General features: G+C 64.5%; 96 protein-coding genes and 3 pseudogenes (1 of these 99 cut by a window edge). 48 read left to right on the top strand and 51 right to left on the bottom strand.

What is annotated here, in order from left to right; all coding sequences use genetic code 11:
• Positions 1-171 precede the first annotated feature (171 nt).
• From gnd to nudC, 5 genes are all read left to right on the top strand, one after another.
• Positions 172-1,152, top strand: a complete 981-nt coding sequence (gene gnd / locus ACPRTJ_RS21380; protein ID WP_043862637.1) for a phosphogluconate dehydrogenase (NAD(+)-dependent, decarboxylating) — start codon at positions 172-174, stop codon at positions 1,150-1,152.
• A complete protein-coding gene (gene zwf / locus ACPRTJ_RS21385) occupies positions 1,149-2,648 on the top strand; it encodes a glucose-6-phosphate dehydrogenase (RefSeq protein WP_054915455.1) in 1,500 nt (499 codons plus the stop codon). The genes gnd and zwf overlap by 4 nt, the downstream gene beginning before the upstream one ends.
• 10 nt (positions 2,649-2,658) lie before the next feature.
• A complete protein-coding gene (locus ACPRTJ_RS21390) occupies positions 2,659-4,458 on the top strand; it encodes a glycoside hydrolase family 15 protein (RefSeq protein WP_054915454.1) in 1,800 nt (599 codons plus the stop codon).
• A 134-nt stretch (positions 4,459-4,592) separates the two neighbouring features.
• Positions 4,593-5,405 carry a crotonase/enoyl-CoA hydratase family protein gene (locus ACPRTJ_RS21395; protein WP_043859926.1) on the top strand — a complete coding sequence of 271 codons (813 nt, stop codon included), beginning with the start codon at positions 4,593-4,595 and terminating at the stop codon, positions 5,403-5,405.
• Between the two features lie 30 nt (positions 5,406-5,435).
• Positions 5,436-6,266 carry an NAD(+) diphosphatase gene (gene nudC / locus ACPRTJ_RS21400; protein ID WP_426427268.1) on the top strand — a complete coding sequence of 277 codons (831 nt, stop codon included), beginning with the start codon at positions 5,436-5,438 and terminating at the stop codon, positions 6,264-6,266.
• Here nudC and ACPRTJ_RS21405 read toward each other — a convergent pair.
• The 5 genes from ACPRTJ_RS21405 to ACPRTJ_RS21425 form a co-directional block, all read right to left on the bottom strand.
• Positions 6,234-7,013 carry a TSUP family transporter gene (locus ACPRTJ_RS21405; RefSeq protein WP_043859924.1) on the bottom strand — a complete coding sequence of 260 codons (780 nt, stop codon included), beginning with the start codon at positions 7,011-7,013 and terminating at the stop codon, positions 6,234-6,236. The two genes, nudC and ACPRTJ_RS21405, sit on opposite strands and share 33 nt — an antisense overlap.
• Positions 7,014-7,179: 166 nt before the next feature.
• Entirely contained in the window at positions 7,180-7,947 is a 768-nt protein-coding gene (locus ACPRTJ_RS21410) for an SDR family oxidoreductase (protein ID WP_043859923.1), read from the bottom strand.
• A gap of 28 nt (positions 7,948-7,975) precedes the next feature.
• On the bottom strand, positions 7,976-9,043 hold the full coding sequence (locus tag ACPRTJ_RS21415; protein WP_054915451.1) for a phosphotransferase family protein: 1,068 nt from the start codon (positions 9,041-9,043) through the stop codon (positions 7,976-7,978).
• Between the two features lie 178 nt (positions 9,044-9,221).
• Positions 9,222-9,539 (bottom strand): SCP2 sterol-binding domain-containing protein, encoded by a 318-nt coding sequence (locus ACPRTJ_RS21420; protein WP_043859921.1) that lies wholly within the window; start codon positions 9,537-9,539, stop codon positions 9,222-9,224.
• Between the two features lie 55 nt (positions 9,540-9,594).
• Complete coding sequence (locus ACPRTJ_RS21425; protein ID WP_426427269.1) at positions 9,595-10,305, bottom strand: histidine phosphatase family protein; 711 nt, start codon at positions 10,303-10,305, stop codon at positions 9,595-9,597.
• Positions 10,306-10,502: 197 nt separating this feature from the next.
• Here ACPRTJ_RS21425 and sohB point away from each other — a divergent pair, with 197 nt between their 5' ends.
• Together sohB and ACPRTJ_RS21435 are read left to right on the top strand one after the other, a co-directional pair.
• Positions 10,503-11,519, top strand: coding sequence for a protease SohB (gene sohB / locus ACPRTJ_RS21430; RefSeq protein WP_054915449.1), 1,017 nt, complete (start codon positions 10,503-10,505; stop codon positions 11,517-11,519).
• Positions 11,520-11,588: 69 nt separating this feature from the next.
• A complete protein-coding gene (locus tag ACPRTJ_RS21435) occupies positions 11,589-16,511 on the top strand; it encodes an NEL-type E3 ubiquitin ligase domain-containing protein (protein ID WP_426427270.1) in 4,923 nt (1,640 codons plus the stop codon).
• Positions 16,512-16,564: 53 nt separating this feature from the next.
• On the opposite strand, the gene ACPRTJ_RS21440 is transcribed toward ACPRTJ_RS21435, so the two are convergent.
• Both ACPRTJ_RS21440 and ACPRTJ_RS21445 read right to left on the bottom strand, forming a co-directional pair.
• Entirely contained in the window at positions 16,565-17,059 is a 495-nt protein-coding gene (locus ACPRTJ_RS21440) for a DUF934 domain-containing protein (RefSeq protein ID WP_043859917.1), read from the bottom strand.
• Positions 17,043-18,701: a nitrite/sulfite reductase gene (locus ACPRTJ_RS21445; RefSeq protein WP_229589290.1), complete on the bottom strand. Its 1,659-nt coding sequence runs from the start codon at positions 18,699-18,701 to the stop codon at positions 17,043-17,045. The genes ACPRTJ_RS21440 and ACPRTJ_RS21445 overlap by 17 nt, the downstream gene beginning before the upstream one ends.
• Before the next feature lie 228 nt (positions 18,702-18,929).
• Between ACPRTJ_RS21445 and ACPRTJ_RS21450 the strand changes: the two genes are divergently transcribed.
• Complete coding sequence (locus ACPRTJ_RS21450) at positions 18,930-20,012, top strand: ABC transporter substrate-binding protein (RefSeq protein ID WP_229589289.1); 1,083 nt, start codon at positions 18,930-18,932, stop codon at positions 20,010-20,012.
• Between the two features lie 272 nt (positions 20,013-20,284).
• On the opposite strand, the gene ACPRTJ_RS21455 is transcribed toward ACPRTJ_RS21450, so the two are convergent.
• Positions 20,285-20,497, bottom strand: coding sequence for a hypothetical protein (locus tag ACPRTJ_RS21455; protein ID WP_054915446.1), 213 nt, complete (start codon positions 20,495-20,497; stop codon positions 20,285-20,287).
• Between the two features lie 10 nt (positions 20,498-20,507).
• On the bottom strand, positions 20,508-21,935 hold the full coding sequence (gene ccoN / locus ACPRTJ_RS21460) for a cytochrome-c oxidase, cbb3-type subunit I (RefSeq protein WP_043863022.1): 1,428 nt from the start codon (positions 21,933-21,935) through the stop codon (positions 20,508-20,510).
• A 451-nt stretch (positions 21,936-22,386) separates the two neighbouring features.
• On the opposite strand from ccoN, the gene ACPRTJ_RS21465 reads away from it, so the two are divergent.
• The 7 genes from ACPRTJ_RS21465 (at position 22,387) to ACPRTJ_RS21495 (ending at position 30,464) form a co-directional block, all read left to right on the top strand.
• On the top strand, positions 22,387-24,003 hold the full coding sequence (locus tag ACPRTJ_RS21465) for a phosphopantetheine-binding protein (RefSeq protein WP_210014632.1): 1,617 nt from the start codon (positions 22,387-22,389) through the stop codon (positions 24,001-24,003).
• The gene (locus tag ACPRTJ_RS21470; protein ID WP_196932349.1) at positions 23,990-25,567 is read left to right on the top strand and encodes a class I adenylate-forming enzyme family protein; all 1,578 of its coding nucleotides are present in this window, start codon (positions 23,990-23,992) and stop codon (positions 25,565-25,567) included. The genes ACPRTJ_RS21465 and ACPRTJ_RS21470 overlap by 14 nt, the downstream gene beginning before the upstream one ends.
• A 58-nt stretch (positions 25,568-25,625) precedes the next feature.
• Positions 25,626-26,552, top strand: a complete 927-nt coding sequence (locus tag ACPRTJ_RS21475; RefSeq protein ID WP_043863019.1) for an alpha/beta fold hydrolase — start codon at positions 25,626-25,628, stop codon at positions 26,550-26,552.
• A gap of 12 nt (positions 26,553-26,564) precedes the next feature.
• Positions 26,565-27,251 (top strand): ribulose-phosphate 3-epimerase, encoded by a 687-nt coding sequence (gene rpe / locus ACPRTJ_RS21480; RefSeq protein WP_043863018.1) that lies wholly within the window; start codon positions 26,565-26,567, stop codon positions 27,249-27,251.
• A gap of 27 nt (positions 27,252-27,278) precedes the next feature.
• Positions 27,279-28,364 carry a uroporphyrinogen decarboxylase gene (gene hemE / locus ACPRTJ_RS21485; protein WP_054915444.1) on the top strand — a complete coding sequence of 362 codons (1,086 nt, stop codon included), beginning with the start codon at positions 27,279-27,281 and terminating at the stop codon, positions 28,362-28,364.
• Entirely contained in the window at positions 28,357-28,785 is a 429-nt protein-coding gene (locus ACPRTJ_RS21490) for a MarR family winged helix-turn-helix transcriptional regulator (protein WP_043863016.1), read from the top strand. Before hemE ends, ACPRTJ_RS21490 begins: the two co-directional genes overlap by 8 nt.
• 179 nt (positions 28,786-28,964) lie before the next feature.
• Complete coding sequence (locus ACPRTJ_RS21495; protein ID WP_058541132.1) at positions 28,965-30,464, top strand: aldehyde dehydrogenase family protein; 1,500 nt, start codon at positions 28,965-28,967, stop codon at positions 30,462-30,464.
• Between the two features lie 23 nt (positions 30,465-30,487).
• On the opposite strand, the gene feaR is transcribed toward ACPRTJ_RS21495, so the two are convergent.
• The 3 genes from feaR to paaY all read right to left on the bottom strand — a co-directional run bounded on the left by feaR (position 30,488) and on the right by paaY (position 33,056).
• Positions 30,488-31,396, bottom strand: a complete 909-nt coding sequence (gene feaR / locus ACPRTJ_RS21500; protein ID WP_043863014.1) for a transcriptional regulator FeaR — start codon at positions 31,394-31,396, stop codon at positions 30,488-30,490.
• Between the two features lie 66 nt (positions 31,397-31,462).
• Complete coding sequence (paaX, locus tag ACPRTJ_RS21505; RefSeq protein WP_054915441.1) at positions 31,463-32,386, bottom strand: phenylacetic acid degradation operon negative regulatory protein PaaX; 924 nt, start codon at positions 32,384-32,386, stop codon at positions 31,463-31,465.
• Between the two features lie 73 nt (positions 32,387-32,459).
• The gene (gene paaY / locus ACPRTJ_RS21510) at positions 32,460-33,056 is read right to left on the bottom strand and encodes a phenylacetic acid degradation protein PaaY (protein WP_043863012.1); all 597 of its coding nucleotides are present in this window, start codon (positions 33,054-33,056) and stop codon (positions 32,460-32,462) included.
• A gap of 261 nt (positions 33,057-33,317) precedes the next feature.
• Here paaY and paaF point away from each other — a divergent pair, with 261 nt between their 5' ends.
• The 18 genes and pseudogenes from paaF to ACPRTJ_RS21600 all read left to right on the top strand — a co-directional run bounded on the left by paaF (position 33,318) and on the right by ACPRTJ_RS21600 (position 52,670).
• Positions 33,318-34,091 (top strand): 2,3-dehydroadipyl-CoA hydratase PaaF, encoded by a 774-nt coding sequence (paaF, locus tag ACPRTJ_RS21515; protein WP_054915468.1) that lies wholly within the window; start codon positions 33,318-33,320, stop codon positions 34,089-34,091.
• A gap of 44 nt (positions 34,092-34,135) precedes the next feature.
• A complete protein-coding gene (gene paaG / locus ACPRTJ_RS21520; RefSeq protein ID WP_043863010.1) occupies positions 34,136-34,927 on the top strand; it encodes a 2-(1,2-epoxy-1,2-dihydrophenyl)acetyl-CoA isomerase PaaG in 792 nt (263 codons plus the stop codon).
• Positions 34,928-34,929: 2 nt separating this feature from the next.
• Positions 34,930-36,504 carry a 3-hydroxyacyl-CoA dehydrogenase PaaH gene (paaH, locus tag ACPRTJ_RS21525; protein WP_426427271.1) on the top strand — a complete coding sequence of 525 codons (1,575 nt, stop codon included), beginning with the start codon at positions 34,930-34,932 and terminating at the stop codon, positions 36,502-36,504.
• Positions 36,497-36,946, top strand: coding sequence for a hydroxyphenylacetyl-CoA thioesterase PaaI (gene paaI / locus ACPRTJ_RS21530; protein WP_043863008.1), 450 nt, complete (start codon positions 36,497-36,499; stop codon positions 36,944-36,946). Before paaH ends, paaI begins: the two co-directional genes overlap by 8 nt.
• On the top strand, positions 36,939-38,144 hold the full coding sequence (gene pcaF / locus ACPRTJ_RS21535; protein WP_123752470.1) for a 3-oxoadipyl-CoA thiolase: 1,206 nt from the start codon (positions 36,939-36,941) through the stop codon (positions 38,142-38,144). The genes paaI and pcaF overlap by 8 nt, the downstream gene beginning before the upstream one ends.
• Before the next feature lie 82 nt (positions 38,145-38,226).
• Positions 38,227-39,543: a phenylacetate--CoA ligase PaaK gene (paaK, locus tag ACPRTJ_RS21540; protein WP_054915437.1), complete on the top strand. Its 1,317-nt coding sequence runs from the start codon at positions 38,227-38,229 to the stop codon at positions 39,541-39,543.
• Positions 39,544-39,772: 229 nt separating this feature from the next.
• A complete protein-coding gene (gene paaA / locus ACPRTJ_RS21545; RefSeq protein WP_054915436.1) occupies positions 39,773-40,762 on the top strand; it encodes a 1,2-phenylacetyl-CoA epoxidase subunit PaaA in 990 nt (329 codons plus the stop codon).
• Positions 40,763-40,787: 25 nt separating this feature from the next.
• On the top strand, positions 40,788-41,069 hold the full coding sequence (paaB, locus tag ACPRTJ_RS21550) for a 1,2-phenylacetyl-CoA epoxidase subunit PaaB (protein ID WP_043863004.1): 282 nt from the start codon (positions 40,788-40,790) through the stop codon (positions 41,067-41,069).
• 8 nt (positions 41,070-41,077) lie between these two features.
• Entirely contained in the window at positions 41,078-41,842 is a 765-nt protein-coding gene (paaC, locus tag ACPRTJ_RS21555; RefSeq protein WP_254999414.1) for a 1,2-phenylacetyl-CoA epoxidase subunit PaaC, read from the top strand.
• Entirely contained in the window at positions 41,829-42,362 is a 534-nt protein-coding gene (gene paaD / locus ACPRTJ_RS21560; protein WP_054915435.1) for a 1,2-phenylacetyl-CoA epoxidase subunit PaaD, read from the top strand. The genes paaC and paaD overlap by 14 nt, the downstream gene beginning before the upstream one ends.
• Positions 42,363-42,393: 31 nt before the next feature.
• Positions 42,394-43,470, top strand: a complete 1,077-nt coding sequence (gene paaE, locus ACPRTJ_RS21565; RefSeq protein ID WP_302098930.1) for a 1,2-phenylacetyl-CoA epoxidase subunit PaaE — start codon at positions 42,394-42,396, stop codon at positions 43,468-43,470.
• Between the two features lie 170 nt (positions 43,471-43,640).
• Complete coding sequence (locus ACPRTJ_RS21570; RefSeq protein ID WP_043863000.1) at positions 43,641-43,949, top strand: DUF485 domain-containing protein; 309 nt, start codon at positions 43,641-43,643, stop codon at positions 43,947-43,949.
• Positions 43,940-45,508: pseudogene (locus ACPRTJ_RS21575) on the top strand (cation acetate symporter); the annotation flags it as partial. The gene ACPRTJ_RS21570 and the pseudogene ACPRTJ_RS21575, both read left to right, overlap by 10 nt.
• A 31-nt stretch (positions 45,509-45,539) precedes the next feature.
• Complete coding sequence (locus tag ACPRTJ_RS21580; protein WP_043862998.1) at positions 45,540-46,781, top strand: OprD family porin; 1,242 nt, start codon at positions 45,540-45,542, stop codon at positions 46,779-46,781.
• Positions 46,782-46,813: 32 nt separating this feature from the next.
• A complete protein-coding gene (gene paaZ, locus ACPRTJ_RS21585) occupies positions 46,814-48,868 on the top strand; it encodes a phenylacetic acid degradation bifunctional protein PaaZ (RefSeq protein WP_426427272.1) in 2,055 nt (684 codons plus the stop codon).
• A gap of 235 nt (positions 48,869-49,103) precedes the next feature.
• Positions 49,104-51,197: a PQQ-dependent dehydrogenase, methanol/ethanol family gene (locus ACPRTJ_RS21590; protein ID WP_078480197.1), complete on the top strand. Its 2,094-nt coding sequence runs from the start codon at positions 49,104-49,106 to the stop codon at positions 51,195-51,197.
• Between the two features lie 88 nt (positions 51,198-51,285).
• The gene (locus tag ACPRTJ_RS21595; RefSeq protein ID WP_236176864.1) at positions 51,286-52,152 is read left to right on the top strand and encodes a transporter; all 867 of its coding nucleotides are present in this window, start codon (positions 51,286-51,288) and stop codon (positions 52,150-52,152) included.
• 128 nt (positions 52,153-52,280) lie between these two features.
• Positions 52,281-52,670: a hypothetical protein gene (locus ACPRTJ_RS21600; RefSeq protein ID WP_282362478.1), complete on the top strand. Its 390-nt coding sequence runs from the start codon at positions 52,281-52,283 to the stop codon at positions 52,668-52,670.
• Between the two features lie 95 nt (positions 52,671-52,765).
• On the opposite strand, the gene ACPRTJ_RS21605 is transcribed toward ACPRTJ_RS21600, so the two are convergent.
• On the bottom strand, positions 52,766-54,013 hold the full coding sequence (locus ACPRTJ_RS21605; protein ID WP_426427273.1) for an MFS transporter: 1,248 nt from the start codon (positions 54,011-54,013) through the stop codon (positions 52,766-52,768).
• Positions 54,014-54,116: 103 nt separating this feature from the next.
• On the opposite strand from ACPRTJ_RS21605, the gene ACPRTJ_RS21610 reads away from it, so the two are divergent.
• Positions 54,117-55,085, top strand: a complete 969-nt coding sequence (locus ACPRTJ_RS21610; RefSeq protein WP_426427274.1) for an AraC family transcriptional regulator — start codon at positions 54,117-54,119, stop codon at positions 55,083-55,085.
• A 126-nt stretch (positions 55,086-55,211) separates the two neighbouring features.
• Here the strand turns inward: ACPRTJ_RS21610 and ACPRTJ_RS21615 are convergent, their stop codons facing one another.
• Both ACPRTJ_RS21615 and ACPRTJ_RS21620 read right to left on the bottom strand, forming a co-directional pair.
• Complete coding sequence (locus ACPRTJ_RS21615) at positions 55,212-55,520, bottom strand: DUF3077 domain-containing protein (protein WP_426427275.1); 309 nt, start codon at positions 55,518-55,520, stop codon at positions 55,212-55,214.
• 543 nt (positions 55,521-56,063) lie between these two features.
• Positions 56,064-56,495: a GFA family protein gene (locus tag ACPRTJ_RS21620; protein ID WP_012051932.1), complete on the bottom strand. Its 432-nt coding sequence runs from the start codon at positions 56,493-56,495 to the stop codon at positions 56,064-56,066.
• A gap of 41 nt (positions 56,496-56,536) precedes the next feature.
• Here ACPRTJ_RS21620 and ACPRTJ_RS21625 point away from each other — a divergent pair, with 41 nt between their 5' ends.
• Entirely contained in the window at positions 56,537-57,493 is a 957-nt protein-coding gene (locus ACPRTJ_RS21625) for a LysR family transcriptional regulator (RefSeq protein ID WP_078480192.1), read from the top strand.
• A 143-nt stretch (positions 57,494-57,636) separates the two neighbouring features.
• Here ACPRTJ_RS21625 and ACPRTJ_RS21630 read toward each other — a convergent pair.
• Positions 57,637-58,308 (bottom strand): annotated as a pseudogene (locus ACPRTJ_RS21630) (GNAT family N-acetyltransferase); the annotation flags it as partial.
• Positions 58,309-58,919: 611 nt separating this feature from the next.
• Here ACPRTJ_RS21630 and ACPRTJ_RS21635 point away from each other — a divergent pair.
• From ACPRTJ_RS21635 to ACPRTJ_RS21655, 5 genes and pseudogenes are all read left to right on the top strand, one after another.
• Positions 58,920-59,462: a redoxin domain-containing protein gene (locus tag ACPRTJ_RS21635; RefSeq protein WP_043862990.1), complete on the top strand. Its 543-nt coding sequence runs from the start codon at positions 58,920-58,922 to the stop codon at positions 59,460-59,462.
• Between the two features lie 11 nt (positions 59,463-59,473).
• Positions 59,474-60,013: a DsbA family protein gene (locus ACPRTJ_RS21640; protein ID WP_012051936.1), complete on the top strand. Its 540-nt coding sequence runs from the start codon at positions 59,474-59,476 to the stop codon at positions 60,011-60,013.
• Between the two features lie 98 nt (positions 60,014-60,111).
• The gene (locus ACPRTJ_RS21645) at positions 60,112-61,212 is read left to right on the top strand and encodes a low temperature requirement protein A (protein WP_229589278.1); all 1,101 of its coding nucleotides are present in this window, start codon (positions 60,112-60,114) and stop codon (positions 61,210-61,212) included.
• A gap of 228 nt (positions 61,213-61,440) precedes the next feature.
• Complete coding sequence (locus tag ACPRTJ_RS21650) at positions 61,441-61,743, top strand: putative quinol monooxygenase (RefSeq protein ID WP_043862987.1); 303 nt, start codon at positions 61,441-61,443, stop codon at positions 61,741-61,743.
• 194 nt (positions 61,744-61,937) lie between these two features.
• Positions 61,938-62,120, top strand: a pseudogene (locus ACPRTJ_RS21655) (monovalent cation:proton antiporter-2 (CPA2) family protein); the annotation flags it as partial.
• A 38-nt stretch (positions 62,121-62,158) separates the two neighbouring features.
• On the opposite strand, the gene ACPRTJ_RS21660 reads toward ACPRTJ_RS21655, so the two are convergent.
• From ACPRTJ_RS21660 to ACPRTJ_RS21680, 5 genes are all read right to left on the bottom strand, one after another.
• On the bottom strand, positions 62,159-63,142 hold the full coding sequence (locus ACPRTJ_RS21660) for an LLM class oxidoreductase (RefSeq protein ID WP_043862986.1): 984 nt from the start codon (positions 63,140-63,142) through the stop codon (positions 62,159-62,161).
• 412 nt (positions 63,143-63,554) lie between these two features.
• A complete protein-coding gene (locus ACPRTJ_RS21665; RefSeq protein ID WP_426427276.1) occupies positions 63,555-64,121 on the bottom strand; it encodes a DUF6630 family protein in 567 nt (188 codons plus the stop codon).
• A 197-nt stretch (positions 64,122-64,318) separates the two neighbouring features.
• A complete protein-coding gene (locus ACPRTJ_RS21670) occupies positions 64,319-64,951 on the bottom strand; it encodes a hypothetical protein (protein WP_426427277.1) in 633 nt (210 codons plus the stop codon).
• Between the two features lie 249 nt (positions 64,952-65,200).
• On the bottom strand, positions 65,201-65,776 hold the full coding sequence (locus ACPRTJ_RS21675) for an adenylate kinase (RefSeq protein WP_426429144.1): 576 nt from the start codon (positions 65,774-65,776) through the stop codon (positions 65,201-65,203).
• 117 nt (positions 65,777-65,893) lie between these two features.
• Positions 65,894-68,068: a TonB-dependent siderophore receptor gene (locus ACPRTJ_RS21680; RefSeq protein WP_426427278.1), complete on the bottom strand. Its 2,175-nt coding sequence runs from the start codon at positions 68,066-68,068 to the stop codon at positions 65,894-65,896.
• Positions 68,069-68,243: 175 nt separating this feature from the next.
• On the opposite strand from ACPRTJ_RS21680, the gene ACPRTJ_RS21685 reads away from it, so the two are divergent.
• Both ACPRTJ_RS21685 and ACPRTJ_RS21690 read left to right on the top strand, forming a co-directional pair.
• Positions 68,244-69,698, top strand: coding sequence for a DUF1254 domain-containing protein (locus ACPRTJ_RS21685; RefSeq protein WP_104573065.1), 1,455 nt, complete (start codon positions 68,244-68,246; stop codon positions 69,696-69,698).
• A 33-nt stretch (positions 69,699-69,731) separates the two neighbouring features.
• Entirely contained in the window at positions 69,732-71,225 is a 1,494-nt protein-coding gene (locus tag ACPRTJ_RS21690; protein ID WP_426427279.1) for a DUF1254 domain-containing protein, read from the top strand.
• A gap of 56 nt (positions 71,226-71,281) precedes the next feature.
• On the opposite strand, the gene ACPRTJ_RS21695 is transcribed toward ACPRTJ_RS21690, so the two are convergent.
• Complete coding sequence (locus ACPRTJ_RS21695; RefSeq protein WP_043862978.1) at positions 71,282-71,845, bottom strand: recombinase family protein; 564 nt, start codon at positions 71,843-71,845, stop codon at positions 71,282-71,284.
• Positions 71,846-72,142: 297 nt separating this feature from the next.
• Between ACPRTJ_RS21695 and ACPRTJ_RS21700 the strand changes: the two genes are divergently transcribed.
• The gene (locus ACPRTJ_RS21700) at positions 72,143-73,210 is read left to right on the top strand and encodes a fatty acid desaturase (protein ID WP_043862977.1); all 1,068 of its coding nucleotides are present in this window, start codon (positions 72,143-72,145) and stop codon (positions 73,208-73,210) included.
• Between the two features lie 187 nt (positions 73,211-73,397).
• Positions 73,398-74,543: a serine hydrolase domain-containing protein gene (locus tag ACPRTJ_RS21705; RefSeq protein ID WP_236176877.1), complete on the top strand. Its 1,146-nt coding sequence runs from the start codon at positions 73,398-73,400 to the stop codon at positions 74,541-74,543.
• A 45-nt stretch (positions 74,544-74,588) separates the two neighbouring features.
• Here the strand turns inward: ACPRTJ_RS21705 and ACPRTJ_RS21710 are convergent, their stop codons facing one another.
• The 8 genes from ACPRTJ_RS21710 to gcvA form a co-directional block, all read right to left on the bottom strand.
• Positions 74,589-75,176, bottom strand: a complete 588-nt coding sequence (locus ACPRTJ_RS21710) for a nucleotidyltransferase family protein (protein ID WP_426427280.1) — start codon at positions 75,174-75,176, stop codon at positions 74,589-74,591.
• Positions 75,160-76,206 carry an XdhC family protein gene (locus ACPRTJ_RS21715; protein WP_123752487.1) on the bottom strand — a complete coding sequence of 349 codons (1,047 nt, stop codon included), beginning with the start codon at positions 76,204-76,206 and terminating at the stop codon, positions 75,160-75,162. The genes ACPRTJ_RS21710 and ACPRTJ_RS21715 overlap by 17 nt, the downstream gene beginning before the upstream one ends.
• Before the next feature lie 53 nt (positions 76,207-76,259).
• Positions 76,260-77,609: a c-type cytochrome gene (locus ACPRTJ_RS21720; RefSeq protein ID WP_426427281.1), complete on the bottom strand. Its 1,350-nt coding sequence runs from the start codon at positions 77,607-77,609 to the stop codon at positions 76,260-76,262.
• Between the two features lie 24 nt (positions 77,610-77,633).
• Positions 77,634-79,892 carry a molybdopterin cofactor-binding domain-containing protein gene (locus tag ACPRTJ_RS21725; protein WP_426427282.1) on the bottom strand — a complete coding sequence of 753 codons (2,259 nt, stop codon included), beginning with the start codon at positions 79,890-79,892 and terminating at the stop codon, positions 77,634-77,636.
• Positions 79,892-80,350 (bottom strand): (2Fe-2S)-binding protein, encoded by a 459-nt coding sequence (locus tag ACPRTJ_RS21730; protein WP_426427283.1) that lies wholly within the window; start codon positions 80,348-80,350, stop codon positions 79,892-79,894. The genes ACPRTJ_RS21725 and ACPRTJ_RS21730 overlap by 1 nt, the downstream gene beginning before the upstream one ends.
• Positions 80,351-80,478: 128 nt before the next feature.
• A complete protein-coding gene (locus ACPRTJ_RS21735) occupies positions 80,479-81,387 on the bottom strand; it encodes a YncE family protein (protein ID WP_426427284.1) in 909 nt (302 codons plus the stop codon).
• 70 nt (positions 81,388-81,457) lie between these two features.
• Positions 81,458-82,708 (bottom strand): 2-aminoadipate transaminase, encoded by a 1,251-nt coding sequence (locus tag ACPRTJ_RS21740; RefSeq protein ID WP_054915403.1) that lies wholly within the window; start codon positions 82,706-82,708, stop codon positions 81,458-81,460.
• A 90-nt stretch (positions 82,709-82,798) separates the two neighbouring features.
• Positions 82,799-83,689 (bottom strand): transcriptional regulator GcvA, encoded by an 891-nt coding sequence (gcvA, locus tag ACPRTJ_RS21745; RefSeq protein ID WP_088515400.1) that lies wholly within the window; start codon positions 83,687-83,689, stop codon positions 82,799-82,801.
• A gap of 334 nt (positions 83,690-84,023) precedes the next feature.
• On the opposite strand from gcvA, the gene ACPRTJ_RS21750 reads away from it, so the two are divergent.
• Entirely contained in the window at positions 84,024-85,424 is a 1,401-nt protein-coding gene (locus tag ACPRTJ_RS21750) for an amino acid permease (RefSeq protein ID WP_043862968.1), read from the top strand.
• 90 nt (positions 85,425-85,514) lie between these two features.
• On the opposite strand, the gene ACPRTJ_RS21755 is transcribed toward ACPRTJ_RS21750, so the two are convergent.
• The 4 genes from ACPRTJ_RS21755 to ACPRTJ_RS21770 form a co-directional block, all read right to left on the bottom strand.
• Complete coding sequence (locus tag ACPRTJ_RS21755; protein ID WP_054915401.1) at positions 85,515-86,102, bottom strand: biliverdin-producing heme oxygenase; 588 nt, start codon at positions 86,100-86,102, stop codon at positions 85,515-85,517.
• 304 nt (positions 86,103-86,406) lie between these two features.
• Complete coding sequence (locus tag ACPRTJ_RS21760) at positions 86,407-87,096, bottom strand: hypothetical protein (protein WP_043862966.1); 690 nt, start codon at positions 87,094-87,096, stop codon at positions 86,407-86,409.
• Positions 87,097-87,330: 234 nt separating this feature from the next.
• The gene (locus tag ACPRTJ_RS21765; protein ID WP_054915399.1) at positions 87,331-88,023 is read right to left on the bottom strand and encodes a hypothetical protein; all 693 of its coding nucleotides are present in this window, start codon (positions 88,021-88,023) and stop codon (positions 87,331-87,333) included.
• 137 nt (positions 88,024-88,160) lie between these two features.
• Entirely contained in the window at positions 88,161-88,874 is a 714-nt protein-coding gene (locus ACPRTJ_RS21770; RefSeq protein ID WP_229589264.1) for a GNAT family N-acetyltransferase, read from the bottom strand.
• A gap of 369 nt (positions 88,875-89,243) precedes the next feature.
• Between ACPRTJ_RS21770 and ACPRTJ_RS21775 the strand changes: the two genes are divergently transcribed.
• The gene (locus ACPRTJ_RS21775; protein WP_043862964.1) at positions 89,244-90,437 is read left to right on the top strand and encodes a sugar transporter; all 1,194 of its coding nucleotides are present in this window, start codon (positions 89,244-89,246) and stop codon (positions 90,435-90,437) included.
• A gap of 5 nt (positions 90,438-90,442) precedes the next feature.
• On the opposite strand, the gene ACPRTJ_RS21780 is transcribed toward ACPRTJ_RS21775, so the two are convergent.
• Positions 90,443-91,966, bottom strand: coding sequence for an FAD-dependent oxidoreductase (locus ACPRTJ_RS21780; protein WP_426427285.1), 1,524 nt, complete (start codon positions 91,964-91,966; stop codon positions 90,443-90,445).
• A 112-nt stretch (positions 91,967-92,078) separates the two neighbouring features.
• Between ACPRTJ_RS21780 and ACPRTJ_RS21785 the strand changes: the two genes are divergently transcribed.
• Positions 92,079-92,531: a GNAT family N-acetyltransferase gene (locus ACPRTJ_RS21785; RefSeq protein ID WP_088515395.1), complete on the top strand. Its 453-nt coding sequence runs from the start codon at positions 92,079-92,081 to the stop codon at positions 92,529-92,531.
• Here ACPRTJ_RS21785 and fdhE read toward each other — a convergent pair.
• From fdhE to ACPRTJ_RS21810, 5 genes are all read right to left on the bottom strand, one after another.
• Entirely contained in the window at positions 92,528-93,418 is an 891-nt protein-coding gene (gene fdhE / locus ACPRTJ_RS21790; protein ID WP_043862961.1) for a formate dehydrogenase accessory protein FdhE, read from the bottom strand. The genes ACPRTJ_RS21785 and fdhE overlap by 4 nt on opposite strands.
• Complete coding sequence (locus tag ACPRTJ_RS21795; protein WP_043862960.1) at positions 93,415-94,062, bottom strand: formate dehydrogenase subunit gamma; 648 nt, start codon at positions 94,060-94,062, stop codon at positions 93,415-93,417. The genes fdhE and ACPRTJ_RS21795 overlap by 4 nt, the downstream gene beginning before the upstream one ends.
• The gene (gene fdxH, locus ACPRTJ_RS21800) at positions 94,059-94,949 is read right to left on the bottom strand and encodes a formate dehydrogenase subunit beta (protein ID WP_269210608.1); all 891 of its coding nucleotides are present in this window, start codon (positions 94,947-94,949) and stop codon (positions 94,059-94,061) included. The genes ACPRTJ_RS21795 and fdxH overlap by 4 nt, the downstream gene beginning before the upstream one ends.
• A 19-nt stretch (positions 94,950-94,968) precedes the next feature.
• Positions 94,969-98,019, bottom strand: coding sequence for a formate dehydrogenase-N subunit alpha (gene fdnG / locus ACPRTJ_RS21805; RefSeq protein WP_078480172.1), 3,051 nt, complete (start codon positions 98,017-98,019; stop codon positions 94,969-94,971).
• Positions 98,020-98,249: 230 nt separating this feature from the next.
• Positions 98,250-98,528 (bottom strand): YceK/YidQ family lipoprotein, encoded by a 279-nt coding sequence (locus ACPRTJ_RS21810; RefSeq protein ID WP_116054465.1) that lies wholly within the window; start codon positions 98,526-98,528, stop codon positions 98,250-98,252.
• 172 nt (positions 98,529-98,700) lie between these two features.
• On the opposite strand from ACPRTJ_RS21810, the gene ACPRTJ_RS21815 reads away from it, so the two are divergent.
• Positions 98,701-99,051, top strand: coding sequence for a hypothetical protein (locus ACPRTJ_RS21815; protein ID WP_043862958.1), 351 nt, complete (start codon positions 98,701-98,703; stop codon positions 99,049-99,051).
• On the opposite strand, the gene ACPRTJ_RS21820 is transcribed toward ACPRTJ_RS21815, so the two are convergent.
• From ACPRTJ_RS21820 to ACPRTJ_RS21870, 11 genes are all read right to left on the bottom strand, one after another.
• Positions 99,048-99,299 carry a hypothetical protein gene (locus ACPRTJ_RS21820; RefSeq protein ID WP_043862957.1) on the bottom strand — a complete coding sequence of 84 codons (252 nt, stop codon included), beginning with the start codon at positions 99,297-99,299 and terminating at the stop codon, positions 99,048-99,050. The two genes, ACPRTJ_RS21815 and ACPRTJ_RS21820, sit on opposite strands and share 4 nt — an antisense overlap.
• Positions 99,300-99,329: 30 nt before the next feature.
• Entirely contained in the window at positions 99,330-99,512 is a 183-nt protein-coding gene (locus ACPRTJ_RS21825; RefSeq protein WP_146095039.1) for a hypothetical protein, read from the bottom strand.
• A gap of 59 nt (positions 99,513-99,571) precedes the next feature.
• Positions 99,572-100,657: a helix-turn-helix domain-containing protein gene (locus tag ACPRTJ_RS21830; protein WP_043862955.1), complete on the bottom strand. Its 1,086-nt coding sequence runs from the start codon at positions 100,655-100,657 to the stop codon at positions 99,572-99,574.
• A 118-nt stretch (positions 100,658-100,775) separates the two neighbouring features.
• Positions 100,776-101,834 (bottom strand): autotransporter outer membrane beta-barrel domain-containing protein, encoded by a 1,059-nt coding sequence (locus ACPRTJ_RS21835; RefSeq protein ID WP_043862954.1) that lies wholly within the window; start codon positions 101,832-101,834, stop codon positions 100,776-100,778.
• 318 nt (positions 101,835-102,152) lie between these two features.
• Entirely contained in the window at positions 102,153-104,318 is a 2,166-nt protein-coding gene (gene glgX / locus ACPRTJ_RS21840) for a glycogen debranching protein GlgX (RefSeq protein WP_054915395.1), read from the bottom strand.
• Between the two features lie 102 nt (positions 104,319-104,420).
• Positions 104,421-104,723: a DUF2934 domain-containing protein gene (locus tag ACPRTJ_RS21845; protein WP_043862952.1), complete on the bottom strand. Its 303-nt coding sequence runs from the start codon at positions 104,721-104,723 to the stop codon at positions 104,421-104,423.
• Positions 104,720-107,524: a malto-oligosyltrehalose synthase gene (locus ACPRTJ_RS21850; protein ID WP_426427286.1), complete on the bottom strand. Its 2,805-nt coding sequence runs from the start codon at positions 107,522-107,524 to the stop codon at positions 104,720-104,722. Before ACPRTJ_RS21850 ends, ACPRTJ_RS21845 begins: the two co-directional genes overlap by 4 nt.
• A complete protein-coding gene (gene malQ, locus ACPRTJ_RS21855) occupies positions 107,521-109,593 on the bottom strand; it encodes a 4-alpha-glucanotransferase (RefSeq protein WP_426427287.1) in 2,073 nt (690 codons plus the stop codon). Before malQ ends, ACPRTJ_RS21850 begins: the two co-directional genes overlap by 4 nt.
• On the bottom strand, positions 109,586-111,358 hold the full coding sequence (gene treZ, locus ACPRTJ_RS21860) for a malto-oligosyltrehalose trehalohydrolase (protein ID WP_426427288.1): 1,773 nt from the start codon (positions 111,356-111,358) through the stop codon (positions 109,586-109,588). Before treZ ends, malQ begins: the two co-directional genes overlap by 8 nt.
• 13 nt (positions 111,359-111,371) lie before the next feature.
• Entirely contained in the window at positions 111,372-112,934 is a 1,563-nt protein-coding gene (glgA, locus tag ACPRTJ_RS21865) for a glycogen synthase GlgA (protein WP_058541106.1), read from the bottom strand.
• A 430-nt stretch (positions 112,935-113,364) separates the two neighbouring features.
• A protein-coding gene (locus ACPRTJ_RS21870; RefSeq protein ID WP_054915391.1) for an HAD family hydrolase crosses the window boundary here: on the bottom strand, positions 113,365-113,707 show its 3' portion. It continues 314 nt past the right edge of the window; the window shows 343 of its 657 coding nt (coding positions 315-657); its start codon lies beyond the right edge, outside the window — the gene reads right to left on this strand; its stop codon occupies positions 113,365-113,367.

Raw genomic sequence — 113,707 nt, forward strand, 5'->3', positions numbered from 1 at the left:
ATGGTTTGAGCGTAGACGCTCGATCGGCCGCGATTCTGAATTCTTTTTCCTGTCATGGGAACTTTTTTGTTTATCGCTGTCGTGCCGTTGGTCGATGAAACCAACCCGGGCCTGCCTGGACTAACCTTGAAGGCCTGAGCAGGCTTTCTACACTTTACGGAGCATCGGCACATGCAACTGGGAATCGTGGGGCTGGGCCGCATGGGCGGCAATATTGCAAGGCGCCTGATGCGCGAGGGGCACCACACCGTGGTGCATGACCGCAACGCGCCCGCCATCGATACGCTGGTGGCCGAGGGCGCCACAGGCGCCGCCGACCTGGCCGCACTGGTGCAGCAACTGGACGCGCCGCGCGCGGTCTGGGTGATGCTGCCGGCGGGCGAGGCCACCGAGCAGACCATCGCGCAACTGGCCGACCTGCTGGAAGCGGACGATGTGATCATCGACGGCGGCAATACCTTCTACAAGGACGACATCCGCCGCGCCCAGCACCTGGCCGAGCGCCAGTTGCACTACGTGGACGTCGGCACCTCCGGTGGCGTGTGGGGCCTTGAGCGCGGCTACTGCATGATGATCGGCGGCGAGCAGGCGATTTTCGAACGCCTAGAGCCGCTGTTCGCCACCCTGGCACCGGGTGAGGGCGACATTCCACGTACCCGTGGCCGTACCGGCCCCAGCGAGCGCGCCGAAAAGGGCTATATCCATGCCGGGCCACCCGGCGCCGGGCATTTCGTCAAGATGATCCACAACGGCATCGAGTACGGCCTGATGCAGGCCTATGCCGAGGGCTTCGACATTCTCAAGACCAAGGCCAGCGAAAGCCTGCCGGCCGACCAGCGCTTCGACCTCAACCTGCCCGAAATCGCCGAGGTGTGGCGCCGCGGCAGCGTGGTCACCTCGTGGCTGCTGGACCTGACCGCCGATGCACTGGTGGCCGACCCGCAGCTGGGCAGCTACAGCGGCTCGGTGTCCGACAGCGGAGAAGGGCGCTGGACCATCGATGCGGCGGTGGAGCAGGCGGTGCCGGTACCGGTGTTGTCCAGCGCACTGTTCGCGCGCTTTCGCTCACGCCAGCAGCAGGGCACCTACGGTGACAAGCTGCTGTCGGCGATGCGCTTCGGTTTTGGTGGCCATGTCGAGAAGCCCGAATGAGTGAACACGACGTCGAAGCGGCACCAGCCTGTACCCTGTTCCTGTTTGGCGCCAATGGCGACCTGGTCAAACGCCTGCTGATGCCGGCGCTGTACAACCTGCACCGCGACGGCCTGCTGGACAAAGGCATGCGCATCGTCGGGGTCGACCACAACCCGGCCACCGACGGCGAATTCGCCGAGCGCCTGGAAACCTTCATGCGTGAACGCGACCAGGGCGAGGGCGCCACCCGGTGCCTGGACGACAAGCTGTGGAAGCGCCTGGCCAAGGGCATCGGCTACCTCACCGGCGACTTCATGGAGCCCTCTACCTACCAGGCCATCGCCGAGCGCATCGACAAGGGGCGCACCGGCAACGCGATCTTCTACCTGGCCACCTCGCCGCGTTTTTTCAGCGGCGTGGTGCAGCAACTGGGAGCGGCCGGGCTGCTGGACGAGGCCAACGGCTTTCGTCGGGTGGTGGTGGAGAAGCCCTTCGGTTCGGACCTGGCCAGCGCCGAGGCGCTGAACGCCTGCCTGCTCAAGGTGATGAGCGAAAAGCAGATCTACCGCATCGACCACTACCTGGGCAAGGAGACGGTACAGAACATCCTGGTCAGCCGTTTTTCCAACGGCCTGTTCGAGGCGTTCTGGAACAACCACTACATCGATCACGTGCAGATCACCGCTGCCGAGACGGTGGGCGTGGAAACCCGTGGCGCCTTCTACGACACCACCGGGGCACTGCGCGACATGGTGCCCAACCACCTGTTCCAGCTGCTGGCGATGGTGGCGATGGAGCCGCCCGCCGCCTTTGGCGCGGACGCGGTGCGCAGTGAAAAGGCCAAGGTGATCGGTGCGATTCGCCCGTGGTCCAAGGCCATGGCCCTGAAGAACTCGGTACGCGGGCAGTACACCGCCGGCAAGCAGGGGCGCAAGAAGCTGGCCGGCTACCGCGAAGAGCCTCGTGTAGACCCCGACAGCCAGACCGAAACCTACGTGGCGCTCAAGGTGATGATCGACAACTGGCGCTGGGTGGGCGTGCCGTTCTACCTGCGCACCGGCAAGCGCATGAGCGTGCGTGACACCGAGATCGCCATCTGCTTCAAGCCGGCGCCCTATGCGCAGTTTCGCGACAGCGACGCCGAGCGGCCCAAGCCCAACTACCTGAAGATCCAGATCCAGCCCAACGAGGGCATGTGGTTCGACCTGCAGGCCAAGCGCCCGGGGCCGACCCTGGCCATGGAGAACGTCGAGCTGGGTTTTGCCTACAAGGACTTCTTCAAGATGCAGCCCTCCACGGGCTACGAGACCCTGATCTACGACTGCCTGACGGGCGACCAGACGCTGTTCCAGCGTGCCGACAACATCGAGAACGGCTGGCGTGCGGTGCAGCCGTTCCTGGACGCCTGGGCGCAGGGCGGTGAGGTGCAGCCGTATGCGGCCGGGGAAGACGGGCCGCAGGCGGCCGACGAACTGCTGGCCCGCGATCGGCGGGTCTGGCACAGCATTGGTTGACGGGAGGTTCATGACGGGCGCCATCGAAGACTACGCACTACTGGGCAATTGCCGCAGCGCAGCACTGGTGGGCCGTGACGGCTCGCTGGACTGGCTGTGCTTTCCACGCTTCGACTCGCCGGCCTGCTTTGCCGCGCTGCTGGGCGACGAAGAAAACGGGCGCTGGCAGATCGCGCCGCGCGAAGCACCACTGGAGGTAACCCGCGAGTACCAGCAGGACACCCTGATCCTGCACACCACCTTCGTGACTGCCAGCGGTCGTGCGCGGCTGATCGACTGCATGCCGCTGGACGATGCGCACCACAGCGTGCTGCGCATCGTCGAGGGGCTGGAGGGCGAGGTGGCCTTCGACATGGACCTGGTGATGCGCTTCGACTATGGCAGCAGCGTGCCCTGGGTCGAGAAGCTCGACCCGCTGACCCTGACCGCCGTGGCCGGGCCGGACCGCCTGACCCTGCGCAGCACGGTAAGCACCCACGCACGCGATCACCATACCGGCAGCCGCTTCAGCGTGAAGGCCGGGCAGCGCCACACCTTCAGCCTGAGCCACCAGCCATCGCACCTGCCGTTGCAGCCGGCCTTCGAGCCGGAGCAGGCGCTGCTGGACACCGCGCACAAGTGGCGCGAGTTTGCTGCGCGCTGCCCGCAGGTGGGCGAGCACACGGCGCGGGTCAAGCGCTCGCTGATCACCCTCAAGGCGCTGACCTATGCACCCACCGGCGGCATCGTGGCCGCGGCCACCACCTCGCTGCCGGAGCACCTGGGTGGCGAGCGCAACTGGGATTACCGCTACTGCTGGCTGCGCGATGCCACCATGACCTTGCTGGCGTTCATGAACCTGGGTTACTTCGAGGAGGCCCAGGCCTGGCGCGAATGGCTGCTGCGCTCGGTGGCGGGCAACCCCGAGCAGATGCAGATCATGTACGGCCTGGCCGGCGAGCGCCGGCTGCCGGAGTACGAGCTGCCCTGGCTGGCCGGCTATGCCGGTTCGCAGCCGGTGCGGGTGGGCAATGCCGCGGCGGTGCAGCACCAGCTGGACATCTATGGCGAGGTGGCCGATGCGCTGTGTCAGGCCATGCGTGGCGGCCTGCCGCGCTTGCCGCGCAGTGCGGCGATCGGGCGGGTGATCATGCCGTACCTGGAGACCATCTGGCGCCAGCCCGACGAGGGCATCTGGGAGGTGCGCGGGCCGCAGCAGCATTTCACCCACTCCAAGGTGATGGCCTGGGTGGCGTTCGATCGGGCGGCCAGCCTGAGCGAGCCGACCGAGGAGGGCAAGGCCCAGGCTGCGCACTACCGCGAGGTGGCCGCGCAGATCCATCGCCAGGTGTGCGAGCAGGGCGTCGATGCGCAGCTGGGCTGTTTTGTGCAGGCCTATGGCTCGCAGGAGATGGACGCGAGCCTGCTGCAGATTGCCCTGACCGGTTTTCTGCCAGCCGACGACCCGAGGTTTCTGGCAACCCTGGCGCAGATCGAGAAGCGCCTGCTGCATGACGGGCTGGTGCGCCGCTACGACAGCGACAGCGGCTGCGATGGGCTGGCGCCGGGGGAGGGTACGTTTCTGGTGTGCTCGTTCTGGCTGGCGGACGTGTACGTGCTGCTGGGGCGCCAGCAAGAGGCCCAGGCGTTGTTCGAGCGCCTGTGCGGGCTGTGCAACGATGTGGGGCTGCTGGCCGAGCAGTACGACCCGCAAGGTGGCCGCATGCTGGGCAATTTCCCGCAGGCCTTCAGCCATATCGGCATCATCAACACGGCGTTGAACCTGCACCGGGCGCAGTGTCCGGTGCGCGACAGGGCCCGCTGCGGGTGACTGCGGTGGCCGCTTCGCCGGCAAGGTCGGCTCCTGCAGTGCAGGAGCAACAGCCCAGCCTTTGGCACAAGCGCCGCCTACGGTCTGCGATATAGTCCAGCCACCCCATCCCGCGTCAGCCCAAGGAGTGCCACGTGACCGACTACACCGCGTTCAAGGTCGAACTGTCGAACAGCATCGCCCACGTCCAGATCAACCGCCCGGAAAAGATCAACGCCATGAATGCCGCGTTCTGGAGCGAGATCGTCGAGATCTTCCAGTGGATCGACGAGACCGACGCGGTGCGCGTGGTGGTGATCAGTGGCGCCGGCAAGCATTTTTCTTCCGGCATCGACCTGATGCTGCTGGCCTCGGTGGCCAACGAAATGGGCAAGGACGTAGGCCGCAACGCACGCCTGCTGCGGCGCAAGATCCTGCAGATGCAGGCCTCGTTCAACGCCGTGGATACCTGCCGCAAGCCGGTGCTGGCAGCCATCCAGGGCTACTGCCTGGGCGGCGCGATCGACCTGATCGCCGCCTGCGACATGCGCTACGCGGCTGCCGATGCGCAGTTCTCGATCAAGGAAATCGACATGGGCATGGCCGCCGACGTCGGCACCCTGCAGCGCCTGCCACGCATCATTGGCGACGGCATGCTGCGCGAACTGGCCTACACCGGGCGCACTGTCGGCGCCGACGAGGCGCGCCAGATCGGCCTGGTCAACCGCACCTTCGACGATCAGGCCAGCCTGCTGGACGGGGTCTTTGCGATTGCCGCCGAGATCGCGGGCAAATCCCCGATTGCCGTGGCCGGCACCAAGGAGATGCTCAGCTACATGCGCGATCACCGTATCGACGACGGGCTGGAATACATTGCCACCTGGAACGCTGCCATGTTGCAATCCACCGACCTGCGGGTGGCGATGGCCGCCAGCATGAGCAAACAGAAACCGCAGTTCGACGACTGAGCCCGGTCGCGAACCCTCAAGGAACGCAACATGTCAGCGCGCTGGACCACTGCAGTACTGGACCCCAACACCCCCGGCGGCCTGGCCGTCGCCCACTGTGCCGAGGGCTTTCTGGTGGACGCCAACGGCGCGCTGTTCCCGCGGGACTGGCTCAGGCGCCAGGACCTGGACGTGGTGTGCGAGCACGGCATCGGCCATTTCGACGGCCAGCCGGTGTTTCTGCTCGAACTGCGCTCGGTACAGGCGCCGCAGGGCTGCAGCTGGCGCGGCCTGCGCCAGTTCATGCTGGAAGGCGATTCCGATACCTACACCCTCCTCGGTTATGCCGCGCAGATCGCCACCTGGGCCCGCGAGCACCGCTTTTGCGGCAGTTGCGGGCAGGCGATGGTGCAGATCCAGTGGGAGCGCGCGATGTACTGCGCCGGCTGCGAGCTGCGCAGCTACCCGCGCATCTCGCCGAGCATGATCGTGCTGATCACCCGTGGCGACGAGATACTGCTGGCGCGCTCGCCACGCTTCGTGACCGGCGTGTACAGCACCCTGGCCGGGTTTGCCGAGCCGGGCGAGTCGGCCGAGGACTGCCTGGTGCGCGAGGTGCGTGAAGAGGTGGCGCTGGAGGTGAAGAACCTCCAGTACGTGGGCAGCCAGTGCTGGCCGTTCCCGCATTCGATGATGCTGGGCTTTCATGCCGAATACGCCGGCGGCGAGATCGTGATGCAGGCCGACGAGATCGAGGATGCCCAGTGGTTCAGCGTGCATGCGCTGCCGCCGTTGCCGGCGGGCCGCTCGATTGCGCGTTACCTGATCGACCTGTACGTGGCGCGCCGCCTAGGCCTGGCCGAACCAGTGCTGCCACGCTAGGCGCACGGTCAGGGCCAGCACCACGGTGATGAACACCGGGCGGATGAACTTGCTGCCGCCGCTGATGGCGGTGCGTGCGCCGAAGAACGCGCCGACCATCAGCGACGAGCCCATGGCCAGGCCCACCGCCCAGTCTACCTGGCCGGAGAAGATGAACACCGACAGTGCTGCGGCGTTGCTCACGAAGTTCATGCTGCGCGCCACGCCGCTGGCCTTGACCAGGTCGATGGGGTAGAGCAGCAGGGTGCTGACGGTCCAGAACGCGCCGGTGCCCGGGCCGGCCACGCCGTCATAGAAACCCAGGGTCAGGCCCTGGGGCAGTTGCCACTTCTTCTTGATCGGCGCATCGGCGTCCAGCGGCGCCTTTGGCGTGCCGCCGAACAGCAGGTAAACGCCGCAGGCGAACACCACCACCGGGAGCATCTTGTTCAGCCATTCGGCCGGCAGGTAGTGGGCAACGATGGCGCCGATGAAGGCCCCTACCAGGGTGCCGACCAGGGCGTGTCGCCACTGTGCGGGGTGGAACAGCTTGCGCCGGTAGTAGGTGAAGCCGGCGGTGGCCGAGCCGAAGGTGGAGCTGAGCTTGTTGGTGCCCAGCACCAGGTGCGGCGGCATGCCGGCGGTGAGCAGGGCGGGGGTGGTGAGCAGGCCGCCGCCGCCGGCGATGGCGTCGATGAACCCGGCCACGAAGGCCACGGCGGCAAGAATGGCAAGGGTGGTGAGATCTACGCTGAGTTCGAAGGGCATGGTGTTGGGCTTATTCGACTGGGGCGCAGAACGGTAAAGCTGCGCCTGAGGGGCGCTATGGTAAAGGAGATGGTGCGTGCCTGTCAGGGCCCTATCGCGGGTCAAGCCCGCTCCCACAGAAATAGCGGTGATCCTTGTGGGAGCGGGCTTGACCCGCTATGTGGTATCAGGACAGGAACCCCCCATCCACATTCAACGCCGTACCGGTGGTGTAGCTGGACGCATCGCTGGCCAGGTACAGCACCGCGCCCGCCATCTCCTTCGGATCGGCCACGCGCTTGAGCGGGATCTGCTGCAGCGCCGTGTTCAGGATCGCTTCGTTCTTGACCAGCGCCGAGGCGAACCTGGTGTCGGTCAGCCCCGGCAGCAGCGCATTGCAGCGGATGCCAAAGGGGGCGCATTCCTTGGCGAACACCTTGGTCATGTTGATCACCGCCGCCTTGGTCACCGAGTAGATCCCCTGGAACACCCCCGGCGATACGCCATTGATCGACGCCACGTTGATGATGCTGCCGCCGCCGTTTTCGCGCATCAGCTTGCCGGCCTCGACCGACATGAAGAAATAGCCGCGGATGTTCACGTCGACGGTCTTCTGGAAGGCGCTCAGGTCGGTGTCCAGCACGTTGCAGAACTGCGGGTTGGTGGCGGCGTTGTTGACCAGGATGTCCAGGCGCCCGAACTGCTCGCGAATGCCGGCGAACACCGCGCCGATCTGTTCCATCTCGCCAATGTGGCAGGCCACCGCCGTGGCCTTGCCGCCGGCGGCGATGATCGCGTCGGCCACGTGCTGGCAGCCGTCGAGCTTGCGGCTGGACACGATCACGTGGGCACCCTGCTGGGCCAGGAGGTGGGCAATCGCCTCGCCGATGCCGCGGCTGGCGCCGGACACGAAGGCGATCTTGCCGTCGAGGTCGAACAACTGGGTCTTGGACATGGGGCGGGTTCCTTGTAGTTGTAGGGCGTCAGAGCGTGGATTTGCCGATGACCTGCAGGCTCATGTGCTCCAGCAGCTTGTTCATGTGCACGAACTGGGCGAAGCGCTTGTCCTGGGTCTGGCCATGGAAGAAGCGGTAGTAGATCTGCTGCACGATGCCGGCCAGGCGGAACAGGCCGTAGGTGTAGTAGAAGTCGAAGTTGTCGATCTGCAGCCCGGCACGTTCGGCGTAGTAGTCGACGAACTGGCGCCGGGTGAGCATGCCCGGTGCGTTGCTCGGCTGGCGACGCATCAGTTGCACGGGCGCAGGGTCGCCGGCTTCGATCCAGTAGGCCAGGGTATTGCCCAGGTCCATCAGCGGGTCGCCGAGGGTGGTCATTTCCCAGTCCAGCACGCCGATGATGCGCATGGGGTTGTCGGCGTCGAGGATCACGTTGTCGAAGCGGTAGTCGTTGTGCACGATGGCGGGGCGTGGGTGGTCGGCCGGCATCTTCTCGCGCAGCCAGGCGATCACCGCTTCCCAGCGCGGTGCATCCGGGGTCAGGGCCTTTTCATAACGTGCGCTCCAGCCTTCGATCTGGCGCTGCACATAGCCTTCGGGCTTGCCCAGGTCGGCCAGGCCGCAGGCGGTGTAGTCCACCTGGTGCAGCTCGACCAGGCGGTCGATGAAGCTCTTGCACAGGGCTTCGGTGCGCTGGCTGTCCAGGCCCAGTTCGGGGGGCAGGTCCGAGCGCAGGATGATGCCCTTGACCCGGTCCATCACGTAGAACTCGCCGCCGATCAGCGATTCGTCGGTGCAGTGCACGTAGGCCTTGGGGCAATAGGGGAAGCCGCTGTTGAGCTGGTTGAGGATGCGAAACTCGCGGCCCATGTCGTGGGCCGACTTGGCCTTTTGCCCGAACGGCGGGCGGCGCAGCACGAACTCGCGGTCCGGGTAGCTGAGCAGGTAGGTGAGGTTGGACGCGCCACCGGGGAACTGGCTGATCACCGGCGTGCCGCTCAGGCCTGGAATGCTGGCCTTGAGATAAGGGTCGATGAGGGCGGCATCGAGTTCTTCGCCGGGGCGAACCTGGGTCGACTGGTCGGTGAGCGTCATGCTTTTCCCTTATTCTGAAAGTCGCTGATTATTGTTTAATCTAATTCTCGCGGATAAACCGAACAAGTGTTTGACTGTGTTATAGGCCAGCGTGTTGCACCACGATCACCACCCCTGATGCCGGGCGAAAAAAAACCGAAGCACAAGGCTTCGGTTCTGGTCGGCATCAGCGCAAGGCTCAGGCCGGGAACAGCTCGCTGAGTTTCATCGACAGCATCATGTCGCCTTCGACGCGCAGCTTGCCGCCCATGAAGGCCTGCATGCCGTCGGTTTCGCCGCTGACGATGCCCTTGAGGGTTTCGCTGTCCAGCACCAGGGTGCAGTTGGCGTCAGGGTTTTCGCCTTCCTGCAGGTCGCAGGTGCCGTCCTTGACGATCAGCGAGAAGTGCTTGTCTTCGTCGGTGATGTTGAAGCCGAAAACCAGGTCCAGGCCGGCAGCGGCGGCAGGGTTGAACTTCTCTTGCATGGCTTGAACGGCTTTAGCTACGTCGGTCATGGTGTATTCCTTATTAAGTGATGTAAGCGACCCTGGGGCCGCAACAGGCCGGTGCTCATCGGTAGGTGATGAGCGCCGGCACCCTCAGCAACTGCACGTGGGCCTGGTTGTTGAAGGAAGCCAGCGCCACCTCGCGGCCACGAAACTTCAGCTGGCTGAGCGAGGTGTTGACGATCTGCCAGTTCAGCGCGAACGCCTGGCTGGGGGTGATGCCGGTGATCAGGTGGAGCAGGGCGGTGATGGTGCCGCCGGAGGTGAAGATGGCAATGTTGTCGCCTTGCCCGGCCTCGCGCAGCAGGCGTTGCAGGCCGTCGTGCACCTGCTCGACGAAGCCTTGCCAGCTTTGCAGGCCGTCGACATCGTGCTCGCCGCCGTGCCAGCGCTGCACCAGCAGGGCGAACAGGCGCTGGAACTCGCTGCGGTTGTCGCGGGCATTGCGCAGGATGTGCAGCGCCTCGGGCTCGTCCGGCAGCAGGCCGGGCAGCAGCGCGCGGATGACGGCGTCGGCGTCGAATTCGTTGAAGGCAGGGTCGGTTTCCAGGCTGGGTACCGCGCTGCCGGTAGCCTGCAGGCGGGCCAGGGCCAGGCGTGCGGTGTGCTGCTGGCGGCGCAGGTCGCCGGCCACGCAGCGATCCAGGCGCAGGCCCAGCTGGGCGAGGTGATCGCCCAGTGCTTCGCTCTGGGCAATGCCGGTCGGCGACAACACGTCGTAGTCGTCGGCACCAAAGGAGGCCTGGCCATGTCGAATGAGGTAGATGCTGCCCACGTCGTATGCCTGGAGTGAAGGTTCTGGCGAGGGTAGGTGGCCGATGGCGGCCTGTCAACGAAAAAACATACAAGCGTTTGAAAAGGTCGTTTGAACTGCGTTTCGGGGCGTTGCCCACGCTGGTGGAGGCGTGGCCGCGCCGGTATGCTTGGGCCACGTTTGGCGCCGTACGGGCGCAGACATGTTAAGGAGCTACTGTGGATTTTCTTGCTGAATACGCCAGCTTTCTGGCCAAGACCGCGACCCTGGTGATCGCGCTCCTGGTGGTGTTGTCGGCCATTGCCGGGTTGCGCGGCAAGGGCCGGCGCAAGGCCGGGGGGCAGTTGCATGTGACTCGCCTCAACGATTTCTACAAGGACCTGCGCGAGCGCCTGGAGTCGGGTCTGCTCGACAAGGCCCAGCTCAAGGCCCTGCGCAAGCAGCAGGCCAAGCGCGACAAGCAGCAGAAGAAAAAGCCCGAGGACAAGCCGCGGGTGTTCGTGCTGGATTTCGACGGCGACATCAAGGCCTCGGCCACCGAGAGCCTGCGCAATGAAATCACCGCGCTGCTGACCCTCGCCACGCCCAAGGACGAAGTGGTACTGCGCCTTGAAAGCGGTGGCGGCATGGTGCACAGCTACGGCCTGGCGTCCTCGCAGCTGGCGCGTATCCGCCAGGCCGGCGTGCCGCTGACGGTGTGCATCGACAAGGTGGCGGCCAGCGGCGGCTACATGATGGCCTGCATCGGTGACAGGATCGTCAGTGCGCCCTTCGCCATTCTGGGCTCCATCGGGGTGGTGGCGCAGTTGCCCAACGTCAACCGCCTGCTGAAAAAGCACGATGTAGACTTCGAGGTGTTCACGGCGGGTGAGTACAAGCGCACCGTGACCGTGTTTGGCGAAAACACCGAGAAGGGCCGCGAGAAGTTCCAGGAAGACCTGGACGTGACCCATCAGCTGTTCAAGGATTTCGTCTCGCGTTACCGCCCGCAGTTGCACATCGATGAGGTGGCCACCGGCGAGGTCTGGCTGGGTGTGGCGGCACTGAACAAGCAACTGGTGGACGAGCTGCGCACCAGTGACGAATACCTGAGCGAACGCGCTCGCGATTCGAACCTGTATCACCTGCATTTTGCCGAACGCAAGAGCCTGCAGGAGCGCGTTGGCCTGGCTGCCAGCGCCTCCATCGAGAACACCCTGGTGGGCTTGTGGAGCCGTCTGGGCCGCTGGCGCTGAGCAATATGTAGCACTTCACCTGCGTCATGATGGGGTCTGCTTGGGGTTCAATCTACCCCGAGGACCATCATGACCACTCCCACCGATTCCACCGACACCTATGTCACCCCGGGGCCGCACGGCCCCTTCATCCATCAGCGCATGCCTGACTGGCTCAAGCACTCCACCCCTGCAAGTTTCGCGGCCCTGAGCCGGCCCTGGGGCGCCGAACAGCACCAGGGCGCAGGGGATGCGCCGGCGCCCTGGTTCAGCAATGCCCGCGAGGACCAGCGCCAGGCACTGCTCGCCTGCCAGCAGCACGCCCGCGCCTGCGCCGACGCGTTGGCGCGTACCCTGCGCCCCCTCAAAGGCATCGTCGAGTTCGCCGAGCCGCTGCTCAAGGCCAGGCTCAAGCGCGACTTGCAGCGCGACGACGACGTCAACACCCACGAATTCGTGCACGTTACCCACGACACCGAACTGCTGGGTGCGCTGGTGCGCGTGGTGCCCAGGCGCCAGAGCCTGCTGCAGGCGGCGCTGCAGAACTTTGCCCGGGATGCCGAATTCGACGCCGGTACGGCCCTGGCGGCCAAGGGCGCATTTTCCATGACGCTGGTACCTGGCAGCGAGCACGCGCCGCGCTATCGCTACGTTTACAGCAGCAAGCTGGCGGTGGCCCCGCGCGACTTTGCCCGCGTGTGCCATGAGCTGGACCTGGGCAAGCAGTACCAGGAGCACCTGGCTGCGGTGTACGAGGCGCCGGCCACCCATGATCGGGTTCGCCGGCAGTCCATCGAGGCCTACAAGGCGCGCCTGCGCGTGCGCACCTGGATTGCGGCGATGAAGGGCGAGATTGGCGAGGCTGCCCGCAGCGCCTTGCTCGGCTGGCTCGATGGCACCGGTGCCGCCCAGTACAACGGCAAGCCCCTGGTGTTCAGCACCCTGGAAATGTTCGGCATTGGCTTGTCCGGTATCTGGGTGGCCAGCGCCGACCGCCTGCTCAGCGAGCAGACCGAGCCTGTGCTGGTGTATGTGCCGGGCGCGCCCCTGTACCCGCTCAAGGAATACCCGAGCATCGAGGCGTTCAAGCGCGACCTGCGCATCAACCTGATTTCGCCGGCCTATCAGCAGGCCATGCGCGGGTGTGTGGCCCGGGCCGATGAAGAGCGCTTCTTCGGGCTGCTGGAAAGCAATCTGTTTCACCTGGTCGATGGCCAGCACGGGCTGCTGGAGCGCCAGCCCAACCTGGAGGCGGACCTGTACCTGCGTGAACACCGGGTGGAAGAAGACCTGTTCGAGTTGCAGCATCGACGCCTGATCGAGAAGGCCAAGGCTGATGCGCGGCACCTGGCCGTGCCCAGTGCCGACGCGGACGAAGCGGCCCGCGAGGCGCGCCTGGCGTACTGGGAGAGCATCGGTCTGAACGTGCTCAACAGCGCCGCCTTCTTCGTACCCGGGCTGGGGGAGGTGATGGCGGTGGTGGCGGCCGGCCAGTTGATCGGGGAGGTGGTCGAGGGCATCGAGGACTGGGAGGTGGGTGATCGCGAGCTGGCCATGGCGCACCTGCAGTCGGTGGCACTGAACATTGCATTCGCCGTGGGCCTGGGGCTTGCCCTCAAGCCGTTGGCCGTCGGGCCGGGCAGCGAGTTGCTGGAAGGCACGATCCAGATCAGGCTGGCCAACGGGGAGTACCGGCTGTGGAAGCCGCAGCTGGAGCCCTATGCCGCGGATGTCGATCTGTCGGGGGTCGTGCCGGACCTTCAGGGGCGCTACAGCGTGGGCGACAAGACCTACATTCGTGTGCAGGGCCGCGCCTACGAGGTGGTCGGCACCGAAGTGGGCCAGTACCAGGTCCGCCATCCTCGCGATGACGCCTACCAGCCGCCGGTGGTGCACAACGGCGCCGGGGCCTGGCGCCTCGAGGCCGAAGACCCGCAGCAGTGGGAAGGCCTGACGTTGTGGCGGCGCCTGGGCCATCTGGTGGACGGCATGGGTGACGAGGACCTGCTGAACATGGCCGCCATCACCGGCATCGACGAGGCACGCCTGCGCCGCCTGCACAGCAACAACGAGCCTTTGCCGGCGTTGCTCGGCGACAGCCTGGTGCGCTGGCAGATGAGCCGCAGGGTGGCGGATGTGATTGCGGCCATGCGCGACGGGCAACCACTGGCCACCGAGCTCGATGCGTTGCCCCTGGCCTTGCTCACACGCATGCCGGGTTGGCCGGCCGGCGTGCTGGTGCGGGTGATGGAGGACGGGCAGCTGGTCAAGGAGTACGGTACGCCGCTGAGCGCCGACAACCGGACCCTGTCGATCACGCGCCAGGAACTGGTCGACGGTCGCTTCCTGACAACGCTGCTGCAGGGCTTGACCGAACAGGAAGAGAAGGCCCTGTTCGGCCCCTACCTGGCCAGGACCGAGGCTGGTCGCCTGACGCAATTGCGTGAAGCCTATGCCCGTTACGCCAGCGTCAACCGCAGCCAGGTGTTCGACAGCCTCTACCGCGCCGACCCGGTGCAGGAGGTGGCGGGCATGGCGGTGGTACGCAAGCAGTTTGCCGGGCTGGCGTGGCGGCAGGCCAGAGAGCTGCTCGAGAGTGCCAGCGTCAGCGAGCGAGCGCAGCTCACCGCCAACCCGCCGCGGGTGCCGTTGCGCCTGGCCGAACAGGCCCGCTGGCTGGTGGAGCAGGCGCGCGTGGTGCGTGCCCGTGAGGGCCTCTACCTGGGCTACACCGATCGCCTGGACTGCCTGAAGGTTGCCATGGACCAGTTGCAGGCCTTGCCGGGTTGGTCTGGCGATGTGCTGTTGCAGGTACGTGAAGGCAGCCCGTGGGGCGATGAGCTCAAGGCGGTCGGGCGCAGCACGGCGACCGGCACCAAGCGTATTCTCGCGCGGCTGGACGAAGGCTATCAGGCCTATGACAGCGAGCATAACGCGCTGGGCGGGGTGGAGCCGTTGTGCGCCGCCATGCTGCATGCGCTGCCCGACAGCGAGCGCGTGCTGCTGGGCCTGAACATCAACCAGGCCGACGCGTTGCGCCTGATGTTGGCCGAGAATGCCGCCAAGGATACGGCTGCGGTGCGTAGCAGCATCGGCGTGCGTCCGCGCACGCGCTGGTTCAAGCCGCCAATGCGCATGCTCGATGGCCAGATCGGTTATCCGCTCAGTGGCCGGCGCCCGTTTGGCAGGCCGCAGACGCCGGTGCAGCGGGCCCGGGCGCTGTACCCCGACCTGACCGTGGACGAGGTGCAGGCCTTTTTGCAGGAGCTAGGCGAGGGGCTCAGTGAGGAGGAGCTGCTGGTCAAGCTTGAGGGGCGGCGCCAGGAACTGTTCAAGCTGATCGATGAGCTGACCGCCTGGCGCAACGATCAGTCCGTGAGTTTCGCCGCCCGTGGCCACCGGGAGGTGGCGGCCGATCGCATCGAGCGTTGCTGGCGGCGCCAGTCCAGCCCGGTGATATCCGTTGAAGGGCGAACCGTCGGCTACACCCTCAACCTGTCGGAGACGCGCCTTGAAGGTCTGCCGATTCTGAGTGCCGATTTCAGCCATGTGGCGTCGCTGTTCATGCGCGACATGCAGTTGAGCGAATTGCCCGAAGCCTTTGTCGAGCAGTTTTCCAATACGCGCTGGCTCAACCTTTCCAACAACCTGTTCAGCACCCTGCCTGCCGCGCTGGAAGCCATACCGCGCATCACCCGGCTGACGTTCAGCTACAACAGCCTGGTCATGGATGCTGCTGCCAATGCGGTGCTGGCCAAACTGGTTCGCCTGAGAATCCTCAACCTGGACCATAACCCGTTGATAACCGCGCCCGATGTTTCGACCCTGGCCGACCTGCGCGGGCTCAGGCTGCAGCACACGGGCATCAGTACCTGGCCGACCGGCCTGATGGACCTTGACATGCTCGAAGAGGTCGACCTGCGCGCCAACAACATTCAGGTGGTGCCGCAGGACGTGCTGGCGCCCGCAGCCGAGCGTGTCGATCGGGTGTTGAGGATCAATCGGGTCACCAGCCTGCACGGCAACCCGATCGATGCCGACAGCCAGGTCAGGCTGACGGTCTATCGTCAGCGCACGCGTATCAGCTTTGGCGTGACGCCGAACCTGCGCGTCCATTTTGCGCCCGAGCCGATGGCTGCTGGTGCCACGGCCTGGCTTGCCGGTGCAGATGCGGTGCAGGCGGCCGAACTGCAGGCGATGTGGGATGCGCTCAAGGCCGAACCGGGCACCGACGAACTGTTCCGGCTGTTCGATGACCTGGGGGAGACGTCCGATTTTCGCGAGACCTACGACGACCTCAAGCAGCGGGTGTGGGCGCTGATCAAGGCAGTGAGCGCCAACACGGCGCTGCGCGAGGAGGTACTGCAGACCCTGGACAGCGTGCGCAACTGTGGCGATGCGGTGATCCTGGTGTTCAGCCAGCTTGAGGTGCAGGTGCTGATCAATCAGGCCCTGGCGCTGGGTACCCAGCTGGGTGCCGAGTGGTCACTGATGAAGCTGGCGCGCGGGCTGTATCGTCTGGAGCAGGTCGAGCTGATTGCCCAGCGGGTCATCGATGCACGTGTGCGTGCTGGCACGATGGTGGACGAGGTCGAAGTGCGGCTGGCTTACCGTACCGCGCTGACCGAGCCGCTCGAGCTGCCGGGGCAGCCCAACACCATGCGCTACCGAGCCACTGCCCAGGTCAGCGATGCCGATATCAAGGCTGCGCAGAAGGAGATCGAAGAGGGCGAGACGCCGGCAGTGCTCAAGGCTTCGATTGCCCAGCGCGACTTCTGGGTCAGCTACCTGAAGGTGCAGTATGCCGAGCGCTATCAGCGCATCGCCAAGCCGCTGCACGCCCGCATGGAGGCCTTGCAGGCAGATGCCGATGCCGGGCACATCACCGAAGCGGCGTACCTGCGCCAGAGCCACGTACTGCAAGCCAACCTGGCCAAGGAGGAGAAAAAGTTGCTGGAGACGCTGACGGCAGAAATCTGGAACAGCGTGCCTGACCAGGTCACCCGGTTGTAAATTCGACGCCACAAAAAAAGGCCCCGCAAGGGGCCTTTTTCATGGGGCGGTGTTCAGCGTCGACGGAACAGCGGCTGCGGCTCGTCGGTGGCGGCCTGGTAGGTCACCGAGAAGTCCTGCAGGCTCTGCAGCGCTTCGACCGGGTCCTTGTCGGCCCGCAGGGCGAAGGCGTCGAAACCGCAACGCTTCATGTAGAACAGCTGGTCGCGCAGCACGTCGCCGATGGCACGCAGCTCGCCGGTGAACTTGTAGCGGTCACGCAGCAGGCGCGCATTGGAGTAGTTGCGCCCGTCGGTGAAGGCCGGGAAGTTCAACGCGATGACCTGGAAGCTGGCCACGTCATCGCCGATTTCCTCGGCTTCCTCGTCGGCATCCAGCCACACGCCCAGGCCGCCGTCGCGGGCCTTGAGGGCATGGGCGTGCTCGCGCCACAGGTGCAGCGGCACGATATAGTCGTCGCAGTTGGTCAGTTCGTCCAGGGTGACGTCCTTGGGCAGCAGGTGCCAGGTTTCGTCGACGATCTGGTTGCCCTTAATTATTCGCTGCATAGACGCGCTCCTTGAAAGGGTCGATGCCAATACGTTGGTAGGTGTCGATGAAGCGCTCGTCTTCAGTACGTTTCTCGACGTACACATCGATCAGCTTCTCGATCACGTCCGGCATGTCGTCCTGGGCGAACGAGGGGCCGAGGATCTTGCCCAGGCTGGCGTCGCGGCTGGCGCTGCCACCCAGGGACACCTGGTAAAACTCCTCGCCCTTCTTGTCCACCCCGAGAATGCCGATATGGCCGACGTGGTGGTGGCCGCAGGCGTTCATGCAGCCGGAGATGTTCAGGTCCAGTTCGCCGATGTCGAACAGGTAGTCCAGGTCGTCGAAGCGGCGCTGGATGGATTCGGCGATCGGGATCGACTTGGCGTTGGCCAGCGAGCAGAAGTCGCCGCCCGGGCAGCAGATGATGTCGGTCAGCAGGCCGATGTTCGGCGTGGCGAAGCCGTTTTCACGCAGCTCCAGCCACAGCGCGTGCAGCTGGCGCTGCTCGACGTCGGCCAGGATGATGTTCTGCTCGTGGGAGGTACGCAACTGGCCGAAGCTGTAGCGTTCGGCAAGGTCGGCCACCGCGTCCAGCTGCTTGTCGGTCAGGTCGCCCGGCGCCACGCCGGTCGGCTTGAGCGACAGGGTAACGGCCACATAGCCCGGCTTCTTGTGCGCCAGGGTATTGCGCGTGCGCCAGCGGGCGAAGCCGGGGTGCTGCTGGTCGAGCTCGGCCAGCTGGCTGTCGAGGTTGTCCAGCGCCAGGTAGTCGGGGTCGACGAAGTGCTTGGCCACGCGATGCACTTCGGCATCGGTCAGGGTGGTGCTGCCGCCGCGCAGGTGCTCCATTTCGGCGTCGACCTTCTGGGCGAACACCTCCGGCGTGAGGGCCTTGACCAGGATCTTGATGCGCGCCTTGTACTTGTTGTCACGGCGACCGTAACGGTTGTACACGCGCAGGATCGCGTCCAGGTAGCTGAGCAGATCCTGCCAGGGCAGAAATTCGTTGATGAAGGCGCCCACCACCGGGGTACGGCCCAGGCCGCCGCCGACCAGCACGCGAAAGCCCAGTTCGCCGGCCGCGTTGTGCACCGGCTCCAGGCCGATGTCGTGCACTTCGATGGCCGCACGGTCGCTGGCCGAGCCATTGATGGCGATCTTGAACTTGCGCGGCAGGTACGCGAACTCGGGGTGGAAGGTGGTCCACTGACGCACGATTTCACACCATGGGCGCGGGTCGATCACTTCGTCCGCGGCAACGCCGGCGAACTGGTCGGTGGTGACGTTGCGCAGGCAGTTGCCGCTGGTCTGGATCGCGTGCATCTGCACCGTGGCCAGCTCGGCGAGGATCTCGGGGATGTCCTCCAGGGCAGGCCAGTTGTACTGCACGTTCTGCCGGGTACTGATGTGCGCGTAGCCTTTGTCGTAGTCGCGAGCGATTTTGGCCAGCATCCGGGTCTGGCGCGACGTCAGCTGGCCGTAGGGCACGGCTACCCGCAACATCGGGGCAAAACGTTGAATATAGAGGCCATTTTGCAGGCGCAGGGGGCGGAACTCTTCTTCGCTCAGCTCACCGGCCAGGTAGCGTCGGGTCTGGTCTCGGAACTGCTTGACGCGGTCCTCGATGATCCGCTGATCGTACTCGTCGTATACGTACATAGGGGTCCTGTTCTCAGGCTGCTTGCAGCTAATCGCGCGCACGGCCGCGCACTCCGGGGCGGAGCCGAGGCAAGATAGCAGTTTGCGTTTATGCGCAAAAGTGATGTTTTTGCATATGAAAAGAACTATATGGACTAAGTGAGACTGGCTAGCGTTTGGCTGTCACCTGAGCGTTGCCCGTGCCGTCGCGGTTATACTCGGCGCTTTGCGTTGCAGGAGCGTACTCGAATGCTCAAGGCCTTGTGCCTGTCGGTGTGGCTGGGCCTGTCGCTGGTGAGTGGCGCCCAGGCGGCCTCGGTGGTGTTTCTCAATCCGGGCAACGCCGACGAGACCTTCTGGGTCAGTTACTCGCGTTTCATGCAAGGCGCCGCGCAGAACCTGGGCATGTCCCTGCGTGTCGAGTACAGCGGGCGTGATCGCCAGCGTGTGCTGCATCAGGCGCGACAGGCGCTCCAGGGGCCGCAGCGGCCGGACTACCTGGTGCTGGTCAACGAGCAGTACGTGGCGCCGGAGATCATCCGCCTGTCGCGCGGCAGCGGGGTCAGGCTGTTTCTGGTCAACAACGGCCTGACGGTCGACCAGGCGCGCCAGGTGCACGAGTATCCGGACCGTTATCCGCCGGTCCTCGGCACCCTGACCGGCAACGACGAGGAGGCCGGCTACCGCATGCTCAAGACGCTGGTCGAGCAGTTGCCGCCCGCTGCCCTGCAGCAGGGCGTGGACCTGCTGGCGTTCTCGGGGTTGAAGCACACCCCGGCGGCGCAGTTGCGTGAGCAGGGCATGCACCGGGCGTTGGCCGAGTTGCCCGGCGTGCACCTGCGCCAGCTGGTGTATGGGGAATGGAGTCGCCAGCGCGCCTATGAACAGGCGCAGTTGCTGGGTGCGCGTTATCCGCGTACGCAGCTGGTGTGGTCGGCCAATGACGAGATGGCGTTCGGCGCGATGCAGGCATTCGAGGAGGCCGGGCGGGTGCCGGGCCGGGATGTGCTGTTCAGTGCGGTGAACAGTTCGCCGCAGGCCCTGCAGGCGCGAATCGAGGGTCGATTGAGCGTGTTGATGGGCGGGCACTTTTCTCTGGGCGGGTGGGCCATGGTGCTGCTGCACGATGATGCGCAGGGCGTGCCGATCGGTCAGTTGCTCGCCCGGCCGCGGCCGGTGCCGGTGCTTCAGCTGATCGATGCGGTCAAGGCACGGCGCTGGCTCACGCTTGAACAGCAGGGCGACTATGGGCTGGATTTCAAGGGGTTCAGCGCCGTTGGCAAGGCGCCAGGGTATCGATACCCGTTCCTGAAGGACGCGATGGACTACTAACCGACGAGCTGTACAAAAACCCTGCTTGAGCAAAGGGCATTGCTGGACTTAACTGCATCAGGTGCAGTGCATTCCCATAACCACAACAAGAGGCAATGCAATGGGAAATCCAAGCAAGGCAAGCAAGCCGGACAGCAGTGTCGATGCGTGGGCGATACTCTGCCTGATTGTACTGGTGGTCGTGACGGCGGTTTACTGGGTCAGTCATCAATAGGCCAAGCCGCAAGAGCGAATCAACCCGCTCTTGCGGACATGCCGGTGCAGCACCCCCCTCAAGCCTTCAGCAAGGCCTCCGGTGCCTCGGCAGGCACCGGTCGCCCGATGGCCTGCTCGACCCGGCGCGCCACCACCGGGTCATCGGCAAAGGGTATGAGGCTTGCCTGGTCATCCACCTGGTCGCTATGGCGCCTCAGGCAGGCGCTGGTGATCAGGTAGAAGAACACCAGTCCGGTCACGCAGTACAACCCATATGCCCAGCCGTTCATTCGCTGCCCCTTACGCCATCTGCGCGTTGTCCAGTGCCAGTTTCGGGTCTGCCACGCGTACCGTACGCCAGGTGTTCCAGGCCATCAGCAGCATCCCGCTCAGGAAGCACACGCCACCGACGAAGCGCACGATGAAGCCAGGGTGGCTGGCCACCAGTGCCTCCACGAACGAGTAGGTGAGGGTGCCGTCGTCGTTGATCGCGCGCCACATCAGGCCCTGGGTGATGCCGTTGACCCACATCGAGGCGATGTACAGCACGGTACCGATGGTGGCCAGCCAGAAGTGCAGGTTGATCAGCCCGATGCTGTACATCTTCTCGCGGCCGAACACCTTGGGAATCATGTGGTACAGCGCGCCGAAGGTGATCATCGCCACCCAGCCCAGCGCACCGGCATGCACGTGGCCGATGGTCCAGTCGGTGTAGTGCGACAGGGCGTTGACGGTCTTGATCGCCATCATCGGCCCTTCGAAGGTCGACATGCCGTAGAACGCCAGCGACAGCACCAGGAAACGCAGGATCGGGTCGCTGCGCAGCTTATGCCAGGCGCCCGAGAGGGTCATCATGCCGTTGATCATGCCGCCCCAGCTCGGGGCCAGCAGGATGATCGACATCGCCATGCCCAGCGACTGCGCCCAGTCGGGCAGGGCGGTGTAGTGCAGGTGGTGCGGGCCTGCCCAGATGTACAGGGTGATCAGCGCCCAGAAGTGCACGATCGACAGGCGGTAGGAATACACCGGCTTGCCGACCTGCTTGGGCACGAAGTAGTACATCATGCCCAGGAAGCCGGTGGTCAGGAAGAAGCCCACCGCGTTGTGGCCGTACCACCACTGCACCATCGCATCGGTGGCCCCCGCGTACACCGGGTAGGACTTGAACCAGCTGACCGGAATCGACAGGTGGTTGACCACGTGCAGCATCGCGATGACCACGATGAAGGCCCCGAAGAACCAGTTGCCGACATAGATGTGCGTGCCCTTGCGGCGCAGCAGGGTGCCGAAGAACACCACGCCATAGGCCACCCACACGATCGCCATCCACACCGCGCCGGTGAATTCGATCTCGGCGTATTCCTTGGTGGTGGTAAGGCCCAGGGGCAGGCTCAGCAGCATGATCACGATGGTTGCCTGCCAGCCCCAGAAGGTGAAGGCCGTCAGCCAGTCGCTGTAAAGGCGTACCTGGCAGGTGCGCTGCACCGCGTAGTAGCTGGCGGCAAATTGCGCGCTGCCGGCGAAACCGAAGATCACCAGGCTGGTGTGCAGGGGGCGCAGGCGGCCGAAGGTGGTCCAGGGCAGGTCCAGGTTGAGCTCCGGCCAGACCAGTTGCGAGGCGATCCATACGCCCATGGCCATGCCGACGATGCCCCACACCACCGTCATGACCACGAACTGCCGGACCACCTTGTAGTTGTAGGCCTGTGCCTGTTGATGAGTACTCATGGCTGTTTATCCGCGTTTCCTTCCTAGCCCACCCCCCGACGGGACGAGCACAGGCGCTGACTCTAGAAAGCCTGCCGCAGACAAAACAGACTCAGAAACAGGCCTTATATACGGATCAGATAAAAGCCCTGTATTCATTGGGCAAAAGCGCTACTGATCTGTAACAGGTGCGACATTTGAACGCTGTTATGCGGCCTAAATCGCCGTCAACGGGGTGACCATCGGCCGCAGCCAGGGTTCATTGGAATTATCTTGACATCACCGCGAAACGCAGTAGAGAATTTCACAAACTTTGCGCGCAAAGTTTTGCAGGCAGGGGCTTTCTGTCGTTGTTGCAGGCGTTGCGCGATCCGATACGACACTTAACGCGCCAGGGCTAACGGGACGACGCAGGTGCGCATCCCGCGCACGCATTCGGCACCGGAAAATATAATAACGAAGGGAGCAACAGATGAAGCTTTCCAAAGAATTGGTCCTCCAGGCAAAGGCGACATTCGGTACGCCTACCTACCTGTATGACGAGGCGGTGCTGCGCAGCAGTTTCAATGAACTGCGCGACGCCTTGCCCGACTGCGTGGATATCTTCTACGCGCTCAAGGTCAATCCGAATCTGTCGCTGGTGAAGCTGATCCGTTCGTACGGCGGCAACACCGAGGTCTGTTCGCTGGGCGAGCTGGAAATCGCCCTGAAGGCGGGCGTTGCACCCCAGGACATCATTTTCCTGGGCCCCTACAAGAAGCCCGAGGAACACCGCCGGGCGCTGGAAGTGGGGGTGTTCGCCATCGTCGTCGAATCCGAAACCGAACTGCGCGCGCTCTCTGCCCTGGCCGGCTCGCTGGGCTGTACCGCACCGGTGGCCATTCGCATCAATCCCAATTTCTCGGCCTCGGGCTCGCCCTGGAAGATGGGCGGGCGCCCGACCCACTTCGGTATCGAGGAAGACACCGCAGTGGCCAATTTCGGCCAGTACCTGGCGCTGCCCAACCTGCATATCAAGGGCATTCACGTCTACAACGGCACCAAGATCCTCGACGCCCAGTCGGTGTATGACAATGCCAGCTACATCCTCGACCTGTACCGCAACCTCACCCTTCGCTACGACCTTGACCTGAGCATGGTCGACGTCGGCGGCGGCCTGGGCATCAAGTACTACGAGAACGAAAAGGAACTCGACACCCGTCAGCTCAAGCAGCTGCTGGCGCCGCTGTTCGACAGTTTCCATCGCCAGTTCCCGCGTACCCGCATCATCGTCGAGTCCGGCCGTTTCGTGGCCGGCAAATGCGGCGCGCTGCTGGTCACCGTCGACAACATCAAGCACAACCACGGCAAGACCTTCGCCGTGACCGACGGCGGCACCAACTGCCACGGTGCCGCGGCGGGCAGCGGCCAGGTGCTCAAGCGCAACTTCCGCATCGTGCACGCCACCGGCAGCAATGGCGCGCCGCTGCGCGAGTACCATATCTCCGGCCCGCTGTGCAGCCCCGACGACCTGCTGGGGCGTGACGTGCGTATCGAGACCCTGAGCGAAGGCGACCTGCTGGCGGTGACGGCCTCCGGTGCCTATGGCCCCACGGCCTCGCCCACCCTGTTCCACAGCCATGGTCACCCGGCCGAGGTGATCGTCAGCCACGGCCGCCTGTTCCTGGCCAGGGCCCGTCAGACCGCACTGGAGATCCGCGACAGCCACGCCGACGTGGCGCTGGACGACATGCTCGCCGCCCCGGCCAGCGCACCTGTCGCCAGCAGCGCACCGGGCGTGACGGCCAGCGGCGCCACGCAGGCGCAACTGATCGAGATCCTGCGGGTGGTGCTCAAGCTGCCAGCCAGTACCGAGGTGCGTGCCGACTCGCACCTGCGTGACCACCTGGGGCTCGACTCGCTCACCTCGATGGAGCTGCTGGTCAGCCTGGAGGACGAGATCGAAGGCTTCTTCGTCAACCCCGACACCATTGCCCCCGGGCACTTCAATACCGTGACGACGCTGGCGCAGTACATCGACGCCAACCGCCAGAACGCCCCCGAAACCGCCTCGCAAGGCCAGCCAGAGGTACAGTATGAGCCGGTCTAGCGTGCTCCTGCAGCAGGTACTGGAGGCCAGCAACGGCCTGTACCCGCGCAAGGCGGCAGTCATCTATGCCGATGAAACCTACACCTATGCCGACCTCGACGATTCCAGTTCGCGGCTGGCCTCGGGCTTGCAGGCCTGTGGCCTGCAGCGTCAGGAACGGGTGGTGCTGTGCCTGGGCAACCGGGTAGAAACCATCTGTGCCTTCTGGGGTGTGCTCAAGGCCGGTGGCGTGGTGGTCAATGTCGGCCTGGAGACCCACGCCGAGGGCCTTGACTACATCGTGCGGGACGCCGAGGCCTCGGTGCTGATCACCACCTCGGAGAAGTTCGCCAGCCTGTCGGTGGACACCCCGAGCCTGCCGTACCTGCGCACCATCGTGCTGCTGGACGGCGAGGCCGACTCGGCGCTGACACGCACCTTCGAGGGTGTGCTGGTGCAGGGCAACGGAGCTCCGGTGCCTTGCGGCACGCTGGACCTGGACCTGGCCGCGATCATCTATACCTCCGGGTCCACCGGCGAGCCCAAGGGCGTGATGCTGACCCATCGCAACATGCTCGCGGCGCTGTCGTCGCTGCACACCTACCTGGGCTACAACGACAGCGACCACGTGCTCTGCTCGTTGCCGCTGTCGTTCGACTATGGCCTGTACCAGATGATCATGGCGCTGAGCGCGGGCGCCACCCTGGTACTGGAAAAGGAATTCACCTGGCCGATCTTCCTGATCAAGAAGATCCGCCAGTACCAGATCACGGTCATCCCGTTCGTGCCCACCATGCTCATGCTGCTGCATGAGTACGCGAGCAAGCGCAACGCCAGTTTCGAGCACGTGCGCATGGTCACCAATACCGGCGCGGCGCTCAAGCCGCCGCACATTGCGCAGATGAAGGCGCTGTTTCCGCAGGCGCAGATCTTCTCCATGTACGGCCTGACCGAGTGCAAGCGCTGCACCTACCTGCCGCCAGAGGACATCGACAGCAAGCCGGGCAGCGTCGGCATCGCCATTCCCAACACCGAGTTGTGGCTGATCGACGAGCACGGCCAGCGCATCGACCAGGCCCACCAGGTGGGCCAGTTGGTGATTCGCGGCGCCACGGTCATGGCCGGCTACTGGCGCAACCCGCAGGCCACGGCGAAAAAGCTCAAGCCCGGCCCCTATCCCGGGGAGAGCGTGCTGCATACCGGCGACTACTGCCACCTGGACGAAGACGGCTACCTGTATTTCGAAGGCCGGATGGACCACGTGATCAAGTCCCGCGGCATGAAGGTCAGCCCGGCGGAAGTGGAAGACTTCTTCTATGCCATGGCAGGCATCGACGCGGCAGCGGTGGTCGGTGTCGAGGATGCTGCGGCCGGCGAAGGGCTGTGGGCTTTCGTGACCTTGAGCCAGGGCGTCACGCTCAGCGCCGAGCAGTTGCTCGAACGCTGCCGCGCCGGGCTCGAGCCGCACAAGGTGCCACTGGCAATCAGTATCGAGCTCACCTTGCCGCGCACCGCCAACGGCAAGTTCGACCTCAAGCAGTTGCAACACACGGCACGCTCGGCACAGCTGGCGGCCGCCGGCTGACAGGCGCTGCGGGTGTTGCCCGTTACCTCGAAACAGTGCTTACGCAGGGAGTATCTACATGCGTCTTGGCAATAAAGGCAGGGACCAGACCCTGGACGTCAACGGGCAGACGTTTGCCCTGCGGGTCTGGGGCGAGGAGGGGGCTCATCCGGTATTGGCCGTGCATGGCTGGCTGGACAACGCCGCCTCGTTCGAACAGGTGGCGCCGTACCTGAAGGATTGCTTCGTGGTGGCACCGGACCTCGCCGGGCACGGACGCTCGGACCATCGGCGTGCCGACAGTGGCTACTATCTGTGGGAACATGCCGACGACATGAATACCCTGGTCGAGTGCATGGGCTGGAAGCGCTTTTCGGTGATCGGCCATTCCATGGGCAGCGGCATCGCGTCGATCCTGGGGGCGATGAACAAGTCCATCGACAGCATGATCTTCCTCGATGGCATGGGCGCTCCGTTCACCATCGCCGAAGAAGACACCGTGGAGCACCTGAAGAAGGCCCATCGCCTGATGCGCCTGGCCCTGCGCACCCGCCTGCATGGGTTCTCGGCCCCCGACAGCGTGCAGTTCAGCAGCGTCGAGGCGGCGGTCAACGAGCGGCGCAACAGTATCGACGGCCTGCTCTCGCCGGCCTCGGCACGCCTGCTGGCCATGCGCGACCTGCTCAGCGTGGGGGATGGCTACCGCTGGCGTCACGACCCGCGGCTGGTGCTGCCCGAACCGATGCAGCTGACCGAGCGTCAGGCCTGCGACTTCCTGCGCCAGATCAGTTGCCCGCTGCATGTGATGCTCGGGCGCCAGGGCCTGTTTGCCGGCCCGGAATTCGACAAGCGCAAAAAAGCGTTGCCCTGGGCCAGCCGTGTGCACTGGCATGATGGCGGGCACCATTTTCATCTCGAAGCGGCAAGTGACAGCCTGATCGCACAGATCAACACCGCCCTTGCGCAAAACGAGCAGGGCCCGGTGCGACGAATAGCCAATGAGTAACGGAGTAGGCGTGTGAAAGAGTTCTGGATTGCCCCGTCGATGCTGGCGGCCGATTTTGCCCGGTTGGGCGAGGAAGCCGAGCGGGTTCTGGCTGCCGGTGCCGACGTCATCCACATCGACGTGATGGACAACCACTACGTACCCAACCTGACCATGGGGCCGCAGTTCTGCAAGGCGCTGCGCAGCTACGGCATCACCGCGCCGCTGGATGTGCACCTGATGGTCACCCCCGTGGACCCGATGATCCAGGCATTTGCCGAGGCGGGTGCCGACTACATCTCGATTCACCCCGAGGCCACCGTTCACCTGGACCGCTCCCTGCAACTGATCAAGGATCTGGGGTGCAAGGCGGGCCTGGCCTTCAATCCGGCCACAGGGCTGGAGGAATGCAAGTATGTGTTCGACAAGCTCGACCTGTTGTTGCTGATGTCGGTCAACCCCGGCTTCGGCGGGCAGTCGTTCATCCCGGCGGTCTTGCCCAAGATCGAAGCAGCGCGCAAGCTGATCGATGCCAGTGGCCGTGACATCCGCCTGGAAGTGGATGGCGGGGTCAACCTTCACACTATCGGCCAGGTCGCTGCGGCCGGTGCCGACATGTTCGTGGCCGGTACGGCGATCTTTTCCCAGCCCGATTACCGCGCCACGCTCCACGCCTTGCGCAGCACGATTGCCGATGCCGCCCCGCGGCGCCAGTCATGAGCTGTGCAGTGAATTTCGCGAACCAGCATGAGTTACCCGTCCTTGCACAATAATACGTTTATCAAGGCCTTGCTGCGCCAACCCACGGCGCATACGCCTGTCTGGCTGATGCGCCAGGCCGGCCGCTACCTGCCCGAGCATCGTGCCCTGCGTGCCAGGGCCGGCTCGTACCTGGACCTGGTGAAGAACCCGGACCTGGCCACCGAGGCCAGCCTGCAACCGCTGCGCCGTTTCAGCCTGGATGCCGCCGTGGTGTTCGCCGACATGCTCAGCCTGCCCGACGCCATGGGGCTGGGCCTGTACTGCGTGAACGGCGATGGCCCGCGCTTTCGTCACCCCTTGCGTGACGAGGCGGCCATCGAGCGCCTGCGCGTGCCCGAACCCGAGGCGCTGGAGCACACCTACCAGACCCTCGCCCAGGTGCGTCACGAGCTGGAGGGCAAGGTGCCGGTGGTGGGCTTTGCCGCAAGCCCCTGGACCCTGGCCTGCTACATGGTCGAGGGTGGCCCGCCGGGCGACTGCCAGTTGATCAAGAAGATGCTCTACCGTCGCCCGGAACTGCTGCACCGGTTGCTCAAGGTGCTCGGTCACGCGGTGGCTGCCGACCTCAATGCACAGATCGAGTCCGGCGCCCAGGCGGTGATGCTGGTGGACAGCTTCGGCGGTGTGCTGGCCGACGCTGCCTATCGGCGTTTCTCTCTGTATTACCTGCGTGAAGTGCTGGCGCGCCTGCACAAGACCCAGCATGGCGTGCGCATTCCCTCCATCGTGCATACCCGTGGTGGCGCCCAGTGGCTCAGCCCGCTGGCCGACAGCGGCGCCGATGCGCTGGGCCTGGACTGGACGTGTGACCTGGCGCTGGCACGCCAGCTGGTGGGCAACTGCGTGGCGCTGCAGGGCAACCTCGACCCGGCCGTGCTGCTGGCAGACGAGGCGAGCATTCGCCGCGAGGTGCGACGCACCCTGCAGACGTTCGGACCACCGGCGGCCGGTTTCGGCCATGTGTTCAACCTGGGGCAGGGCATTTCGCCGGCCACTTCGCCAGAGGCGGTTGCAGTACTGGTCGACGCGGTGCATCACTACAGCCGCGTCGCGGGAGGTGTGCATGCTTGACCCGACGTTCGACTTCGACAAGATGCTGTGTTTCTCGCTGTATTCGACAGCCAACGCCATGGTTCGGGACTATGCCGAACCGCTCAAGCGACGTGGCGTCACCTACCCGCAACTGCTGGTGATGGCCGGGTTGTGGGGCAAGGATGATGTGTCGATCAGCGCCTTGAGCGAGCTCACCCTGTTCGACCTGGGCACGTTGACGCCAATCGTCAAGCGCCTGGCGGATGCGGGGTTCATCACCGTGTACCTGGACCCTAGCGACCGACGCCGACGCAACCTGCTGCTGACCGACAAGGGCCGTGAGCTCAAGGCCGAGGCGGCGCAGGTGTTCAGCAACATGGCGTGCAAGATCGACCTGGGCGAGGGCGAGGTGGAGCAGGTGCTCAACGTGTGCCACCGGATCCGTACCCGCCTGCGCTGACCCGCACCCATTCGCCAGCAAGGCCTGCTCCTGTAGGAGCCAGCCTTGCTGGCGAACAGCCACACCACCCACCACATTGGCACACTCGCCAACCACCCTGGCAGCCAGCGAAACACCCCACCTTCAGCAGCGCCATACACTCTCCTGGGATGTTCCCAACCATAACAAAAGGAGTGTTCATGACTGCCGGCACCGTACCCCTGCTAGCCAGTGTCCAGCGTTTTCTCGGACGTCAACACGGCCTGTACATCAATGGCGGCTGGCGGCCGTCCACCTCCAGCCAGACCCTTACCGTCTTCAACCCGGCCAACGGCCAACCCATTGCCGTGACCCCCGATGCCAGCGCCGAGGATGTCGACCAGGCCGTGCAATCGGCGCATCGGGCATTCGTCAGTGGCGTGTGGGCGCGCCGCGCCCCGGCCGAGCGCGAGCGTATCCTGCTGCGCTACGCCGACTTGCTCGAACAGCACGGTGAAGAGCTGGCCCAGCTCGAAACCCTGGAACAAGGCAAGTCGATCAACATCGCCCGCGCCTTCGAAGTCGGCAGTACCCTGAACTGGATGCGCTACACCGCCGGCCTCACCACCAAGATCTGCGGGCGCACCCTGGATGTGTCGATCCCGGTGCCTGAAGGCGCCCGCTACACCGCCTATACGCGCAAGGAGCCGGTCGGCGTGGTGGCTGGCATCGTGCCGTGGAACTTCCCGCTGATGATCGGCATGTGGAAGGTGATGCCCGCCCTGGCGGCCGGCTGCTCGATCGTCATCAAGCCCTCCGAGATCACCCCGTTGACCCTGATGCGCATGGCCGAGCTGGCCACCGAGGCCGGCATCCCGGACGGCGTGTTCAACCTGATCACCGGCAGCGGCAGCGTATGCGGCAGCGCCCTCACCAGCCACCCGCGGGTGGCGAAGATCAGCTTTACCGGCTCTACCGCCACCGGCAAGCACATTGCCCGTTCGGCAGTCGACCGCCTGACGCGCCTGTCACTGGAGCTGGGTGGCAAGAACCCGGCCATCGTGCTGGCCGACGCCGACCCGCAGCAGGTGATCGAAGGCCTGATGATGGGCAGCTTCCTCAACCAGGGGCAGGTGTGCGCCGCCAGTTCGCGTATCTATGTCGAGGCGCCGCTGTTCGACCGCCTGGCAGCGGACTTCGAGCAGGCGATCAAGGGGCTGAGCGTAGGCCCTGGCCTGGACCCCAGCGCGCAGATCAACGCCCTGGCTTCCGGCGCGCACCAGCAGTCGGTGCAGGCCTACCTGGCCGATGCCCGCGAGCAGGGCGCGCAGATCATCAGCGGTGCAAGCGCGCCGGATGCCAATGGCTACTACGTCAGCCCGTCGTTGATCCTCAACCCCGACGACAACCTGCGCCTGACCCGCAGCGAAGTGTTCGGCCCGGTGCTGAGCCTGACCCGCGTGGCCGATGTGGAAGAAGCGCTGGCCCGCGCCAACGACAGCGACTATGGCCTGACCGCCAGCCTGTGGACCACCAGCCTCAAGTCGGCCATGGACCTCACCCCGCGCATCGAGGCCGGCACCGTGTGGGTCAACAGCCACACCCTGATCGATGCCAACATGCCGTTTGGCGGCTTCAAGCAATCCGGTACCGGGCGTGATTTCGGCGTCGACTGGCTGGACGCCTTCACCGAGACCAAGTCGGTGTGCATCCGCCACTGAGGCGGCTGGCAGGCCGCAGGCGCTCAGCTGTAGCGCTTGCGGTACTCGCCGGGGGACACGCCGAAGCGCTGCTTGAACGCGGTGGTGAAGTAGCTGCTGTTGGAGAAGCCCCAGGTGTACCCCAGCGCCGACAGCTTGAGGGTCGACTGCGGGTTGCGCAGGGTTTCGGCGCAGATGTCCAGGCGCCGGTTCTTGATGTACTGCGCGATCACCAGGCCTTTCTTGGCGAACACCCGGTACAGCCCGCGCATCGACACGCCGATGTCGCGCGCGATCATCTCCGGGCACAGCGCCTCGTCGGCAATGTGCGTCTCGATCAGCGCCAGGCTTTTGCGAAAGATGCGTTCATGCGGGTCGGGGTTGCTGTCGCTGCCGCACAGTGCCGGGCGCATCAGGCTGATCAGCGCATCGATCACCGCTTCGCTTTCGGCCAGGCTCACCTCGTCCAGCTGGGTCGAGGACAACAGCATCTGCTGGGCGAGCAGGGCGACCGGCGAGCCGGCCGGGATCTTGCGCCCGATCTCCACCGGGGTGAAGCGCAGCAGCTGGTCGACCCGGTCGTGGGGCAGTATCAGCGAGATCTGCTGGGAGGCATCGCCAAAGGTGAAGTCGCTTGGGCGTGCGCTGTCGATCAGCAGGATGTCCCCCGGCATCAGCACTTCGCGGGCGTCGTCCTGGGCCATGTTGGCCATGCCCTTGAGCTGGAACACCGCAAAGTACTTGTGTTCGCTGCTGCGCTGCACCTCGCGCGGCGTGCGCAGCAGCCGCGCGTGAGAGCTGCTCACGTGACTGAAGCGCAGGGCGCCCAGCTGGCGGGGGCGAATCTCACCGCTGAACGCATCCCCCAGCGCGGCACCGTCGAACTCGCCGCAGGCATGGTTGATGTCGGCCAGCCATTGCTGGAAGTGCTGCTGGGCAGTAGCGGTATTCATGGGTCACACCTCACACCTGGCATTGTTGTTAGGGTGCATGTGATGGCTGGGGGCACGCGCTGCAGGTTAGCGCAGCCCGCCGAAGCGCCGGTAGAAGTTTTCGCTGGCATCGGGCAGCGGGCCGTCTGCGGTTTCCATCGCACTGCTCAGCCACTGTTCGGCCGGGGCACAGGTCAGTCGATACAGGTTGCGGCACAGCTGGCGTGCGGCGCGGCCCTCCCAGTCGCCCGGCAGCAGTTCGTCGGGCAGGTGCGGGTCGCGCAGCAGCAGCTTGCGGTACTCGTGAATCAGCAGCAGGCGCACCATGAAGCAGTCCATCGGCTGCAGGCTGTCCTGCTCGCGCAGCGCCTGCCACACCGGGCGAAACAGCTGGATGAACTCGCTGTACTGCGCCCCCAGCTCCTCGATACGCCAGCTTTCGCGCACCTGGGCACGCAAGGCGCGGGAGGCCATCACGTCCTGGCCGGTGGTCTCGAACAGGATGGTGTCTTCCAGCGCGTCCAGGTCCAGCAGGGTGGCGTTGATGTCGGTGCGGTCGGCCCGCGGGCTGGCCAGCACCACCGGCGAGATGGCGCCAAAGCCCTGCCATTCGAGCTCTTCGCGCACCTGCTTGCGCTTGTCGGCAGACAGCTGGGTGAGCATCGCCAGGTGCCAGGAGCCATCCCACTGCGGCACCACCGAGCTGTACACCCGCTTGAAGGCCTTGTCGAAACGCCGCCGCCCGGCACCGGTGAGGCTGTAGTAGCTGCGCCGGCCGACCTTTTCGGCGGTCAGCCAGCCTTCCTTGGTCAGGCGGAACATCGAGGTGCGGATCAGCCGCTCGTTGATACCGAAGGGCTCGAGCAACTGGATCAGGCTGCCCAGCCACACGGTGCCGCCGTGGGGTTCGATGGCATCGCCATACAGGGTGACGATCAGCGAACTGGCACGGATCGGGATCTGTTCCTGGAAACGGGTGACGAGCTGATTGAGGGGCGCGAGCGACGACATGGAGGATCCGCTGGGTGAAACCCCGGAATATAACTGCCGTTTGTCCTTCAAGGCCAGCGTTGCCGCCGGCACTTCAGGCCGTGTGGTTTTTCGGGCGGAACGTACTGTCGCTGACACGTCTGCGGTCCTGTTCGGGTTGGCTCAAGGGGCTGCATTCCACCATCTGCTCCAGGCAGCGCCGGGTCAGTGCGTGGTACTCGCCCGTGCCGCCCTGCTTCCAGTGCACTTCAGCGTCGCTCAGGCTGCGTTTGACCTGGGCCGGCGAGCCCACCACCAGCGAGCGGGGCGGGCAGTCGAAGCCGGCCTTGACGAAGGCGGTGGCGCCGACGATCGAGCAGGCACCGATCACGGCGCCGTCCATGACCACCGCGTTCATGCCCACCAGCGCATCGGCACCGATGCGGCAACCGTGCAGCACGGCGCCGTGGCCCACGTGCCCGTTGCGCTCGATCACCGTGTCGCTGTCGGGGAAGCCGTGCATCACGCAGGTGTCCTGCAGGTTGGCGCCCTGTTCGAGAATGATGCGTCCGAAATCGCCGCGCAGGCTGGCCAGCGGGCCTACATAGCAGTCGGGGCCGACGATCACGTCGCCAATCAGCACCGCCGAAGGGTGAACGTAGGCGCTGGGGTCGATGACCGGGGTGATTCCGCCAAGGCTGTAGCAGGTCATGTCGGTTTCCTGTGGACGGGGATGACAGCGAATATAACGTATTGTTACTTGTTTGCAATGCTTCTATGTATCGCTTCTTGGCGATGTTCTCGCGATAAACACAGTGTTTGCAGGGTTTGTTTGTCACGCATGGAAAACAAACAGACACAGACTAGTCACGGTAATGTTGATTTTGTGTATCGTATTGTGGCTATACTCTGCCGCAATCGGCCTCGACCCAACAATAACAGCCAGCCTCGACTGGCCCGTGCGGTGACCGTCATGCCTGACACCCTGTTGCTTGATAACTCCCACGCCGGCATCTGCCTGGTGACGCTGCACCGCCCCGAGGTGCTCAATGCCCTCAACACCCGCCTGCTCGGCGAGCTGGCAGCCGAACTCGAGCGCCTGGAGCGTGACGACAGCTGCCGCGCCGTGGTGCTCACCGGCAGCCGCAAGGCGTTTGCCGCCGGCGCCGACATCAACGAGATGGCCGAGCGCGATGCGGTGGGCATCCTCAACGACCCGCGTGTTGCCTGTTGGCAGCAGATCAGCCGCTTCAGCAAGCCCCTGGTGGCGGCCGTCAACGGCTTTGCCCTGGGCGGTGGCTGCGAGCTGGCGATGCACGCCGACATCATCGTGGCGGGCGTGGATGCGCGTTTCGGCCAGCCGGAAATCAACCTGGGCATCATGCCTGGCGCCGGCGGTACCCAGCGTCTGCTGCGCGCGGTGGGCAAGTCCATGGCCATGCAGATGGTGCTCACCGGCGAGCCCATCGATGCGCGCACCGCGCAACAGGCCGGCCTGGTCAGCGAAATCACCCAACCCGAATTCACCGTCGAGCGCGCCGTGCAGATCGCCCAGGCCATCGCGCGCAAGGCCCCGCTGGCCGTGCGCCTGGCCAAGGAATCGCTGCTCAAGGCCATGGACACCGACCTTGCCAGCGGCCTGCGTTTCGAGCGCCACGCCTTCACCGTGCTGGCCGCCACCGATGACCGGCGCGAGGGCATCAGTGCCTTTCGCGAAAAACGCGCCCCGGTGTTCACCGGCCGCTGAGTGCGCCGGCCCCTTTTACTTCAACCTTGCGAGCGGTACTGGTCATGACCTTCGAGCACATTCTTTTCGACATAGACGACGGCGTGGCCTTTCTGCGCCTGAACCGTCCCGAGCAACTCAACAGCTTCAACGCGCAGATGCACGCCGAAGTGAAGGAGGCGCTCAAGCAGGTACGCGCCAATGCCCAGGTGCGTGTGCTGCTGCTTACCGGTGAGGGGCGCGGCTTCTGTGCCGGGCAGGACCTGTCCGACCGCAACGTCGCGCCCGGTGCGCAGATGCCCGACCTGGGCGAGTCCATCGAAAAATTCTACAACCCGCTGATTCGCGCCCTGCGCGATTTGCCGCTGCCGGTGATCTGCGCGGTCAACGGCGTGGCCGCCGGCGCCGGGGCGAACATCCCGCTGGCCTGCGACCTGGTGCTGGCGGCGCGTTCGGCCAGCTTCATCCAGGCGTTCTGCAAACTCGGCCTGGTGCCCGACTCGGGCGGTACCTGGTTCCTGCCGCGGCTGGTCGGCGTGGCGCGGGCCAAGGCCCTGGCGCTGCTGGGCAACAAGCTGTCGGCCGAGCAGGCCGAGCAGTGGGGGCTGATCTACCGCTGCGTCGACGACGAGGCCCTGCGCGACGAGGCCCTGGGCCTGGCGCGACAGCTGGCGACACAGCCCACCTCGGGCCTGGCACTGATCAAGCGCGGGCTCAATGCCAGCCTGGACAACAGCCTTGACCAGCAACTGGACCTGGAGCGCGACCTGCAGCGCCTGGCCGGGCGCAGCGAGGACTACCGCGAGGGCGTGGCCGCCTTCATGGCCAAGCGCGCCCCCGTGTTCAAGGGGTGCTGAGCATGAGCGCACTGGACACAAGCGTTGTGGTAGCGGTGATCGGTGCCGGGGCCATGGGCGCCGGCATTGCCCAGGTGGCGGCGCAGGCCGGGCATCCGGTGCTGCTGCACGACAGCCGCCCGGGGGCGGCGAGCGCGGCCATCGAGGGGCTGGGTGTGCAACTGGGCAAGCGGGTGGAGAAGGGCAAGCTCGACCCCGCGCAGCGCGAGGCCACCCTGGCGCGCCTGCACGCGGTGCAGGCGCTCGACGAGCTGGCGGACGCTGGGCTGGTGATCGAGGCCATCGTCGAGAACCTCGACGCCAAGCGCGAGCTGTTCGCTCGCCTGGAGGCAATCTGCACGGCCGACTGCGTGCTGGCCAGCAACACCTCGTCGCTGTCGATCACCCGCATCGCGGCCGGCCTGGCGCGGCCCGAGCGGTTCGTGGGCGTGCACTTCTTCAACCCCGCGCCGGTCATGGCGCTGGTCGAGATCGTCTCGGGGCTGGCCACGGCGCCGCAGGTAGCGGCCAGCCTGTATGCAACGGCCAGGGCCTGGGGCAAGGCGCCGGTGCATGCCAGCTCCAGCCCGGGCTTCATCGTCAACCGCGTGGCGCGCCCGTTCTATGCCGAAAGCCTGCGTCTGTTGCAGGAGGGTGCGGCCGAGTGCGCCACGCTGGATGCGCTGATGCGCGAGGCCGGCGGCTTTCGCATGGGCGCGTTCGAGCTGACCGACCTGATCGGGCATGACGTCAACTACGCGGTCACCTGTTCGGTGTTCGATGCCTATTACGGCGACATGCGCTTCCAGCCGTCGCTGATCCAGGCGGCGCTGGTGGATGCCGGCCGGCTGGGGCGCAAGAGTGGGCAGGGGTTCTATGACTATGGGCCCTCGGCCGCGCGCCCGGTGGTCAGCGAGCTGCGCAGTGGTTTGCGCATCGAGGCCTGCGAAGTCGAAGGCGACCTGGGCGTTGCGCAGGGCTTGCTGACGCGTATCGAGGCGCACGGCATCAAGGTGTCCCGGGCCCCATCGCGGGTCGAGCCCGCGCCCACCGGTCGTTGTATGAGCGGGCTTGACCCGCGATGCGGGCACGCAGTCATACGCGTGGGCGACGCCGTGCTGGCCCTGACCGACGGTCGCCTGGCCAGCCAGCGCGCCCGCGACGAAGGCTTGCACAACCTCGTGCTGTTCGACCTGGCGCTGGACTACGCCACCGCCGGGCGCATCGGCATCAGCTGGTCCGCCGACACCACCCCCGCTGCCCGCGACCAGGCCGTGGCCTTGCTGCAGGCCGCGGGCCTGGTGGTCAGCCCGCTGGCCGACGTGCCGGGGCTGCTGGTGATGCGCACCGTGGCCATGCTTGCCAACGAAGCCGCCGACGCGGTGCTGCAGGGCGTGGCCACGGCGGCGGATGTCGACCTGGCCATGCGCAAGGGCGTGAACTACCCCCAAGGCCCGCTGGCCTGGGCCGACGCCATCGGCCCGACGCAGGTGCTGGCGGTACTCGACAATCTGCAGGCCGCCTACGGCGAAAGCCGCTACCGGCCATCACTGCTGCTGCGGCGCACGGTCGCCGAGGGGAGGGCATTGCATGACTGACCTGAACGCCACCGAGCTTGCCAGCCAATGTGCCCAGGCCATGCTCGCCCGTGACCGCGCCAGCCTCGCGCTGGGCATGCAACTGCTGAGCGTCGCGCCGGGCAGGGCGCGCCTGAGCATGCCGGTGCGCGCCGACATGATCCAGGGCCATGGCACCTGCCATGGCGGCTACATCTTCACCCTGGCCGACTCGGCGTTTGCCGTGGCCTGCAACACCTACAACCAGGTCACCATCGGCCTGGGCTGCAGCATCGACTACATCGCCCCGGCACTGATGGGCGACACGCTCAATGCAAGTTGCGTGGAGCAGAGCCGTGGCGGACGCACCGGCAACTACGACGTGCGTGTGGAAAACCAGAACGGGCAGCTGATCGCGCTGTTCCATGGCAAATCTTACAAGGTGCAAGGCACAGTGCTTGCCCAGGAGACCGCAGATGAATGACGCCCTTATCATCGACGCCGTGCGCACCCCCATCGGGCGCTATGCCGGCGCGCTGAGCACGGTACGTGCCGACGACCTGGGCGCGGTGCCGCTGCGTGCGCTGATGGCGCGCCACCCGCAGGTGGACTGGTCGCAGGTGGACGACGTGCTGTTCGGCTGTGCCAACCAGGCCGGCGAAGACAATCGCAACGTGGCGCGCATGTCGGCGCTGCTGGCCGGCCTGCCGATAGAAGTGCCGGGCACCACGGTCAACCGCCTGTGCGGCTCGGGCATGGACGCCATCGGCCTGGGCGCACGCTCGATCCGCAGTGGCGAAGCCGGCCTGCTGCTGGTGGGCGGGGTGGAGTCGATGTCGCGCGCCCCGCTGGTGATGGGCAAGGCCGAACAGGCCTTCTCGCGCCAGGCGCAACTGTACGACACCACCATTGGCTGGCGCTTCGTCAACGCCGCGATGGAAAAGGCGTATGGTATCGACTCGATGCCGGAGACTGCCGAAAACGTCGCCGCACAGTTCGGCATTTCCCGTGCCGACCAGGACGCCTTCGCCCTGCGCAGCCAGCAACGTGCGGCGGCTGCCCAGGCCAGCGGGCGCCTGGCGCAGGAGATCGTGCCGGTGTCGATTGCCCAGCGCAAGGGCGAGCCCAGGCGCGTCGAGCACGACGAACACCCGCGTGGCGACACCACGCTGCAGATGCTGCAACGCCTGGGTACGCCGTTTCGCGAGGGCGGCAGTGTCACGGCGGGCAATGCCTCGGGGGTCAACGACGGTGCCTGTGCGCTGCTGCTGGCAAGCCCGGCGCAGGCTGCGCGCTTCGGGCTCAAGGCCCGTGGGCGGGTGGTGGCGATGGCCACGGCCGGCGTCGAGCCGCGCATCATGGGCATCGGCCCGGTACCGGCCACGCGCAAGGTACTGGAACTGGCCAACCTGAACCTGGCCGACATGGATGTCATCGAGCTGAATGAAGCCTTCGCCGCGCAGGGCCTGGCGGTGCTGCGCGAGCTCGGGCTGGCTGACGACGACCCGCGGGTCAACCCCAATGGCGGCGCCATCGCCCTGGGGCATCCGCTGGGCATGAGCGGCGCTCGCCTGGTGACCACCGCACTGGTGGAACTGGAGCAGCGCGGCGGGCGGTACGCGCTGTGCACGATGTGCATCGGCGTGGGGCAGGGTATCGCGATGATCATCGAGCGAACCTGAGCCGGCAACACAGCGGGAGCCGTGCAGCTCCCACACTCGGGCCCGTCAGGGGCTGAACCATAAAAAGAATCAGAGTGAACACATGAACATGGCCGCCTTGAACACTGCTGTACTCGACCCGCTGGAGACCGCCAGCATCGATGAACTGCGCCAGCACCAGCTTGACCGCCTGCGCTGGAGCCTGTCCCACGCCTACCAGAACGTGCCGCTGTACCGCCAGCGCTTCGACCAGTTGGGGGTGCACCCCGACGAGGTGCGTTCGCTGGACGACCTGGCCCGATTCCCGTTCACCACCAAGACCGACCTGCGCGACAACTACCCCTACGGCATGTTCGCCGTGCCCATGCATGACGTGGTGCGGGTGCACGCCTCCAGCGGCACCACCGGCAAGCCGACGGTGGTGGGCTACACGCAGAACGATATCGACACCTGGGCCAACGTGGTGGCGCGCTCGATCCGCGCCGCGGGCGGGCGCAAGGGCGACAAGGTGCATGTGTCGTACGGCTACGGGCTGTTCACCGGCGGGCTGGGCGCGCATTACGGCGCCGAACGCCTGGGCTGCACGGTGATCCCGATGTCGGGCGGGCAGACCGAGAAGCAGGTGCAGCTGATCAACGACTTTCAGCCGGACATCATCATGGTCACGCCCTCGTACATGCTCAACCTGGCCGACGAGATCGAGCGTCAGGGGCTGGACCCGCACAAGCTGGCGCTGCGCCTGGGGATCTTCGGTGCCGAGCCGTGGACCGACGAGCTGCGCCGCTCCATCGAGCAGCGCATGGGTATCACCGCGCTGGATATCTACGGGCTGTCGGAAATCATGGGCCCGGGCGTGGCCATGGAGTGCGCCGAGACCAAGGACGGGCCGACCCTCTGGGAAGACCACTTCTACCCCGAAATCATCGACCCGGTGACCGGTGCGGTGCTGCCCGACGGGCAGATGGGCGAACTGGTGTTCACCTCGCTGAGCAAGGAGGCGCTGCCGATGATCCGCTACCGTACCCGCGACCTGACGCGCCTGTTGCCCGGCACCGCGCGGCCAATGCGGCGCATCGACAAGATCACCGGGCGCAGCGACGACATGCTCATCGTGCGCGGGGTCAACGTGTTCCCGACCCAGGTCGAGGAACAGGTTCTGAAAATAAAACAGTTTTCAGAGTGCTATGAGATTTATCTGTATCGTGATGGAAATCTCGACACGGTGGATGTGCACGTGGAGCTGCGTGCCGAATGCCAGCACTACGACGAGGCCCAGCGCAGGCTGCTGACCGCCGAGCTGGGCAAGCAGATCAAGACCTACATCGGCATCAGCACGCGCATCGTGCTGCAGCCGTTGGGCACGCTGAAACGTTCGGAAGGCAAGGCCTGTCATGTGTATGACAAGCGTCTGGCCAGCTGATAGCTGATGGCTGCCGAAGCCCCGACCTGGTCGGGGCTTTTTTTTGTTCTTGGATAAAGCGTGTTCCTGTGGGAGCGGGCTTGACCCGCGATGGAGCGCGTAGCGGTCCGCTTTCAGTGCAAAGCGATACAAAAAAACATTAGATACACTAAAAAGCTGTTTGATATTGAATTGTGTATCGCTTATAAATACTCCCATGCCCAACCAGCCTTGAGGCGGGAGCCCGAACATGTACGCACAGCTTGTCGAAACCGGCGTCAAACGCATCAAGTCCCTGGACGAGATGTCGCCCCAGGAACGTGCCTTCCAGGAAAAGATCGACGCCGAAATCAAGATCGAAGCCAAGAACTGGATGCCCGACGCCTACCGTCAGACCCTCATCCGCCAGATTTCCCAGCACGCCCACTCCGAGATCGTCGGCATGCTGCCCGAGGGCAACTGGGTCACCCGTGCCCCGACCCTCAAGCGCAAGCTGCAGCTGATGGCCAAGATCCAGGACGAAGCCGGCCACGGCCTGTACCTGTACAGCGCCATGGAAACCCTGGGCGCCGATCGCGACGAAGAGATCGCCAAGCTGCACAGCGGCAAGGCCAAGTACTCCAGCATCTTCAACTACCCGACCCTCAACTGGGCCGACATGGGCGCGGTGGGCTGGCTGGTGGATGGCGCCGCCATCGTCAACCAGGTGGTGCTGCAGCGCACCTCCTACGGCCCCTACGCACGGGCCATGGTGCGCATCTGCAAGGAAGAGAGCTTTCACCAGCGCCAGGGCTACGAGATTCTGCTGACCATGATGCGCCACGGCACCCAGGCCCAGAAGGACATGGTGCAGGACGCGATCAACCGCCTGTGGTGGCCGGCGCTGATGATGTTCGGCCCCAGCGACGACAACTCGCCCAACAGCGCGCAGTCGATGGCCTGGAAAATCAAGCGCCAGAGCAACGACGAACTGCGCCAGCGCTTCGTCGACCAGACCATCCCGCAGCTCGAACTGCTGGGCTGCACCGCCCCCGACCCCGACCTGAAGTGGAACGCCGAGCGCGGCCACTACGATTTCGGCGCCATCCAGTGGCAGGAATTCTTCGACGTGCTCAAGGGCAACGGCCCGTGCAACCAGGAACGCCTGGCCACCCGGCGCAATGCCATCGAAAGCGGCGCCTGGGTGCGTGAAGCCGCCGTCGCCTACGCCCGCAAACAACAGAACAAGAACGCCGCCTGAACCGGCGACTGATGGGAGATACACGATGTCTGTCTGGACCCTCTACGAAGTGTTCGTGCGCAGCAAGCACGGCCTGAACCACAAGCATGTGGGCAGCGTGCATGCCGCCGACGACGCCATGGCCATCGAGAACGCCCGCGAGCTGTACACCCGCCGCAGCGAAGGCGTAAGCCTGTGGGTGGTGCCCTCGGCGCTGATCGTGGCCTCCTCGCCGGACGAGAAGGACCCGCTGTTCGACCCGGCCGACGACAAGGTCTACCGGCACGCCAGCTTCTACGAGCTGCCCGACGAAGTCGGACACATGTGAGGTCGACCATGAACAGCACCCAAGACGATCTGATCCATTACCTGCTGCTGCTGGGCGACAGCGCCCTGATCCAGGGCCAGCGCCTGTGCGAGTGGTGCGGCAAGGCGCCGGCCATCGAGGAAGAGCTGGCGCTGATGAACGTCGGCCTGGACCTGGTGGGCCAGGCGCGCAACTGGCTGGACTACGCCGCCGAGCTGCTGGCCGACGGCCGCGATGCCGACGACCTGGCGTTTCGCCGCGACGAGCGCGCCTACCGCAACCTGCTGCTGGTGGAGCAGCCCAACGGCGATTTCGCCGTGACCATGGCCAAGCAGTTCCTGTTCGACGCCTGGCACCTGCAGGTGCTCAAGGGCCTGTGCGACTCCACCGACCTGCGCATCGCCGGCATCGCCGCCAAGGCGCTCAAGGAGGTCACCTACCACCTGCGTCGCTCCAGTGAATGGGTGCAGCGCCTGGGTGGCGGCACCGACGAAAGTCGCCGGCGCATGCTCGCGGCCATCACGCAGGTGTGGCGCTTCACCGTGGAGCTGGCCAGCGGCAGCGAGGCTGAAACCCGCCTGGCCGCAGCGGGCATCGGCGTCGACCCGGCGCAGGTCGGCGCGGCATGGCTGCACCAGGTCGAGGCCACCTTCGCCTCGGTCGAACTGCCGCTGCCGCCTGCGGCCAGCCACTTCTACCTCAGCGGGCGTACCGGCATGCACACCGAGCACCTGGGCATCCTGCTGGCCGAAATGCAGTTTTTGCCACGGGCCTACCCCGATGCAACCTGGTGAGCTGATCGCCAGCGACCACGGTGCGCGGGCACTGCGGGCCGATGACCTGAGCCACGCCTGGACGGTGCTGGAGCAGGTGATGGACCCGGAAGTGCCGGTGGTCAGCGTGGTCGACCTCGGGATTGTGCGCGACCTGCACTGGCAGGCCGGCCACCTGCACCTTGTGGTCACGCCGACCTATTCGGGCTGCCCGGCCACCGAGGTGATCGAGGGCGATATCCGCCAGGCGCTGGAGCAGGCCGGATTCGCCGCGCCGTGCCTGGAGCGGCGCCTGACGCCGGCCTGGAGCACCGACTGGATCACCGAGCAGGGGCGCGAGCGCCTGCGTGCCTATGGCATCGCGCCGCCCGTGGGCAGTGCCAGCAAGCGCAGCCTGCTGGGCGAAAGCCCGCAGGTGCTGTGCCCGGTGTGCGCCAGCAGCCACACCGAGCTGCTCAGCCAGTTCGGCTCCACGGCCTGCAAGGCCCTGTACCGGTGCCGCGAGTGCCTGGAACCTTTCGACTATTTCAAATGCATCTGAGCGCGCTGGCGCCGTGCAGCGGGAGAACAGCATGAGTCAATTTCACAGCCTGACCATCAAGGATGTGCGCGCCGAGACCCGCGATGCGGTGTCGATTGCCTTCGAAGTGCCGGCGCACCTGCAGGACGATTTCCGTTTCACCCAGGGCCAGTACCTGGTGATGCGCACGCAACTGGACGACGAGGAAGTGCGCCGTTCGTACTCGATCTGCAGCGGCGTGGAAGACGGCGAGCTGCGCGTGGCGATCAAGCGCGTGGCCGGCGGGCGCTTCTCGGCGTTTGCCAACGAGGTGCTCAAGGTCGGCCACCGCCTCGAAGTGATGCCGCCTTCGGGCAGCTTCCATGTGCCACTGGACCCGAACCGTCGCGGCAACTACCTGGCGGTGGCGGCGGGCAGCGGCATCACGCCGATCCTGTCGATCATCAAGACCACCCTGGAGCGCGAACCCGACAGCCGCTTCACCTTGCTCTACGGCAACCGCTCAAGCTCCGGCGCGCTGTTTCGCGACAAGCTCGAAGACCTGAAGAACCGCTACCTGCAACGCCTGAACCTGATCTTCGTGTTCAGCCGCGAGCAGCAGGACGTGGACCTGTACAACGGGCGCATCGACGCCGACAAGTGCGGTCAGCTGTTCTCGCGCTGGCTCGACCCCAGGGCGCTGGACGCCGCCTTCATCTGCGGCCCGCAGGCGATGACCGAGACCGTGCGCGACAGCCTCAAGGCCAATGGCATGGCGGGGGAGAAGATCCATTTCGAGCTGTTTGCAGCGGCGGGCGACGAACGCAAGCGTGAAGCCCGCGAGGCGGCACGCCAGCTGGACGCCGCCGTCAGCCAGATCACCGTGATCAGCGACGGTCGGGCGCTGGCCTTCGACCTGCCGCGCAACACCGTCAGCGTGCTGGATGCCGGCAATGCCATCGGCGCCGAGCTGCCGTACTCGTGCAAGGCCGGGGTGTGCTCGACCTGCAAGTGCAAGGTCATCGAAGGGGAGGTGGAGATGGACAGCAACCACGCCCTGGAGGACTACGAAGTGGCGGCGGGGTATGTGCTGTCGTGCCAGACGTACCCGGTCAGCGACAGGGTGGTGCTGGACTTCGATCAGGTCTGATACCGCGTCGACTCAATCGCGGGTCAAGCCCGCTCCCACAGGTACAGCACGGGTCTTGAGGAGAGTGCAGACCCTGTGGGAGCGGGCTTGACCCGCGATGAGGCCCGCCTGAACACCGCAACACCTGTGTGCCCTGAAAACTAAAACAACAACACCAAGAGAGCGCCCCAATGACCCCCGAAGACATCGACAGCATCTGCAAGCACCCCGACTTCAAGCAACTGGTACGGCGCAAGCAGCGCCTGAACTGGTCGCTGACCCTGGCCATGCTGGTCATCTACTACGGCTTCGTGCTGCTGGTGGCGTTCTCCCCCAGCACCCTGGGGCAATCGCTCAGCGGCGGCGTGACCACCGTCGGCATGCTGGTCGGCGTGCTGGTGGTGCTGGTGTCCTTCGGCCTCACCGGGATCTACGTGTACCGCGCCAACAACGTGCTCGACCCGCTCAACGACAAGGTCCGCCAGGAGTGCGCGAAATGAACTGGACAGCCATCAGCATGTTCCTGCTGTTCGTCGTGTTCACCCTGGGCATCACCCGCTGGGCCGCACAGCGCACCCGCTCGGCCAGTGACTTCTACACCGCAGGCGGCGGCCTCACCGGCTTTCAGAACGGTCTGGCCATCGCCGGCGACATGATCAGCGCCGCCTCGTTCCTGGGCATTTCCGCGATGATGTTCCTCAACGGCTACGACGGCCTGCTGTACGCCCTGGGCGTGCTGGCCGGCTGGCCGATCATCCTGTTCCTGATTGCCGAGCGCCTGCGCAACCTGGGCAAGTACACCTTCGCCGACGTGGTGTCGTACCGCCTGGACCAGACCCCGGTACGCCTGACCTCGGCCCTGGGCACCCTGACCGTGGCACTGATGTACCTGGTGGCGCAGATGGTCGGCGCCGGCAAGCTGATCGAGCTGCTGTTCGGCATCAGCTACCTGTATGCGGTGATGCTGGTGGGCGTGCTGATGGTGTTCTACGTGACCTTCGGCGGCATGCTCGCCACCACCTGGGTACAGATCATCAAGGCCGTGCTGCTGCTCTCGGGCACCAGCTTCATGGCGTTCATGGTGCTCAAGCACTTTGGTTTCAGCACCGAAGCGATGTTCAGCGCCGCCACCGAGGTGCACGCCAAGGGCACCGCGATCATGGCCCCGGGCGGGCTGCTGTCCAACCCCATCGACGCGATTTCCCTGGGCCTGGGCATGATGTTCGGCACCGCCGGGCTGCCGCATATCCTGATGCGCTTCTTCACCGTGAGTGACGCCAAGCAAGCGCGCAAGAGCGTGTTCTACGCCACCGGCTTCATCGGCTACTTCTACCTGCTGCTGATCATGGTGGGCTTCGGCGCCATCGTGATGGTCGGCACCGACGCAAGCTACCGCGACGTCAACGGCGCGATCATCGGCGGCGGCAACATGATCGCCGTGCACCTGGCCCAGGCCGTGGGCGGCAACCTGTTCCTGGGCTTCATCTCGGCCGTGGCCTTCGCCACCATCCTGGCGGTGGTGGCCGGGCTGGCGTTGTCCGGCGCCTCGGCGGTGTCCCACGACCTGTACGCCTGCGTGATCCGCAAGGGCCAGGCCACCGAGAAGCAAGAGATGCGCGTGTCGCGCATCGCCACCCTGGCCATCGGCGTGCTGGCGATCATCCTGGGCCTGATGTTCGAGTCGCAGAACATCGCGTTCCTGTCCGGGCTGGTGCTGGCGATTGCCGCCTCGGTGAATTTCCCGGTGCTGTTCCTCTCGATGTACTGGAAGGGCCTGACCACCCGTGGCGCGGTGATCGGCAGCATGAGCGGGCTGGTCTCGGCCATCGTGCTGCTGGTGCTCAGCCCGGCGGTGTGGGTCAACGTGCTGCACAACGAAACGGCGCTGTTCCCCTACAGCAACCCGGCGCTGTTCTCCATGAGCCTGGCGTTCCTGGGCGCCTGGGTGTTCTCGGTCACCGACACCTCGGAGCGGGCAGCGCAGGAACGCGGCCGCTACCTGGCGCAGTTCATCCGCTCGATGACCGGCATCGGTGCCGCAGGCGCAAGCAAACACTAATAAACCAAAACGATTGTCGGGTATAAAAATAATGAACCACATTCGCTTCATGCCGGCTTCGCTGCTGGCCGGCTTTGCCTTGCCCCTGGTCGCCGCGCCGGCCCTGGCCGACTTCATCGACGACAGCCATGCCAAGGTCGAGTTGCGCAACCACTACATCAATCGCGATTTTCGCCAGAGCAACGCGCCGCAATCCAAGGCCGAGGAGTGGGCCCAGGGCTTTACCGTGAAGTTCGAGTCCGGCTTCACCGATGGCCCGATCGGGGTAGGCGTCGACGCCATGGGGCAACTGGGCATCAAGCTCGACTCCAGCCGTGATCGGCGCGGCACCGGGCTGCTGCCGTTCGGGCCCGACAGCCTGGAACCGGCCGACGACTACAGCGAGCTGGGCCTGACCGCCAAGCTGCGCGCCTCAAAGAGCGTGCTGCGCCTGGGTACCTTGCAGCCGATCCTGCCGGTGGTGGTGTACAACGACACCCGCCTGCTGGCCGCAAGCTTTCAGGGTGGCCTGCTGACCAGCCAGGAGATCGACGGCCTGACGTTCAACGCCGGGCGGCTGACCAAGGCCAACCTGCGCGATTCCTCCAGCCGCGACGACATCGGCTACGGCGCGGCCAGCAGCGACCGCTTCGATTTTGGTGGCGGCACCTATGCCTTCACCCCGCAACTGAACCTGACCTACTACTACGCCAAGCTCGACCAGATCTACCGTCAGCAGTTCGTCGGCCTGGTGCACACCCAGCCGCTGGGCGAGGGCCTGAGCCTGCGCAGCGACCTGCGCTATTTCGACAGCCGTGGCGACGGCGCCGAGCGGGCAGGGCGCATCGACAACCGCAACTTCAACGGCATGTTCACCCTGGCCAGCGGCGCGCACAAGGTCAGTGCCACCTTCCAGCAGATGTCGGGCGACAGCGCCTTCCCGTTCCTCAACGGCGGCGACCCGTACACCGTCAACCTGGTGACCTACAACACCTACACCCGCGCCGGGCTCGACTCCTGGCAACTGCGCTACGACTACGACTTCGTCGCCCTGGGCATTCCGGGCCTGAGCTTCATGACCCGCTACACCGACGGGCGTCATGCCAGGACCGCGACCGTGGACAACGGCCGCGAGCGCGAACGCGACACCGACATCACCTACGTGGTGCAGAGCGGCCCGTTGAAGAACGTCAGCCTGCGCTGGCGCAACGTCACCTTCCGCTCAGGCAACGGCTTGACCAACAGCCTGGACGAGAACCGCCTGATCATCGGCTACACCCTGGCGCTGTGGTAAGCGCGCCCCTTAAAAGAACCGGAGGACACCTCATGTCTGTTGCCCCAACCTTGCAAAGCTTCATCGCCGGCCGCTGGCTCGGCCAGCATGGCGCGCAGCCGCTGCGCAGCGCCCTGGACGGGCACGTATTGGCGTACAGCCATGAAGAGCGGCCCGACTTTGCCGAAGCCATCGAGCATGCGCGCCGTGAGGGCCTGCGCAGCCTGATGGCGATGGACTTCCAGCAGCGTGCCGCGCGGCTCAAGGCCCTGGCGCTGTACCTGGCCGAGCGCAAGGAACAGCTCTACGCACTGTCCCACCACAGCGGTGCGACCCGCGCCGACAGCTGGATCGACATCGAGGGCGGCAACGCCACGCTGTTCGCCTATGCCGGCATCGGCAGCCGCGAACTGCCCTCGGGCAACCTGCTGCACGAAGGCCCGGCCATCCCGCTGGGCAAGCAGGGCACCTTCGCCGGCAGCCACATCCTGGTGCCGCGTGCGGGGCTTGCGGTGCACATCAACGCGTTCAACTTCCCGATCTGGGGCATGCTCGAAAAGTTCGCGCCGACCTTTCTGGCCGGCATGCCGTGCATCGTCAAGCCAGCCACCTCCACCAGCTACCTGACCGAGGCGGTGGTGCGCCTGATGGATGAGTCCGGCCTGCTGCCGGCCGGCAGCCTGCAACTGGTGGTGGGCAGCACCGGCGACCTGCTCGACCGCCTGCAAGGCCAGGACGTGGTGACCTTCACCGGTTCTGCCGATACCGCGGCCAAGCTGCGGGTGACCCCGAACCTGATCCGCCACTCGGTGCCGTTCACCGCCGAGGCCGACTCGCTCAACTGCGCGATCCTGGGCCCGGACGTGAAGCCGGACGATGCCGAGTTCGACCTGTACATCAAGGAAGTGGTGCGCGAGATGACCACCAAGGCGGGGCAGAAGTGCACCGCCATCCGCCGCGCCATCGTGCCGGCCAAGCACCTGGACGCCGTGGCCACGCGCCTGCGCGAGCGCCTGAGCAAGGTAGTGGTGGGCGACCCGTCGGTGGAGGGCGTGCGCATGGGCGCGCTGGCTTCCCATGACCAGCAGCGCGACGTGGGCGAGCGGGTGCGCAGCCTGCTGCAGAGCTGCGACCAGCTGTTCGGTGCCAGCGATGGTTTCGAGCCACGGGGCGAGGGCGTGAGCGAAGGGGCGTTCTTTGCGCCGACCCTGCTGCAGGCACGCGACCCGCATGCCGACGGCGGTGCCCACGACATCGAGGCCTTCGGCCCGGTGAGCACGCTGATGGCCTACGACGACCTGGACGAAGCGCTGGTGCTGGCCGCGCGCGGCAAGGGCAGCCTGGTGGCCAGCCTGGTGACCGCCGACCGCGAGGTGGCAGCCAAGGCCATTCCGGTGGCTGCGGCCTGGCACGGTCGGTTGCTGATCCTCGACAGCGAGGCGGCGGCGGAGTCCACCGGGCACGGTTCGCCCTTGCCGCAGCTCAAGCACGGCGGCCCTGGGCGTGCCGGTGGCGGTGAAGAGCTGGGCGGGCTGCGGGCGGTCAAGCACTACCTGCAGCGTGCGGCAGTGCAGGGTTCGCCGAGCATGCTGATGGCGGTGACCGGCGAGTATGTGCGCGGTGCCCAGGTGTACGAGAGCGAGGTGCACCCGTTCCGTCGTCACTTCGAAGAGCTGCGCATCGGCGAGTCGCTGCTGACCCATCGACGTACCGTGACCGAAGCGGACCTGGTGAACTTCGGCTGCCTGTCGGGGGATCATTTCTACATGCACTTCGACGACATTGCGGCCAGGCAGTCGCAGTTCGGCAAGCGCATTGCGCATGGCTACTTCGTGCTGTCGGCGGCGGCGGGGCTGTTCGTGTCGCCGGGCGAGGGGCCGGTGCTGGCCAACTATGGCCTGGACACCCTGCGTTTCATCAGCCCGGTGGGCATTGGCGACACCATCCAGGCGCGCCTGACCTGCAAGCGCAAGATCGACCAGGGCAAATCCAGCCCGCTGGGCCAGCCGCAAGGGGTGGTGGCGTGGGATGTGGAAGTGACCAACCAGCTGGGTGAGCTGGTGGCCAGCTACGACATCCTGACGCTGGTGCTCAAGCGCCCGGTGTAACGCCGAGCGCTGCGCGCTCGATCGCGGGTCAAGCCCGCTCCCACAAGGATTATCGCCATCCCTGTGGGAGCGGGCTTGACCCGCGATGGGCTACGCAGCAGCCTCCGCAATATGGCACGCACACAAAAATACCTGGCACACACGCAAGCGCTTTACCCCCTCCGACTTTGCTCTAATCCCGTCATGGCCTGCCACGCCACTCATTGATCCACCCAGAACGGGATAACAATAAAAAATGAAACGCTTGATGCCGCTTGCCGTGCTCTACGTGTCAACGCTCGCCCACGCCGGCACGCCCGGCAACATCGACGCCAACCGACTGCTCAACGCCAACCAGGACGCCGCCAACTGGCTCGCCCACGGGCGTACCTACGACGAACAACGCTTCAGCCCGCTGACCCGCATCAACGACCAGAACGTCGCCGGGCTTGGCCTGGCCTGGACGCAGAAGCTCGACATCGATCGCGGTACCGAAGCCACCCCCATCGTGGTCGACGGCGTGATGTACACCACCGGTGCCTTCAGCATCGTGTATGCCTTCGACGCCGCCAGCGGCAAGCCGCTGTGGAAGTACGACCCCAAGATCCCCATGGAGAAACTCAGCCAGGGCTGCTGCGACGTGGTCAACCGCGGTGTGGCCGTGTGGCAGGGCAAGGTCTACGTGGGCAGCTTCGATGGGCGCCTGATCGCCCTCGATGCGGCCACCGGCAAGGAGGTGTGGAGCGTCGACACCGTACTGGACCCCAACAAGAGCTACACCATCACCGGCGCCCCGCGCATCGTCAAAGGCAAGGTGCTGATCGGCAACGGCGGCGCCGAGTTCGGCGTGCGCGGCTATATCACCGCCTACGATGCCGAGACCGGCAAGCAGGCCTGGCGCTTCTTCACTGTGCCCGGCGACCCGGCGCTGCCACCGGAAAACGAGGCCATGGCCAAGGCCATGAAAACCTGGAAGGGCAATGGCTGGGTCAAGTGGGGCGGTGGCGGCACGGTGTGGGACTCGATGTCCTACGACCCCGAGCTGGACCTGCTGTACGTGGGCACCGGCAACGGCTCGCCGTGGAACTACCAGTTCCGCAGCCAGGGCGAGGGCGACAACCTGTACCTGTCGTCGATCGTCGCGCTGCGCCCGGAAACCGGCGAATACGTGTGGCACTTCCAGGTGACGCCCGGCGATCGCTGGGACTTCACCGCCACCCAGCAGATCGTGCTGGCCGACATCCAGATCGACGGCAAGACCCGCAAGGTGCTGATGCAGGCACCCAAGAACGGTTTCTTCTACGTGATCGACCGCACCAACGGCGAGTTCATCTCGGGCAACAACTTCGTGCAGGTGAACTGGGCCAGCGGCCTGGACCCCAAGACCGGGCGCCCGATCCTCACCGACCAGGCCGACTACGCCAAGGCGCCGAAGGTGATACAGCCAAGCTTCCTCGGCGGCCACAGCTGGCACCCGATGTCGTACAACCCCAACACCGGCTATGTGTACATCCCGGCCCAGGACACCGTGGCCGAACTCAAGGCCGCCGACAAGCCGCTGTTCCTGCCGACCAAGTCGGTGGTCAACTTCGGCCTGGACGTGCCCGACCTGCCGGAAGACCCGAAAGTGTTCAACCAGATCCGCAGCGCCTGGCGCGGCCACCTGATTGCCTGGGACCCGGTCAAACAGCAGGCCGCCTGGACCCACGACTATGTCGAGTCCGGCAACGGCGGCACCCTCAGCACCGCCGGCAACCTGGTGTTCCAGGGCACCTCGGACGGCCGCGTCATGGCCTTCAGCGCCGACAAGGGCAAGCAGTTGTGGGAGCACCGCGCCAACTCCGGCGTGCTCGGCGGGCCGGTCACCTATGAGGTCAAGGGCGAACAGTACGTGGCGTTCATGGCCGGCTGGGGCGGCATCATGCCGCTGATCGCAGGCGGCCTGACCGACAAGGGCAAGGTGCAACCCGAATCCCGCGTGCTGGTGTTCAAGCTTGGCGCCAAGGGCGAACTGCCGCCGCCGCGCAAGGCGCCGGTGCTGCCACCGCAAGTGCCCGCGCTGACCGCCTCGGCGGATGAAATCGCCCAGGGCCGCACCCTGTTCAACGGCATGTGCGGTGCCTGCCACGGCCTCAACGCCGCCAGCGGCGGGGTGATCCCCGACCTGCGCTACCTGAGCCCGGACAAGCACCAGGCCTTCGTCGGCATCGTCAGCGGTGCGTTCATGAGCAAGGGCATGCCGAGCTTTGCCGGCGTGCTGGACATGCCGCAGATGCAACTGATCCAGCAATACATCATCAAGCGCAGCCTTGACCTGCGCGCCGCCGCCGACGCCACTGCGGCGCAGTAAGCCACCCCTCGACCCCGCTCGCCAGGCGTGCGAGCGGGGCAGCCTCAACCCGTTCCAATAACAATTAACCGGTAGACAGGTGACCCCCATGAAAGCGCTTTTGCACAAAGGCGGCGCATTGCCGTGCTCGCTGTTCCTTGCCCTGTGCGCCAGCCCCGCGCTGGCCGATGTACGCCCCGACTCCGGCGACTATGCCGCGCTGCCACCGGGCACCGACCTGGCCTTGCTGTACCAGCAGAACCCGCGGATCGACCGCTCGTACATGGGCGGCAAGCGCGCCGCCGACAACCTCGACCTGGACCTGACCGTGGGCGTGCTGCGTCTGGTGCACTTCACCGAGTTCTTCAACACCGGCCTGATCTGGGACCCGCAGATCATCATCCCCTACGGCCATCAGGAAATCGGCGCCACCGGCCAGAAGAACAGCGGCCTGGGCGACATCACCTTCGGCGCCACGGTGTGGAGCCTGGCCGACATGGAGCGCAACCGCCACCTGGGCTGGTCGCTGTTCGTCACCGCGCCCACCGGCGCCGACAAGAACCAGGGCTTTGCCCTGAGCGGCAACCGCTGGGCGGCGGACTTCCAGGTGGGCTATGTGCACGGCTTCAACGAGCGCTGGACGTGGGACGTGATCGCCGAGACCGAGTTCTACCAGGAGCAGCGCGACACCGGTGCGCACCGTGACCCGCTGATCCAGTTGCACAACCACCTGCGCTACAACTTCACCCCGGCCACCTCGGTGGCGCTGTCATACCGGCACAACTGGGGCTCGCGCGAGACGCTGGACGGGCAGACCCTGGAAACCAGCCACAACAACGGCACGGTCGGCCTGTCGGCGACCACCATGCTGGGCAAGCAGTGGCAGGTAATGGGGCAGTACTGGCGGGATGTGGAAGTGCGCTCGGGGCCCATGACCGACCACTCGCTGCAGTTCAGGTTGGCGTATATCTACTGAGGCGAGCCTGACGCACACCGGGTGAGGGGCACCCGGTGTGGTCACACGCCATGGCCGGGCTTAGACTGCGTGGCTTGGGCCTGTCAGTCGCCACGCGCGGGGCCGGACACTTGAACTGTGACGTGAACATGAAGCTCAAACTGTGCCTGCTGCTGCTTGTTTGCCCACCGCTGTTGGCCCAGGAGTTCGCCTGCCAACTGGGTGGCAAGATCGTTCCCGTTGCCGAGTATCGGCAGCCGACCCCTGTCTTCACCCGGCTGAAAAATGACGGGCATCCGATGACGGCCTTCGGCTTTTCAATTGCGCACAGTCAGGTGCTGGGGGCCGACAAAGCCACGCGTGACTATTGCCAGTCGCTGATCGCAACAACGCGCACCGTGCTGTTGTCAGGTCAGTACCCGGCTGATCACTTTCACCCGGGCCAGACCCTGTCGCTCAAGCATGTGCATCGCGACCGCCATGTCTGGCCTTACTGGCCAGACTATTACTGGCTCGCAGATAGCCCCCAGGGCCGCTGACCGACTCTTCGCTGCCGTGTCGCCTGGCGTGTATCGACCGAGGGGAGGGCGGCGCGCAAGGCGTGATCGCGGATCGGCGCCGCAGAGCTGAATCATCAGTGGCGTGCCGACCGGTTCAGCACAGCGCCCTCTACCGAAGGTACTCGCACCCGCAGTGCAATCAGCACCGCGGCCAGCAGCATCAGCACGGCCGCTGCCACGAATACGCCTGCGCTGCCACCGAGGCTGAACATTACCCCACCCGCGGCCGCGCCTGTGGCGATGGCCGACTGTACCGACGCTACCACCATGCCCCCGGCGCTTTCCGCCTGGTCAGGGACCGCGTTGGCGACCCAGTTCGACCACGCCACCGGCACACCGCCAAAGGCCAGGCCCCACACCGCCAGCAGTACGGCCTGCCCTGGCACCGACGCCGGCAACAGAACCAGCGCCAGTGCCGCAACGCCCACCAGCGCGGGCATCGACACCAGGGTGGCCAGCGGGTAACGAGCAAGCATCCACCCGGCCACCAGGGTGCCGACAAAGTTCGCCACACCAAAACCCAGCAGCATCAGCGACAGCCCCTGCGGGCCAATGCCGGTCGTGCCTTCGAGAAATGGCCGAACATACGTGAACATCGCGAAGTGGCCGCTGTGCACCAGCACACAACCGAACATCCCCATGGCAATGCCTGGGCGCAGCAATACTTCAAGCACCGTGCGCAGGCGTGCCGGGCGGCGCGGCGCAAGGCTCGGCAGCGTGATTGACTGGAACGCCAGGGTCACCACGCCCACCGCCGCCGCTGCAAAGAACGCGCTGCGCCAGCCATATAGCCCACCCAGATAACTACCCAGCGGAACCGCAACCACCGTCCCGATGGCGATGCCACTGAAAATGATCGAGAGCGCTCGCGGCAACAATGCCCCCGGCACCAGACGCATCGCCACCGCCGCCGCCATGCTCCAGAACCCGCCAAGCGCGATGCCCAGCAAGATACGCATCAGCAACAGCACCACGAAACTGGAGGAAACGGCGACCAACAGATTGGACGCGATCATCAACGTGGAAAAACCCAGCAATACCCAGCGGCGATCGATACTGCGAGTCAGGCCTGGCACCAACAGGCCGGCGAACAGCGCCACCACGGCTGTCACCGTTACCGCCTGGCCAGCCAGCGCTTCGGATACCCCCAGCTCGGTCGCCATTGGCGTCAACAGGCTGGCCGGAAGGTACTCCGCGGTCAGCAAGCCGAACACGCCCATGGCCAGCGAGAACACGGCCATCCACGCGGGGGTTGCAGGTTCTGCATCCGGCCCGGCGCCGGGACGGCTGTCGGGTACGGCATTGCAAACAAGGTCAGTCATTGCACGGATCTCCCAATCTTCAATTGCGACCCGCAGTCTAGGCGCGAGAACCCGGATGATCTATGATCGAAAAACTCGATTTTTTGACCAGAACACCTGAATCATGCCGACGGACCCCTCTGCCTTCTCTTCCGATCTCATCAACGAGCTGTTGCGCGGCATGCGCCTGCGCGGTGTCGACTACCGGCGTATCCAGGCGGGCCCGGCCTTCGGCTTGGGCTTCGCTGCCAAACCCGGGCATGCCTGGTTCCACTTCCTGGCGGTCGGCAACGCGGTGCTGCGCATGGAAGACGGCACAACCTATGCGCTGTGCGCCGGTAACGCCGTCTTCATCTCCCATGGCGCGGCCCATCAATTGCTCTCGGATACACACGTGCCCGTGCAGCAAATCGACCTTCTGGACGGCGAGCCGCTGGGCGACGCCGTCAGCGCGGTGGACACCGGAACCGATGCCGGCGCCATGCCGGCTACGCTTTTGTTCAGTGGCTGCATGGAGTTCGAATTGGGCAGCCTGCATGGCCTTGGCAAGCTGATGCCGGGCCTGATGCTGATTGATGCCGGCGGCCAGCGTTACCCAGGGCTGGTGCCTATTCTCACCACCATGGAGCGCGAGGTCAGCGCCGCACGCATCGGCTTCGCCGGCATCCTCGCGCGATTGGCCGACGTGGTCGCCGCCATGGTCGTTCGAGGTTGGGTCGAGTGCGCCTGCGGTAACGCCTCTGGCCTGGTTGCCGCCCTGCGCGATCCGCGCCTGGCCGGTGCACTGCTGGCGCTGCATCAACAACCGGGCCGCGACTGGACCGTCGAGCAGTTGGCGGAGCAATGCAATACGTCCCGCTCGGTCTTTGCGGAGCGTTTTCAATTGACGATTGGCATGACCCCGCTGCGCTACGTCACCGAAGTGCGAATGCGGCTTGCCAGCCAGTGGCTGACGCTGGAAAGGTTGCCAATTGAAGAGGTCGCGCAGCGTTTGGGCTATACGTCTCAGGCAGCGTTCAGTCGGGCGTTCAAGCGTGTTACGGGTAAGACGCCTGGGTTGAGTCGCAGGTTGAAGCAGTCGGCTGCCATCTGAAGCTGAGTGGGATGGGCGGGTGGGCCATCTTGGGCGGCCTTGGCACTATTTGAGACAAGGCCGAACGCAGTCGCTCGCACCTCTTGGCTTTCGATAGGCCGCGTGTGCGGCCCGTGTGTTGCGTCATCAACTACTGACCGCTTTGGCCTCCATGCCATCAAGCACCGACTCGATCAACGCATTGCTCAATTCCAGCGAGTGTTGCGAGGCCATCAGCAGGCTTTTGAACTGCTCATCGGCGCGTTCGCAGGCTTGTGCGGTGGTGTCCGTTGCACACTGGATCATGATCGACAGGTAGACCAGCGCATCTTCGAGCTTGATGTCTTCGCGCACGGAAAACAGGGGAGGGTGATCGCCGTGGCAACAGCCGAAGGAGGTGTAGGCGGGTTTGCGCGGGGTGTTGGTGAACGGGGGATCAGGGACGATTTTTGTCATTGTGCAGCTCCTTGATTGGTGGAGCCGACCAGCATCGTGACCAAACGATGGGTGGCGGCTGTACGCAGGTTGGTCAACCGGGAATCAAGGAACCCGGCGCGCACGAATGCGCCCCACGCACAGCCGCCATAACACGAAACAGCAGACACAAAAAAGCGCCACTGATTCGGATGCGGCGCTTTGTGCGCCTTGATTTATCTCAGGTGACCAAACCTGGACGCTGGATTTACAGCGACTGAGCAAGGTTAACGGGGTTGGGGTGGGGATTCAAGTTTCTGGCAGAGGGAAGGAGGAGGCGTTACCGTCTGAGTGCTGATGCATTCATTTTGACGATCTGGCTTGCTTTTGAATTCAAAGGTTTAAGGCGCGCAGAGCGGCCTGCGCTTGAGGCTGACTAATACGTTGCAGTCTGTTGCGGCAGCTAGAGATTCTGGCCGTATGCGGTCTTGGGTGAAAGACCGCTTACGACCCAAAGCGGACGTAGTCAACCCTGATAATTTGCCGCTCGGCGAGCGACATCTTCACTTATGGAAGAGCAAGCTCTTACCCTAATGCGGCGGCAAATGCTTCTGGCGTGGGGCTCTCCTGCCATTGTGCGATTGCTCCCGGCAGCACCAGCCATGGCTGCTTGCGCCGAGTCCAGATATGCGCAACCGGCTCGAAGCGCTCAGCCCCTTCCAGGATGCCGGCCCGTACCACTCGCATGCCGGGTGCTGCCGTCGTCTCGTTGAACAGCCGGGTATGACATGTACCGCAGGCATGTTGGGTAGACGTTTGACCTTGGTGTTCATGCTCAAAGATCGCCGTTTCGCCAGACACCTGAACAGCCGAAGCCGCGCTCAGCATGTGCAGACCAAACGCACTGCCGCTCCAGCGCTGGCAGTTCAAACAGTGGCAGGCATACAGCGGCGGCAATTGCCGCGCCACGATCTCAAGGGTGACTTGCCCACATCGGCACTGACCGGTGATTCTCATGCGTTAGTTCCTTACAATGACGCCCGGAAAAATGTGGGCGAATGATCGCTTTTCACGGGCTCTGGCAGAAGATCAAATTAGGAGCAACTGTTGGCCAAGAATGTATGAGCGGTATTGAATGGGAAAGCCAGCGTGTATTTCTCGCCGTGTTGCGCTCTGGTAGCCTGAGCGGCGCGGCGAAGCTGCTGGGTATCGCCCAGGCCACTGCGCGCCGGCGCCTCGACTGTCTTGAACACGCTCTCGGTGTGAGTCTGTTCACCCGCACACCTCAAGGACTGACGCCTACTGCCGGAGCGCAGCGCCTGATCGAACATGTGGAGGCCATGGATCTGGCCGCGCAAACCTTCAACCGCATGGCCAGCTCTGAAGCGTCGATGGATCACGGTACAGTCCGGCTGACCTGTGGCGAGTTGCTTGGCGTCGAAGTCTTGCCCGACCTGCTGCGCCCTTTCCATTACGAACACGTCGGACTCAAACTTGAGCTGAGCATAAGCGATGCCCTTGAAGACATCGCCAGGCTGCAATCGGATATTGCGGTGCGGCTGATGCGGCCCAATGAAGCGGATATCACGGTGCGGCGTGTCGGCAGTTTGCAGATTGGCATCCATGCCAGTGCCGGGTGCCTGGAGCGCTACGGTAACCCAACCTCCTTGCTGTCGCTGCGCCAGCGACCGCTGATCGGGCCAGACAGACGCTCAGCGGATTTGCGTCGGTTTATCGACTCTGGTCTGTGCGATGCCGACCAGCATTTCGCCATTGCCTCTGATCATCACCTTGCTCAGCTGGCCGCTCTGAGAGCGGGCTTAGGCTTCGGGCTCTGCCCGACTCAAATCGCAAAATCGCACCGACTGGTACATGTGCTACCACACGATTTTGGCTTTGAGGTTGAGGTGTGGATCGCAATGCACAATGACCTGCGCAAAATTAACAGGATCGCTCAGGCGTTCGAGGTTCTTGGAGAGCAGTTACATCAGTATCTATGCTTAGCCGATCAGTGAGCAGCGTAGGTCGTGGCATCCACTGCTTTGTCTAAACGGCTGCAATGGGTCGAAAGCCGCCGCTCCGGACTGACCGCTCCCGACCCATTGCAGCCGTTCAGCACTGGCAGATTTCGATCCCTCGCGGCCAGTGCTCCCGACACTTACAGTTCCCGAGCCCAAGTCTGGCTGACGAGGTCTTTTCCGAAGCTGTGTACCTGTTCTTCTTCGACCAAATGGAAACCTGCTTTCTGATAGAGCTTTCGGGCATCGACAAGCACACTGGTTGTCCAGAGGATCATGTGCTTGTAGCCCGCGAGCCGCGCAAACCGAATACTCTCTTCCAGCAACCGATTGCCGATTCCCATGCCCCTGGCGCTCGCGTCAACGTAGAGCATCCGCAGCTTGGCGGTCGTCTGGTCATGTTTGACGACAAAGACCGAACCGATAACTGTGCCCTCTTTTTCCGCGATCCAGCATCGCTCGCAGGACGGGTCGAACTCACGAAGGTAGTTGGCGACGATTTCCGCCACCAGCGCTTCGAACTCCATATTCCAACCGTATTCGCGGGCATAGAGTTGCGCTTGTTGCTGAACAACGATACCCATATCGCCCGCTTGTGAATCGCGCAGGATGTAGGAATGATCACCGTCGCCCAATTGAGTCTGGATCTGTCTCATGGCTTGGATCAATTGTTCTTGCTGGCGCTCAGGCAAGCCTTGCAACATCAACACGACTTCTTCACGAGCGGCTTGCTCCAGCGAGGCCAGCACCTGACGACCTGGCTCGGTGAGCTGGATTTGAGAGGCTCGGGCGTCGATTGCCGACCGAGCTTTGCTGTGATATTCGCGCCTTTATCAGCCAGGTGTTACGCCAGCGAAGCGCCCACGATGCCGGCACTAATGACAACGACTCGTTTGTCCAGAGCATTTCCCATAGCAACCTTCATTCTGTAGACCTGAAGGCGGTTTCAGTGTCTGCCTCTGGTCGATTTCTGCTTGTCGTAAGGGGCAGCAGTTGTCGTCCAGAAAGCAGATGTAAATTTGTCTGAAGTGGCGAAATAGCTGCCAAAATCATCGTGTTAAAACGCCGCCTGAAATGGCAGCAAGATAAGCGCGTGAGTGTTGTTGGCACTGGAGGGTAGCGAAAAATCGTTCAGCTACTACGGTAAGCGTCATCAACGACTATAGTCATTGGTGAGCCAGAGCGAATCTGACCATTCCCCTGCCAACCTGGCCTAATCCAATTCCGCGATTACACGGCGGATCTTCTTGTGTTCCTTGATGCGGAACGTGAACGTTTCGCTGCCGAAATCACTCAGGCTCAGGCTGAGATCGAGGTAGCGTTGTCTTTTTTTGAACCCCTTGATGGTGGATGGAGTTATCCCGCCGGGCACGTCGCATCCCACTGAGCACGTCCCAACCACCCATCTATCAAGGTTCAAGCTATGAATACTTTAGAGTTCGATGATGCACAAAAAACCAATGGCGACCGGGTTCAGGGGCCGCTGCCGGCCGGCACTGTCGCGCCCGACTTCACTCTTCAAGCAACCCCTGATCAACAGTTGTCGCTGCGTGAGCTAAAGGGAAATACCGTGATATTGGCGTTTTATCCCGCTGACTGGACTTCGGTGTGTGGTGACCAACTGACTTTGTACAACCAGTTGCTACCCACATTCAGAGAATACGGTGCGGCGCTACTGGGTATCTCGGTTGACAGCGCCTGGTGTCATCAGGCCTTTGCCAAAGATCGGAATTTTCACTTCAGCCTGCTGGCCGATTTCGAGCCCAAAGGGGCTGTGGCACGACAGTATGGAGCGTACGAGTCCCAGCTCGGGGTTTGTAAGCGTGCGCTGTTCGTGATTGACAAGGACGGGATGGTTGCCTGGAGCTACGTCTCCCCGATGGCAATCAACCCTGGTGCGGACGGTATTCTGGATGCGCTGGATGCTTTGGCGAATTCGCCACAAAGCACGCCAACCAAAAATTAACAGGTGATTAGATGGCCACTCTCAAAGTCCCGGTAAGTGCCGACGACCATCGCCAGGGAAGTGCGCATGCCAAGGTCACCTTGGTCGAATTTGGCGACTATGAATGTCCCTATTGCGGTGAAGCTTATTGGATGGTCAAGAATCTGCAACAGCATTTTCGCGATGACTTGCTGTTTGTGTTCCGTAACTTCCCTCTGACCACCGCTCACCCCCATGCATTGGGTGCAGCGGTCACCGCTGAGTATGCCGGGAGTCGAGGATTCTTCTGGGAGGCCCACGACGGATTGTACGAAAATCAGGATCGATTGGGCCTGCCGCTGTATCGCGCCATCGTTCTCAAACACGGCCTTTCCAGGGAGGAATTCGATCTTGCAATGCAAGAGGATACTTACATTCCCAAAATACAAGCCGATTTCAATGGCGGTGTACGCAGCGGCGTGAATGGCACCCCAGCGTTTTACATTGACGGGCTTCGGTATGACGGAGTTCCAGAGTTCATCGGGATGAGTCAGATGATTGAGCTTTTGTTAGTGCGTGGACGAAATCGCTAGAGAGCCAAATCGGCTTGGCATCACCCACATCGGAGCCGGGGAAAAACCAACGTTAGCTTCCTTTTACATTAAAGAGGTGGGCACGGAGCCGGCAACTAATGAAATCTTTGAAGTATTATGAAGAAAATCGACACGCCACATGGTTGGAGTTGTTTTTTGACCTGACTTTCGTTGTTACGATAGGTCAAGTTACGCACACTCTCGGACATGTTCATGATGGGCACTTTGAACATAAGCAATTATGGACATTCTTACTGCTTTTTGTGCCGTTGTGGTGGATCTGGTCCAGTCACACGATTTATTCCAACAGGTTCGATACAGACAGCAATCTTCACCGTTTGGCAACATTATTCATAATGCTCCTGCTCATTGTGCTATCGGCACGGATCGGGGAAGACTTGGAAGTGAACTACCCGCTCATTATTGTCTGCTATTTTGGTATACGTGCAATCATCAGTGTTATGTATATTTCATCCATTAGTAAACTCGATTCTCGCGGCGAACTTTCCTCAAGGCTTGGCTTCGCCCTATTAGTTAGCGCAGTTATTAGCCTTTCATCCGTTATTTTTGACCCGCCCTTGCGTTACCTTGTTGCTTATATTGGGATTGTTCTTGATATTCTGTTTCCTGTATTTTTCTGGACTAAACTAAAACCGTTGCCAGCACACACAGAGCACTTGGTTGAGCGCATAGGCCTACTCACCCTAATCTTATTGGGGGAGTCAATTATTAGCCTTTCCGGAGGCTTATCTAACATTCAATGGGGTTATTATAATGTGATGGCGGCCATCACCGGATTTATCATGATTTGCAGTATCTGGTGGATCTATTTTGATAGTTTTTACTTGCTGAAAAAACATCAAAGCAGGATGAGTGGGCACGCCTTAATCTACTCGCACCTTTTTCTTTTTATGGGGCTGGCACTTCTGGCAAATTTGATTAGGCATGCGATCCTGAACGACATTGCGATACGCGATTTCCAGATTATGTCGATCACCGGCATGGCCTTGTTTTTCCTAGGTAAGCAATATGGCTATTTCATAGCCGTGAGTAGAATAAGGAAATACATCCTACAAAACACGTTGATAGTGTTTTCTTTGGGCGGGTTAGTCGTGTTTTTACCCCGCGTCGAGTACATATTGGTCGGCCTGACAGCAACCATGATCTCTTATGTTTTTCTAAATTTCAGATATCGTTGAATCATCATTATCAGACCAGAGGGTGGGACCAAGTGAGCAAGTGGCTGACTTGCGGTTACATGCTGCCCACTACGTCGTTCTCACTGCTCGTGCGCTACTCGCCGCTACCCTTGGTCTATTTGGGTTTGTAATCCTGGTATCGTCGACCATAGTTAAGAGTCTCGGATGCCCCTCTTAGCTATCGCGATCTGATAGCGCCAGCCGCATCGTAACAACAGGAGCCACATCATGGTCAAAGTAGCGTTGTTCGTTCGCCTAAAAGCAAAACCCGGGAAAGAAAAGGATGTAGAGAGCTTTCTTTTGGGTGGCCTTCGGTTAGTGGAGGAGGAGCCAGCCACTACAGCCTGGTTTGGAATCCGCTTGGGGCCGTCCACCTTTGGCATCTTTGACGCATTCCCGGATGAAGCGGGCCGGCAGGCTCATCTTTCGGGCAAGGTCGCGGCGGCGCTTATGGCAAACGCTGCCGAGCTATTTGCCGAACCGCCATCAATCGAGAAGGTTGACGTCCTTGCGGCCAAGCTACCCAGCTAAGCAAACCCAATAGGAAGCTCCAGTCAGTACTGGGAGGCCCACGATGTATTTTGTGAAAATCAGGATAGCCTGGGCCTGCTGCTGTTCCGGGCGGTGATCAATCAAAACACTTGTATTGAAGATAAATGTCATGGCTAAAGTGCCGTGTCCAGGATTCATGCCATGCTTGCGCGCTCGGTATAAGTGAAAGGATACGCGCGCAAATCGTGTCCAGGGACGGCGTGGAAGCCGCACAGAATCTGCAAGGCAACGTGCTCATCACGGGTTTAGGCTGGGTAGGGTAGATTGTTTGCCGGGCACCGGTCGCTCATGGCGCGAAGATCTCCATCATTGATATAGAACCGGAGGTCATCCGCGCCGTGACACCTTATGGTTTCGTCAAGTGAGCATTCGTCGGCGTAGCAGTGACCGATGTTCAATGAGCTGCCTGACGCGGCTGCACTCCGAACTGCGCAACGATGTGCGTACCCAATTCCTCAATAACTTCCACCGCAGGGCGCTTGCCGTATTTGAGATTGAGAATGACGTGGTCCACGCCGATTTCCTCAAGCGACTCCAGCAAAAAACGTAGATGGTAACGTCCAAGTCTGAACCCCAAATGGATACGTGTGGGTGGCGTTGACGGATTCTCATCGAGATCGATGTACAGCGACTGAGTAAAGGGCTTATACACAGAACCACATTGTTTCGTGACCTCCAGTCGCCAATCTTCCACGACCAGCCGCTGCATGTTCGGAATGCGTGGATAGTTGATCCATCCGTTGCTCTCACGCGCGATCCAATCCAGTGACTGGCGACTGTTGCCGGTCACGAGCATTGGAATGAATTGGGTGGTCGGTTTCGGAATCAGGTCTGCGCCTTGCATTTCACCAGTGCTCCAGTGGATGGGCTCAAAACTGGTGCTGTGGGCGCGGCGAATCACTTCGTAGTGTTCTCGAAAGATCTCTCCACGCCTTTCGGGATCGACGCCAAATGCCGAAAACTCCACTGGCCGATCTCCCGAAGCAACCCCCAGAATCAAGCGACCAGTGCTCAACTGATCTACGCTGGCAGACGCCTTGGCCGTGTGCAGGGGATGGTGCAGCGGGATGGCGATGGAGGCGGTGCCAAGTGCAATCTCCGAGGTATGGGCGGCCATATAACCCAGGTAAACCCAGGGGTCGAAGACTTGGCCGACATCGCCGAAGCCAGGGTCGCGAAGCGGCACGTCGCGAAACCAGAGCGCGCAGAAGCCCAGCGCCTCGGCTTGTTTAGCCAGTGTGACCTGGTTGAGCATGCTCGGAGTGTCCCCGTCGAACGCCTCCATGGGAAAGAATAATCCAAGGCTCAAATGCCCCTGAGTGAAGGTTCGGCTGAACCCTCGATGCTGCTGGTAAGGAATCGTGCTCGGCCGATACATACGGATTGACCTCATGGCAGAACGTGAACAGCGCCCCCGTTTCCAGAGGTGCTGCGGCATCGGTCGCTTTTGAACGGCAGGTGGGGGGACTGGGTCTGGCTTTTACCCGTTGCGCCGTACTGCTGGTCGTGTGGACCGGACTCAGGGGGCAGTTGCTGGCGATAGGCGCGGGTTGGTCCGGGTGGGTGTTAAGCGGACGGTCAAAGGAAGTCAGATCTCTCGGCTCTATACCACCAGATGGGCAAGGCGTTCGAGGAATCATTCTATAAGCGTAGGCGGTTTTGCAGCTCTCCGCCATATTCTTACAATCGAGCCGCTGGTGGGCGAAAGTCGCGTATCGAAGGCAGTTATCGGTCGTTTCCTGCCATTCCAGAACGGCCGCTATTGGCCGATAGCGGTCAGCCAACGTGTCTCAAAAGGGATCGAGCCGTGCGTCGATGCCAGCCTGCTTAGCCAGCGAGATCAGGTTTTCGACGCAATCTTGCTCAATGATGCAACCCACATAATCGGCGCCGCCTGTATCCACATGCAGAAAGCGCTTCCCGAACCCGGTCAGCCATTGATCGAAATCGATCAGCACTTGCATCAGTGATGGCGTCTCTTCCAGCTTGTAGGCATAAATCTGGTCAATGCCGCTGGCTTCAATCAGTTTCGGTGCCAGGTACTTGAAATCATCGAAGCCGTGCACGTCCACGGCCATTAGAACCAGATTACTGAGTAACTGGCCTTTATCAGCGTCCAAAAGACCACTGACCAACGCGGTGGCCGGGTCTTCACCTAGGTTGTAATAGCGCGACACCCTTCTCACGAGACGCGCACGTTCCTTTTCAGGCAGCCGCGCCAACAGGGCCTGGGTGAACGTTTTCAGTTGCGCACCGAATGGATAAAGCTCACGCATAATCGCGGCATCGCTCAACCTTGGTTCATCGGGTGGGGGTTGTGTGAAGCGATCGCCGAACAATCGACTGAACAAGCCCATCGCCGTTTATTCTCCCTGGTGGGTAAAGCCTCTGGCGCGAAGCTTACCCCAGCGGTTCGATGACGGCGAATAGGGTCAGGGTTGACATCTATTCAGTCTACGTGTGGCAGCAATCGACCCATAGCAGCCATTCACGAAGGGCCGCATTCGGCCAATGCCGCAGCAGTGGGCCGCAGCATGAGTGCGAAGTCCTTTAATTACTCGACCTTTTTACCTGGCAATGGGGCCGTATGAATTTCGTCAAACATAGCGGTTGCCACTGAAGCAGCATAAACAATGTATTTCACATCACTTTCTTTGCTCTTGACTTCATAGATTTCACAAAGAAGACTTTTGTTGTTCTTGGGCAACGCTGCAGGCGACCAGGATGAAGGGCTCTTGAAGTTATACTCAGGGCCTTTGTACATTAAGGATTTTATGCCAACAACGGTACGCTTGTATTTTTGTCTGTCAGGTCTTTTGGAATTTTCATAGTCCCCTATAAATGATCCTAAAGAACCGGAGACAACATCTATGCACTCCTTGTCTAGCGCGGTCTCATAATCAGCAGCCGCGTATGTTCCAACGCTGCCATGGTTGGAATAGAATTTTTGACGGGGCGTCAATTTCTCTTCTGGCTGCTTGGGTTTATATTCATCACCCTCGAAATGGTATTCGATGTACCCTCGCGAAATATCCACCCTGTTGTATATTTTTCTCTTTTCTATCACGTCTTCAAAAGTGTACCAGCGATGCTCAATTAGTGTGTGCTCGACGTCTAGCCCGTTCGCCATCACTTTTAAAGAAAGCACGGAGCCGAACAGGATATATGCAATGTTGATACTTTTCATGAGCTCGCCCAGGGCATGGTTTTTTAAAGTTTACTTGATTCTAGCCAGTGCACGATAGAGTTGTAAATTTATCTAATAGCAAAATCAACACACTGGATCATGATCGACAGGTAGACCAGCGCATCTTCGAGCTTGATGTCTTGGCGCACGCAAAACCGGGGAGTGTGATTGCCGTGGCAACACACGGGGCAGCGCCTGTCGCTGGAGCATACCCCCCGGACAAGCCGTATGGCCTTACTGGCCGAACGCCTACCGTGTACCCGCCAGGCCTCGATGGCCAGTGGTGTGCGGGCCTTGCGCCACGGCGCACAGGGTGTGCGCCAGCATGTCTTCAGCGCTGCGCTCACCGTCGACTCGCAGGACGGGCGCTGTCTGCCTTGAAAGCCACGCCTCGTGCCGCACACGGCTTCGGCTGGAAAACGCCGGGTCGTCATACTGGGAAGCCCATTCGCGAAAGGCCAGGTGAATGGCATGCATGTCGCCACCGGGCGCGATGCGATTGCCAAAGCGCTGCTGTTCTCGTGCTGCCAGTCGTTCCAGGCGAACAGGTGTCGGCGTGATCACGAACACGATCAGGTCGACATGCGCGATCAGCGCATCACCCCAGCCATCGAACGAGCCGGTCAGTACCCAGCCCTGATCACCGAGTGCCTGTTCGATCAGGCAGACGCGTTCGGCGGGTGGTCGCTTGGTAGTGAAGGGCGGGTTGGTGGGCAGCCAGTAGAAGTCATCGACATCGACATGCCGCAGGTTCAGCGAGCAGGCCAGGTTGTGACCCAGGGTGGTCACGCCGGCACAGGAGGCGCCGGTTATGTAGATACGCATTGTTCTGTTCATGCGCCATCCTACCCCGGCGGTCTGTCAGGGCGAAGCGCTCCGGCGCGTCAGCCCGGGTGGCGTTGGTGCGGGTCACAACACGGCGCATCCCTGCGCCACTTCACATCAGAAACTGTACTTGGCCGTGAGCATCATGTTGCGCGGTGTGCCGTAGGTGTCGCCGCCGTAGCTGGTCGAGTTGGAGATGGACGAGTAGTACTTGCGATCGAACACGTTGTTGGCGTTCAGCTGCAGGTCCAGGTTGCGGGTCAGCCGGTAGCCGGCCATCAGGTCGGTGACGGCGTAGCCACCCTGTTCCAGGCGATAGCTGCCACCGTTGGCCAGCGCCACGTCGTTGTACAGGCGGCTCTGCCACGACACGTTGCCGCCCACGCGCAGTTTCTCCAGCGGGCCCTGGAAGCGGTAGGTGGTGGTCAGCTTGAACAGGTGCTCGGGCGTGTCGGTGTCAAAGCGCTGGTTGACGTTCTTCGGGTTGGCGGCGTCCTTTAGGGTGTGCACGCGGGCATAGGTGTAGCCACCGCCCACCTGCCAGTTCTCGGTCAGCGCACCCTGCAGCTCGAAGTCGATACCCTGGCTGCGGATCTCGCCCGAGGCCTCGTAGCATTCGGTCTGCGGGCAGTTCGGCACGAACACCTGCACCGCGCGGTTTTCCTGGTCGATGCGAAACAGCGCCAGGCTGGCGTTGAGCGCACCCTCGAAGTACTCGCCCTTGATGCCCACCTCGTAGTTCTTGCCCACGATCGGCTTGACCGGGGTGCCGGAGGTGCCCTTGCTGCTCTGCGGGGTGAAGATGTCGCTGTAGCTGACGTAGACCGAGTGATGCTCGTCCAGGTCGTAGATCAGCCCGGCATAGCGGGTGACGTTGCGGGTGACCTTGTAGTCGCCGTCGCCATCGCGGTTGTCGTAGTCATACCAGTCCAGGCGCCCGCCCAGGATCAGCTTGAGCGGGTCGGCCAGGCTCAGGCGGGTGGTCAGGTACACGCCGTCCTGGGTGGTCACTTCGCGGCTGTTGCCGGTGTGGGTGAAGTTCGGCTTGCCGGCATCGATCGGCCAGTTGGGGTCGTAGGGGGCATAGTTGTGGGTGGTCATGTCGTAGATGCGCTTGCTGGCACCCACCACCAGTTCATGGGTGCGCCCCAGCGCCTCGAAGGGCCCGCTGACAAAGGCATCCACGCCGGCCTGGTTTTCATCGTGGGCCGACTGGTACACGGTGCGTGCCAGCGTGTTGTTGACCCAGCGCGACTGGTACGAGCCGGAGAACAGCGCGTTCTGCTCGGAATAGTTGGCGTTGACCTGCAGCTTCCAGTCGTTGGCCAGGCGCTGGCGTACCTCGGCAAAGACGGTGTTGATCTCCTGGTCCTTGTTCTCCCAGGGGGTACCCGGGTTGTACGAGCGCGGCAGGTTCAGGTGATGGCCGTCCAGGCCGACCATCGAGGCGCCCCAGAAGTAGTTGGTCTTGTCCTTCTGGTTGGAGAAGCCGAGGGTCAGGGTGGTGTCGTCGCTCAGGTCCGCCTCGGTGATGGCGTAGAACAGGCCGTGGGTCTCGTCCACGCCATCGACGAAGCTGTTGCTGTCGCGGTAGGACGTCACCACCCGACCGCGCAGGGTGCCGCTGTCGTTGAGCGGGCTGGAGGCATCGACCTCGCCGCGGTAGTCGTCCCAGCTGCCGGCCGCACCGGTGAGGGTGACCTTCTGTTCGGCCAGCGGGCGCTTGCGCACCAGGTTGATGGCAGCCGAAGGGTTGCCCGCACCGGTCACCAGCCCGGTGGCGCCGCGTACCACCTCCACCCGGTCGAACATCGCCAGGTTCGGCTGGGCGCCCACAGTCCAGCCCTGGTAGCCACTGGGGATGCCGTCGTACATCAGGTTGTCGATATCGAAACCGCGCGCCGAATACGTCTGCCGGCCAGGGCCGCTGGAGAAGTCGAGGAACAGCCCCGGGGTGGCCTTTACCACGTCGTTGATGCTGGTCATGGCCTGGTCGTCCATGCGCTGGCGGGTAATCACGGTAACGGCCTGGGGCGTTTCGCGCAGGGTCAGCGGCAGCTTGGTCGCCGTCGACATGGCGCCGGTGGTGTAGGACTGGGTGCCTTCGGTGGTGCTGCCCAGTTGAGTGTTGACGATTTCGGTGGCGCCCAGCTCCAGGGTCGCAGCCTTGGCTGGCTGCGGTGTCGCAGAGCTGTCATCGGCCAGGGCGGGGGTCAGGGTGGCCATGCAGATGGCCATGGCCAACAGATTGCGGGGCAGGCCGGAGCAATGCGGCGGGGTAGGGCGCGACATGAAGGGTTCCAGTGGTAGTGATAAATATAATACATATGAGAATCGTTACCAAATGATGTGTCAAGGTGTGTCGCAATAAATAGCGGCGTTCTGGCCGATGCCGCGTCCTCTGCTAGGTTTCTAACCATCACCTTTTGTCACCCCACCCCCAGGCATACAGGCAAGGAAGCACCCGATGAACAAGACACCCCTGTTTTTCAGTGGATTGCTCGCTACCGCGGTACTGTTCGGTAGCACAGCGGCCCAGGCACAGACCCAGCCGGTAGTGCAGGTTTCCGGGCCTGAAGCGGATGTGAAGGTCACGGAAACCTACGTGCGGATGATGGCCAGGGAGGCGTACTTCTGGGGTTGGCCCATGGCCAACATCTTCAACCGCCGGCAGAAGTTCAAGGACCTGCCCGAGGCGGGGTTGATGGGCGGCATCGTGCCTGTGGCGCCGATCAACCACCTGTCGATGCTCACCGACTACATCTCGCCCGGGGAACGGCTCGTGGCCTGCCCCAACCAGGATGTGGTGTATGGCGCAGGCAGCATCGCCCTGGACATCGAACCCGTGGTGATCCAGGTACCGGACTTCGGCGACCGTTTCTGGGTGTACCAGATGGTGGACCTGCGCTCCGACAGCTTTGCCGAGCTGGGCAAGATGTACGGCACCAAGCCCGGCTTCTACCTGCTGGTGGGCCCGGACTGGAACGGCAAGGTGCCGCAGGGCATCACCCAGGTGTTCCGCGCCAGCACCAACACCGGGTTCGTGATTCCACGGGTGTTCCAGGACGATACCGACGACGATCGCAAGGCCATCCAGCACTATCTGTCGGGCATCGACATGTACCCCTTGTCCAAGTACGACGGCAAGCCCAAGCAGCGTGACTGGAGCCAGTCGCCGAAATTCCCGGCCGAGGCGGCGGGTGAAGAGGAAACCCGCTGGGTGTTCCCGGAAACCTTCTTCGACGAGCTGCCGGCGATTCTCAAGGATGCCAGGCCGCTGCCCGGCGAAGAGGCGCGCTATGCGCAACTGACGGTGCTGGCGCAGATAGCCCAGCGCGATCCCGAGCTGAAGAAAGCCATGATCGACGAGGCGCAGAAGGCTGACAGCGAGGTGGTCAAGCCGTTGCTGCAATTTCGCAACTACGGCCAGCAGTTGCCCCACCACTGGAGCACCATCAGCAACGGCGCGGCGTTCGGCACCGATTATTTCCTGCGCACCGCGGTGGCCCGTTCGAACATCTTCGTCAACAAGCAGATCGAGACCAAGTACTTCTACCAGGACCTGGATGCCTCCGGCACCCGGCTCAACGGTGGCCAGCGCTACAGCGTGACCTTCCCCAAGGGCGCGCTGCCGCCGGTCAAGGGGTTCTGGTCGTTGACGCTGTACAACCAGCAGCACTTCTTCGCCGAAAACCCCTTGGGGCGCTACTCCCTGGGTACCAAGAACACGTCGCTCAAGACCAACCCCGATGGCTCGCTGACGCTCTACGTACAAAGCGATTCGCCCGGCGCGGACAAGGAAAGCAACTGGCTGCCCGCGCCCAAGGGGGCCGACTTCTCGCTCTACGTGCGGGCCTATTGGCCACAGGCGGCGGCGATGAACGGCCAGTGGACGCCGCCGGCCGTGGTCAAGGTCAACTGAACGGATTACCCCATCGCGCCACGAGGACACCTCATGAACCGTTTGAGCAGCACCGTGACGGCCCTGGCCGTAGCCATTTCCCTGAGCAGCGTGGCCACTGCCGCCACCCGTTACGAAGAACTGGCCAACCAGCCCTTCGAAAAGGGCTTCCCGACCGAAGCAACCGCACGCAGCCTCATCGACGAGCTGGTGTTCCAGCGCGCCGTGCAGTCGTACCTGTGGGCGTTGCCGGCGATCAACATCTGGTCGATGAAGGAGGCCTCCGAGAAGCACTTCGGCGCCGGCTACAACATCCTGCCCACCTGGAAGAAACGCATCAACGCCAAGACACTGGTGACCACGCCCAACTCCGACCTGGTCTACGCCATGAGCTACCTGGACCTGGCCAAGTACGGCCCGCTGGTGGTCGAAGCCCCGCCTGGGGTGCAGGGCATGTTCGACGACTTCTTCCAGCGCCCCATCGTCGGCCCGACCATCGACGGCAAGACCTGGCGCGGCGACGTGGGCCTGGCCGGCCCTGACAAGGGCAAGGGTGGCACCTACGTGCTGTTGCCGCCGGGCTACAAGGGCCCGGAGCCGACCGAGGGTTACGTCTATCGCTCGCGCACCAACAACGTGTTCCTGTTCTGGCGCACCTTCTTCAAGGACCCCAACGACCTCAGCGTGCCGGTGGCCGAGGTCGAGCGCACCAGGATCTATCCGCTGGGCAAGAAGGACTCGGCACTGGCGATGCAGTTTCCCGATGCCACCGGCGCACCGATCAACATGCTGTTCCCCGAGGACGGTCGCTACTTCGACATGCTGTCGCGCTTCATCGACGCCGAAGCGGTGGACCCGGCCGACATGGACATGCGCGGGTTCCTGCACACCCTGGGCATCGAGAAGGGCAAGCCCTTCGCCCCGGATGCCGAACGGCGCAAGTTGCTCGATGAAGCGGCGCGCACCGCGTTCAAGATGAGCAAGGTGGTCACCAGCCACCTGCTGCCCAAAGAGCCTGGCGGCCTGTACTACAAGGATCGCCAGTTCGTGAACACCTTTGCCGGGGAGAACACCGAGTTCCAGGCCAGTGGCACCTTCACCAACCTGGAGCAGCGCGTGGCGTTCTTCACCTCGGCCTATTCGGACAGCCCGGGCATGGTGATGAACCTGGTCGGCGCCGGTGCCAAATACCCGGCCACCACCCGCGATGCCGAGGGCAAGTTCCTCGACGGTGCCCACACCTACAAGCTCAACCTGCCGGCGAACGTGCCGGCGGCCTTGTTCTGGTCGGTTACCGCCTACGACAACCTCACGGCATCGGGCCTGGACAACGGCCAGCCGTTCCCGTCGCTCAACCAGATGGACAAGCCGACGCCCAACAGCGACGGCTCCACCGACATCTACTTCGGCCCCACCTCGCCGGGCGAGGGCAAGAACTGGATCAAGACCCTGCCAGACAAGGGCTTTCTGGTGATCGTGCGGTTGTATGGGCCCAAACAGGCGTTCTTCGACCAGAGCTGGAAGCCGAGCGACCTGGTCAAGCAGTGAGGGTAGTCCAGGCGGCCTGGAACAACTAGTACCCAGGGCTCTTCTTCTGAAGAGCCCTAGGTCGATTTCAAATACCGATATAACGTCTGGCGACTGATATCGAAATCACGCGCCAGCCGGGATTTACTTTCTCCCGCGCGGGCGCGCTCAATTAAACTTACAACCTGATTGTCGGACAGTTTCTTCTTTCGACCTCGGTAGGAACCCCGATTTCTTGCAGTTGCAATACCAGCGGCCTGTTTTTCGCGCAGTGCCGCGCGCTCGAACTCTGCAAGCAACTCCATGGCCGCGACGATGGGGCCCGCAACTTCACGGCCGTCATCTCGGAATGTCAGGTTTTCATCCACAAACTTGAGCGTGACCTGTTTTTCGATCAAGCGGCGAATGAAGTTGCACAACTGCTCGGTATTGGCCGAGAGCGAGGCCATGCTGTCCACGATCACGGTATCCCCGCACTGCAGGTAACGCAGCAGCTTTTCAAAGCCTGCGCGGTGGGTGGCCGTGTCTGCAGGGGCATCGTAAAACACCGCGTCGAAGGCATCGGGGCTGGCTGGGCTGGGTACGCTGGCATCGGGTTTCGGTGAGGCGAGCCGGCAATATCTGATGCGATGCAATCTCATGGTGCCTCCTTGGCAATACTTGTACGGCGTCGTTTTATAACTGTACAACCTGTAACTAAATTAAAAATCCTTACACGTAACTGTCACGCTGAACCCACCCAAAATACACAGTTGCAAAGACTTTTACTTGCCTTATCATTTTGAAGCTTGAAAGGATCTTAACAAGCTTCACGCAAACAGTCGATTTGCGTTTATATAATGCGCGCATGCATTCACCTACCCGTTGTATAGCCCGAACAATTGACGCGGCCGGTTTGTCCTGGCGGGGGATTGTCCGACACAAACAGAGGATGAGGTATGAAAGTCTTGGAGGCAGCAATGGAACTTGAACGCCCCACTACCGATCAGCAAAAGATTGATCATGTTACCCGGCGTATTACCGAACATGGTAATTACCTGCGCCAGCGCTATCCGATCCTGCAACATCAGAATGCGCTGGGCGCAGGTGTCATGGCGGTGTCGCTGATCGGCATGGTGGTGAGTGGGGGGCTCTACCTGCAGGGGTCCATTCCTGCCTGGGGCTGCATTCTGATCAACGCGCTGCTGACCTCGTTCATTCATGAAATAGAACACGATCTGATTCATCGTCTTTATTTCAGAAAACAGCCGCTGGCGCACAATGCCATGATGTTTTTATGCTGGTTGGCTCGGCCGGGAATGCCCAGCCCCTGGTTAAGGCGAAGTTTGCACTTTCATCACCATAAAGAGTCAGGCACCGAGACGGATGTGGAAGCCTGGATCACCACCAGTGGCAGCCCCTGGGGTGTATTGCGGTTGTTGAAACTGGTGGACGGGTTCATCTTCGGTTTTCTCAATGCGGTATTTGCCCCAGGCTGGCGGGAGAAAGTCCGCTTGCTGGTCAAGATCGTCCGGCTCAATACACCCTTCGGGCTGTTGTACTGGGGTTGCTGGTATGTGTTTCTCGGCTACCACCTGTATGCCTGGCTTGGCGCGGTCAGCGGGCACGAGGTGCACAGTTCCGCGACCACCCTGGCGGTAATGGATGTGGTCAACAGTGTGGTCGTGATTCTGGTCGCGCCCAACCTGATCCGGCAGTTCTGCCTGTTTTTCATCAGTTCGAACATGCACTATTACGGTGATGTGGCACCGCGCAATGCGCTGCAGCAAACTCAGGTCATGAACGCCTGGTGGCTATGGCCGTTTCAATTGTTCTGCTTCAACTTCGGCAGCACCCACAGTATTCACCACTTCGTTGTCAGGGACCCGTTCTACCTGCGCCAGATGACCGCGCCTTATGCGCATCAAGTCATGGCCGAGGCCGGTGTTCGGTTCAATGACTTCGGCACCTATAAACGCGCGAACCGTTATTCCCTGGCACACACGCACACGCGCTCGCGTGGATGAACGTTCCATCAACCTGTGTGTTGGATGGGGCGCCCCAGGGGGCGCAGTCGGTAGTCAGGTTCACGAGCCAACAGTAATGCGTTCGGGTCTGTCAGGCGCCGAGACAATCATTGTCGCCTGGCAGGTCTGCTACGCAGCAACGTCGCTCGGTTACAGGGCAACACTTCAACGACGAGGAAGACGAGGCATGAAAGCGCAAGGGATATGTGCCCAGCCCTTCGAGGCGGTCCGGCAGGCCTTCGAAGCGATGTTCGATGATCCGCAGGAGCGGGGTGCCGGGCTCTGTGTGCAGGTGGACGGGGAGCGGGTCGTCGACCTGTGGGCCGGTGTGGCGGACCAGGAGGGCGGCAGGCCCTGGACGCACGACACGCTGGCCAACACCTTCTGTGTTGTAAAACCCTATGTGGCAGTGGCCATCCTGATGCTGGTCGAGGCGGGCCGGCTGGAACTGGATGCGCCGGTGGCCCGCTACTGGCCCGAGTTCGCCCGCAACGGCAAGGCCAGGGTCAGTGTGCGTCAGGTGATGAACCACACCGCCGGCCTGCCGGCGCTGCGGGGCCCCGACCATAACCCGATGATGTATGACTGGGAGCACATGGTGCGGGTGCTGGAAGACGAGCCGCTGTGGTGGGAACCGGGCACCGACCTGGGCTACGGCACCACCACCTTTGGCTGGATTCTGGGCGAGCTGATTCGTCGGGTGGACGGGCGCGACCCCTGCGCCTTCATCCATGAACAGATGCTGGACCCTCACGGCCTGGACGTGCACCTTGGGGTGGACGAGACGCAGTTTCACCGTATCGCTCGCTTCGACAGTGCCACCGGGCGCGTTGGCGACCCCTACTCGCAAGCGCTGCGCACGGTGGTGAAGAGCGAGCCCTCGCATATCGCCACATTCGCCTTCACCAACCCCGGCATGGTGCCCCGGCGCACCAGTGACCCGCGCTGGTGGGCCTATCGGCAACCGGGGGTGTGTGGCCATGCCACCGCTCACGGCCTGGCCGGCTTCTACAGTGCGCTGCTGGCGGGCCACTTCATCGGCCCTGAACTGCTCGACGAATTCACCCGAGAGCACAGTCATGGCATGGATCGGGTATGGATGCGGCCAATGCGCTACGGGCTGGGCTGCATGCTGGAGCAGCAGGTCGACCCGGCGGCTACCCACGCCATGGGCCCGGACACCTTCGGCCATATCGGGCTTGGCGGCCCGATCAGCTTTGCCGACCCCGAGCGGCGCGTGAGTTTCGGTTTCGTCACCACGACCTCGGGCGGCCACAGCATGATCGATCCGCGCCCCGGCCGGCTGTCAGCCCTTGTCTATGCGGCGCTTTGAGCGCGGCGCCAGCGTGCAGCGGCAGTTGCCCGCGGGTGGCGTCGCTCACCTCGAGCCAGCAGGGATGTCCCGCGGCTGATCCACATCCCTGAGGATGCCCGCATCCTCCACCGGCACCTGGACGCAGTCGTCGTGCGCGCCGCGCACGATGTCCTTGCCGCCCTGATCGCCCTGCAGGCATGCGAGGGCCGGCCAGAACTGTCGACCGAAGATCACCGGATGCCCACGCACCCCGTGATGCAGCGGCAGCACGATCTGCCGGGCGTTGCACAGGGCCTTCAACTGCTTGAGCGTCTGCCCCTGCACCCAGGGCATATCGCCCAGCAACACCGCCACGGCCGGGGCCGGTGACTGTTCCAGCGCACGCACCCCGGCTGCCAGGCTGCTGCCCATGCCCTGGTCGGCCTGCTCGGCCCACAGGACCCGTACCCGCCCGTCAATTGCCAGGTTCGCGGGATCGTCCCCGGGCCTGAGCACCACCCGGACGTCGTCGAACGCCTCCAGTGCCCGTGCCAGCGTGGCTGCCAGCAGCGTTTGCCCCGACGCCAGCCGTGCCAGGCGTTTGTCGCTGCCAAAGCGCCTGGCACGGCCTGCAGCCAGCACCAGGGCGATGCAGTCACCCTGGGTGCGCACAACACGATGCCTGAGTCAGTGGCGGGTGCTCCACCTGGGGCTGGGTCGGCCCCGCGCCGACAGCGCCGGGCAGGGGCACGCCGTTCTTCACCGCCAGCACCTCGGCCATCACGCTCACCGCAATCTCCCCTGGGGTCTTGCTGGCGATGTAGAGCCCGATGGGCCCATGCAGGCGCCGCAGCGATTCCGGCGTCTGGCCAAAATGCCCGATCAAGCGCTGGCGGCGGCTCTCGCTGTTGCGCCGCGAGCCAATCGCCCCGATGTACATCGCCGGCCCGCGCAGCGCTTCGATCAGCGCCAGGTCATCCAGCCTGGGGTCATGGCTCAGGGCAATCACGCAGGTGCGAGCATCCACCGCAAACGCGCGCACCACGTCGTCCGGCATGCCCATCAGCTTCTCTACCCCGGCGACCGTCCACACGTCCATGTGCTCCGGCCGCGGATCACACACCGACACCTTGAACCCGTTGAACAGCGCCATGACCGCCACGTACTCGGCCAGCACACCGGCGCCGATCAGCAGCATCCGGTAAGCCGGCCCCAGCGGGTTGCTCAGCCGCTGCCCATCGAAGCTGAACGGTGCATGGGGCTGGTCGGCCTGCACCGTCACCTCACCCGAGGCCAGGTCAAGCTCGCGGCGCATCAGTACTCCCTCATCAAGCAGCGCCAGCAAACGGCCCAGCGCCTGCGCGCAGGGTGCGAACTCCAGCACCAGTTCCAGGGTGCCGCCACATGGCAGGCCGAACCGGTGCGCCTCGTCCGCACTCACGCCGTAGCGCACCACCTGTGGCGCGCCGCCGGGTATCCCCGGCCCGCCATGGAGGCTGCTGTACCGGTCAATCAGGTCGTCCTCGATGCACCCGCCCGACACACTGCCCACCGCGCGCCCGTCCTGCCTGAGCACCATCATCGAGCCCACCGGTCGCGGCGACGAGCCCCAGGTGCGCACCACGGTGGCCAGCAGGCAGCGCTCGCCGCCGGCAAGCCACTCCCGGGCAGTTCGCAGCACCAGCAGGTCAATGCTTTCCATGGGGTGTCCTCGACAGGCGTTGCAATGGCATGGGGGCTTCCTGGTAGTGATGCTCAACGCATCTGCAAGATGATCGGGTTGCTGCTGGCCGGCCCGGTGTGCTCGCGCAGCTTGCCCACCGCCTTGGCCTCTACCGCGCCACCGTGATTGCCCCAGGTGCTGCGCACAAAACTCAGCACCTCGGCAATTTCCCGGTCCGACAGCTGTTCGCGAAATGCCGGCATGCGGTAGGCGTCCGGCACGCCCGCGGCGACGATGCGCTGCGAGCCGTTCAGGGTGATGTTGATGGCCGATGCGTCCTCCCCGGCCAGCGCCGAGGTGGCGCCGGCCAGGGGTGGCATCCACTCGGCCTGGCCGCGCCCGTCCAGGCCATGGCAGGTCGCGCAGCGGCTCACGTAGGTGTGGGCGCCGGGGGCCGTGGATGCGGCCGACAGCTCGCTCGCCTGGTACTGCCATGCCGGCCCGTCGCGGCTGGGGTCGCCGGGCAGCGACTTGAGGTAGTGCGCGATCGCGCCCAGGTCTTCGTCGCTCATGAACTGCGTGGAATTGTTGAACGCCTCGGTCATCGAGCCGTACACCACCGCGTGCCGGTTGCGCCCGTGCTTGAGGAAGCTGACGATATCCGCCTCGTTCCAGCGCCCGAGCCCGATGTTGGGGTCGTTGCGCAGGCTCGGCGCATACCAGCCATCCAGCAGCCCGCCGGCCAGGTACGTCTTGCTGGCCTCGCTCAGGCCCTTCTCGTTGAAGGCCAGGCCGCGCGGCGTATGGCAACTGCCGCAGTGGCCCGGCCCCTGCACGATGTACGCGCCGCGGTTCCACTGCGCGTCCTGGTCCGGCTTGGCCGGGTAGGGCGCGGGGTCGGTGAACAGGCCGTTCCACAGCGCAATCGGCCAGCGCAGGTTCAGTGGCCAGGGGATTTCGCTGGGCTTGTTGGCCTGCGCCGCCGGGCTCACCCCGTGCATGAAGAAGGCATACAGCGCGCGGATATCGTCGTCACTGAGCTTGGCGTACGAGGGGTAGGGCATGGCCGGGTACAGCCGGCGACCGTCCGGGGTCACCCCATGGCGCACGGCGCGGTCGAAGTCGGCCAGGCTGTAGGCGCCGATGCCGGTGGCGCGGTCGGCGGTGATGTTGGTGGCGTAGATCGCGCCCAGCGGGGTGGCCATCTTCAGCCCGCCGGTAAACGGCGCCGCCTCTGGCAGGCTGTGGCAGGCCACGCAGTCGCCCAGCCGCGCCACGTACTCGCCGCGTTGCACCAGGGCCGGGTCTGGCGGTGCGGCACTGGCCTGGGCAGCGAAGGGCGACGCCGGCGTGCGGGTCACGTACCAGGCCAGCACGGCTGCGATGACGAGGCACAGCAGCGCGAAACAGCCCAGCGTTGTTGCGAGTCGACTCTTGGTCATGTGCGCGATGTCCCTGATCGAGGCCTAGCTGAAGGTGTAGCGCGACAGCGGCATGCTGCGGATGCGCTGGCCGGTCAGGTGCGCCACCGCATTGGCCACCGCCGGGGCCACCGCCGGCAATGGCGGCTCGCCGATACCGCCCATCTTCGCGCCGCTCTCGACGATGCGTACATGTACCCGCGCCATGCGCTGCGCCGACAGGATCGGGTACAGGTCATAGTTGCGCGCGCGCGGCTGGCCGTTCACGTACACCGCTTCCTCCACCAGTGCCTGCGACAGCCCCAGCGACACCGCGCCATTGACCTGCGCCTCGATGATCGCCGGGTTGACGATGCTGCCGGGGTCGATGGCCTCCCAGATATCGTGCACCTTCACCTGGCCCTGCTCTATGGACACCTCGGCGATCACCGCCGCCTCCGAGCCGAACGGCGAGGCCATGGCCACACCCCGAGCGCGCCGCGAGCCGTCCTCGGCGGTGAACGGGCCACGCTTCCAGCCACCGGACAGATCGCCCACCGCCTGCAGCAGGTTGGTCAGGCGCTGGTTGTCGCGCAGCAGGTGCAGGCGCAGTTCGAACGGGTCCTGCTTGCCCTTGTCGGCCAGCTCATCGAGGAACGCCTCATAGAAGAAGTCATTCAGCGAGTTGCCCACCGAACGCCAGTAACCGAGCATCGCCGGGCCTTTCACATAGACCTGGGCGATACGTTTGCTGGGGATGGCGTAGGCCTTGCCCGACAGCCCTTCGAGTGCGGTGGGGTCGATTTTCTCGCCCTGCTTGCCGGCGATGGCTTCGGTGGGGCCTTCGGTGGCGCTGACTGCCTCGATGGCCACCGGCAGGCCCTGGGCGTCGAGTGCGGCGCGGAACTTGACCACGGCCATGGGGCGCAGCGCGTCACGCAGAAACTCCTCTTCGCGGCTCCAGATCAGCTTGACCGGGCGCCCGACCGCCTTGGCCAGCAGGATCGCCTGCGGGTAGGGGTTGGCGCTGTCGTACAGGAAGTGGCGGCCGAAAAAGCCGCCCAGCAGCGGCGAGTGCAGGGTGATCTGTGACGGGTCCAGGCCGGTGCGCTTGGCCATGTCGGCGCGGAACATGTCGGGCGCCTGGTTGGGCAGCCACACCTCCAGCGTGCCGTCGGGGTTGAAGCGCGCCAGGGCCGAAGGCGGTTCCAGCTGTGCATGGTTGAGGAACTGGTTGTGGTAGGTGGCCTCCACCTGGGTGGCGGCGTCGGCAAAGGCTTTGCCGAAGTCGCCTTCATTCTCCTCGTCGCGGGTCGGGCCGGTGGCCGCGGCCAACTGGTCGCGAAAGGCGTCACTGGAAAAGTCCGCAGGCATCTGGCGCACCTTCGCGTCGGCCGATGCCTCCAGCCACTGCACCTGCACGGCCTCCACCGCGCGCTTGGCGTGCCACCAGCGCTCGGCCACCACGGCCACCGCACCGGGCAGCCGATGCACCGAATGCACGCCCTTCATGGCTTTCACCTGCGCCTCGTTGCGCAGCTCGCCCACGCGCATGCCCAGGCGCGGTGCATGCTGCACCGCGGCATGCAGCATGCCGTCGACCTTCACGTCGATGCTGTACACGGCCTTGCCGGTGGACTTGTCATAGGCGTCCACCCGTTGCACCGGCTTGCCGATCCAGCGGAACTGGCTGGGGTCGCGCAGCGTCACGCCGGCAGGGTCTGGCACGGGCAGGTCCATGGCCTGGGCTGCCAGTTCGCCATAGCCCAGCGTGCGCCCCGACGCGGCGTGTATCACCCGGCCGGGCTCGGTGCTCAGGTCGCCCACCGGCACGCCCAGGCGCTCGGCAGCGGCCTGCAGCAGCATGGCGCGGGCCAGGGCGCCGAGGCGGCGCATGGTCGGGTAGCTGGTGCGCACCGACATGCTGCCGCCGGTGATACGCATGCCGTTGTCCATCACCACGTACTGCTCGCCGGGCGGTGCGCTGTCGATCAAAAAGGTGACGGGGTCGGCATCGAGCTCTTCGCCCACGATCTGCGCCATGGCCGTGAAGATGCCCTGGCCGCCCTCCATGAACGGGCTGAGCAGACGGATGCGGCCGTCCGGGCGGATCTCCAGGAAGGCCGGCACCTGGGTGCCGGGCGCCGCTGCGTTGCCCGTGGCGGCCTGCACACGGCTCAGGCCCAGGGGCAGGCCGAAGCCCAGCACCAGTGCGCCCACTGCCGTGCCGGCGCTTGCCAGCAGAAAGCTGCGGCGCGAGATATTGACCGGCTCGCCCACAGGGAAGGGCTGGGCCACGCCGGTAACGCGCAGGCTGTCGTTCATCAGGCGTTCTCCTGCGCGGCGGCCACGTCGTGCACGGCGGCATGGATGGCGTTGTAGGTGCCGCAACGGCACAGGTTGACCATCGCGGCAGCAATCTGGGCATCGCTCGGGTGCGGGGAGTGCTTGAGCAGGGCAGTGGCCGCCATCACCTGGCCCGACTGGCAGTAACCGCACTGGGCCACCTGGTGCCTGACCCAGGCGCTGACCACGCGCTTGCCCACGGCGTCGGCCTCCACGGCTTCGATGGTGGTGATTTCGCGCCCCACCACGCCTGCCACCGGGGTCACGCAGGCGCGCACCACGGCGCCGTCCACCAGCACCGAGCAGGCGCCGCACTGGGCCAGGCCGCAGCCGTACTTGGTACCGGTCAGGCCCAGGTCATCGCGGATCACCCACAGCAAGGGCGTGTCCGCGTCAGCATCGACCTCGTAGGTCGTCTGGTTGATTCGCAGTTGCATGGCTCACCCGTCATCAGTCGGTCAGGTCTTGATTTCTTATGGGCGTGGCCGTGCGCAAGGCGCAGGCCACCCATAGACGCTAGCACACGGGGCGGCGGGGGCCGTTGAAGGGGCGGGTCAGGTGACGATCAGCAGGGGTTGGCCAGGTCCAGCTTGGCCACGATGGCGCCGGTGAAGAAGTCCACCACCTCGCCACGATGGCTCAGCACGTGGTCGCCAAACCAGTCAGCGGCCAGTCGCGCCTTGGGCATGATGGTGGTCTCGGTATGGCCGGTGGCGGTTGCGATGATGAGATTGCCGGTGAGCGTGGAGCTGTCGGTGGGCGAGGTCGGCAGGCACAGGTGGCTGCCGGATTCGTTGAACAGGATCCGGCCCGAGCCGACATGGCCATACGCACTGACGTCCTTGGTCCATACCGTTGCGCCCTCGCGGTCGCAGCACAACAGCCGGTTGTTTTCCCCGGTCACGAACAGGTACTGCCCGTCGCGGGAAAAGCGCAGGCTGCGCACCTTTGCCTCCAGCGGCACGCTGACCCTGCCGACTTCGCCGCTGGCGCAATCGACCGTCAGCACGCCATTGCGGGCACGCTCGTCGGGGGCCCAGAGCCTGCCCTGCAACGGGTCGATGCTGCCGAACCTGGCGTCCACGTCACGCTCCACAGGGTCGCTGTGTTCACCGCTGTCCAGGTCGATGATCACCGGGCGTTTCTTGCCATTGGCCACGCTGACCAGCGCGTAGCGGGCGCTGGGGTCGAAGCGTGCCCAGTACGACAGCAGGTTCTGGGTTGCATGCAGCGGCGCGCCGTCGTGCACAAGGTTCAGCCGCGAGCGGCTGGCCCCGCGCACCACCAGCCACTTGACCCCGCTCAGCGCGATGCGGCGTTGGTCGCGCGCGATGTCCCACACGCTGTCGTCGGGCTGGGCGAAAGCCGGCCGGCTCAGGGTGCCGGTGTCGGGATGGTACTGCACGAGGCAGGGCGGGCGAACGGTGTCGTCCTTGTCGAAGAACACCAGGCGGCGCGGTACATCGATGTACATTGGAACTCCCAGGGCCAGCGTGCGAAACGATGCAGGATAAAGCCTGATTGCGCTGGGCAAAAGCACTTGCTCATGACAGTTCTGCCAGGCAGCGCTCCAGGATATCCAGCCCGCGCTCCAGCACGTCTGCCTCGGCGGTCAATGGCGCCAGCAACCTGATGATGTGCCGCGCCTTGCCCGCCGGCATCAGCAGCAGCCCGGCCGCGCGTGCCTTCTCCAGCACCTCGGCCAGTTGTGCCGTGGCCGGCTTGCCTTGTGGCGTGACCAGCTCGATGCCGCGCATGGCGCCCACACCGGTCAGGCGCCCGAGGTACGGCGTCAACCCGCGGGCCTTCCACGCTTCATAACGCCCGACGATGGCGCGCTCCTGCAGCTCGCCCCAGGTCGCCAGGTTGGCATCGCTCATCAGTTCCAGGGTCGCCAACCCTGCCGCACAGGCCAGCGGGTTGCCCGAATAGGTGCCGCCCAGGCCACCCTTGGGCAGGCTGGCCATCAGCTCGCGCCGGCCTACCACCGCTCCCAGCGGCACGCCGCCGGCAATGCTCTTGCCCAACAGCAGCAGATCCGGCTCGATGCCCAGCCGCGGGAAGCCGAAGCGCTGGCCGGTGCGGCCAAAGCCCGACTGGATCTCGTCGATGATGATCAGGATGCCGTGTGCATCGCAGAACGTGCGCAGGGCCTGGGCAAAGGTGGGGTCCATTGCCAGGAAGCCGGCTTCGCCCTGCACCGGCTCGAAGATGAAGCAGGCCACTTCGTTGACGTCGATCTCGACGCTGAACAGGCGCTCCAGCGCCTGCATCGCCTGCTCGCCGGTCACGCCGTTGTCGGCGCTGGGGTAGGGCAGGTGGAACACCGGGCCGGGCAGCACGCCGACCTTCTGCTTGTAGGGTGCCACCTTGCCATTGAGGTTGAGCGTGGCCAGGGTACGTCCGTGGAAGCCGCCATCGAAGGCCACCACCGCCGTACGCCCGGTGGCGGCGCGGGCCACTTTCAAGGCGTTCTCCGCCGCCTCGGCGCCACTGTTGGTGAGCATGCCTGCCATCGGGTAGCTCAGTGGCACGAACGCCTCCAGGCGTTGCATGAACTGCACATAGGGCCCGTGCGGGACGGCGTTGAACGCCGCATGGGTCAGTTGCGTGGCCTGGTGCTGGATGGCGCTGACGATCGCCGGGTTGCAATGCCCCAGGTTGAGTACGCCGATACCGCCCACGAAGTCGATGTAGTGCTTGCCATCGGTATCCCACACCTGGGCATTGCGCCCGTGTGAAAGTGTAATGGGATGCACAATGGAAAGAGATCGGCTGATTGTTTCGTGCGTCATGGGCAAGTACCTGGGTGACGGAAGTTTTTATATATCTAAGCCAACATCCGGCAAACGCCACAAGCGAAATAAAGTCGAGCAATCATTCCGTCAAATCGTGATCCTGCCCTGTATCCACTCGACGAACGCCTTCACCTTCGGCACCTGCGCCGCATGCTCGGCATGGGCGATGAAGTGCGCGCCCTCGCTGGGCATGGTGTGCGCCCAGGCCACCACCAGCTTGCCCTCGGCCAGTTCTTCGGCCACCAGGTAGCGTGGCACCAGGGCGATGCCGCAGCCGGCCTGGGCCGCGCGGATGCACAGGTAGAAGGTGTCGAAACGCGGCCCGTGGTAGCTGTGCTGGGACTGCAGGTCCTGCTGCAGGAACCACTCGTGCCAGGCCTCCGGGCGCGAGGTGCATTGCAGCAACGGGTGGTGGGCGAGGTCTTCGGCGCTGCGTGGCAGCGCTGCCGCGATCAGCTCGGGGTGACACACCGGCACCACCTCTTCATGGAACAGCTCGATGCAGGTGGCCCCCGGCCAGGTGCCCTGGCCGAAGAAAAACGCGATGTCGGCCTTGTTGTTGAGCAGGTCGAAGGGTTCCAGCTCGCTCTTGATGTCCAGATGGATGTTCGGGTGCTGCCGGCTGAAACCGTGCAAGTTGGGCACCAGCCAGCGTGCGCCGAAGGTGGGCTGGGTGGCCACGGTCAGCACCTGGGTCTCGCCGCCGTAGGTCAGGATGTAGCGGCTGGAGATGTCCAGCTGGGTGAGGATCTTGTTCACCTCGGCCAGGTACAGCGAGCCTGCAGGGGTCAGGTGCAGGCGCCGGCGCACGCGCTGGAACAGGTTGTGGCAGAGCATTTCCTCGAGTTGCGCCACCTGCTTGCTCACCGCGCTCTGGGTCAGGTGCAGCTCCTGCGCGGCGCGGGTGAAGCTCAGGTGGCGGGCCGCCGCTTCGAAGCATTGCAGGGTGGTGGTGGAGGGCATCAAACGCTTGGACATCGAGGGCACCGGGCAGATGAAAAGGACTGAGTTCATTCCATGGAGGAATCATGTGGTGATAAAAGGTCGTTTGTAAGCAGCCTGTTCGCAGATTAATACTGACCTGCGTCAATCATTTCAACTGCTAGTTTCGATGCCCCGAGGGACCGGGAAAAGTGCGTCCGAAACTTATCGAAAAGAGGCCGATCAGTACCCGTTACATTACGTTTGATGCCCAAAAAACAATAACGGCTCCTTACATTTCTGCTGCCGCACACTTTCCATGAAGACCTTGGCCTGACCTGCGCGGTCATCGCGCAACCAGGTGCAGCAGGCATTGGCCAGAGAGGCAACCATGTCGTCCCTACAAGAAAAACCGCAACGCTCGCTCAAGCACGGCCTGACCTCGCGTCAGGTCTCGATGATCTCCATCGCCGGCATCATCGGCGCCGGTTTGTTCATCGGTTCGTCCAACGCCATCGCCAAGGCCGGTCCGGCCATCCTCATCTCCTACATGATTACCGGCCTGCTGGTGCTGCTGGTGATGCGCATGCTCGGCGAAATGGCCATCGCCGACCCCAACAGCGGCTCGTTCTCCACCTATGCAGGGCGGGCCATCGGGCCATGGGCAGGCTTCACCATCGGCTGGCTGTACTGGTGGTTCTGGGTACTGATCATTCCGGTGGAGGCAATCGCCGGTGCCGACATCCTGCACGCCTGGTACCCCGACGTGCCGTCCTGGGCCTTTGCCTTCCTGATCATGATCGTGCTGTCGTGCAGCAACCTGATCAGCGTGAAGAACTTCGGCAAGTTCGAGTACTGGTTCGCCCTGGTCAAGGTGGTGGCGATCATCGGCTTTTTGGTGGTGTGCCTGATGGGGGTGAGCGGTGTATGGCCGCTGGCGCAGACCTCGGGCGTCGAGAACCTGTGGTCCAATGGCGGCTTCATGCCCAACGGCTTCGGCGCCGTGCTGGCCGGCGTGCTGGTGACCATCTTCTCGTTCTTCGGTGCCGAGATCGTCACCATTGCCGCCGACGAAACCGCCAACCCGAAAGACAAGATCCGCCGCGCCACCAACCTGGTGGTGTACCGCATCGCGATCTTCTACGTGTTCTCGATCTTCTTCATCGTCGCGCTGGTGCCGTGGAATGACCCGCGCCTGCTGCAGGTGGGTTCGTTCCAGCGCGCGCTGGAAATCCTCAACGTGCCGGGTGCCAAGTTTCTGATCGACGTGGTGGTGCTGGTGGCGGTGACCAGTTGCATGAACTCGGGGCTGTACACTGCTTCGCGCATGCTCTATTCGCTGGGCGCACGGGGTGAGGCGCACCCGCTGACCAAGCGTATTTCCGGCAGTGGCGTGCCCACCGTGGCGGTGTTGCTGTCGACCCTGGCCGGGTTTGTCGGTTGCTTCGTGAACTTCGCCTTCCCGGGCAAGGTGTTCGGCTTCCTGCTGTCGACCACCGGGGCCATCGCGCTGCTGGTGTACCTGGTGATTGCCGTGTCGCAGCTGCGCATGCGTGCCATCGTCGAGCGCGAGGGCACCGAGCTGGCGTTCAAGATGTGGCTGTTCCCGTGGCTGACCTGGCTGGTGATCGTGGTGATTTCGCTGGTGCTGGGCTACATGCTGTTCAGCCCCGACTACCGCTACGAGACCTTGATGACGGCGGCGGTGACGGCGTTGATCCTGGGCATCGCGTTCTACCGCAAGCGGGCGCGTATCGAGCATCAGCCGCAGGCGATGACCGACCAGGGTTAGCGCGCGCTGCGCACTCGATCGCCGGCAAGGCCGGCTCCTGCAGGATCATCGTGACCCCTGCAGGAGCCGGCGAAGACGTCGCCACAGGCCTCAGCCGAAAATGTCGCGCACGCTGCTGCGATAGAACTCGAACGCCGCCAGCGCCCCATCCACCGCCTGGCGCTCCTGTTCCTCACTCAGCACCAGTGCATCGATCAACCCCACGAACTGGCGCCACTGCAGCGCACGCCCGTCCGGGTGCGGCGCCAGATGCCGGGCGCCACGCTGCGCGCCCAGCCCCAGTTGCTGGGTCTGCCTGAACAGAAACGCCGCCCCCAGGTTCGAGCCCTCGCTGCAGTACAGCCAGCCCAGTGCTTCAGCTGGCGCAGACAGCTGCACAGGGGCCGGTACACCGGGCACCGGCAGGCCAAGGTCGCGCAGGTCGGCCTGCACTGCCTCGAACCGCGACAGCGCCGCCAGCCCGGGCAATGTGCGGTTCAACTGCGCATCGCCATACAAGGCTTGAAGGCTGCCATGAAAGCGGTGCTGCACTTGCAGAAACAATGCATAGCGCTCGCGGCTCTCGAACGGTCGAACGCCCAGCACCAGCGTATCGACACTGTCGTGCTCGCGGCGGCTGGCGGCCTTGAGGCGTTGGCAGCGGCCGGTTTCGGGCGCAGGGGAGGCGGGGGCATTCATGGTCGGGGTCTCATGTCGGCAGTGAGCAGGCATTGGTAATGCCAATGCCTAGACTCTCTCGCGCCATCGTCGTTCCGTGCAGCATCCGGCCTGCCAGGCGAGCGTCTTCAATGCGTGGATCTGCAATGGCATCTTCATCCCGGGTCATTCGTCTCTGAACTGCATTCGTGGGCGTCATGGCCGGCGGATGCTTGCATGCGCTCCAGGTACGGTCAAGCGCCGCGCAGGGCGGGTAGATGCGGGGTTGAGCAGGGATGTCGAGCAGGCCCCTGCACCCGCAGCGCGGGCGCAGGGGCTGCCAGGTTCATGCCGGTGCGGCGGCTGTCTTGACTGCCCGCGGCTTGCGCAGCTGTTCCAGGCGTGAACCGCTGTAGGTGGTCTCGCGGAAGAACTTCCAGCGCCCGAACAGGCAGTACACGTGCGCCACGCGCCCCTGTTCGTGATAACCCATGCGCAGGTGCAGCTTCATGGCCGGTACGTTGTGCGTCTCGACCACGTCCACCACCTTGTTGCAGCCCTGGGCCTGCATGGCCGCCCACAGGTTGACCTGGGCATCCACCGACAGCCTGGTGCCGAAGTACGACGGGGTCATCTCGCCGCCGAACTCGAAGAACTCGCCCTCCTTGACCGGGAAGGTGCAGCCGTAATAGTGACGGTCCAGGTAGTCGCGCTTGCTGCCCCAGATGAACGCCACCGCATTGTCGGCATCGTCCAGGTACATGTGCCCGGTGTGGCCTTCGCGGGCAAGCTCGGCCATGGTTTGCACACGGTCGCCGAAGTGGCGGGCAAAGGCGACGGCGTTGTCCTCGGTGATGGTCACCAGGCGCACCGGCTTGTGCGGTCGCAGGTTGTGCGGCGGTACCGCACTGACCAGGTCGCGCTCCATCCACAGCAGTTCCCAGTGATAGAACACATGGCGTTCCCAGAGGGTTCTGGCGACGCGGCGAAGGCCTTTTCTTCTGATCTTGTCGCGCACGTTCTGCAAAGCACCCATGGTGCCTCCTTGCCGGATAGGGCGGATGAAACGGTGGGTTTGATGAAATCTTTTTCATGGTATAGCCCAGCGTTTTGACGGCGTGTCAAAAAGCCATCGCAGCGGTTGTTTCAAAATATGTGTAACAAGGGTGAACCGCTCTACACCGGAGGTTACCGGCATAGAGCAGTTGATCGGAAAGGTCTGTCGCTTTTTTGACGATTTAATGGCGCCTGAATCAAGGCGCGGTTCTGCTCAGGCGATGAAGGTGTCAGGGGCCCGTGGCCGGGCCCGCGGCGCCAGGTGAGCGAGGCGCTTGCCGCTGTAGTGGGTGGTGCGCGAGAACCGCCAGCAACCGAACACTCTGTAGGCGTGGGTGATGCGACCCTGTTCCTGATAATCCAGCTGCAGGTGCATCTTCACCGCCTGCACGTTGTCCAGCGCCACCACATTGACGATGCGCGTACACCCCTTGGCCAGCATGGCGGACCACAGGTCGAGCTGGGCCTGGGTCGACAGGCCTGTACCGAAGTAGGCGCGGTCGACTTCCCCGGCAAACTGGAAGTATTCGCCCGGCTGCACCGGGAAGGTGCAGCCGTAGTAATGGCGGTCGTGGTAATCGCGGGTGCTGGCCCACACCATCGCCACCGCGTTGCCGTGGCTGTCCACGTACATGTGGCCGGTGTGGCCCTGTTCGGCGAGGTCGGTCATGGCCTGCACCTGGCCAGGGAAGTAACGGCTGAAGGCCTCGGTATTGTGGGGTGTTATCGCTACCAGATGCACTGGCGGGCAGGTACGCCTGCGTTGCGCGGCGACGGGCGCAAGGGGGCTGCGCTGCAACCACACCAGTTGCCAGTGCGAGAAGATGTAGCGGCGCCACAGCGGGCGAAGCGCACGCAGCAAGCCTTTTTGTCTGATGCGCTGGTGGGCGATTTCGATCAATTGCATGAGAACTCCGACAGGTTTTATTCCAGGAGCTCCGATTAGGCGTCCACCGGCAGTTGCATGCCATCGGCCTTCTCTACAGCCCCGGTAAGCTGAAGGTCATGCGCGCTGCATGACCTTGCAACCCGGGGCGTAGGCGCTCAGGCGTCGGTGTCGTGCAGCTGCGGCGCCGGCTCGCTGTCGGCCTTGCGTCTGGCCCGCGGGGCCAGGTGGGCCAGGCGTGAGCCGCTGTAGTGGGTCACGCGGGAGAAGTACCAGCGCCCGAAGAACCTGTACGCGTGGGTGATGCGACCCTGTTCGTGGTAGTCCAGGTGCAGGTGCATCTTGACTGCCTGTGCGTTGTCCAGCGCCACCACCACCACGATGCGCGTGCAGCCTTTGGCGAGCATGGCCTCCCACAGCTCGGTCTGCACCCGCGTGGACAGGCCGGTGCCGAAGTAGGCGCGCTCGACTTCGCCGGCGAACTGGAAGTATTCGCCGGGCTGTACCGGGAAGGTGCAGCCGTAGTAGTGCCGGTCGTGATAGTCACGGGTGCTGGCCCACACCATCGCCACCGCGTCACCGGCTTCGTCCAGGTACATGTGGCCGGTGTGGCCTTCGCGTGCAAGGTCGTTCATGGCCTGCAACTGGCCGGGGAAATGGCGCGCGAACGCGTCGGTGTTGCTCGGGGTGATCTGGACGAGCCGCACGGGAGGGCAGGGGCGGGTGCGTTGTCGAGGCACCCTGGCCAACGGGTCGCGGTCCAGCCACACCAGTTGCCAGTGCTGGAACACGTGGCGTTGCCATAGCGGGCGCAAGGCGCGACGCAGGCCTTTTTGTCTGAGACGTTGGAGCAGTTGCGAAACTAGGCGCATACGGCCTCCTGGCAGATCCGGTACTCAAGGGACCCCGATTAGGCGTGTGTCGGTAAACCCTGACCATCGGACAATGCTGCAGCCCTTGTCAGGCTTTGCACTACTACGGGCTCATGACAAAGACACTGCATGTCCGTGGCAAGTTTCATCGGTGGGGCCGGCGCGGCGCGGCGAGCGTTATTGTCGCCCCCCCGACGCATGACGTACCATCGGGCCTGCGACCCGCACCTACCTATAACAACCTTCTGCAGCGCAACACCCAGGCCGCCGGCCCAGGGGTGGCTTTTGCCTGCGCGCCTTTTGCCGCGCAGGTTTCATTGAACCCAGGGTCGCGTCTGACGCGCCCGCCCCGGAGCCTTGCCCCGTCCGATGAACAACCCCGCAGATACCCGTAATGGCAGTTGGCTCAGCGTTTTCGCGCTGGCCCTGGCTGCATTCATCTTCAACACCACTGAGTTCGTGCCGGTGGCCCTGCTCAGCGATATCGGCCGCAGCTTCGACATGCCCACCGCCCAGGTCGGGCTGATGCTGACCATCTATGCCTGGGTGGTGTCGCTGGCCTCGCTGCCGATGATGCTGATGACCCGCAACATCGAGCGGCGCAAGCTGCTGGCGTTCCTGTTCGTGCTGTTCATTGCCAGCCATGTGCTGTCGAGCATGGCCACCAGCTTCGGCATGCTGCTGTTCAGCCGCATCGGTATCGCACTGGCCCACGCGGTGTTCTGGGCCATCACCGCGTCGCTGGCGGTGCGGGTGGCGCCGCCGGGCAAGCAGGCCAAGGCCCTCGGGGTGCTGGCCACCGGCACCACCCTGGCCATGGTGCTGGGCATTCCGCTGGGGCGAGTGGTGGGCGAGGCGCTGGGCTGGCGCACCACTTTCATGGGCATCGCCGGGGTCTCGGTACTGACTTTGCTTTGGCTGATGCGCTCGCTGCCGCGCCTGCCCAGCCAGAACTCCGGTTCGCTGCGCAGCCTGCCGATGCTGCTCAAGCGGCCGGCGCTGCTCTCGGTGTATGCGTTGGTGGTGCTGGGCATCACCGCGCAGTTCACCGCCTACAGCTACATCGAGCCGTTCAGCCAGCAGGTGGCGGCGATGAGCGGCGAAATGACCACCATCCTGCTGTTGCTGTATGGCGGGGCGGGCATCTTCGGCTCGATCCTGTTCAGTCGCTACAGCGAACGTTTCCCGCGGGGGTTCGCGATTGGCGCCATCGGCGCCATCGCCCTGAGCCTGTTGCTGCTGGCCCCGCTGGCAGTCAACCCGACCCTGCTCTGCGCGCTGAGCATGGTGTGGGGCATGGCGATCATGTGTTTCAGCCTGGCCCTGCAATCGAAGGTGCTGGTGCTGGCTTCCGATGCCACCGACGTGGCCATGGCCATGTTCTCGGGGCTGTACAACGTGGGCATCGGTGGCGGGGCATTGCTGGGCAGCCTGGTCAGCACCCACATGGGCCTTGGCGACATCGGCCTGGTGGGCGGCGCGGTCGCGGTCAGCGGCCTGGTGCTGTGTTGTGTGACCACCTACCGCTATGCCGGGGTGCTGGGCGCCGACAAACCGGCGTAAGCACCTCACCAGGGGCGCAGGCCCCGCTCGCTGAAGTAGCGCTCCACGGCGGCGGTGGAGGCCGAGGGTTCGGCCAGCGCCACGTAGCTGTCGGGGCGCAGCAGGTACAGCGCGTTGCGTGCCAGGCCGGCGGCCGTGCAGGCGGCCGACCAGGGGTAAACCTGCAGTGGCAGCTGGCGTGCGGCGCACCAGGCGCTCAGTTCCTTGCTGGCCAGGCCGTACACGTGCACCTGCCAGCCCAGGTGCGACAGCGCGCTGAAATTGTCGTGTTCCTGCGTGACCACCCAGGGCAGGCGGTCGCCGCCCTGCACATGGCCGGCGCTGCCGAAGCTCAGCGGCATCAGGCGGTAATTCAGGCCCAGTTGCGAGACCGTGCGAAACAGCAGGCTGCGCGCCTTGGCGAATGCCGCCATGCGCGGTATCAGCACCGGTGCCAGGCGCGTACGCAACAGGTTGGCGATGCTGCCATCGGCGGTAGCGAAGGTGAACACCTGGTCGGTGGTGGCCACCAGGCGCCGGGCGAAGGCCATGCGCTCGACCGGGTAGCTGTCGAGCAGGTCGTCGTGGGCCTTGCCCTTGAGTACGCTGCACAGCTTCCAGGCCAGGTTGATTGCATCGCCGATGCCGGTGTTCATGCCCTGGCCGCCGGCCGGGCTGTGCACGTGCGCGGCGTCGCCGAGCAGGAAGGCGCGCTGCTGGCGGAAATGCCCGGCCACGCGATGGTGTACGCGGTAGGTGGAAAACCAGTTGACCTTGAGCACCTGCAGTTGCAGGTGCTCGATGGCGTGTTGGCTGACATCCTCGAAACGCAGTTGCTCGGGGTGTTCGGCGCGTGCGTCGCGCACCGTACCGATCAACCGCGCGCGGCCTGCGCCGGCCAGCGGGAACACCGCCAGAAAGTCCGCCTCGTCCAGGTCCACGTGCAGCTCGCCGTTCATGGGCGGGCCGCTGGCATCCACGTCGGCCACATAGAACAGCTGCTGGTAGGTGCCGCCGGGGAAGTCGACATGCAGGCCGTTGCGCACGCTCGAATGGGCGCCGTCGCAGCCGGCCAGGTAATGCGCCTCGCAGTCTTGCTCGCTGCCGTCGGGCAGGCGCAGGCGTGCGCTGACGGTGGTGTCGTGCTGGGTGAAACCGAGCAGTTCGGTGCTGCGTTCGACCTCCACGCCAAGGCCGCGCAGGCGCTCGATCAGCAGGTTCTCGTGCTGGTCCTGCGGGTAGATTTCGAGAAAGGGGTAGGGCGTGAGGTTGGCGCCGATGCTGTCCAAAGGCAGGCGTGCGGCGGGCTCGCCCTTGACCCAGAGGTTGGCGGCGGGCACCTGGTGGCCGGCGCCAACGACCGCGTCGGCCAGGTCCAGCTGGCGGTACAGCTCCAGGGTGCGGGCTTGCACGGCGAGCGCGCGGGAGGTGGTGCCGGCGGCGCTGGTCCTGTCGAGGATACGTACCGAGATGCCCAGCTTGCTCAGCCACAGGGCCAGGACCAGGCCGGTGGGCCCGGCGCCGATGATCAGGACGTCAGAGTGGGGCATGGCGCGGTCCTCCGGGAAGGTGCGGTGGCACTGACAAGTGTAGATGCAGGTGGCCACACCCCTCATCCAATTCGGTGTACCTTTGCATCCCCCCAACGCCCAGAGCACACCCATGATCGACTGGCTCAGCAACCACCCACACCACAGCGATACCCTGGCCCGCTGGCTGCACGAGCAGTTCGCCTACGAATACGCCGATGTACCGCTGGCCCAATGGCAACAGGAATTCGCCCATGGCCAGACTGACGGCAGCCTGTACAGCCTGCTGGCGCTGGATGACGGCAACCTGCTAGGCAGCGCTTCACTGGCGCGCGACGACCTGCCCCTGCGGCCCGACCTGAGCCCCTGGCTGGCCTGCGTGTTCGTCAGCCCGCAAGCCCGCGGCCAAGGCCTGGCCGAAACGCTGATCGAGGGCATCTGCACCAAGGCCAGGGCCCTGGGGCACACGCACCTCTACCTGCACACCCACGACCGCGCCGAGTACTACCACAAGCGGGGGTGGCAGTACCTCGAGCAGTTCCAGGCCTGGGGCAAATCACACTGGCTGATGCAGTACCCGCTCTAGCCCGGGAACAGAAACGGGTTCACGCCGCTGCGATCGAACCCCTGGCGCTCCACCTCGGCATCCAGCGCGATCGAGGCCAGGTCATCGGCCACCAGCTCAAGGTCGCGCTCGTGCTCGGGGTAGAACACCTTCAGGTAGCTGTGGCAGTCGTCGCAGCTCTCGGCCTTGATCGCGGTTTCATGGGTATCCAGCGACCAGTAGTCCAGGCTGCCGGTCTCTTCGCAGTTGCTGCACTTGAGCCGCACCATGTGCCAGCGGCTCTCGCACAACCCGCAGTGCAGGTAGCGCAGCCCGGCCTGGGCACCGGTCATGATCACGCTGGCCACCGGCGCCCCGGTGCACACCGGGCAATGCTGGCGCTGCTCGCCCACGCCGGCATTGCCGATGGCGGGCAGGTGCGCCGCCAGCTGGGTGAAGTACAGCGACAGGGCCGCCCACAGGAACAGCGCCTGACCGCTGTCGATCTCGCTGAAGCGGCCTGCCAGCAATGCATCGGCCGCCACGTCCAGGGCGGCCTCGCCCTGCGCGCACAGGCCCTGCAGGGTGGCGTGTTCGATGTGTTCGCCAAGCCCGCGCAACAGTTGCTGCCAGTAGGCATCGCGCGGCAGGCTGGCCCAGGCCAGCGGCGCCTTGCCGGCGGCTACCCGCCCGGCCAGGCTGCTCACCAGCGTTGCCGGCAGCGGCAGGCGTTCGAGCAATTGCTGCTGGGCATCGGCCACCTGTGCCACGAACCGCAGGTAGTCGGCCATCGGGTGCCCCTCGGCCAGCTGACGCAGGCGCGTGGCGCGCTGGCGGTAGCGCTCGCCCAGGGTCGGCAGCAGCACGGCAGGTATTTCGCCAACGCCGGCGCTACGCTGCTCGGCAGGGGTCATCTGGATGCTGTTCATTGCTGCTTGCCACTCCCGCTCTGCTTGTTGCTGATCTGCCGGTACCAGCGGTCATGGTGGGTCTTGGCCCAGCTGCGGCTCACATACCCGGTGACCATGCCGCGAATCGAACCCTTGACCCAGAACGCCAGGTACGCATGGCCGATGATCAGCAGGATCAGGCAGATGCCGGCAATGGCGTGTACCAGCAGGCCGATGCGAATCGACGGGATGCTGAACCACGGCGCGAAGTAAGGCCGCCAGATCACCACGCCACTGACCAGCAGCACGCTGATCAGGCCCATGATTCCCCAGAACAGGATCTTCTGCCCGGCGTTGTACTTGCCGATCTGCAGCGCCGGCTCGTGCTCGCCGGCCAGCACCTGGCGCACGTTCCTGAACCACGCGAGGTCTTCACGTTCGGGCAGGTTGTACTTGACGAAGCGCACGAACAGGAACGCCAGCAGCAGGAACACCACCACCCCGAAGAACGGGTGCAGGATGCGCGCCAGCTGCGGGGTGCCGAACACGGCGTTGAGCCCGTTGAGCGACGGGAAGAACCACGACAGCCCCGACAGGGCCACGGCAAGGAAGCACAGCACCATTACCCAGTGGCTGGCACGCTCGATGAAGCGGGTGCGCAGGATCAGTTTGTCCTTGTTCATGCGTGGGTGTCCTCCTCGTGTTTCTCGTCGGCTTCCTCGACCTCGTTCGGCCCCACGCCCACGTAGTGGAACAGGGTGCCGGCCAGGGTGGCGAAGAAGGCCACGGCCGCCACCGGCTTGAGCCAGCCCTTCCAGCCATGGATGGCGCTGCTGATGCGCGGGTCGGTGGGCAGCTTGTGGTACAGGTGCGGCTTGTCGGCGTGCTGCAGCACGTACACCACGTGGGTGCCGCCCACGCCCTGCGGGTCGTAGATGCCGGCGCCGGCAAAGCCGCGGCCCTGCAGCTCGGTCACGCGCTCGCTGGCCTGGTGCAGCATGTCCTGCTTGCTGCCGAAGTTGATCGCCCCGGTGGGGCAGGTCTTGACGCAGGCCGGCTCCTGGCCGACCGACACGCGGTCCACGCACAGGGTGCACTTGTAGGCCTTGTTGTCCTTCTTGCTGATGCGCGGCACATCGAACGGGCAGCCGGCGATGCAGTAGCCGCAGCCGATGCAGTGGTCGGACTGGAAGTCGACGATGCCGTTGGCGTACTGGATGATCGCCCCCGGTTGCGGGCAGGCCTTCAGGCAGCCCGGGTCGGCGCAGTGCATGCAGCCGTCCTTGCGGATCAGCCATTCGAGCTTGCCGCTTTCATCTTCGACTTCATCGAAGCGCATCAGCGTCCAGGTTTCGGCCGACAGGTCGGCCGGGTTGTCGTACACGCCGACGTTGTGGCCGACCTCGTCGCGCAGGTCGTTCCACTCGTTGCAGGCCACCTGGCAGGCCTTGCAGCCGATGCAGATGCTCACGTCGATCAGCTTGGCCACTTCGGCCTGGTGGTCGCGCGCACGCGGCGCCGGGGTCAGCACGTTGGTGGCCGAGCGCTTGATGATGTCTTGGGATTGCATGGACATGAAGTTCGCTCCCTCAGGCCTTTTCGATGTTCACGAGAAACGCCTTGTATTCCGGCGTGTGGGTATTGGAATCGCCCACCCCCGGGGTCAGGGTATTGGCCAGAAAGCCCTTGCGCGTGGTGCCTTCATAGCCCCAGTGGCAGGGGATGCCGATGGTGTCGACGTCCTGCCCGTCGATGGCCAGGCGGCGGATGCGCTTGGTCACCACGGCCTTGGCCTTGATGTAGCCACGCTGGGTGCTGACGCGCACCAGGTCGCCCTGCACGATGCCCTTGTCGGCGGCCAGCTTCTCGCCGATCTCGATGAACTGCTCGGGCTGCACGATGGCGTTGAGCCGCGCATGCTTGGTCCAGTGGCGGAACAGCTCGGTGATCGAGTAGGTGGTGGCCACATACGGGAACTGCTCGCGGCTGCCCATGCGCTTGCGATCGCTTTCGTACACCCGCGCGGTGGGGCTGTAGGTCACGTTCGGGTGCAGCGGGTTGTTCGCCAGCGGGCTTTCGGTGGGCTCGTAGTGTTCGGGGAACGGCCCGTCGTTCATCGCGCCCACCGAGAACAGCCGGCCCAGGCCTTCAGGCAGCATGATGAACGGGTTGGTGTTGCTGCCCGGTGCAGCGGTGACGGCGAAGTCCGGCACGTCCACGCCGCTCCAGCGCGCCCCGTCCCAGCCGATCAGCTTGCGCTTGGGGTCCCACGGCTTGCCCTGGGGGTCGGCCGAGGCGCGGTTGTAGAGAATGCGCCGGTTCTGCGGCCACGCCCAGGCCCAGCCCGGGGTGCAGCCCAGGCCGCTGTCGGCGTTGTCGCGCCGTGCCATCTGGTTGCCCTTTTCGGTCCAGGAGCCGGCGAAGATCCAGTTGAAGCTGGCAGTGGTGCCGTCGTCGCGCAACTGCGAGAAGTCGTCGAGCAACTGGCCCTTGCGCAGAATCAGGTTGCCCTGTTCGTCGTGCAGGTCGGCCAGGGCGCGGCCGTTGGATTCCTTGGCCACTTCCTCGGGCTTGGGGTCGAACGGGTCGGCGTAGTCCCAGGCCATGTTGAGGATCGGCGCGGGGTTGGCACCGCCTTCCTTCTCGTACAGCTCGCGGATCTTCAGGAACAGGTGGCCGAGGATCTTGCCGTCGTGCCAGGCCTCTCCGGGCGGCGCAGCGCCGGCCCAGTGCCATTGCAGCCAGCGCCCGGAGTTGACGATCGAGCCGTCTTCCTCGGCAAAGCAGGAGGAGGGCAGGCGGAACACTTCGGTCTGGATCGCCGCGGTGTCCACGTCGTGCTCCTCGCCGTGGTTCTGCCAGAAGCTCGAGGTCTCGGTGGCCAGCGGGTCGATGATCACCAGGAACTTGAGTTTCTCCAGCGCGGCCTGGGCCTTGTTCTTGTCCGGGAACGCCGCCACCGGGTTGAAGCCCTGGGCGATGTAGCCGTTGACCTTGCCCTCGTACATGCGGTTGCTGTAGTTGAGCACGTCGTAGCTGTCGTCCCACTTGGGCAGCCAGTCGAAGCCCCAGTCGTTGTCCTTGGTGGCCTTGTCGCCCCACAGGCTCTTCATCAGGCTGACGAAGAACTTGGGGGTGTGCTTGTAGTAGTTGACCTGGTCGGGCAGCACCGCGCTGGGCGTGGTCTGCTTGAGGTAGGTGGCCAGGTCGGTCTGCGCATCCGATGGCAGGTTCATGTAGCCGGGCAGGCGCAGCGAGAGCAGGCCCAGGTCGGTGTAGCCCTGGATGTTGGAGTGGCCGCGCAGGGCGTTGACCCCGCCACCGGCCATGCCGATGTTGCCCAGCAGCAGCTGGATCATGCCCGAGCCTCGGATCATCTGCGCGCCGTTGGTGTGGTGGGTCCAGCCCAGGGCGTAGAGGAAGGTGGCGGTCTTGTCCGGGGCACTGGTGGTGCCGAGGATCTCGCAGATCTGCAGGAAGTCGGCCTTGGGCGTGCCGCAGATGTTGGTGACCATGTCCGGGGTGTAGCGGCTGACGTGGGCCTTGAGCAGGTTCCACACGCAGCGCGGGTGGCTCAGGGTCATGTCGCGCCTGGCGAAGCCGTCGGCGTCCAGCTCGTAGGTCCAGGAGCTGCGATCGTAACTGCGCTTGGCCGGGTCGTAGCCGCTGAACAGGCCGTCGTCGAAGCTGTAGTCCTCGCGCACGATCAGGCTGGCGTTGGTGTAGGCGCGCACGTAGTCGTGCTGGATCTTGTCGTGGGTGATCAGGTAGTTGACCACGCCCATCAGGAAGGTCACGTCGGAGCCGGCGCGGATCGGCGAGTAGATGTCGGCCACGGCGGCGCTGCGGTTGAAGCGCGGGTCCACCACGATGACCTTGGCGCCATTGCGGATCTTGGCCTCGATCACCCACTTGAAGCCCACCGGGTGCGCCTCGGCGGGGTTGCCGCCCATGATCAGCACCACGTTGGCGTTCTTGATGTCGACCCAGTTGTTGGTCATGGCGCCGCGCCCGAAGGTCGGCGCCAGGGCCGAGACGGTAGGGGCGTGGCACACACGGGCCTGGCTGTCGGTGCCCAGGATGCCCAGGGCGCGGGTGAAGCGCTGGTCCAGCGAGCCTGTTTCGCTGCTGGCGGCCGAGCTGCACAGCATGCCGGTGCTCAGCCAGCGGTTGACCGTGGTGCCCTTGTCGTTCTTCTCGATGAAGTTGGCGTCACGGTCGTCCTTCATCAGGCGTGCGATGCGCTCGATGGCGTGATCCCAGCTGATGCGCTGCCATTTGTCCGAGCCAGGGGCGCGGTATTCGGGGTAGAGCAGGCGTTGTTCGCTGTGGATGTAGTCCACCAGGCCCGCGCCCTTGGGGCACAGCGAGCCGCGGCTGACCGGGTGATCGGGGTCGCCTTCGATGTGGAAGATACGCGCCTTGGCGTTCTTGGCGCCGTCGCCAAGGCTGTACATCAGCACGCCGCAACCCACCGAGCAGTAGGTGCAGTTGTTGCGGGTTTCCTTGGCGCGCAGCAGCTTGTACTGGCGTGATTGGGTGGCCTGGGCCATGCCCGGGGCGAAGCCCAGGCTGGCCGCAGTGGCGGTGGCAGCGCCGACGGTGCACAGCTTGAAGAACTGTCTTCTGCCCAGTCCCATGGTTATCTCCTTGTACAAACGAGCTCCAGAATCGGCCGCGCACGCGCAGGCCCGCCGAGATCAGCGTCAGGATCGGTAAGTGGTATGCAGGCTAGTCACAGAGGGTGCGCGCCAAGACCCTTTCTATCGTGGGTGAATTGCGCGCATTCGGGGGCAGTTTATGCCCTTACTTAATTTGTGACTAATCGACCTTGTCGATGAACCTATAGAGGGATTCGATTGTTTGGCACTCAGCGCGAGAGGTCGGCGGGGATCATCGCGGTATCGATCACGATATCCACGGGCGCGGTGACGATAAACGCCAGCGGGCACACGATCAGCGGCCAGCAGAACTGCGCCGAGGTGGCGCTGAACAGGAACGAGAAGTTGTTGCGCACGCCCCGGTACATGCCTGGGGATGCACATTCGGCGCAGTACCCACCGCGCATCATGGTGCCGCAGCTGGTGAGGGCGAGGGTGGAGACGATGAGGGCGAGCGAGAGGATTCGGATGGTGCTGTTCCTTGGCACAGGGGGGAGGGTCCGTTTTTCTGCGCGGCATTCTCTCACCGGGGGCCGGGGCAATGCTACAGTCGCTCCTTTTTCAATCAGCAGGCCAGGCCTCTTCGCTGGCAAGGCCAGCTTCTACAGGGCCAGCGAAGAGCCCGGTGCTGCCGACACACAACCAACGGGAGAGACAACCATGCGCGCAGCAATGCTATTGGGTACGGCACTGGTGCTGGCCGGATGCGCCTCGTCGACGATGAACCAGGCTCGCCTGGGCGCACCGCACAAGACCTTCACCTCGGCCAAGGCCGAGCCGCTGGTGGCCGAGTGCATCCAGTTCGGTTGGCAGGACGAAGCCGTCTTCGGCGTGGATGCCAGCGGCTACCTCGACGCCGGCCCCAACGGTGGGGCCACGGTGTCGACACGCGATGCCGAATACTTCGCCGATGTGCGCGCCGAAGCCGGCGGCACGGTGGTCAAGTTCTACACCCTCAAGGACGATGCATTGGCCCAGCGGCGCATGGCGGCGTTGGCCACCTGCCTCTAGCCACGCCCCTCGAAACGCCCGGTGATGCGCTCGCGCCAGCTCAGCGGGCGCGCAACGTGTTCATGCGCGCCGATCTCAACCAGGGTGAAGGCGCAGCGCACGATATCGCTCACTTCCTGATCGGCCAACCGTGCGCAGGCTTCGCGGTGCGCCTGTGCCTGATCGCGACCTGCCAGGCTGTGCACCTCGAAGCCAAGGTTGCGTTTGGTGATATGCCAGTGGTGAAACACAGCGACAAAGCGGCTCATGTGCGCCCCGCAGTCAGATCAGGGATGGGGTCATGCATGCAGCTTGCCCGTGATGCGCTCCAGCCAGCTCAGGCGCCGGGGCGCCAGGGCAGTGCTGGCAATCTCGATCACGGTGAAGTCGCAGGTCTGATCGTCCTGGTAGCCCTGTTCATTGCGTATGTCGCCCGCTTCAAGGTGCGCATCGGCATGATTGTCGCTGTGTAGCGCGTGCACCTTGAAGCCCCTGTCCACGGCATGCCGGCTTCGCAAGTGAAACACCCCCACGAAGCGACTCATGCCTGCGAAGCCCCGCGCTGTGCTTCAAGCGCCTCGATACGTGCCTGCAGGCGTTCGCGTTCCTGGCGTTCGGCGCCGATGTCCTCGAACACGCTGATCAGATGCTGCGGCTGGCCGTCCTGGCGGCGCTGCAGGGCGGTACGTGCACGTACCCAGATGTAGTGGCCCTGCTTGTGGCGCACGCGCTTTTCCACTTCGTAGCGCTCGATCTCGCCGGCCAGCAGGCGCTGCAGCAACTGCAGGTTGGCGGCCAGGTCGTCGGGGTGGGTCAGTTGCTGGAAGGTCATGCCGTACAGCGTTTCGGCGCTGTAGCCCAGCAGCTCGCAGAAGCTGCCGTTGACCCGCTGCCAGGTGCCGTCCGGGTCGATGTAGGCCAGCGCGCCCCAGGCCAGTTCGAAGATGGCGCGAAAACGTTCCTCGCTATTGCGCAGTTGCTCTTCGGCGACCTTGCGCTCGGTGTTGTCCATGCTGATGCCGACCATCTTCACCGCGCGCCCGGCGCTGTCGCGCACCACCGTGGCGCGGGAGGCGATCCAGCGCATCTCGCCGTCGGGGCGATAGATGCGAAAGTCGCACTCGCAGCCTTCGCCTTCGAGCAGGGTCTTGCTGTACAGCGCCTGCAGCATCTCGACGTCCTCGGGGGGCAGGTGCACCCAGAAGTCTTCGTTGCGGATCACCTGCCAGCCGTACACGGCCTCGACGTTGGGCGAGTAGGTGAGTTCGTCGCTGATCAGGTTCCATTCCCAGGTCACGATGCGGGCGCCTTCCTGGGCCAGCTTCATGCGGGTTTCGCTCTCCATGATCTCGGCGGTGTAGCGCCGGCGCAGGTCGGTCATCGGCAGCTCCACCACCTGGGTCTGCTGCACGTCCTGCAGGGCTTCTTCGCCGTAGCGCAGCCAGATCCAGTTGACCTTGAGAAAGTCGGCCAGCTTGCGCAGGTTGGCGTAGTCGATCTCGCCGCCGCGGGTCCATTTGTGCACGGCGGTGCGCGAGATCCCCAGGGCCGTGCCTACCGCCTGCAGCGTCAGCTTGTGGTGTTCGAGCAGTTCCTTGAGGCGAAAGGCGAAGCTGTTTTCGGTCATGCGCTGGGGTGTCCTTGGCGAGGGCATGGCCGGCCAGTATACATAAGCTGTCAACCTCAGGTTGACGGGGGTATGCGTGTCGCATCGCGGGCCTGACCCGCGATGCATTCAGCGCCGCTCACCAGCGCACACGCACCCCCAGGTTGCCGATCAACCCGTTCAAGTCGTTGTCGTCCACGTCGCTGCTGTAATCGGCACTGACAAACAGCGCCACTTTGGGCGTCACCCGTGCCACCAGGCCCAGGCCCACCTCCACGGTGGTGGCGTTGCGTCCGCTGCTGATCTTGTCGACCTTGTCCAGGCTCACCGTGTCGGCGTTCGAGAAGTCGTACCACACGTTGGTGCGCACATAGGGTTCGATGGGCATGCCGCGCACCTCGTAGCGGGCCGACAGCTTCGCGCCCACCCGGCCGGTCCAGCTCGGCTGGCTGTCATAGGCCTGCAGGGTCTGGGCCTGGGCGTCGTTGCCGGGGTAGTACTGCTGGTTGATCAACTGCGCCTGGGGCTCGATCACCCAGTGCTTGCCCAGGCCGATGGGGAAGCCGCCCTCCACCGAGAAGGTCAGCGCGTGCCCGTTGCCATCGAGCCGTTCGCCGTCGCTGCCGCGCCCGCTGGCGTCGAAACGGGTGCCCATGGCCACCGCATCCACATGCCAGCCCTGGTCATGCTGCAGGCTCCAGTACATGCCCAGGCTTTGCCCTTCCAGGCGCACGGCGTTCTGCTTGTCGCCCAGCTGTGGCCGGCGATTGTCCAGGCCGCCCTGCAGGTTGCTGTGGCCCATGAAGATCCCGGCGCGGTGGGTGTTGCCGCCGGCGGTTTCCCGCACGAACAGGTCGGGGGCGATCTGCAGGTTCTGGTTGGGGGCATCCAGGCGTTGCGGGGCGGTCCTGACCGGGGTGGGAAAGAACTGCGCCCACTGGCTGGCAATGCCTTCGTCGCCGAACACCGCCGTGCGCTCTGCCAGGCGTTCGGAAAACGCCCCCAGCGTACCCAGGCTCAGCCCCGACACGCTGGCCGGGACCAGCGACGGCAGCGCCAGGCCGTGTGCCGGGTTGAACATCGGGTCGTCGTCTTCCAGCCCCGCCGCCAGGCTTTCCAGCGGGGTTGCCAGCAGCAGCGACGTTGACAGTGCGTAGAAAACATACTCGAGCCCCGAAGGGCAGGGTGCGCTTTTCATGGCCGATCTCCTCTGTGTGTTACAGCCAAAGGTCTGGCCTGATGTCACGGGCTGTAAGGCAGGAACAGAGAGCGACCCAAACCAGCAAACCTGCCCCATGGCGCGCGCAAAGCCGCGTGCCAGAGGCCCGGAATGAAGTTGAACACGGTGGTTCTAGGTGTAGCTAAGGAGAGTCGCAGGCAGGCGTCAAGATAGTGTGATTATTTTGTGATGGCCGTGTTGGAGGGGGTAAGCGGTTGAAAAATAGCGGTTCCTGATTGGGCATAGCCGCGTTGCGAATGACAACGCGGCTGGCTATTTCGAATGATTGCTAAAGCGTCAGGCGTCCTCGTCCCGTTGCAGTTCCAACAGCAGCAACGAGCGTCCGGTGACGTTGAACACGCTGCCGAATTCCAGGCGCTGGGCCTTGCGCAGCTGCGGCCGGTCGGTGTCGATCAGGCAGTTCCAGTACTCGCCCTCGGGCACGTCGGGCAGGGTGAAGTCCACGCCGTCGTGGTGCGCGTTGACGATCAGCAGCAAGGTGGCGTCTGCCCCCGGGCGCAGGATGCCGCTGACCTGCGCGCGCCCGTCCATGAGCATGCCCAGGCAACGCCCTTGCGGGTCTTCCCACTGTTCCACGCTCATCTCGCTGGCGTCCGGCGCCAGCCAGGTCACGTCCTTGACCCCGATCGCCTCGTTGTAGTCGCCCACCAGGAAGCGGCTGCGGCGCAGGATCGGGTAGGCCAGGCGCAGCTTGGTCAGGCGCTTGACGAACTTGAGCAGGGCGCTGCCTTGCTCGTCCAGGTCCCAGTTGATCCAGCCGATCTCGCTGTCCTGGCAGTAGGCGTTGTTGTTGCCGTGCTGGGTGCGGCTGAACTCGTCGCCGGCCACGATCATCGGCGTGCCCTGGGCCAGCAGCAGGGTGGCGAAGAAGTTGCGCATCTGGCGCTGGCGCAGGCTGTTGATCTCGGGGTCGTCGGTGGGCCCCTCGACCCCGTGGTTCCAGGAGATGTTGTTGTTGCTGCCGTCCTGGTTGTTCTCGTCGTTGTCCTCGTTGTGCTTGTCGTTGTACGACACCAGGTCGCGCAGGGTGAAGCCGTCGTGGGCGGTGATGAAGTTGACCGAGGCATAGGGGCGCCGGCCGCGGCGGTTGAACAGCTCGCCGGAGGCGGTCATGCGCGCGGCAAAGTCGGCCAGCTGGCCTTCGTCGCCTTTCCAGAAGGCGCGCACGGTGTCGCGAAAGCGGTCGTTCCATTCGGCCCAGCCCGGCGCGAAGTTGCCCACCTGGTAGCCACCGGGGCCGCAGTCCCAGGGTTCGGCAATCAGCTTGACCTGGCTCAGCAGCGGGTCCTGGCGACAGGCCACCAGAAAGCTGTGCCGCTCGTCGAAGCCTTCGTGGTAGCGGCCCAGGATGGTCGCCAGGTCGAAGCGAAAGCCATCAACGTGCATCTCGCCTGCCCAGTAGCGCAGCGAGTCGGTGACCAGTTGCAGTACGCAGGGATGGCTCAGGTCCAGGGTGTTGCCGGTGCCCGAGTCGTTGATGTAGTAGCGCTTGTCGTCGGGCATCAGGCGGTAGTACGAGGCGTTGTCGATACCGCGCATCGACAGTGTGGGGCCCTGCTCGTTGCCTTCGGCGGTGTGGTTGTAGACCACGTCCAGAATCACCTCCAGGCCGGCGTCGTGCAGGTGCGCGACCATCTCCTTGAACTCGGCGATCTTGCCGTTGGCCAGGTAGCGCGGGTGGGGCGCGAAGAAGGCGATGCTGTTGTAGCCCCAGTAGTTGTTCAGGCCCTTTTGCAGCAGGTGCTGGTCGTTGACGAAGGCGTGGATCGGCAGCAGCTCGATGGAGCTGACGCCCAGGCCCTTGATGTGCCCCAGCAGCTCGTCGTTCATCAGCCCGGCGAAGGTACCGCGCGCCGCTTCCGGCACCGCCGGGTGACGCATGCTGATGCCGCGCACGTGCGCTTCGTAGAACACGGTACGGTCCCACGGCACGCCCACGCGCTGGTCGCGGCCCCAGGTGTAGGCCGGGTCGATGACCTTGCACTTGGGCACGAACGGCGCACTGTCGCGCTCGTCGAAACTGAGGTCGCCATCGGGGTGGCCGATGGTGTAGCCGAACAACGCCTCGGACCAGCGCAGCTCGCCGACCAGCTGCTTGGCATACGGGTCGATCAGCAGCTTGTTGGGGTTGAAACGGTGCCCGTTCTGCGGCTCGTAGGGGCCGTACACGCGGTAGCCGTAGATCTGCCCCGGGTGCGCGTCGGGCAGGTAGCCGTGGTAGATCTCGTCGGTGTACTCGGGCAGTTCGATGCGCTCGAGCTCATGTTCGCCGCTGGCGTCGAACAGGCACAGTTCGACCTTGGTGGCGTTGGCCGAGAACAGTGCGAAGTTCACACCCAGGCCATCCCAGGTGGCGCCCAGGGGGAAGGGCAGGCCCTCGCGGATGCGCGAAGGTTCAACGGCGTCGGGCTGGGTGTTGTGTTTGGACTTGGGCTGGGTCATGGCAATCCTTGTAGCGATCCTTGGGGGGCGAAAGGCGACGCACTGGGCGCCGGGGCAGCGTTGCGCTGCCCCGGGGCGGTAGTGACGCAAGGTACGGCGGCGTCAGGGCGTGGCGGGCTTCTTCGCGGTACGCGGCTTCTTTGCCGGGTCGGGCTTGGCCGCAGGGGCCGGCGGCTTGGCCTTGGACGCGGCGGCGCCGGGCTTTGGCTTGGCGCCAGGGGCTACCGGCGGTGCGCCTGGCGGGGTGGTACGGGGCTTGCGCGGGGCGGCCTTGGGCGCAATGGCCTCGGCTTCGGCCAACTTGCGCGCCATCTCCCAGTGGCGCTCCTCCTGGCCTTCGGGTTTACCTTCCGACTCCCAGATCTGGTAGGCGAATTCGCGGATACGTTTTTCCTCAGCACTCATCTCGACGCTCCTGATGACTCAGTCTGTTCTATGAAGAGATTGACGGGGAAGGCTTTGAGCGCAGTGCTCAGCCACAGCTCGTTAGAGGGTGTGACTGCGCCCTGGGCGAAAAGTCCCGTGCAATTGGCAGCGCACAAGGCGAACGGTAAAAGCACACGGGTATCGTCCCAGTTCTGTGCCGGGATCAAGGGTTGCGTGGCGTTGCCCAGCAGGCCCGAGGCCAGCCGCGGTGCCACCACCACCGCACGTTGCGCCTCGCCGATACGGGCAAAGGCGAGCACCCGCTCGGCGTGTTTGCCGCGTACCTCCAGGGGTTGGTAGCGGCCGTGGCGAAACAGCTCTGGGTAGGCCCGGCGCTGCTCCAGCACCTGGGCGATCAGGGCCTGCTTGACCCGCCCGTCCTGCCAGTGCCCGAGCAGTTCGGCGGGGGGCAGGCTGTCGTCCAGGGCCTGGCGGCGCGCGGCGTAGTCCACCGCGCGGCGGTTGTCCGGGTCGACCAGGCTCAGGTCCCAGAATTCGTTGCCCTGGTACAGGTCGGGCACCCCCGGCACGGTCATGCGCAGCAGGCTCTGCACCAGGCTGTTGAGCGCGCCCGGGCAGGCCAGGGCCTGCGCCGCCTGGGCCACCGACTGGCGCAGCTGCTGGCATTGCGGCTCCAGCAGCAGGGCGTCGATGAAGCGTGCGCAGGCCTGCTCGTAGGCCTCGTTGGGGGCGCTCCAGCTGCTGCGCAGCTTGGCCTCGCGCAGGGCTTTGCGCTGCCATTGGCGCAGGCGTTCGGCGTAGCCGCGCAAGGCCTGGGTGTCATCGCAGCGCAGCGTCATCGGCCAACTGCCGAGCAGGGTCTGGTACAGCAGCAGTTCATCGCCGGCACTCGGTGCCACGCCATCGGCCAGTTGTGTGCGCAGGGGCGAGGCCAGTTCACGCCACAGCTCCACGCGCTGGTAGAACCAGTGGCTGCGTTCGCTGATCACCGCCAGGCGTGCGCGGCAATCTTCGCCACGCTTGTGGTCATGGGTGGCGGTGGCCAGCAGGTTGTCGGGGAAGTGCGCCAGGCGTTGCTGGCAACTGGCATGGAAGGCCTCGGCCGGTGCGCTGAAGCGCTCGGCGTCGAAGCCCACGTCGTTGCGCGACAACAGCACCGCCGAGCGATAGAAGGCGGTGTCTTCGACGGCCTTGGCGGCGGTGGGCGAGGTCAGCTGCTGGAAGCGCACGCAGGCGTGGCGCAACTGCTTGCGCGCCCGCCCCGGGCCCAGCTCGCGCCAGGGCTGGCCGCCCAGCCAGCGCTGCAGGTAGTCCAGCAGCGGCCAGTCGGCTTCGCCCAGGCTCGAACGCGCATCGGCCAGGGCCTGCTGGAAGAACCCCTCGTCCATCGCCGGGCGCCCGCAGGCATTGATGTAGGTGCGGTACACCGGGTAGTGCTCCACCAGCGCCTGCAACGCGCGGCGGATGGCGCCCAGGGTCAGGTCGCGGCTCATGATGTCGTTGCGCGCCACCTGCAGCAGGGCCTGGGCCACCGATTCGAAGTCGCCGGCCAGGCTGGCATTGAGCACCAGCTGGCGGGCCAGGCGCAGTTCCTCGACGAACGCCGGGCGCTCGCTCAGGTCGTGCCACAGCGCGGTCAGTTCGGCTTCGCCCTGCGGGTCATGCTGCAGCAGCGAGACCTGGTTCATGAATTCGTAGCCGGTGCTGCCGTCCACCCGCCAGTCGTCGTGCAGGCGCTCGCCGGGGCCGAGGATCTTCTCCACGTAGATCGGAAAGTGCTCGAGCGCAGCGCTCAGCGGCCGGCGTGGGAGCAGGCCGTCGACGCGTCGGCGCAGCTTGCGGCAGTAACCGCGCGGGTCGGCCAGGCCATCGATGTGGTCGATGCGCAGGCCGTCGACCAGGCCGCGCTCGATCAGCTCGAACACCTTGGCATGGGTGGCCTCGAACACCGCCGGGCGCTCCACGCGCAGGCCGCCCAGCTCGTTGACGTCGAAAAAGCGCCGCCAGTTGATGTCGTCACCGGCGGTGCGCCAGCTGGCCAGGCGGTAGTGCTGCTGTTCGAGCAGTTGATGCAGGTGCTCGAAACCGCTGGGGGTGCGCCCGTCGAAGGCGGCCAGTACCTGGTCGATGGCCTGGCCGATGCGCGGCTCGCGGGCCAGTTCGGCCAGGGCCTGGTGCACCGCCTCGACGTTGGCCGGGGCGTGGCGCTGGCCCTCGAAGGCGGCAAAGCGTGCCCCCAGTTCGCTCAGCTCGGGGTGGCCGCTGACGCACAGGATGCGCGCATAGTCCGGCGGGCTGATCGGGAAGCGGTGCTCGTGGTGCTCGATGTGAAAGCGCCCGTGGCGGGCGTCGAAACGCAGCGGGATTTCCCCGGCCTGCAGCACCGCGCCATAGTCGCTGGCCAGGAACGGCAACAGCAACTGGCCTTTGAGCAACGGGTCGGGCGAATGCCACTGGATGTCGAAGAACTCGGCGTAGGGGCTGCGCCGGCCCCAGGCCAGCAGGTCCTGCCACCAGGGGTTGTGTGCGCCGCCCACGGCCATGTGGTTGGACACGATGTCCAGGATCAGGCCCATGCCGTGCTGGCGCAGCGCGGCCACCAGGCGTTCCAGCGCCGCCTCGCCACCCAGTTCGGGGCTGACCCGGGTCGGGTCGACCACGTCGTAGCCGTGGCGCGAACCGGGCCGCGCCTGCAACAGGGGCGAGGCGTACAGGTGGCTGATGCCCAGCCGGGCGAAGTAGGGCACCAGCGGCACCGCATCGTCGAGGCTGAAGTCGGCATGAAATTGCAGGCGCAGTGTGGCGGTGAGGCTGTTCATCGGTCACGCTCGAAGGCTTGTTCACGGGCCTGGGCCAGCAGCTCGAGGCGTCGCGCCGCATCGCTGTCGTCCAGCAGCTGTGCGGCGGGCAACGCGAAGCGGCGGCGCCAGTTGGGGTGGGTGTCGACGGTGCCGGGCAGGTTGGGTTGTTCGTCCACGCCCAGCAGGTCTTCCAGCGGTACCAGCACCAGCGGCGCGCGGGTATGCCCGAGCAGGCGCAGGCTGGCATCGATCAGGGTGTCGGCTTCGCTGCTGGTGTCGCCGTAGCTGCTGTGCAGCAGGCGACGCAGGCCCTGGATTTCATGCTGGCGGCTGTCGCGCCAGTCGCGCTCGGTGATCGCGTCGATCGCCCCCAGGCGCTGGCCCCAGTCGATGTCGCGGGCCTGCAGCCAGCCTGCCAGCGGGGGCAGGTCGTGGGTGCTGGTGGTGGCCAGGGCGTTGTCGGGCCAGTCGAGGATGGGGGTGAACTGCCCGGGCGGGTCCTGCTCGAACAGCAGCACACGCATGCCCAGGATCGCGCGGGCCGCGAGCTTTTCGCGCAGGCCTTCGGGCACCGTGCCCAGGTCTTCGCCGAGCACGATGGCCTTGTGGCGCACCGACTCCAGGGCCAGCAGGCGCAGCAGGTCGTCCAGTGGGTAGTGCAGGTAGGCGCCTTCGCTGGGGGCGGCGCCCTGGGGGATCAGCCACAGGCGCTGCAGGCCCATCACATGGTCGATGCGCAGGCCCCCGGCGTGGGCGAAGTTGGCCCGCAGCATCTCGATGAAGGCGCGGTAGCCGTTGCGGCGCAGGCCCTCGGGGGAGAACGCGCAGATGCCCCAGCTTTGCCCTGATCGGTTGAGGATGTCGGGCGGGGCGCCGACGTGCAGCTCGGCCAGCAGCTCGTCCTGGCGGCTCCAGGCCTGGCTGCCGGTGCCGTCGGCCCCCACTGCCAGGTCGGCGATCAGGCCCACCGCCATGCCGCTGCCGCGCGCCGCTTCCTGGGCACGCTCCAGGCTGCGCGCGATCAGCCACTGGCAGAAGGCATAGAAGCCGATCTGCTCGACGTGGTCGGCGGCAAACGCGGCAATCTCGGCGCTGCGCGGGTCGAGCCAGGCGGCCGGCCACTGGCGCCAGTCCTGGCTTTCGCCGCGTTCGGCGGCGGCATCGAGCAGCGCTTCGAAGCGGCAGTGGTCTTCCAGCGCCTGGCCGCCGGCGTGGCGAAAGCTGTCGAAGTCGGCGCGCTGCGGTTGCTCGCCCTTGATAAAGCCCTGGTACAGCGCCTGCAATATCTGCTGGCGTGCCCCGGCCGCCCGTGGCCAGTCGATCAACGGCAGGCCTTCGAGCTGTTCGAGCTGGGCCTCAAGGCCCAGGGCCTGGACCGTGATACGCACCGTGCGCTCGTCGATCACTGCCTGGGGGCTGGCATACAGGCTGTTCAGAAACAGCCGGCTGGATGGCGAATAGGGGCTGTAGCTGGGGTGGTTGCGGGTGAACATGGCGTGCACCGGGCTGATGGCCAGGGCCGTGGCGCCACGCTCGGCGGCGCTGCGTGCCAGGCCCTCCAGTGCCAGGCAGTCGCCCAGCCCGCCGTCGCCCGGGCGGCGCAGGCTGTACAGCTGGGCACTCAGGCCCCAGCACCGTGGGTGCGGGGTGCCCAGCGCATCGGCCAGGCTGTAGCACTGCGCCGGGGCCACGGCCAGGGTGAAGGTGGTGGCGTCGATATGCAGTTGGTGATACCCCAGTGGCAGCCCGGGCGGCAGCAGGGCCTGGGCATCCAGCTGCAGCTGCTGGCGGGTGCCGTTCTCGTGCTGCACCTCGCAGCGGCTGTTGGCCGCGAAGTAGCGCGACAGGTCCAGCGGCTGGTGCTGGTCGACCGTCAGCAGTGGCGGCAGGTGACGGGAATCGTGGGCTTTTTCCAGGGCCTTGAGGCTGTTGGCGATGGCGATGTCGTCGGCGGCCGGGTGGCCAAGGGCGGCCAGGATGCGCCGCAGGACCGGTTCGCTGACACGCTGGGCGCGCCCGTTGGCGTCGATCCAGTCCACCGCCAGGCCAGCGCGTTCGGCCAGTTGCAGCAAGGGTAGGTCAGGCATGCACAGGCTCCGTGGGGCAGGAAGGGGTCAGGCTCACCACGCAGCTCAACGGCGGCAGGCAGGGTGGGCCCGGGGGCAGTTCGCAACTTTCGAACAGGTGCCGCTCGCGGGCCGGCAGGTCCAGGGCCAGTGGCTGCTGGCCGAGGTTGAGGTCGATGCGCAGCTCGCTGCCATCGCCCAGTTGCCAGCGGGCGCTCACGCCCTGGCCGTCGACCACCTGGGCGCCCAGGGCGCGGGTGCCCGGCAGGCGCGGGATTATGTGCTGGTGGCGCAGGTACAGCAGGCGACGGTACAGCGCCACCCACTGCTCGCTGTCCTCGCCCCATTGCGGTTGCGAGTCGAGGAAGGTCTGGGCGGCGTTCGGGTCGGGGATGCGCGCCCGTTGCTCGGGGTCGGCGAAGGCCTTGAACCCCTTGAACTCGGCGCGTCGGCCTTCGCGCACGGCGGTGGCAAGGTCGTCGTGGTGATCGGTGAAGAACAGGAAGGGCTGGCGGCACCCCCAGTCATCGCCCATGAACAGCAGCGGGATCATCGGTGCCAGCAACAGCAGCCCGGTGGCGGCGCGCAGGGCCTGGGGCGGGCACAGGCGCTCGAGCCGCTCGCCCAGCGCGCGGTTGCCGATCTGGTCATGGTTCTGCAGAAACAGCACGAAGGCACTGGGCGGCAGATGGCCGCTGGCTTCGCCACGCGGTTCGCCGTTGCGGTCCGGCTGGCCCTGGAACACGAACCCCTGGCTCAGGCAACGCGCCAGCTTGTTCAGCGGCGCCTCGCGGTAATCGACGTAGTAGCCTTCCTGCTCGCCGGTCAGCAGCACGTGCAGGGCGTTGTGGCCATCGTCGTTCCACTGGGCGTCGTAGCCCTCCTGGAGCAGGTGCGCCTGGTTGCGCTCGTTCTCGAGGGTGAGCCACACCTGCCGGCCCGGTGCGGTGCTGGCGCGCACGCGGCGGGCCAGCTCATGCAGAAAATCAGGGTCGTCGATGGCGTGCACCGCATCCAGGCGCAGGCCGTCGAAGCGGTAGTCGTGCAGCCACATCAGGGCGTTCTCGATGAAGAAGTCGCGCACCTGGCGGCGGCGAAAATCGATGGCCGCGCCCCAGGGCGTATGCCGGTCTTCGCGAAAGAAGCCCTGGGCATAACGGTGCAGGTAATTGCCGTCGGGGCCGAAGTGGTTGTACACCACATCCAGCAGCACCATCAGCCCCAGCGCGTGGGCCTGGTCGATCAGCGCCTTGAGTTGCTGCGCGGTGCCATAGCTCGCTTGCGGGGCGAACGGCAGCACGCCGTCATAGCCCCAGTTGCGCTGGCCGGGAAACTGCCCGATGGGCATCAGCTCGATGGCGGTCACGCCCAGTGCGGCCAGGCGCGGCAGGTGCCTGGCCACGCCGGCGTAACCGCCCAGCAGGCCCACGTGCACTTCATAGATGACTGCCTCGTGCCAGGGGCGGCCCTGCCAGTCGGGGTGTTGCCAGGCATATTCGGTGCTCAGCACCTGGCTGGGGCCGTGCACGCCGTCGGGCTGGGCACGGCTGGCCGGGTCGGCGACCGACAGGTCGCCGTCGATACGGTAGCGATAGCGCGTACCGGCCGGGCAGGGCATGCGCAGCACGAACCAGCCGTCGTCACTACGCTGCATGGGTTGCGGGGCGGCGTTTTCACATTCCACCTCCACCTGCCGGGCATCGGGCGCCCAGAGGGCGAAGCGGGTGGTGTGGCTGTCCAGCATCACGGCCCCGTGGGTCGCGTGTTCCTGTGACCTGAAGGGCATACGGCAGTTCTCCTCAGCCTGCGTTGAGCGTGGCGCGCGTCACCAGTTCCTCGTACAGGTGGGCATAGGGTTCCACGGCCTGACACCAGTTGAATGGCTGGGTCATGGCCAGGCAGCGCATGGCATTGAGCAGGTGTTTCTTGCCGTATACGTAGAAGGCCCGCGAGAGTGCTTCGCGGTAGCTCTCCACGCTCGATTCGTCGAACAGAAAGCCGGTGACGCCATTCTCGATGGTGTCGGCCAGGCCGCCGGTGTTGCGCGCCACCGGCAGCGATCCGAAGCGCTGCGCGTACATCTGGCTCAGGCCGCAGGGCTCGTAGCGCGAGGGCATCAGCAGAAAGTCGCTGCCGGCGAACATGCGCCGTGCGTCGGTCTCGTTGAAGCCGATGCGCACCCCCACGCGGCCCGGGAAGCGGCTGGCCAGCTCGCGCATGGCTTGCTCTTCCTCCGGTTCGCCGCGGCCGATGATGGCGATCTGGCCGCCCTGCTCGACGATGTACTCGGCCACCCCCAGGGTCAGGTCCAGGCCCTTCTGGTACACCAGGCGCGAGACCACGGCGAACAGCGGGCCGGTGGAGGGCTCCAGCTCGAACAGCTCGCGCACCTGGCTGCTGTTGGCCGCCTTGCCTTCCCAGTCGTTGATGCTGAAGCGGTGGGTCAGGTGGGTGTCGGTGGCCGAATCCCAGCTTTCGTCGATGCCGTTGGGGATGCCGCTGAGCAGGCCCTGCTGCGCCTTGCTGCCAAGAAAACCGTCGAGCCCGCAGCCGAAGGCCGGGGTGGTGATTTCCCGGGCATAGGTGGCGCTGACCGTGGTGATGTGGCTGGAGTAGGCCAGGCCGGCCTTGAGAAACGACAGCTTGCCGTAGAACTCCATGCCTTCCTGTTGCAGGGCGTGTTCGGGAATCGCCAGTTCCGGGCAGCAGCCGCGGCTGACCACCCCCTGGTAGGCCAGGTTGTGGATGGTGAACAGGGTGGGGGTGTTCAGGCCGCGCCAGTGCATGTAGGCCGGGGCCAGGCCGGCAGGCCAGTCGTGGGCGTGCACCAGATCGGGCTTCCAGTGCACCATCCCCTCGCCCGCGGCGATTTCGGCGGCGGCCAGGCCCAGGCGGGCGAAGCGGATATGGTTGTCGGGCCAGTCACGGCCATTGTTGGCGCCGTAGGGGGTGCCTTCGCGCTGGTACAGCTCGGGGCAGATCAGTACATAGATGACCAGGCCGTCGGCCAGGTCCATGCGCCCGATCTTGCACGGGGGCAGTGCGGCATGGCCGCCCAGCTCGCCCACCAGGTGGATCGGGTTGTCGCTTTCGAGTACCTGCGGGTAGCCGGGGATCAGCACGCGTACATCGTGCAGGTGGCGCATGGCGCGGGGCAGGGCGGCGGAGACGTCGCCCAGGCCGCCGGTCTTGACCAGGTCGGCGATTTCCGAGGTCACGAACAGCACCTTGCGTTTGTTCGGGTTGCGCCGGGTATCGAGGGCAGGGGCCTTGGCTGTCGTGACGATCTGGGCAGCACGCACCTGCGCGCTGGTATCCGGGTTGAAATGCTCTGCATGAGGTTCGACAGCGGCGCTGATCATACTTGTCTCCGTCCCTTGTTCTGCGGGCGTATCCCACCCGCTGCATGTCTGTACTGTTGTTCTCGCTATGTCATGTGATGCGGTGAAACGCCCCGGACACACGTGCAAGCGCTACGCCAGCCGGCGCTCCTGCCGATGGCGTGCTGACGAGTGGGGGGTGGGCTGCGCCTGGGTAACCAGAGTCGTTGGCCTACTTAGTTGCTGACCTACCGGGTTTGCAGAAGTTTCGACTATTTTCGATCGAGTTTTCCGGACGGTATCAGGTCGATTGAACAGTGTAGGAGAGGGGCGGGATAAATGTGACCCGTTGGTCATGTTTTGTGAATTGGCCGGCACAGGGGTGCACCGACAGCGAGCGTGCACCGCTCGAAGGTGACCCCCGATGGTGCACGTCCCAGCCTGGCTGGCGAAACCGGCGCGGTGGGTGGCTTCAGCCGCTCATCTGCGCAATCAGTTGCCACAGGCGCTCATCGTCGAAGTTCTTCACCACCAGCTGCGCACCGGCCTCCAGCAGCACCTGCGGCGCCTGGCTGGTCGACAGGCCCACGGTAAGGATCCCCGCGCGGCTCGCTGCCGTCACGCCCGGCACCGAATCCTCGAACGCCAGCGCATGGTCTGCCCTGGCCCCCAGGCGCTCCAGGCCGGTGAGGTAGGGCAGGGGATCGGGCTTGGCCCGTGCCAGTTCCTCGGCCACCAGCACATGCTCGAAGCGCTCGGCCAGGCCCATGGCTGCCAGCATGTGCTGCGCATTGGCCCGTGGCGCATTGGTGACC

Origin of the sequence: Pseudomonas palmensis (assembly GCF_049942755.1) — a bacterium.
GTDB lineage: Bacteria > Pseudomonadota > Gammaproteobacteria > Pseudomonadales > Pseudomonadaceae > Aquipseudomonas > Aquipseudomonas palmensis.

What these genes read in the sequence shown, in the direction of transcription:
- gnd (WP_043862637.1), top strand. Translation starts at nt 172, where the DNA reads ATGCAACTGGGAATCGTGGGGCTGGGCCGCATGGGCGGCAATATTGCA.
- zwf (WP_054915455.1), top strand. Translation starts at nt 1,149, where the DNA reads ATGAGTGAACACGACGTCGAAGCGGCACCAGCCTGTACCCTGTTCCTG.
- ACPRTJ_RS21390 (WP_054915454.1), top strand. Translation starts at nt 2,659, where the DNA reads ATGACGGGCGCCATCGAAGACTACGCACTACTGGGCAATTGCCGCAGC.
- nudC (WP_426427268.1), top strand. Translation starts at nt 5,436, where the DNA reads ATGTCAGCGCGCTGGACCACTGCAGTACTGGACCCCAACACCCCCGGC.
- ACPRTJ_RS21405 (WP_043859924.1), bottom strand. Translation starts at nt 7,013, where the DNA reads ATGCCCTTCGAACTCAGCGTAGATCTCACCACCCTTGCCATTCTTGCC.
- ACPRTJ_RS21410 (WP_043859923.1), bottom strand. Translation starts at nt 7,947, where the DNA reads ATGTCCAAGACCCAGTTGTTCGACCTCGACGGCAAGATCGCCTTCGTG.
- ACPRTJ_RS21415 (WP_054915451.1), bottom strand. Translation starts at nt 9,043, where the DNA reads ATGACGCTCACCGACCAGTCGACCCAGGTTCGCCCCGGCGAAGAACTC.
- ACPRTJ_RS21420 (WP_043859921.1), bottom strand. Translation starts at nt 9,539, where the DNA reads ATGACCGACGTAGCTAAAGCCGTTCAAGCCATGCAAGAGAAGTTCAAC.
- ACPRTJ_RS21435 (WP_426427270.1), top strand. Translation starts at nt 11,589, where the DNA reads ATGACCACTCCCACCGATTCCACCGACACCTATGTCACCCCGGGGCCG.
- ACPRTJ_RS21440 (WP_043859917.1), bottom strand. Translation starts at nt 17,059, where the DNA reads ATGCAGCGAATAATTAAGGGCAACCAGATCGTCGACGAAACCTGGCAC.
- ACPRTJ_RS21445 (WP_229589290.1), bottom strand. Translation starts at nt 18,701, where the DNA reads ATGTACGTATACGACGAGTACGATCAGCGGATCATCGAGGACCGCGTC.
- ACPRTJ_RS21450 (WP_229589289.1), top strand. Translation starts at nt 18,930, where the DNA reads ATGCTCAAGGCCTTGTGCCTGTCGGTGTGGCTGGGCCTGTCGCTGGTG.
- ACPRTJ_RS21455 (WP_054915446.1), bottom strand. Translation starts at nt 20,497, where the DNA reads ATGAACGGCTGGGCATATGGGTTGTACTGCGTGACCGGACTGGTGTTC.
- ccoN (WP_043863022.1), bottom strand. Translation starts at nt 21,935, where the DNA reads ATGAGTACTCATCAACAGGCACAGGCCTACAACTACAAGGTGGTCCGG.
- ACPRTJ_RS21465 (WP_210014632.1), top strand. Translation starts at nt 22,387, where the DNA reads ATGAAGCTTTCCAAAGAATTGGTCCTCCAGGCAAAGGCGACATTCGGT.
- ACPRTJ_RS21470 (WP_196932349.1), top strand. Translation starts at nt 23,990, where the DNA reads ATGAGCCGGTCTAGCGTGCTCCTGCAGCAGGTACTGGAGGCCAGCAAC.
- ACPRTJ_RS21475 (WP_043863019.1), top strand. Translation starts at nt 25,626, where the DNA reads ATGCGTCTTGGCAATAAAGGCAGGGACCAGACCCTGGACGTCAACGGG.
- hemE (WP_054915444.1), top strand. Translation starts at nt 27,279, where the DNA reads ATGAGTTACCCGTCCTTGCACAATAATACGTTTATCAAGGCCTTGCTG.
- ACPRTJ_RS21490 (WP_043863016.1), top strand. Translation starts at nt 28,357, where the DNA reads ATGCTTGACCCGACGTTCGACTTCGACAAGATGCTGTGTTTCTCGCTG.
- ACPRTJ_RS21495 (WP_058541132.1), top strand. Translation starts at nt 28,965, where the DNA reads ATGACTGCCGGCACCGTACCCCTGCTAGCCAGTGTCCAGCGTTTTCTC.
- feaR (WP_043863014.1), bottom strand. Translation starts at nt 31,396, where the DNA reads ATGAATACCGCTACTGCCCAGCAGCACTTCCAGCAATGGCTGGCCGAC.
- paaX (WP_054915441.1), bottom strand. Translation starts at nt 32,386, where the DNA reads ATGTCGTCGCTCGCGCCCCTCAATCAGCTCGTCACCCGTTTCCAGGAA.
- paaY (WP_043863012.1), bottom strand. Translation starts at nt 33,056, where the DNA reads ATGACCTGCTACAGCCTTGGCGGAATCACCCCGGTCATCGACCCCAGC.
- paaF (WP_054915468.1), top strand. Translation starts at nt 33,318, where the DNA reads ATGCCTGACACCCTGTTGCTTGATAACTCCCACGCCGGCATCTGCCTG.
- paaG (WP_043863010.1), top strand. Translation starts at nt 34,136, where the DNA reads ATGACCTTCGAGCACATTCTTTTCGACATAGACGACGGCGTGGCCTTT.
- paaH (WP_426427271.1), top strand. Translation starts at nt 34,930, where the DNA reads ATGAGCGCACTGGACACAAGCGTTGTGGTAGCGGTGATCGGTGCCGGG.
- paaI (WP_043863008.1), top strand. Translation starts at nt 36,497, where the DNA reads ATGACTGACCTGAACGCCACCGAGCTTGCCAGCCAATGTGCCCAGGCC.
- pcaF (WP_123752470.1), top strand. Translation starts at nt 36,939, where the DNA reads ATGAATGACGCCCTTATCATCGACGCCGTGCGCACCCCCATCGGGCGC.
- paaK (WP_054915437.1), top strand. Translation starts at nt 38,227, where the DNA reads ATGAACATGGCCGCCTTGAACACTGCTGTACTCGACCCGCTGGAGACC.
- paaA (WP_054915436.1), top strand. Translation starts at nt 39,773, where the DNA reads ATGTACGCACAGCTTGTCGAAACCGGCGTCAAACGCATCAAGTCCCTG.
- paaB (WP_043863004.1), top strand. Translation starts at nt 40,788, where the DNA reads ATGTCTGTCTGGACCCTCTACGAAGTGTTCGTGCGCAGCAAGCACGGC.
- paaC (WP_254999414.1), top strand. Translation starts at nt 41,078, where the DNA reads ATGAACAGCACCCAAGACGATCTGATCCATTACCTGCTGCTGCTGGGC.
- paaD (WP_054915435.1), top strand. Translation starts at nt 41,829, where the DNA reads ATGCAACCTGGTGAGCTGATCGCCAGCGACCACGGTGCGCGGGCACTG.
- paaE (WP_302098930.1), top strand. Translation starts at nt 42,394, where the DNA reads ATGAGTCAATTTCACAGCCTGACCATCAAGGATGTGCGCGCCGAGACC.
- ACPRTJ_RS21570 (WP_043863000.1), top strand. Translation starts at nt 43,641, where the DNA reads ATGACCCCCGAAGACATCGACAGCATCTGCAAGCACCCCGACTTCAAG.
- ACPRTJ_RS21580 (WP_043862998.1), top strand. Translation starts at nt 45,540, where the DNA reads ATGAACCACATTCGCTTCATGCCGGCTTCGCTGCTGGCCGGCTTTGCC.
- paaZ (WP_426427272.1), top strand. Translation starts at nt 46,814, where the DNA reads ATGTCTGTTGCCCCAACCTTGCAAAGCTTCATCGCCGGCCGCTGGCTC.
- ACPRTJ_RS21590 (WP_078480197.1), top strand. Translation starts at nt 49,104, where the DNA reads ATGAAACGCTTGATGCCGCTTGCCGTGCTCTACGTGTCAACGCTCGCC.
- ACPRTJ_RS21595 (WP_236176864.1), top strand. Translation starts at nt 51,286, where the DNA reads ATGAAAGCGCTTTTGCACAAAGGCGGCGCATTGCCGTGCTCGCTGTTC.
- ACPRTJ_RS21600 (WP_282362478.1), top strand. Translation starts at nt 52,281, where the DNA reads ATGAAGCTCAAACTGTGCCTGCTGCTGCTTGTTTGCCCACCGCTGTTG.
- ACPRTJ_RS21605 (WP_426427273.1), bottom strand. Translation starts at nt 54,013, where the DNA reads ATGACTGACCTTGTTTGCAATGCCGTACCCGACAGCCGTCCCGGCGCC.
- ACPRTJ_RS21610 (WP_426427274.1), top strand. Translation starts at nt 54,117, where the DNA reads ATGCCGACGGACCCCTCTGCCTTCTCTTCCGATCTCATCAACGAGCTG.
- ACPRTJ_RS21615 (WP_426427275.1), bottom strand. Translation starts at nt 55,520, where the DNA reads ATGACAAAAATCGTCCCTGATCCCCCGTTCACCAACACCCCGCGCAAA.
- ACPRTJ_RS21620 (WP_012051932.1), bottom strand. Translation starts at nt 56,495, where the DNA reads ATGAGAATCACCGGTCAGTGCCGATGTGGGCAAGTCACCCTTGAGATC.
- ACPRTJ_RS21625 (WP_078480192.1), top strand. Translation starts at nt 56,537, where the DNA reads ATGATCGCTTTTCACGGGCTCTGGCAGAAGATCAAATTAGGAGCAACT.
- ACPRTJ_RS21635 (WP_043862990.1), top strand. Translation starts at nt 58,920, where the DNA reads ATGAATACTTTAGAGTTCGATGATGCACAAAAAACCAATGGCGACCGG.
- ACPRTJ_RS21640 (WP_012051936.1), top strand. Translation starts at nt 59,474, where the DNA reads ATGGCCACTCTCAAAGTCCCGGTAAGTGCCGACGACCATCGCCAGGGA.
- ACPRTJ_RS21645 (WP_229589278.1), top strand. Translation starts at nt 60,112, where the DNA reads ATGAAATCTTTGAAGTATTATGAAGAAAATCGACACGCCACATGGTTG.
- ACPRTJ_RS21650 (WP_043862987.1), top strand. Translation starts at nt 61,441, where the DNA reads ATGGTCAAAGTAGCGTTGTTCGTTCGCCTAAAAGCAAAACCCGGGAAA.
- ACPRTJ_RS21660 (WP_043862986.1), bottom strand. Translation starts at nt 63,142, where the DNA reads ATGTATCGGCCGAGCACGATTCCTTACCAGCAGCATCGAGGGTTCAGC.
- ACPRTJ_RS21665 (WP_426427276.1), bottom strand. Translation starts at nt 64,121, where the DNA reads ATGGGCTTGTTCAGTCGATTGTTCGGCGATCGCTTCACACAACCCCCA.
- ACPRTJ_RS21670 (WP_426427277.1), bottom strand. Translation starts at nt 64,951, where the DNA reads ATGAAAAGTATCAACATTGCATATATCCTGTTCGGCTCCGTGCTTTCT.
- ACPRTJ_RS21675 (WP_426429144.1), bottom strand. Translation starts at nt 65,776, where the DNA reads ATGCGTATCTACATAACCGGCGCCTCCTGTGCCGGCGTGACCACCCTG.
- ACPRTJ_RS21680 (WP_426427278.1), bottom strand. Translation starts at nt 68,068, where the DNA reads ATGTCGCGCCCTACCCCGCCGCATTGCTCCGGCCTGCCCCGCAATCTG.
- ACPRTJ_RS21685 (WP_104573065.1), top strand. Translation starts at nt 68,244, where the DNA reads ATGAACAAGACACCCCTGTTTTTCAGTGGATTGCTCGCTACCGCGGTA.
- ACPRTJ_RS21690 (WP_426427279.1), top strand. Translation starts at nt 69,732, where the DNA reads ATGAACCGTTTGAGCAGCACCGTGACGGCCCTGGCCGTAGCCATTTCC.
- ACPRTJ_RS21695 (WP_043862978.1), bottom strand. Translation starts at nt 71,845, where the DNA reads ATGAGATTGCATCGCATCAGATATTGCCGGCTCGCCTCACCGAAACCC.
- ACPRTJ_RS21700 (WP_043862977.1), top strand. Translation starts at nt 72,143, where the DNA reads ATGAAAGTCTTGGAGGCAGCAATGGAACTTGAACGCCCCACTACCGAT.
- ACPRTJ_RS21705 (WP_236176877.1), top strand. Translation starts at nt 73,398, where the DNA reads ATGAAAGCGCAAGGGATATGTGCCCAGCCCTTCGAGGCGGTCCGGCAG.
- ACPRTJ_RS21715 (WP_123752487.1), bottom strand. Translation starts at nt 76,206, where the DNA reads ATGGAAAGCATTGACCTGCTGGTGCTGCGAACTGCCCGGGAGTGGCTT.
- ACPRTJ_RS21720 (WP_426427281.1), bottom strand. Translation starts at nt 77,609, where the DNA reads ATGACCAAGAGTCGACTCGCAACAACGCTGGGCTGTTTCGCGCTGCTG.
- ACPRTJ_RS21725 (WP_426427282.1), bottom strand. Translation starts at nt 79,892, where the DNA reads ATGAACGACAGCCTGCGCGTTACCGGCGTGGCCCAGCCCTTCCCTGTG.
- ACPRTJ_RS21730 (WP_426427283.1), bottom strand. Translation starts at nt 80,350, where the DNA reads ATGCAACTGCGAATCAACCAGACGACCTACGAGGTCGATGCTGACGCG.
- ACPRTJ_RS21735 (WP_426427284.1), bottom strand. Translation starts at nt 81,387, where the DNA reads ATGTACATCGATGTACCGCGCCGCCTGGTGTTCTTCGACAAGGACGAC.
- ACPRTJ_RS21740 (WP_054915403.1), bottom strand. Translation starts at nt 82,708, where the DNA reads ATGACGCACGAAACAATCAGCCGATCTCTTTCCATTGTGCATCCCATT.
- gcvA (WP_088515400.1), bottom strand. Translation starts at nt 83,689, where the DNA reads ATGTCCAAGCGTTTGATGCCCTCCACCACCACCCTGCAATGCTTCGAA.
- ACPRTJ_RS21750 (WP_043862968.1), top strand. Translation starts at nt 84,024, where the DNA reads ATGTCGTCCCTACAAGAAAAACCGCAACGCTCGCTCAAGCACGGCCTG.
- ACPRTJ_RS21755 (WP_054915401.1), bottom strand. Translation starts at nt 86,102, where the DNA reads ATGAATGCCCCCGCCTCCCCTGCGCCCGAAACCGGCCGCTGCCAACGC.
- ACPRTJ_RS21760 (WP_043862966.1), bottom strand. Translation starts at nt 87,096, where the DNA reads ATGGGTGCTTTGCAGAACGTGCGCGACAAGATCAGAAGAAAAGGCCTT.
- ACPRTJ_RS21765 (WP_054915399.1), bottom strand. Translation starts at nt 88,023, where the DNA reads ATGCAATTGATCGAAATCGCCCACCAGCGCATCAGACAAAAAGGCTTG.
- ACPRTJ_RS21770 (WP_229589264.1), bottom strand. Translation starts at nt 88,874, where the DNA reads ATGCGCCTAGTTTCGCAACTGCTCCAACGTCTCAGACAAAAAGGCCTG.
- ACPRTJ_RS21775 (WP_043862964.1), top strand. Translation starts at nt 89,244, where the DNA reads ATGAACAACCCCGCAGATACCCGTAATGGCAGTTGGCTCAGCGTTTTC.
- ACPRTJ_RS21780 (WP_426427285.1), bottom strand. Translation starts at nt 91,966, where the DNA reads ATGCCCCACTCTGACGTCCTGATCATCGGCGCCGGGCCCACCGGCCTG.
- ACPRTJ_RS21785 (WP_088515395.1), top strand. Translation starts at nt 92,079, where the DNA reads ATGATCGACTGGCTCAGCAACCACCCACACCACAGCGATACCCTGGCC.
- fdhE (WP_043862961.1), bottom strand. Translation starts at nt 93,418, where the DNA reads ATGAACAGCATCCAGATGACCCCTGCCGAGCAGCGTAGCGCCGGCGTT.
- ACPRTJ_RS21795 (WP_043862960.1), bottom strand. Translation starts at nt 94,062, where the DNA reads ATGAACAAGGACAAACTGATCCTGCGCACCCGCTTCATCGAGCGTGCC.
- fdxH (WP_269210608.1), bottom strand. Translation starts at nt 94,949, where the DNA reads ATGCAATCCCAAGACATCATCAAGCGCTCGGCCACCAACGTGCTGACC.
- fdnG (WP_078480172.1), bottom strand. Translation starts at nt 98,019, where the DNA reads ATGGGACTGGGCAGAAGACAGTTCTTCAAGCTGTGCACCGTCGGCGCT.
- ACPRTJ_RS21815 (WP_043862958.1), top strand. Translation starts at nt 98,701, where the DNA reads ATGCGCGCAGCAATGCTATTGGGTACGGCACTGGTGCTGGCCGGATGC.
- ACPRTJ_RS21820 (WP_043862957.1), bottom strand. Translation starts at nt 99,299, where the DNA reads ATGAGCCGCTTTGTCGCTGTGTTTCACCACTGGCATATCACCAAACGC.
- ACPRTJ_RS21830 (WP_043862955.1), bottom strand. Translation starts at nt 100,657, where the DNA reads ATGACCGAAAACAGCTTCGCCTTTCGCCTCAAGGAACTGCTCGAACAC.
- ACPRTJ_RS21835 (WP_043862954.1), bottom strand. Translation starts at nt 101,834, where the DNA reads ATGAAAAGCGCACCCTGCCCTTCGGGGCTCGAGTATGTTTTCTACGCA.
- glgX (WP_054915395.1), bottom strand. Translation starts at nt 104,318, where the DNA reads ATGACCCAGCCCAAGTCCAAACACAACACCCAGCCCGACGCCGTTGAA.
- ACPRTJ_RS21845 (WP_043862952.1), bottom strand. Translation starts at nt 104,723, where the DNA reads ATGAGTGCTGAGGAAAAACGTATCCGCGAATTCGCCTACCAGATCTGG.
- ACPRTJ_RS21850 (WP_426427286.1), bottom strand. Translation starts at nt 107,524, where the DNA reads ATGAACAGCCTCACCGCCACACTGCGCCTGCAATTTCATGCCGACTTC.
- malQ (WP_426427287.1), bottom strand. Translation starts at nt 109,593, where the DNA reads ATGCCTGACCTACCCTTGCTGCAACTGGCCGAACGCGCTGGCCTGGCG.
- treZ (WP_426427288.1), bottom strand. Translation starts at nt 111,358, where the DNA reads ATGCCCTTCAGGTCACAGGAACACGCGACCCACGGGGCCGTGATGCTG.
- glgA (WP_058541106.1), bottom strand. Translation starts at nt 112,934, where the DNA reads ATGATCAGCGCCGCTGTCGAACCTCATGCAGAGCATTTCAACCCGGAT.